This window comes from Pseudomonas sp. LS2P72 (assembly GCF_054897865.1).
This window is the reverse complement of record NZ_CM142708.1, coordinates 569,374-682,981: the sequence shown is the minus strand read 5'-3', so window position 1 is coordinate 682,981 and position 113,608 is coordinate 569,374. Positions and strand designations below refer to the sequence as shown.

The window sequence follows — 113,608 nt, the reverse complement described above, 5'->3', positions numbered from 1 at the left end:
GTGTCTTCGATGGCTTTCTTGCGTACGCCAGCGCGCCAGCTGACGAAGACCATGGTCAGGCCCCAGATCAGGAACAGCACACTGATGGTCAGCAGGCGGGAGGTCGAACCTTCCCAGAACTTGTAGTCATTGACCGCCAGCAGCGGCCCGACGAACCACACCAGCAGCGCGACGAACAGCACCAGCAGCAAGGTCCAGACCCAGGTCTGACGCAAGAATGCGCCGACTTTCTTGAAAAACTTTTTCATCACACGTCCCTGTTTACGGCTGCGACTGCGGCTGGACCGCGGCCGGATCTAGCTGCTGATAAGGTTGCAGAACGGTTTCGCGTTGCTCGCCCAATACCCAGGCGAAGCCCGAATACATCACCACCAGGCAAACCACGGTGAACAACACCACCATCCACGCCGGCACGATGCGCACCAGGCTGCGGCGCTGATCGTTCAAGCCTTCCCAGTGCGGCGACAGCTCACGTGGCACGTCGCCGCGCAACTGACGAATCTGACGATACAAGGCGTCGCGGATGCCTTCGAGCTCAAGCATGCCGCGGGCTTGCACGCGGTACTTGCCTTCGAAGCCCAGCGATAGGCACAGGTACATCAGCTCCAGCATCGGCAGGTGCTTGACCGGGTTTTTCGACAGGCGATCCAGCAGCTGGAAGAACTTCTCGCCGCCGAAGGTTTCGTTGTGGAAGCTGCTAAGCAGACTCATCTGCGACCACTCGCTTTCGTTGCCCCACGGCGTGGTCACGACGGCTTCGTCGACCACGGTGCAGAGCACGTAACGCGCGGCCATCACCTGGCTGCTTTCGGCGCCGTTGTGCAGCGCCCGCACTTCAAACAGTTTCAGTCCGGCGGTCAGGCGCTCGTTGAGCGCGTACATGTCTTCGCGGGTGTCGCTGTGCTTGAGTCGCACCACTTCCGACAACAGGTCGGAGGCAGCAGCCACCAGCGAATTGAGGCTGATGTTGAACGCTTCGGCCGGGCGCAGGCGCGCGGCATAAATCATCCGTTCTTCCAGCTGTTCAAAACGCGGCGGAGCGGCGAAATCGGTCAGCGGACTCTGCGCCGGGCCGTGGCCCTGGCGGTCGAGCAGGACGGTTTTATCGTCCTGGGTATGTTCCATGTCCTTGATCATGTCGGTCAGTTCCTGATGGCCCAGAATTTCAGTTCAAGCTCGGCGAATTCGCCGGACACGTGGAACGCGAAGCCGCCGGAGCGCTCGAGTTGTGCCAGGTCTTCGGAACTGAGTTCGAGAATGAAATAGGTTTTGTTGGAGTGGAACGCGATCTGCCGCGGGGCCACCGGCAACGGTTTGACCTTGATGCCAGGCAGGTGCAGGTTGACCAGTTGGCGGATGCGCTCCACTGGGCCGACCTTGAGGTGCGCTGGCAAGCGATGGCGCAGTTCTTCGGAGTCGCAGTTGGCACTGGCGGCGAGCACGAACGAGGCCGAGCCCAGCAGTTTGTGGTCGTGCAACGGCGAGACGATGATCCCGTACTGGCGTGCTTGCAGGACCAGTTCGATGGCGTGCTGTTCGAGCACCATCGACAGTACCTGACGAATCGCTTCCATCAGTTTGCGGAAACTCGCGCCCTGGTCGCTGTGCTGGTAACGGCTGTCCAGACGCGGGCGTTTGCTGTCGCTGGAGAAGGTCGCCAGATCGCCGAGCATGGTCAGCAGCGTGCGGTACAACTCTTCCGGGTGAACCTGCTCCAGGCCGAGGTAGTGACGCAGCAGCAGTTCGGTGCGGTTGATCAGTTGCAGCATCATGAAGTCGCCGACTTCCGCGCCACCGACTTTGCCGTTGGAGCGGATGCGTTCAGCGATGGTGTCGCCCCGGTGGCCGAGCATGCTGATCACTTCTTTCAGACACGACAGCAGGTAGCTGGACGAATGCGCCTGAAGGTAGGTCGGGACGAAATCCGGGTCGAGGCTGATCACGCCGTCGGGCGTGGTGTCGAGCACTTCGCAGATCTTCAGTTTCACGTAAGCCTGGTCGCTCTGCTGCTCGCCGAGCAACAGTTTGAAGTCCGGTCGGCCGCAGCTGACCTGGCTGGCGGAATCGTCGCCGGCGTTGGAGTCGGCGACTTCCGCTTCGTACGCGGTGTAGCGCGCCAGCACGTCGGATTGCTCCGGACGACGCGACTCGATGTGGTTACCGGTGACCAGCGGCAGCGCCAGGTAGATCGGCGTGTGACCGGTGTTCGGTGGCACGTCGAGGGCCAACGGTTCGGTGTTGCCACCGAGTTCGAACAGGCTGCCGTCCGGCAGAATCCCCGAGGCCTGGCTGATCACCAGTTTGCCCATGTTGAGGAACTGCAAGTCGATGTCCAGGTTCAGGAAGCCCCAGGTGTAGCTGCCCAGTAACTGCGTGCGGGTCTTCATCTGGTGGTCGTAGTAGCGATCGTTGTGCTGGAAGTGCTGCGGGCGCAGCAGCATGCCTTCCTGCCAAATCACTTTATGGGAATTCATGATCAGTCATCCGCCTTGGCGAGCGTTTCGTTGCTGTTGCGAATACCGGCCTGGTCGAGGGTCAGATCAGCGTCGGTGACTTCCACCGGGGTGACTTGCACCGTGTAGCGCCATTTGGTTTCCGGCAGGTCACGGTAGGCGGCGAGGATGCCGACGTAGCGACTGCCCTCCTCCACGCTGAGTTTCATCTCCACGGTTTCACCTGGGCGCAGCTCGATTTCTTCGCTGGCCACCAGGTCCGGGGCCAGGGATTCCTTGGCGCGCTCGTACAGGCTGAAGAAGTCAGCGTTCTCGAACGTCACCGGATGCTTGAGTTCGAACAGACGCACAACGATCGGCGATGGACGCCCGTTGAGGTCCGGGTTCAGCTGATCGCTGGCGGTCAGCTTCAGGTTGAGTTTGGTGACGTGGGAATACGGCGACAGCGACGAGCAGCCGGCCAGCAGCACCAGGGCCGCGAGCGCTGTCAGCGTCTTGAAAAAAGCGGTCGAGCAGCGAGACATGCGCATCATCCTTGGTGGTCGGTGTGAAGGGTGGAAATCAGGCGGATCTGCTCTTCGTAGGCCTGAGCGAAGTCGCGGGCCAGCAGGCGCTCGCTCCAGTCATCGTCCTGACGCAGGGCCTGGTGATAACGACCGTAGGCTCTCCAGCGACTGCCGGACGTGGCGAGCAACGGCTTGTTGTCGCGCTCGAAACGCAGGGTCAATTGCTGTGGCGAAAAGTGTTCCAGGGTGCCGCGAACAGCGGCGCGGCTGGCCGTCAGCAAGGCCACCTGATGCGCCTGCAAATCGCGGAACGCACGGGAGATCGCCTGCTCGGCCGGCAACTGGCCCGGCTTGTTACCCTGCAACAAAATGCCCAGCGCTTCACCGGCATCGACGGCAAATTTCAGTGGGTTTTTGTTCGTGCCTTGCACGGTGGTCTGGGCCAGACGCAGTTCGTTTTTCAGTTCGCTGCGGGTGCGCAGGCTCTGCTGCAAACCGCCGACGCTTTGCTTGAGCAGGCGTGCAGCGTTCAGCGCCAGGGCTTCGCGGGCATCGTGGTCGAGACCTTTGAGGTCCACGCCCAGCGCCGCACCGAAGTGCTCCCAGAAACCTTCACTCTGACGCTCGACCGCTTTCGGTGGTGGCGCGGGTGCTGGCTCTGCCGGGGCGTTGATCAGCTCCGGCACCATCAGGCTTTCCATGTCGATGCGCGCATAGTCGGCGCGCTGACGGGTGTCCTCGATCGTCGTGCTCGGGGAGATCAGCTCGTCGATTTCCGAATACACGCGCTCTTGCTGATCGAGGGCGTTGAGCGGGTCGAGATCGAGAAACGCATCGTCCGGAATGATGCTGCCCGCTGCTTGCGGACGGCCGACTTCAACGTCGAAGGTCGCCGGGTCGCGCACCAGCCGCGCACGAATCTCGAAGTCACCCAGCACGTAGACACTGCCGTGCTCGATGCGCATCGCTTCGCCCTTGCGCAGGCGCGCGCCGCTTTCGCTGTCCTGGATACCGTTGCTGCTGGTATCGGTCAGGAAAAACGTGCCTTCGCGGTAGCTGATCAACGCGTGATGGTTGGACAGGTGACGCTTGCGGTCCGGGATGATCCAGTCGCAATCCTCGCCCCGACCGATCACGCCACCGGCCTGTTTGAAGGTCTTCTGGCACAAATCCGTGGGCACGAACTGCTTGGTGTTGAGCATTTCGAAAACCAGTTCCATGGTGATACTCCTTGCGGTCACTTGCCGCGATTGACCGCCTGCGGATCACCCAATGGGCGATAGGTGTTGTCGTTGTATTTGTAATTGCCGCTACAGCCGCCGAGGCCGCATAGAACGACGAGGGTCAGCAGGACGGCTTGCCAGTGACGAACAGGCATCAGAGGGTCTCCAGGGGTAGACAAAGTACAAAGCGCCGACCCGTTTGGGCGGCGCTGTTAGAAGCGGATGAGGTAAGTTTCGAGGCTCTAGGCAGGGACTTTGAGCCGAACACCTGTGGCGAGGGGACTTGTCCCCGTTGGGTCGCGAAGCGGCCCCAAAATTGACTATCGAGTTTATTCAGGCAAACCGCATTTACCGGACTGCGACTGCTGCGCAGCCGAACGGGGCGGTGCGACGTTTCGCTGAATCCCCTCGCCACAGGGGGCTTTCCAACCAGGGTGGTTGGGTTGCAGAAATTGGGCTCAACCATCGAAATCACCCAAATTGATATTCAGGCGTCCGAGGCGGTACAGCAGCGTGCGGCGTGGCAGTCCGAGTTCGCGGGCGGCGAGGGTCTGGTTGCCGTCGTTTTTGCGCAGGCAATCGAGCAACAGACTGCGTTCGACCTGCTCCATGCGTTCGCGCAGGTTCAGGCCGCTGCTGTCTTCCGGCATGGCTTCCATGCGCAGAGAGAAATGTTCGGCCAGCAACTCACCGCCCTCGCACAGCAGCACCGCGCGTTCGACCAGGCCTTTGAGTTCACGCACGTTGCCGGGGAAGGCATAACCGGACAGGTGATCCAGCGCCGCATCGGACCAACTCACGGCGTCCCGTTGCAAGAACGAGCAGGCCTTGTCGGCGAAGTGCCGGGCCAGGTCAAGGATGTCGCCTTCGCGCTGACGCAAGGCCGGCAACTCGATCGGGAATTGCGCGAGGCGGTAGTACAAATCCTCGCGAAATTTCCCTTCGCTGACCAGCACCGACAAATCCCGGTGCGTCGCGGCGATGATGCGCACGTCGATCTTGTGGGTGTCGTTGGAGCCCAACGGGCGGATCTCGCCTTCCTGTAGAACCCGCAACAGCTTGGCTTGCAGGGACAACGGCATGTCGCCGATTTCATCGAGCAGCAAGGTGCCGCCGTTGGCCGCGTCGAACAGCCCGGCACGGTCGCGATCAGCACCGGTGAAGGCACCCTTGCGATAGCCGAACAGTTCGCTTTCCAGCAGGTTCTCGGGGAACGCCGCGCAGTTCTGCACGATGAACGCCTGGGAACGGCGCGGGCCGCAATCGTGAATCGCCCGTGCCACCACTTCCTTGCCAGTGCCGGTTTCGCCGCGCAGCAGCACGGTATACGGGCTGTGCAGGACTTTGCTGATCAGCGAATAGGTCTGGCGCATGGCCGAACTTTTGCCGATCAAACCGTAACCGCTGGCGCTTGGGACGCTGACCTTCGCCGGTCGTGCATCACCGGTTGGCTGGCGCAAACGTTGCAGCAAATGCAGCTGACCGAGCACGAACGAACCCAGTTGCCCGAGGGAATCGGCGAAGCCTTGCAGGTCGATGTGCCGGCGACTGGCGCACAGCAGCAAGCCTTCGACGGCTTTCTGCTGATTGACCAGCGGCACACACAACAGCGACTGCCAAGGCATGGCCTGAGGCGGCAGGAAACTGGTTTCGTGCAGGCTGCCGCTCAGCTCGCTGAGACACACCACACGGTTCTGGCACAGGGCGAATTGCAGCAGTTGTTCACCGTTGTAATCCGCCGGCAGGCTCGCCGCTTCCCGGGGTTGCAGGATGCCGTTGAGGCATTCGGCGTTCATCCCCAGGCACGTGTGAGTCGCGTCCAGCAGGTACAACTGCGTCAACTCGCAACCGCTGAGCTCGGCCAACCCGCGCACGAAGTCACCCAGCAGCGCAGCACCGTCCGCCGCGCGCGACAAGCTGGCGAATTGCGCCAGCAAGGCTTCGGCATAGACCAGTGGTTGCGGCACTTGAGTGAACATCACACCCACCTCAGACGAACTCGCACGTCACACTGGCGTTGCCGTCGAGTGTCGCGTGGACACGCTTGAGGCTTTCGCCCGTGGCCATCGCATCGAGCAAGCGATCGGCCACCAGCGGCAGCACGTGCAGGTCGAGCAAATGGTCAATGAGGCGCGCGCCGCTGTCGCTTTGGGTGCAACGTTCGGCCAGGTGATCGACGAGGTTTTGGCAGTAAGTGAAATCCAGCTGACGACGGTTCAGGCGCTCGCCCAGACGGCCGAGTTTGATTTCGATCAGTTCGCGCAGCACCGGGCCACCGACCGGGTAGTAAGGCACCACACGCATGCGCGCCAGCAGCGCCGGTTTGAAGTGTTTGCTCAGCACTGGGCGGATGGTTTCTTCGAGTACTTCGGCCGACGGTCGCGCGCCGTTTTCACAGAGCTCGGCGATGCGGTCACTGCCCAGGTTCGAAGTCATCAGGATCAGCGTGTTGCGGAAGTCGATCTCGCGCCCTTCCCCATCGTTGGCCACGCCTTTGTCGAAGATTTGGTAGAACAGGTTCAGCACGTCCGGGTCGGCTTTCTCGACTTCATCGAGCAGCACCACCGAGTACGGTTTCTGCCGCACGGCTTCGGTAAGCATGCCGCCCTCGCCGTAACCGACGTAGCCCGGCGGCGCACCGATCAGGCGCGAGACGGTGTGTTTTTCCTGGAACTCGGACATGTTGATGGTGGTGATGAAACGATCACCGCCGTACAGCAAGTCCGCCAGGGCCAGCGCAGTTTCGGTCTTGCCGACGCCACTCGGGCCGACCAGCAGGAACACGCCGACCGGTGCATCAGGTTTGTTCAGGCCGGCAGCGGTGGCGCGCATCGATCGATCCAGTGCGTGAACGGCTTGTTCCTGACCACGGATGCGCGTGCGCAAGTCGGTGGCGAAGCTCGCGACCTTGGCGTTGTGTTCGCGGGCCAGTTGCGCCAATGGCACGCCGGTCCAGGCGCTGATCACTTCGGCCACCAGACGCGGGCAGACTTCGAAACTCACCAGACGTTCTTTAGTCTGAAGTTCGGTCAGCGCTTTGTGTGTTTCGTTGAGTGCGCTTTCCAGCGTTTCGACGCTTTGCGCTTCGTTCACCGGCAGCGTTTCGATCACGGTGCCTTCGGCATCTTCTTCAACCGTGACAGTGGGCTCGACTGCGGCAGCTTCGCGGGCCTTGGCCAGTTGCTGACGCAGGTCCAGCAGGCGCTCGGCCAGTTCTTTCTGTTCAGTCCACAGCGCTTCGAGGGTGACCATTTCATCTTCGGCTTCGGCCAGACGATCTTCCAAAGCGTCCAGCGCTTCGTGATCGATCAGCAGACCGGCCTCGGCATCACGGCGCAACGCCTGACGCTGACGGCCACCTTCAGCCAGTTCGCCACGCAGGCGTTCGAGGCTTTCCGGGGCCGCGGCGAGGCTGATGCGTACGCGGGCGCACGCGGTGTCGAGCACATCAACCGCTTTGTCCGGCAGTTGACGACCGGCCAGGTAACGGGCGGACAACTCGGCCGCCGCAACCACCGCGTCATCGCGCAAGTAGATGCCGTGGCTCTTCTCGTAGACCTGGGCCAGGCCACGCAAGATGGTCACCGCTTCGCTGACGGTCGGTTCGTGCAGTTGCACCGGTTGGAAACGACGGGCCAGGGCCGGGTCTTTTTCGAAGTACTTCTTGTACTCCGCCCAGGTGGTGGCGGCGATGGTGCGCAACTCGCCACGGGCCAAAGCGGGCTTGAGCAGGTTGGCCGCGTCGGAACCACCGGCATTGCCGCCCGCGCCGATCAGTGTATGAGCTTCGTCGATGAACAGGATGATCGGTTTCGGCGAGGCTTTGACTTCGTCGATCACACCTTTGAGTCGACGTTCGAATTCACCTTTGACGCTGGCGCCGGCCTGCAACAGGCCCATGTCCAGCGACAGCAATTCAACGCCTTTCAACACTTGCGGCACTTCACCGGCCGCGATGCGTGAGGCCAAGCCTTCGACGATGGCGGTTTTACCGACGCCGGCTTCACCGACCACGATCGGATTGTTCTTGCGGCGACGGGCGAGGATGTCGACCATCTGCCGGATCGCGCCATCGCGGCACAGCACCGGGTCGAGTTTGCCGTCGCGGGCCTGTTGAGTCAGGTTGTGGGTGAAGCGCTGCAGCAGCGATTCGCCCGGCACGGCGGGTTTACCGGTGGCCGGTTGTTCTTTCTGCGACAGGGCGAATTCTTTCAGGCGCTCGATGTTCAGTTTGGCCAGCAATGATTGGTAGCGGCTGCCGGCGTAGCGCATCGGGTTGCGCAACAGTGCGAGGATCAACGCGGCTTGCTCGACCTGGCTCTGGCCCAGTTCAAGGTTGGCCACCAGCAACGCGTCTTGCAGCCACTGCACCAGTTCCGGGGCGAACACCGGGTTGCGCGAAGCGCTGTGCTCGACCCGCGATTGCAACGCGGCGCTCAGCTCACCGGCATCCACTTCGGCGTCTTGCAGCGCGCGTGCGAGCAAGCCTTGCGGGCGCTCCAGCAAGCCCAGCAGCAAGTCTTCGACGAGGATCTTGCTGCCGCCACGGGCGACGCAGCGTTCGGCCGAACTTTCCAGGTCACGACGGGTTTCGGCGTCCAGCGCCTGGATAAGTTGTTGCAGGTCTACGTTGATCATTGGTCATCTGTCCTTAATGAGTTTTGCTGCCCAGGGTCACCACGCCGTCCGCTTTTTCGCGGCCGAGCCAACTGGTCCATCCCAGGCGACAGGCGTTTTGCTCACCGATGCGCAGTTCGCGGATTTCTTCCTGGCGCAGCACCAGGCGAATGTCGTAATCGAGTGGGTCACGCAGGGTGAACCGCACCAGCGCGCAGAGCGGCTGGTAGCCGAAACCGATTGGCAGGAATTCGTGGAAGCGTTGCCAGTCGAGCTCGCGGATGTGAATGCGGAACTTGCCGCTGCGGTCGCGCACGTGTTCGCCCAGCACCAGGTCTTCGCCGAGCAGGCTGTTGGCGCGGCCCAAGCGATTGCGCTGCTCGTCGAGGATTTCGACGCGACGCTCGATGCACTGCTCGATGGTCAGTTCGGCGTGTTTGAAGTAGTAACGCAGCACCGCTTCGATCAGCGCCGCCGAGTGCGCCCGCAAGCTGAGCAAGCCGAGGTACGGCAGCAGGCGTTTCCAGTTCAGTTCCTGGGCTCGGCGGATCTCTTCGCCACCGAGGCCGATCAACGCAAACAGCTGCGAAGAAAACGGGTCGAGGGCGCCGCTCTGGAAGCTTGCGCGGTAGCGGTATTTTTTCCAGATCGGCAGCATCAGCCGTTGCAGGCGATGGTGAAACAGGTCGAGGAAGTTGCGGGTCGGGTTGCCGTCTTCGCTGTCGCCCAGGGCCTGTTCGCCGTAGAACGCCGGCAGCGGCGATCCGGAACCGACCAGGCCGATCAGGTTGAAACGCAGACGCGCGCGCATCTGTCCGTGTTCTTCAAAAAACTCCACGCGATCGACGTCACTGCCGGGGAAACCCAGGCTCGGATTGGCCTGGAATTCCAGCTGGTCATACAGATCGTCTTCGCTCAGGTACGGGTGCGCCTCGCGCAGCCGGTCAACCACCAGCAGCACGGCCTGAAACAGCGAGTACTCGCGTATTACCCGGGTCAGCCCGCTTAAAGCAGGGGTTGCAGACCCATACGTGGTGTCCATTGGTACACCTCTCCCTGTGTGCTTTTTACCCGCAGCTCGTGGTACGAATTGAGACTGGCGTAAAGCGCGAAAAACTCGTTAAGAACTGAAGCGAAAACGAACAGGTCGCCCTCACCGATATACCCTTCCGGGTCGATGGTCAGCTCGGTGCGCAACCCGCGTACCGGCAACCCTCGGTGCAAGCGGTCGACGTGTTGGTGTTTGATCGACTTGAGCCCGCCCAGCAGGCGCTTGCTGACTTTTTCAGCGTGTTGGTCGTAGTAGCGCGGCAAGTCGTAGGTTTCGAGAATTACCTTCAACGCATTGACGTCCGCCAGCGACAGATAGTTAAGCGACATGTTGCTGATCAGCTTCCAGAGGAAGTCACGGTTCAGCGGCGGCGCATAACTGGGCGTGGCCGGGGTGATGTTGCGGAAACTGAGAAACTCCGGCGTCTCTTCGCAGGCCATGCAGATGTCGCCGAGCTTGAGCTTGCGCGGCAGGTTCTGGTTGGTGCACATCAGCTCGATCGACAGGGTTTCATGGGCTTCGGTGTGGCGGATGCCGAAGCTCAGATACGTGTCGAGGCCGTCGTGCAACGAGGACGAACGCTGGCGAATGCTGTAGTGCGGACGGCTGTTGGGCACGTCGAAACTTGGATCGTGCTCGAACGATTCGAACGGCACGTACTCCTGATAACCGAGGCCGCCGGGCTTCCAGCCGGTGACGGTTTCCACCGAAAACACACCGCAGTTTTCCAGGTCGTATTCGGCGGGCAGCAGCAGGTATTCGTCCTGTTTTCCATCGAGGCGGATCGGCAACGCATCGTGCTTGAACAGGTTGACGATGGGCGTGCAGTAGAGCTTCACGTTGTCCAGCGTCGGACGCATCCGCATGATGCCGCTCTTGCGAATATCGAAGCGCAACTCGAGGCCGCGCATCTGCTTCAGCGTGTCTTCCGGCAGGGCTTTGAGCAGGTCCAGACCGTTGACATCGACGAACAGGAATTTGTCCTGGAAGGCGAAATATTCCTGCAAGTAGCGGTAGCCACGGAAGGTGTTCAGCGGATACGGGATCAACGCCTCTTCTTCGGCAAACCCCACCGGTTGCACACGGTCGCCCGGCATCTTGAACGCCATCGGCATGCCGTTGACGCCATTAATGGGTTTGCCGGCGCCGTCCAGCGGGATCAGCTCGATGCCTTCCAGGTTGCGCAACAGGCTCAGGTAAAGCATCTGGCTGATGTAGCGCTCACCGGCGAAGTGCAGACGCAGACGGCTCAGTTCCAGTTCACCGAGGTGACCGTCAGCGCTCATCTCCAGGCGCAGGCTCAACAGCGAACCATCGCCTTTCACCGAATACGTCAGTGCAGCCAGATCCAGCGGCAAAACTTCGGTCGGGTAGCAGGTACGGAAACGGCAACGCACGTCATCGATCGGCACACTCTCGACCGGCGTGTCGCGCTCGACCATCAACGCAGGCCCCGAGCGCTTCAACGGATCGAACTGCAAAATGCTGAACGCCGGCAGCGGGCGCATGTAGTTGGGCCACAGCAGATGCATCAGCGAGTGGCTGAGCTCGGGTAATTCGTCGTCGAGCTTCTGACGCAGGCGGCCGGTAAGGAACGCAAAGCCCTCCAACAACCGCTCCACGTCAGGATCTCGCCCGGCCTGACCCAGGAAAGGCGCCAGCGCCGGGCTACGCTCGGCGAATCGACGACCTAACTGTCGAAGTGCGGTGAGTTCACTTTGGTAGTAGTGGTTAAACGACATGGAGGGAGTGCCTGGCTTGAGGTTCGAATGAGTGCGGGATGTACTTTCGTGCAGTGTTCATGTTCATGCAGGCGATTGATTGAGGAAGTAACTGCCGACGCCATGCATCATCACGAAGCCCATCAACGTAATGAACACCAGCATGCGATATGCCTTCGAATTCCAGCTTCTCGGAAACAGGCCTATCAGAGCAAGAATCAAAGCCAATAAGGCAAAGCTTCCAAATAAGTCGCTATCGGCCAAGCCCGCTAGATACATTTCCAACTCTGAATTCATAATGTATTGCCCAGACCCAGCCTTAAAACTTCAGTTAAACAATCAAGTGCTAAAACTTAATCAGCCACGGTTAAGCTGGCGGCAAATTGGCGTAATAACTCCCTACCAACTCGATTACCGGAATCGACATCAAACAAATAAATGTCAACACCCTGTGCATCCAGTTATTGCGAATTCTTGATGAGAGCCCACTGATCGCCAGTAGCAAACATAACAATGCCAGACAGCCGAAAAACAGACTATCAGCAACAACTCCAAGGTAAACATCAAAGTCCATATCACTCATCCTTATCTGTGAAAGGCCACCGCATCACATTGGTTTCCCGCACATGCCGTTAAATTCAAGAATATTCCAACGGAACAAGTCAAAATTCTTCAAATCAAAAAATGAGACAGCCCCATTTTTTTAAAAATGAGAAACTGTTCGATCCACAGGTGTCCCGCTCGCCAAACTGCAGGTGCGACTAAAAACATCTTCAGTGCCTCTCGGAAAACAGAGAAAGTTTGCGCACCACCTTAAAAAGAAAAATAGTAACAACCGAAAAGAATATTCCAACAACTAAAACATAAGGGGTATAAGCCAACCACAAAAACATCATTCCCAAACCAGCAAGCCTGCCAAATATCAAACATCCAACGCCGTACAAAATCCAGGGAACACCATAAAACGGAATAAAAATTACTGGGGCCCACCTCGCGAGACGCAAAACTTCCAGCTCGGTTTTTTTAGAAATCACCCGTGAAGAAAAAATTGCAAACAAAACATATGCTGCCAGTCCAAAACCGAGCACATAAAGAAGTATGAACTGCTCCAACCCACCTTGTAGCGGTTTGGAAAAGTAGAAAGCATCAAGCATCAGCAGAATCGGCAGCAAAATCGCCGGCGCCCAGATAGCCACTTTGAAATAACTCGTATACGTCATTTCAACGTCGACTCGGTGTTGAAGTCCGGCATAGGCTCCTCCCAAATGCCCATCCAACGGCCATCGTTGGGGCTTAGTTTGATGAAAAAGTCGTTCCACTCCTCAATCGGCCGCATTTCCAGCTGTTCCTTTTTTAGCTTCCGCCTTCTCATCTCATTTCCCAGCTTCTCTTTGAAGTTGCCCTCATCATCAACCTCAATGCGAATAGCCGAAGAAATCATTGGATACTTCTTATCACCAAACAAGGCAACAAGGGCCGCAGCCTTTCGAACATGCACGCCGAGAAAGATAGACTTTCCAGACGAATCAGAAATAAACGCCTCACAATTAGGAAAGCCATCACCGGTGATATACGTTACGACATCCAAATGCTTAGCGACTCGATCGAGTGTCATTATAATTTTGTAACTGACATCTAGACTCGGCACGAATGTCATACCTGTGAGTTTCTTAGTTTCTGCAGAAAACGGAAATGCGTGGTTTTCACCCGCGTAACCACCGTCTACCCACACCGTAGTAACCGCACCCTTCTCAGTTTTAATTGACGGCCAGCTTCCACCTTTCGGCTTCAACTCTGCATCATAGTGAGTATGCTCAGCACCCGCTTTTCCGGAGTCATTCGACTCCGTTTGCGTATCAGTAACTTCGTTCGTTGCCAGCTTTACAAAAAACTTATGCCATACACGTGAAGTTATTAGCGTTCCCTGAACACCAGACAGCCCGCTGGGCTTTAACGAAAAGCCGCGCGCATCCCCTTCAAAATTAAAGCCGCTCCAGCCAAATGTTTTCCCCGGATGAAACGACCTGACGTTGAACTCATACGTTGATAGCTTCGCTAGTTTTACGGTCGCGACTTGTCCGTCACGATTAGTCGAAGGGGTTGAGGAAGCTTGAGCCAAAGGCGTCGCATTAGACATTCGCAACACCTGCTGGAGTGAGAAGAGAGACTTTAAGTATCTGAGAAGCTTTGCCAGTACTGACAGCTTTGGTATGGCCGTTGGCGTCTGTTACCCCTTCATAGACTTCACCCGACTCGGTTTCTAATCGGTAGCCATAATTTGCAACTGGATTCCCCTCTTCATCCCGCAACACAAAAAAATCGTTGAAGTAACCTGGCATTGGAACAGGAGGCACAAACGGCACCGGCGAATGCGAATTCCCGATAATCACCGTCCCGGACCCGGCCGTAACCTTGTTGCCATGAGTCCCGACGGAATCCACCGTTGCCGCCGGTTTCCCGTTAATCAAAACCGTCGTCGCCAACCCGCCCGACATCGCACCACCACACGCCGAGGCATCGCCTTGGCGGGCGGCCGCGAGGCCGTCGAAGAAGACGTCGCCGGAGCCGGCGGCGATCGGGTTGGTGCCGTGGCCGGGGAGCGGGCAAGCGGTGGGGTCGGTGACGCGTGCTGCGGGTTTGCCGGACATACGAATCTCCTTAGTTGACCTTGACTTGACCGCTGCCATCCAGGCGCGCGGCGAAACTGACCTGACGCTTGAAACCATCAACTTCCAGCAAGCCTTCGATGCTGAAGGACAGGCGAAGCTGATCGTGGTCACGCGGCAGGGAAATGACACGCACATTGCTCAGGCGTGGCTCGTAGGCTTCGATGAAATTTTCGATGGCCAAACGGGCCTGACTCAGGGAGTCGTGCAGGCTCAGACGCATGTCATTGAGATCGGGTAGCCCGTAATCGGACAGCGTTTGCACGCTGCCCGCACGGGTGCTGAGCATCTTGGCCAGATGGGCAGCCACGGACGCCATGGCGGAGACCTCGCGGCTCCAGCCGACGCGTTTGTCCGCGTCGCCACCCAGGCGTTCGAAAAGGCTGCCGTATCCAGTCATGAGTTAGCTCCGCTTACTCTTTGTCCAGCTTGCCAACCAGCGACAGGGTGAAATCGGCACCCATGTACTTGAAGTGTGGGCGCACGTTCAGGCTGACGCGGTACCAGCCAGGCTCGCCTTCAACATCGCTGACGATGATCTGGGCAGCGCGCAGTGGACGACGGCCACGTACTTCGGCGCTTGGGTTTTCCTGGTCGGCCACGTACTGGCGGATCCACTTGTTCAGTTCCAGCTCGAGGTCGGTGCGTTCTTTCCACGAACCAAGTTGCTCGCGCTGCAGCACTTTCAAGTAGTGAGCCAGGCGGTTGACGATCATCATGTACGGCAGTTGGGTGCCGAGCTTGTAGTTCAGCTCTGCTGCCTTGCCTTCTGCGCTGATGCCGAAGAACTTCGGCTTCTGCACCGAGCTTGCGGAGAAGAACGCCGCGTTGTCGGAGCCTTTACGCATGGTCAGGGAGATGAAGCCTTCCTCGGCCAGTTCGTATTCACGACGGTCGCTAACCAGAACCTCGGTAGGAATCTTGGTTTCGATTTCGCCCATGCTTTCGAAGTGGTGCAACGGCAGGTCTTCAACCGCGCCACCGCTCTGCGGGCCGATGATGTTCGGGCACCAGCGGAATTTGGCGAAGCTGTCGGTCAGCTTGGTACCGAACGCGTAGGCAGTGTTGCCCCACAGGTAGTGCTCGTGGCTGTTGGCGACGGTTTCTTTGTACACGAACGATTTGACCGGGTTTTCTTCCGGGTCGTACGGGTTACGCAGCAGGAAACGCGGCACGGTCAGGCCAACGTAACGGGAGTCTTCCGACTGGCGGAAGCTCTGCCATTTGGCGAATTGCGGGCCTTCGAAGTGATCTTTCAGATCCTTCAGGTCCGGCAGGCCGGTGAAGCTTTCCAGGCCGAAGAATTTCGGGCCGGCTGCTGCAATGAACGGTGCGTGCGACATGCAGGCAACGCTGGACACGTACTGCATCAGTTTCACGTCCGGCGAGCTTGGGGACATGAAGTAGTTGGCGATGATCGCGCCAACCGGCTGACCACCGAACTGACCGTATTCAGCGGTGTAGATGTGCTTGTACAGGCCAGCCTGCATCACTTCCGGCGAATCTTCGAAATCGTCCAGCAGGTCTTCTTTGGAGACGTTGAGGATTTCGATCTTGATGTTTTCGCGGAAGTTGGTGCGGTCGACCAGCAACTGCAGGCCACGCCACGACGATTCCAGGGACTGGAAGGCCGGGTGGTGCAGGATTTCGTCCATCTGGCGGCTGAGCTTGGCATCGATCTCGGCGATCATGCGGTCAACCATGGCCTTCTTGACTGGTTCACCGTTGTTCTGCGGCTTGAGCAGCTCTTCGATGAAGGCCGACACACCGCGTTTGGCGATGTCGTAGGCTTCGTCGTCCGGCGTCAGGCGGGTTTCGGCGATGATGCTGTCGAGAATGCTGTATTCGCCGTTCTCTTTGCTCTTTTGCTGTGCTGCGCTAGTGCTCATTGTGTTGGCTTCCTTGGCTGATGGAGACTCAGGCGTCCTGGGCTGCGGCGTTCAAGCCCAACTCACCCAGTACGCGACCGCGGGATTCGTCGTCGGCGAGCACGCCTTCGATGGCTTTGCGGAACGCAGGCGCGTTACCCAGCGGGCCTTTGAGGGCCACCAGCGCGTCGCGCAGTTCCATCAGTTTTTTCAGCTCAGGCACTTGCTCGACCAGGCTGGCCGGGTTGAAGTCCTTCATCGAGTTGACGCGCAGTTTCACGGCCAATTCTTCAGTGTCGCCTTCTTCCTGAAGACGGTTCGGTACGCTCAACGTCAGCTGCAGCTCTTGCTTGGCCAGCACTTCGTCGAAGGTCATCTTGTCGATGCTGATCGGCTTGCGATCTTCGACTTTACGTTCGTCCTTGCGGTGGGTGTAATCACCGATTGCCAGTAGTTTCAACGGCAGTTCGATCTCTTCCTGAGCACCACCGGTGGCAGGTTTGAAAGTGACGTTGATGCGTTCCTTGGGGGCTACCGAGCCTTCTTTGGCCATGGCTATTCTCCTTGCGGTTGTGGCCCTGGGGCCTATTCGAGTACCACTTCGAGATCGAGGTGGCACAGCCTGCGATAAATCTCTTCCTTGCGTTCACGTACGGCATGGTTCTGCGGTAACAACTCGCAGCAGCTATGCAGTAAATGCAGCACTTCCAGCGCAAGATCGGGCTCCCAGGCGTTCAGGCCTGAGTCCTGTAATGTTTGGTCCAGAGTTTCGAGTTGGGTCTTGGCCAGTTCGTATTTCTTGGCCATGAAGCACAGCCGCGCGAGGGCGAACTGCCAGAAGAATCGGACGCGTCCGCCGTGGGCGCTTTGCAGGCCTTGCTTGAGGATCTGCACGGCGGCCTTGAGGCCATCCTTGCGCAGGATCGGCAAGACTTCTTCCAGGGCCACTTCCCAGGCCGGCTGGCTGTCGGCGGCTTCGACCTTGCGCGGCGCACTGGCGCTTTGCAGGTGCGGCATGACGTGGGCGCTGACCCAGGCGCGGGTCGCCGGATCGGCAAACGGGGCGCCGTCATGGAAACGCAATTCGATGATGCCGGGCAGGCGCTGAATCAAAAGCGCGAAGTGGATTTCCACTTCGCGCATAGCCATCTCGGCGTTGAGCCCCTGGAGGCACTCCCAAACCATTCGCTGGCCATCGAACCAGAACGGCGCCTTCGCCAGGCTCGCCTCCAGTTCCACCAGCAGGTCAGCGTATTTGGCCTGGTCGTAACGGTCCTGATAGGTCTTGAGCTTGTCGGCTGGCAACCCGCGCAGCACGGTGATCTGCTCGGCGTTGCGCTCGGGCACCGCGTCGATGGGCAACCACAACAGTGTGCGATTGAGGCGCAAGGCGCGCAGGTCGGTGGCTTTCTGCTTGAGCCACCAGGCACACAGCGGACGGGCGTTTTCCTGCTGGGCGCGCAGGGCTTTATGGGCTTCTTTCTCGTTATCGATCGGTGCGCCAGGGGTGAACAGTTGCGTGGCGGCTTGTTTGACCTGAGCCACCGCCGCGCCGACGACGCCAGGTTCCGGCTGATTGTCGGCGGCGCGCTGAACCATGTTTTTCAAGCGGCGGGAGATCGGCAGCAGCAACGGCGCATCGTCGCCCAAGTGCTCGGTGCAAGCGGCATCGAGACCTTCAAGGTGTTCGACCAACCGCCGGAACATCGGCAACTGCTCTTTGATCGCGACGTTTTCGGTCAGCACCTGCTCGAGACGCGGCACCAGCCAACTGATCGCAGCGGAGCGGGTACGGGCCTTGTTCGGGTGGACTTCGGCCCAGTGGCTTTCGCACAGGTAGTGCAGCAAACCGAGGCCGGCGAGCAGGCCTTGAAAGGATTCGCGCTGGTACAAAGCCCAGGTCAGCCAGGCGCCGACGCGCAAATCCTTGGATTGGGTGCGCAGCAGGTTTTCACTGTTTTCGCGGATTTTCAGCCAGTCGATCTGACCGCTTTCGTGCATGGATTGGGCTTTGCCCAGCTCGCTTTCCAGTGCCTCATATTCGCTCGAAAAGCGAACGTCCTCGCCCGCGAAATTCTCTTTGGAAACAGAGGCTTTTGCGAGTTCGAGGTAATGAGCGGAAAGTTTGCTTGAGTAGGACATCCATGGCCTTTAATTAGGATTGCAGTCATACGTCTATTGGAATTCCAACGACGCGAGACAGAATCAAAGAGCTGCGATGAGTCTCATCCAATTGAGTTCGTGCTCTTTCAAGTGCGCGCATCGTACTCACGATGATGGCCACTAGCAAGCATCTGGTTAAACAACAAGACGAAGCGTCTCTATTGCACGTAGGTGAATTCCTTATATATCGCAAGGGATTCCCTGATATCAGCTTAATGTTTTCTCACCTGACGTATCGATCGGAAAGCACCGACTTAGAGCCATCACCGTCACTCACCCGCGGGCGCTGTCGATTGAATCGCTGCGACGCATCTGAATCATGACAAAAACAAAAATTATTAAATGTAGGATGATTCCGAAAGGCACTGTCATCTTTCAATAAATTGGAGCGACAACAGCCCGCATGAAGGGTGCCACTATAGTGATGGCACTCCATACACAGAACAAAGTTCTACTTTGGAAGTTTCGGTATCGCGGAAATTTCATATCGGGTTTTAAGGAGTGCCAACATTTCCGATGGTTGAACAACGCTCGACGGCGTTTGTTTAAAACGCCTCAAGGTTACTTCCTGCAAGCTACAACACCTTGCGCCGTTGCCTACGGCTACGCCAGAATCCGCCGGCTTGTGCGCCTTGGGGGCGGTCGGTAACTTGGTTCCTGTCACTGCCCATCAGTGATCGGGTTTAGCAGCCCGTTTTGACGAAGCGCATCTGCATCCAGACAGTCAGGTCATTTCATGCCTGCACTTTATGGTAGCTGTGCGCAGGGCGCCCTCGGGCGCGCCGGATTCGTCTCCACCGGTCTGCTAACCTGCGCACAGCTGCCACCCTGCGTTTAGCAGCGATTCGGTGACGGCTCCACGTTGTTGGAGAATTGAATATGTTCAAGGTCACACCCAACCCGCCAGACACCGATCCGGTCTCTCCCTACGAAAGCCCCGATTCAAACAAACTCAACGAAGCCGCCGAGCGCGCACTCGACCATCACTTCCCGCCAGCCGACCCCAAACCACCAAAACGCAACGGCCAGCTCTTCAGCGTCTGCTCGGGCATCCACCCTGAAACCCTGCTCGCCAATGCCTCGGAAGATCTGCTGTCCATCAGCGCCATCGCCGCCAACCTCGCCGACGATGTGGACGGTTCCCGTCGCTCCGTAGCCTTGGCGCTCAGCCGCATGGCTGACGGCGTGCATTTGTTGGTGGAGCGAACGCTGGATCATCTGGATGAACCCGAGATGGCGGCGATTTTCGCCAAGCAACAAACCCGCGTCACCTAATCCGCCACCCACAAAAAAATGGGCACCCAACCTCGTTGGCGTGCCCATTTTTTATCCCGCTCACCCGCTACGCGGGAAGTCGGTGCGTGTTACGGATTAACGCTGTCTTTCAACGATTTGCCTGGCTTGAACGCAACAGTGTTGCTGGCCTTGATTTTGACGGGCTCACCGGTTTGCGGGTTTTTGCCGGTGCGGGCACCGCGGTGGCGTTGCAGGAAGGTACCGAAGCCCACCAGCGTGACGCTGTCCTTGCGGTGCAGAGCGCCGGTGATTTCTTCGAGAACGGCGTTGAGAACGCGGTTGGCCTGCTCTTTGGTGAGGTCTGCTTTTTCAGCAATTGCAGCGGCGAGTTCTGGTTTACGCATTAGTGAAGCCCCTTTGACGGTTTTTTGTTGTTATGTCCGTGCTGTTCTCGTTGGAACAGCGCCCAAAGCGCCGCAGGTGCTCTACTCTGCGGCAGACGGGAGTGAGGATGGCACGCAGCGAAGAGCCGCGCCAGTCTCGGCGCGACCTTTGTAAGGGCAAAAGAGGGGTGATTCCGACAGAACGACCGGTATTTACGCCAGCAGCGCCGGAAGCTCTTTGTTCAGGGCCAGTTTTTCCATCACCGCCGCGCCTGTCAGGGCATAACCCAGCAGTTTGCCGCTGGCATCGCGGCACAATACCTTGATGTCCGCGCCCTGCCCTTCGACTGTCCAGACGCCCTCCAAACCCCGTGGCGGCGGTGAAACCACCAAGGGGCAGACCGGCGTTTTAACGGTGATGGGCATCGGGCCATAACTGACCGCCGTCGGGTTTCCGGCGAGGGTCTGGGCCAGCGCTCTCGCACAGCTCATGAGGGGCATCACGTACAACAGATTCAGCCCATCGACTTCGGCGCAGTCGCCCAAGGCATAGATATTGGCGTGGGAAGTTTTCAGGTGTCGATCGACCACCACGCCGCGATTGACCTGCACACCGGCCGCCGCCGCCAGGTCGATGCGCGGACGCAGACCAATGGCTGACACCACCACATCGCAAGGGATCACCTGGCCATCGGACAGATGCGCTTCCAGTCCGTCAGCAACGCGCTGCAAGCGATTGAGCACCGGCCCGAGGTGGAAGCGTGCGCCCAGGCTTTCCAGCCCGGCCTGGACCGCAGCGGCTGCCGCCGGGTGAAGCAACGTCGGCATCACCTGCTCGCACGGTGCAACCAGTTGCACCTCGTAGCCGCCAAGGATCAGGTCGTTGGCGAACTCGCAGCCGATCAGGCCGGCGCCGAGCAGCAACACCCGACGTTTGCCGGCCGCCGCTGCGCGAAAACGTGCGTAATCTTCCAGATCGTTGATCGGGAAAACTGCGTCAGCCGCGTCGCCTTCGATCGGCACTCGCACGGTTTCCGCGCCCCAGGCAAGGATCAGGTCACGGTAAAACACCGCTTCCTCACCGATCCACAATCGCTTGTGGCCTGGGTCGATGCCGCTGATGCGCGTGTGCGTACGTACTTCGGCCTTCAACTGCTCGGCCATGGTGCCGGGTTCGGCCATGCTCAGGCCGTCAGCGTCTTTGTTTTTGCCGAAGCCAGTGGAGAGCATCGGCTTGGAGTAGGAGCGCCCGTCATCTGCAGTAATCAGCAGCAGCGGGGTTTCGCCATCGAGTTTGCGAAACTCCCGGGCCAGGTTGTAGCCCGCCAGCCCGGTGCCGACGATCACGACAGGTGCGTTCATTCCTTACTCCTCTAATTGTTTTAAGCAGCGATTTCGATCATTTCGAAATCCATTTTGCCCACGCCGCAGTCCGGACACAGCCAGTCTTCCGGCACGTCTTGCCACAGTGTGCCCGGCGCAATGCCGTCGTCCGGCCAGCCTTCGGCTTCGTTATAGATCAGGCCACAGACCACACATTGCCACTTTTTCATTTGATTCATCCTCAGGATTCAGGCTTTTGCCGGCGCGAACGGTCGATGGTTGGAGCGCTGCCGTCCGGCTCAGCGCGTTTTGTACTGATCAGGCCCGGCAGATGCAAGCCTGTTCGACGCAATGGCCGGCCGGATCAATCAAAATCGCAGGCTGACATGGTAAGCTCGCCGCCTCATTTGCTGCCAATAATGACCCACTGTGCCGCACTCAAAATCCCCTGCCGCGACCACCCTTTGGCTCCCTCGAAGCCAACTGACGCCCCTCCCCGACACGTCTACGCTCGACTGGCTGTTCGACGAAGGCTCTTTGACCCGACGGCTGATCCGTTTGTCAAATGACGGTTTCAGCATCACTCCACTCTTCGAAGGCTGGCAACCGCTGCGCGCCGACGAATGTACCGCGCTGGACCTGGCCGAAGGCAGCGAAGGCTGGGTTCGCGAGGTGTATCTGCGCGGCCACGGCGAAGCCTGGGTATTTGCGCGCAGCGTGGCGGCGCGCAGTGCGTTGCAGGGCGACGGTCTGCACATGGACGAGTTGGGCAGCCGCTCCCTGGGCGAATTGCTGTTTTGCGATCAGGCGTTCCAGCGCCGCGCCATTGAGGTTTGTCACTATCCTCAGGAATGGCTGCCGATGGAGTCCCGGGCACCTGAACTGTGGGGCCGCCGTTCGCGTTTCGACCGCGGGGCCTTGAGCGTGCTGGTGGCCGAAATTTTCTTGCCGACCTTGTGGAACGCTACCCGCGCCCATCCGGAGAATTGCTGATGTACCAGAGCCTGCTCAAGTCCCTGAATCGCTTGAATCCACGGGCCTGGGATTTCATTCAGCTGACCCGCATGGACAAACCGATCGGCATTTACCTGCTGTTGTGGCCGACGCTGTGGGCACTGTGGATTGCCGGCAAAGGTTCACCGTCATTGGCCAACGTGGTGATTTTCGTCCTCGGTGTAGTACTGACCCGCGCTGGCGGCTGCGTAATTAACGACTGGGCGGACCGCAAGGTCGACGGCTACGTGAAACGCACCGAACAGCGGCCATTGGTGAGCGGCAAGATCAGTTCCAAAGAAGCGCTGGTGTTCTTCGCGTTGCTGATGGGCGTGAGTTTCCTGCTGGTGTTGTGTACCAATGCGGCAACGGTCTGGCTGTCGTTCGGTGGCTTGGCGCTGGCCTTCACTTACCCGTTCATGAAGCGCTACACCTATTACCCGCAAGTGGTGTTGGGCGCGGCGTTCTCCTGGGGGATGCCAATGGCGTTCACCGCCGAGACCGGTGAACTGCCGGCAGCGGCTTGGTTGCTGTGGATCGCTAACTTGCTGTGGACGGTGGGCTACGACACTTATTACGCGATGACTGATCGCGACGACGACTTGACGATCGGCGTGAAATCCACGGCGATTCTGTTTGGCGAGGCGGATCGGGTGATCATCCTGACGCTGCAAGGGTTGGCGCTGGGTTGCTTGCTGCTGGCCGGGTCGAAATTCGAGCTCGGTGGCTGGTTCCACCTCGGATTGCTGGCGGCGGCGGGCTGTTTTGCGTGGGAGTTCTGGTACACCCGCGGCAAGGACCGGATGCGCTGCTTCAAGGCGTTTCTGCACAACCATTGGGCCGGGCTGGCGATTTTCGTGGGGATTGTGCTGGATTACGGGTTGCGTTGAATCAAATCTGCCCCCGGCATGGGGGCAGGTTTGTGGTTTCTGGACTCGCTTACTTCTTCGGTCCGGTATTGGTGATGACGTGCCAGACATCTTTCATGCCGTCACCTTTCATTTCTCCAGGCTTTTCGTCCTTCACAAAGGTGTACAGCGGCTTGCCGTCGTAAGCGTATTGCATCATGCCGTCATCACGCTTAATAACGCTCCATTTGCCCTCGGCCTTGGCACCCGCCGGAGCCATCATTGGCGGCCAGTTCTTGGCACAATCATCGTTACACATTGACTTGCCGCCAGCATCCTTGTCGAACGTGTACACCGTCATACCCTTATGATCGACCATCATCCCGTCTTTCATCATTGCTGGCTCAGCCGCGAAGGCCATCGATGGCAACGCCAGGGCCGCCGCCAGCATCAGAGCCTTGAAGGATTGCGAGTATTGCTTCATGGAAACCTTCCTTTTGTGGTTGTCAGGATTCGGAATTAGAGCTTAGTTCAGGATCACAACAATCGCAGGGCGACTAAAATACTGTCACACGACTGCAATAATTCCGTTATCTAATGCGGCGCAAGACAGTTAAATGACAAGAGGATTAACGCATGGTTGGCAGGAGCATTCTGATCGTCGACGACGAAGCGCCCATTCGCGAGATGATCGCCGTTGCGTTGGAAATGGCCGGCTATGACTGCATGGAGGCTGAGAACTCCCAGCAGGCCCACGCCATCATCGTCGACCGCAAGCCGGACCTGATCCTGCTCGACTGGATGCTGCCCGGCACGTCCGGTATCGAGCTGGCCCGACGCCTCAAGCGCGATGAGCTGACCGGGGACATCCCGATCATCATGCTCACCGCCAAGGGTGAAGAGGACAACAAGATCCAGGGCCTGGAAGTCGGCGCCGATGACTACATCACCAAACCCTTTTCACCACGTGAATTGGTCGCGCGCCTGAAGGCCGTGCTGCGCCGTGCCGGTCCTACCGATGGCGAGACGCCGATCGAAGTCGGCGGCCTGCTGCTGGACCCGATCAGCCACCGTGTGACCATCGACGGCAAACCCGCCGAGATGGGCCCGACCGAATACCGCCTGCTGCAATTCTTCATGACCCACCAGGAACGCGCCTACACCCGTGGCCAGTTGCTGGATCAGGTCTGGGGCGGCAACGTTTATGTCGAAGAGCGCACCGTCGACGTACACATCCGCCGCCTGCGCAAAGCGCTGGGCGATGCTTACGAAAATCTGGTACAAACCGTGCGCGGCACTGGCTACCGGTTCTCCACCAAGGCCTGACCCGGACCTTTCCCGCCCGACAAGCTGACAAGGACGCACGCTCAAGTGAACCAAAACTGGCATGGCACCCTGATTCGCCACATGCTGCTGCTGGTCACCGCCTGCCTGGTGATCGGCCTGATTACCGGCTACTACGGCTGGAGCCTCGCCGCGGGCCTGGGCCTTTACCTGGCCTGGACCCTCAAGCAACTGCTGCGTCTGCACGAATGGCTGCGCCTGCACAAACCCGATGAAGCACCGCCCGATGGCTATGGCCTGTGGGGCGAAGTGTTCGACAGCATCTACCACCTGCAACGTCGCGACCAACGTGTGCGCGGGCGGCTGCAAGCGGTGATCGACCGGGTCCAGGAATCCACCGCCGCGCTGAAAGACGCAGTGATCATGCTCGACAGCGACGGCAACCTCGAATGGTGGAACCGCGCCGCTGAAACCCTGCTCGGCCTCAAGACCCCGCAAGACAGCGGCCAGCCGGTAACCAACCTGGTGCGCCATCCCCGCTTCAAGGAATACTTCGAGCAGGACAGCTACGCCGAGCCGTTGGAAATCCCGTCACCGATCAACGACCGTCTGCGCATTCAGCTGTACATCACCCGCTACGGCAACAACGAACATTTGATGCTGGTGCGCGACGTGACGCGTATCCATCAGTTGGAGCAAATGCGCAAAGACTTCATCGCCAACGTCTCTCATGAACTGCGCACGCCGCTGACGGTGATCTGCGGTTATCTGGAAACCCTGCTCGACAACGTCGAGGACGTGAACCCGCGCTGGTCCCGTGCCCTGCAACAGATGCAGCAGCAAGGTGGGCGCATGCAGACCTTGCTCAACGATTTGCTGCTGCTGGCCAAGCTGGAAGCCACCGATTACCCGTCGGACAACCAACCAGTGGCCATCGACGGCTTGCTGCAATCGATCAAGAGCGACGCTCAGCAACTGTCCGCCCAGCGCAATCAGAAAATCACCCTGGAAGCCGACCCGACGATTCTGCTCAAGGGCAGCGAAGCCGAGTTGCGCAGCGCGTTTTCCAATCTGGTGTTCAACGCCGTGAAATACACCCCGGCCGAGGGCAATATCCGCATTCGCTGGTGGGGTGATGAGCAAGGCGCACACCTGAGCGTGCAAGATTCCGGCATCGGCATCGACAGCAAACACTTGCCGCGCCTGACTGAACGCTTCTACCGCGTCGATTCCAGTCGCAACTCCAACACCGGCGGCACGGGGCTCGGCCTGGCGATCGTCAAACACGTGCTGCTGCGCCACCGCGCGCGGATGGAAATCAGCAGTGTGCCGGGGCATGGCAGCACGTTTACCTGCCATTTTGCGCCGGCCCAGGTCACCAAATCCCGGGTCATCAGCGCCGCCGACTGATACCGGCCAGCACTCGCCACTAGTCAATCACCTGGTCAGCCGCTACATTGGCTGACTTGTGCCTGCCCTTCAGGCGCACTTTTTTCTTTCCTTTCGAATACACGGAACCCGCAAAACTCCATCATGGACCCTTCCCCTGGCTTGACCCTCGCGACACTCTTCGCCGATTTCGGCATGATTCTTTTTGCTCTGATCCTGGTTTTGCTCAACGGTTTTTTCGTTGCGGCGGAATTTGCCATGGTCAAATTGCGCTCGACCCGGGTCGAGGCCATCGCTGAAAAAAACGGCTGGCGCGGACATATCCTGCGCACCGTTCACAGTCAGCTCGATGCGTACCTCTCGGCGTGCCAATTGGGTATCACCCTCGCCTCCCTCGGCCTCGGCTGGGTCGGTGAGCCGGCGTTCGCGCACATCCTCGAGCCGGTGCTGAGCGCCGTTGGCGTAGAGTCCGCCGAAGTGGTCAAAGGCGTGTCGTTCTTCACGGCGTTCTTCATCATTTCGTACCTGCACATTGTGGTCGGTGAACTGGCTCCCAAATCCTGGGCCATCCGCAAACCCGAGCTGCTGTCGCTTTGGACCGCCGTGCCGCTGTACCTGTTCTACTGGGCCATGTACCCGGCCATTTACCTGCTCAACGCCAGCGCCAACACGATCCTGCGGATCGCCGGCCAAGGTGAACCCGGCCCTCATCACGAGCACCATTACAGCCGTGAAGAACTGAAACTGATCCTGCACTCCAGCCGTGGCCAGGATCCGAGTGACCAAGGCATGCGTGTTTTGGCCTCGGCGGTGGAAATGGGCGAGCTGGAAGTGGTCGACTGGGCCAATTCCCGGGAAGACCTGGTGACGCTGGAGTTCAACGCACCACTGAAGGAAATCCTGGCGATGTTCCGTCGCCACAAGTTCAGCCGTTATCCGGTATACGACAGCGATCGTCAGGAGTTCGTCGGCCTGCTGCACATCAAGGATTTGCTGCTGGAACTGGCAGCCCTTGACCATATTCCCGAGTCGTTCAACCTCGCCGAACTGACCCGGCCGCTGGAGCGTGTTTCACGCCATATGCCGCTGTCGCAGTTGCTGGAACAGTTCCGCAAGGGCGGTTCGCACTTCGCCGTGGTTGAAGAGGCCGACGGCAATATCATCGGCTACCTGACCATGGAAGACGTGCTGGAAGTATTGGTCGGCGACATTCAGGACGAACACCGCAAGGCTGAGCGCGGGATCCTCGCGTACCAGCCGGGCAAGTTGCTGGTGCGCGGCGACACGCCGTTGTTCAAGGTCGAGCGCCTGCTGGGCATCGATCTGGACCACATCGAAGCCGAAACCCTCGCCGGGCTGGTCTACGAAACCCTGAAACGGGTGCCGGAAGAGGAAGAAGTGCTGGAAGTCGAAGGCTTGCGGATCATCATCAAGAAGATGAAAGGGCCGAAGATCATTCTGGCCAAGGTGTTGATGCTGGATTAAGGCATCAACCTGTAGGAGCTGAGCTTGGTCCGGGCGGCGTTCCGACGATAGCGGTGTGTCAGTCGCGATGATGCTGAATGTGCCGCCGTCATCGTCGGAACGCCGCCCGGACCAAGCTCGGCTCCTACAGGGATTGCGGTGTTCAATCTTTCACTGCTTGCCCAACGCGAAGTTGGGCAACGCGCCCACCGGTTGATTGAACTGGTACGGGATCGACACCAGCCCCAGCCCGGTATTGCGCTGCACCACGAAATGCAGGTGCGGCCCGCTGCTGTTGCCGGTATTGCCCGACAAGGCCAGCGGACTTCCTACCGACACCCGCTGCCCCTCACGAACGCTCACCGAACCTTGTTTGAGGTGCAGGTACACGCCCATCGTCCCGTCATTGTGCAACACCCGCACGAAATTACCCGACGGATCGGTGCCGCGCCCGGTCTGGGCATTCTCGGTTTTCACCACCACACCGCCACGCGCCGCGATGATCGGCGTGCCTACGGGCATGGCGATGTCCATGGCGTAGCGGTTCTTTGGACCAAAGTGGCTGTATTGACCGTTGGCGCCCTGACTCAGCCGAAACGGCCCGCCACGCCACGGCAGCGGGTACCGATAGGCCATGGCGGCCCCTGAGGGGTCGCCCAGGGAGTATGCAAATTTTGGGGTGTACGCGAGCGGCCTTCCGGGCTTCGTGGCCGTGAGCAGCGCCAGACGAATACTGCTGCGCGCCGGCATCACCCGCCGGATCGGTTGGCTTGGCGAGCCACTGACGTTCTTCAGCCCGCCGAAGCTCAACTCGATTTCTACCGGCGCATACAGGTCATTGCGCACGTAAACGCTGTCGACGCCCTTCTTCTTCGTGATGACGACGTACACCTGACGCTCAAGATTCTCGACCATGCGATCCCGAAAAACGAACACCTTGGAACCCGTCGTGGGGCGGTCGCTGTAGGAGACCACGCCATTGGCGTCGGTGGACTTGTAGATCGTCATGGCCATCGCCGAGGCGGATGCCATGAAAAGACCGCAGAGAAACAGCAGGCGCGCGAGCATGGGCAAAATTCTGTCGAGTAAGGCCTGGGTAGGAGCCTAGCAGCTGCAATGGACCCGGGTAGTCGGCAGATGTTTCAAAATGGGCCGTTCAGCGGATGTGCGGTGAATTCGAAGGCCCCATCGCGAGCAGGCTCGCTCCCACAGGGGAATACATTTCAACTGTGGGGGCGACGGTGCGACGATTCGACCTGCTCGCGAAGGCGGCCTGTCAGGCGACGAAGATTAAGCGCCGGGTATGAAATGCTTCTGCGCCGTACCACGCGCTATCAACCGGGAGATGTAATCGAGCTTCTGCGCATCCTGGTCGACGAAGCGGAAGGTCAGCTGCAACCAGTCGCTGTCGGGTTTCTGCTCGTGGGCGACGATGGCGTGCAGGTAGCCGTTCAGACGGGCGGTTTCGGCGTTGTCGCCCTGCTCCAGGTCGAGCACGGCGCTGTCGAGCACTTGCGGCAGGGTGTCGGTGCGTTTCACCACCAGCAGTGCTTCCTTGAGACTCAAGGCCTTGATCACACATTGCTGAATGCCGTTCGGCAGGCGCAGTTGGCCCTGACCACGACCGCCCGTTGGCGCTGCGGAGGACGCTGGAGGCTTGATCGGCGGGCTGTTGAGCAGACCGCGAGACGGAGCAGCAGCCGCCGCCGGCGCTGGCGCTGGCGCGGCGGCGACAGGTTTGGCGAACGGGTTGACCGGCGCCGCGGCGGGTGCGACCACAGCAGCCTTGCCACCGGTCAATGCGCTCAGGGAGTCGTTGCCGAACGCCGAGTTCATTTTGGTCGGCGCGCTGTTCATCAAGGTGTCGAGCTTGCCCACCTTGTTCAGGGCCTGCTTGACCTTGGTCAGCAGTTGCTCGTTGGTGAACGGCTTGCTGACGTAGCCGGAAACACCGGCCTGGATCGCCTGGACGACGTTCTCTTTATCGCCCCGGCTGGTCACCATCACGAACGGCATGGTCTTGAGGTTGTCCTGCTCGCGGCACCAGGTCAGCAGCTCCAGGCCGGACATTTCCGGCATTTCCCAGTCGCACAGGACCAGGTCGAACGCTTCCCGAGCCAGCAAGGCCTGAGCCTTCTTGCCGTTGACCGCGTCTTCGATCCGGATCCCCGGGAAGTAATTGCGCAAGCACTTCTTCACCAGGTCACGAATGAACGACGCGTCGTCCACGACCAACACACTGACCTTACTCATCCATCACCCCTTTAAAAAATCCCGGCAAGCATACCGCTTTGCTGATGGCACATTGCCAAAAACCTTCAGTCACGCCGGGACTTTTCGTTCGCGGGTGCTGCTTTCGAATTCACAAACCACAAACAAAAACGCCCGGCCAAAAGGCCGGGCGCTTTTCTCAGGCAATCTTACTTATCGTCAGCTTTGCCCGGAACATTAGCGGTTTCGCCACTTGTGCCTTCAACTTCTTCTTTCATGCGTTTGAGGCCCAGGTGCCGCACGTCGGTGCCGCGCACCAGGTAAATCACCAGCTCCGAGATATTGCGCGCGTGGTCGCCGATCCGTTCCAGCGAACGCAGCACCCAAATGATGCTCAAGACCCGCGAGATAGAGCGCGGGTCTTCCATCATGTAGGTGGCGAGCTCGCGCAGCGCGGTTTTGTATTCGCGGTCGATGATCTTGTCGTACTGGGCCACCGACAACGCCAGGTCGGCGTCGAAGCGGGCAAAGGCGTCCAGTGCATCGCGAACCATGTTGCGGACCTGGTCGCCGATGTGGCGAACCTCGACGTAACCGCGCGGCGCTTCGCCTTCTTCACACAACTGGATGGCGCGACGGGCGATCTTGGTCGCTTCGTCGCCGATGCGCTCCAGGTCGATGACCGACTTGGAGATGCTGATGATCAAACGCAGGTCCGACGCCGCCGGCTGACGGCGAGCCAGAATGCGCAGGCATTCTTCGTCGATGTTGCGTTCCATCTGGTTGATCTGGTCGTCGATCTCGCGCACCTGCTGGGCCAGGCCGGAGTCGGCCTCGATCAGCGCGGTCACCGCGTCGTTGACCTGCTTCTCGACCAGCCCGCCCATGGCCAGGAGGTGGCTGCGCACTTCCTCGAGCTCAGCGTTGAACTGCGCGGAGATGTGATGGGTAAGGCCTTCTTTACTAATCATGTTGGCGTCCTTGGAGCGTCCGGTAAGGTGCGGTGGACCGCAGCGTCAGTTCAGTGAGCAACAACAGCTTCCTAGCCGTAGCGACCCGTGATGTAGTCTTCGGTCTGCTTCTTCGCCGGATTGGTAAACAGGGTATCGGTGTCGCCGAATTCCACCAGTTTGCCCATGTACATGAACGCCGTGTAATCGGAAACCCGCGCGGCCTGTTGCATGTTGTGGGTCACGATGACGATGGTGAACTTGGATTTCAGTTCGTAGATCAGCTCTTCGACTTTCAGCGTGGAGATCGGATCGAGTGCCGAGCACGGCTCGTCGAGCAGCAGCACTTCCGGCTCCACGGCGATGGTGCGAGCAATCACCAGACGTTGTTGCTGACCACCGGACAAGCCCAGTGCCGACTCGTGCAGACGGTCTTTGACTTCGTCCCACAGTGCCGCGCCCTTCAACGCCCACTCGACGGCTTCGTCGAGTACGCGTTTTTTGTTGATGCCCTGGATGCGCAGGCCGTAAACCACGTTCTCGTAGATGGTTTTCGGGAACGGGTTCGGCTTCTGGAACACCATGCCCACACGACGACGCAGCTCGGCGACGTCTTCGCCCTTACGGTAAATGTTGTTGCCGTAGAGGTTGATCTCGCCTTCGACACGGCAGCCATCCACCAGGTCGTTCATGCGGTTGAAGGTGCGCAGCAGCGTGGACTTGCCGCAACCGGACGGGCCGATGAAGGCGGTCACGCGCTGTTTCGGGATGTTCAGGCTGACGTCGTACAGCGCTTGTTTGTCGCCGTAGAACAGGTTCAGGCCTGGTACTTCGATCGCGACGGTTTCCTGCTCGAGGCTCAAGCTCTGTTTATCGCGACCCAGCGCCGACATGTTGATGCCGTGGGTATGTGCTTCGTGCTGCATGGGAGGCTCCCTGTGCTAACAAATTCGGTTCGGTTGGCCGCTGGCCTCACAAAATGGGCCAGCGGTGTTGCCGTCTTGTAGGAGCAAGGCTTGCCCGCGATGGCGTCTTCAAGATCGCCATCGCCAGCAAGCTGTGCTCCTACAGGGAGCGGCGGTATTAGCTATCCAGCGCTTTGTATTTTTCGCGCAGATGGTTACGGATATAGACGGCCGACAGGTTAAGCGTGGCGATCACCAGCACCAGCAGCAGCGCCGTGGCGTACACCAGCGGTCGAGCGGCTTCGACGTTCGGGCTCTGGAAGCCGACGTCATAGATGTGGAAGCCCAGGTGCATGATCTTCTGGTCCAGGTGAAGGTACGGGTAGTTGCCGTCCAGCGGCAGCGACGGCGCCAGTTTCACCACACCTACCAGCATCAGCGGCGCCACTTCACCGGCAGCGCGAGCTACGGCGAGGATCATGCCGGTCATCATCGCCGGGCTGGCCATCGGCAACACGATCTTCCACAAGGTTTCAGCCTTGGTTGCGCCGAGGGCCAACGAGCCTTCGCGCACGGTGCGAGGAATCCGCGCCAGGCCTTCTTCCGTGGCCACGATCACCACCGGTACCGCCAGCAGCGCCAGGGTCAGCGAGGCCCAGAGCAGACCCGGCGTACCGAATGTCGGTGCCGGCAGTGCTTCAGGGAAGAACAACCGGTCAACCGAGCCGCCCAATACGTAGACGAAGAAGCCCAGGCCGAACACGCCGTAAACGATGGCTGGAACACCGGCCAGGTTGTTCACGGCGATGCGGATAATCCGCGTAAGCGTGTTCTGCTTGGCGTATTCACGCAGGTAAACCGCCGCCAGCACCCCGAACGGGGTCACGATCATCGCCATGATCAACGTCATCATCACGGTGCCGAAAATCGCCGGGAAGATCCCGCCTTCGGTGTTCGCTTCACGCGGGTCATCACTGAGGAATTCCCACACCTTGCTGAAGTAGAAGCTGATCTTGGTAACGGTGCCCATCGCGTTCGGCTGGTAGGCGTGTACCACTTTACCGATGCTGATTTCGATTTCTTTGCCGTTCGCATCGCGGGCCGTGAGGCTGTCGCGGTTGAATTGGGCGTGCAGGTCGTTCAGGCGTGCTTCGATGTCCTGATAGCGCGCATTGAGCTCAGCGCGCTCGGATTCCATGTCCGCTTGTGCAGCAGCGTCGAGCTTGCCTGCCAACTCCAGTTTGCGGCCGTGCAGACGCACACGCTCCAGCCCTGCGTTGATCGCGCCGATGTCGACCTTTTCAAGGGTCTTGAGCTGCGCGGCGAGCTTGTTGACGCGTTCCACACGCGCCTGCAACTCAGGCCAGGCGGCTTCACCTTCGGCGATGATCTTGCCGTCCTGTTTGACGTTGACCAGGTAGCCGTAGAAGTTGCCCCACTCACGACGCTCGATGGCCATCAGCTCTGGCGGCGTCTTCTGGTTAGTCAGCCACTCGCCGACGATCCAGGTGAAGTCGTTGCCGTTCAAATCACGGTTGCCGACCTTGATCAGCTCGCGGGTCATAAACTCCGGGCCCTGATCGGGCACCGGCAAGCCAGCGCTTTTCAGGCGCTCGCGCGGCACTTCTTCTTTCTGCACCACTTCACCGATGACCAGGTGATTGGCTTGGCCTGGCACGTCGTAACTGGCGTGCACCAGGTCCGCCGGCCAGAAGTGGCCCAGACCGCGCACGGCGATCACTGCCAGCAAGCCAATGGTCATGATGACCGCGATGGACACCGCGCCACCGCTGATCCAGACGCCGGGGGCGCCGCTCTTGAACCATCCTTTCAGGGAGTTCTGTTTCACAGACTTCTACCTTTCTTAAAGCGACGAGTATTTCTTGCGCAGACGCTGACGAATCAGTTCCGCGAGGGTGTTCATGACGAAGGTGAACAACAGCAGCACCAGCGCCGAGAGGAACAGCACGCGGTAGTGGCTGCCGCCGACTTCCGATTCGGGCATTTCCACCGCAACGTTGGCGGCCAGGGTGCGCAGGCCTTCGAACAGGTTCATTTCCATGACCGGGGTGTTACCGGTAGCCATCAGCACGATCATGGTTTCACCGACCGCGCGGCCCATGCCGATCATCAGCGCCGAGAAAATGCCCGGGCTGGCGGTGAGGATCACCACGCGAGTCATGGTCTGCCATGGCGTGGCACCGAGGGCCAGGGAGCCGAGGGTCAAGCCACGTGGCACGCTGAACACGGCGTCTTCGGCGATAGAGTAGATGTTCGGGATCACCGCGAAGCCCATGGCCAGACCGACCACCAGAGCGTTGCGCTGGTCGTAGGTGATGCCCAGGTCGTGGGAGATCCACATGCGCATGTCGCCGCCGAAGAACCAGGTTTCCATGTACGGGCTCATGTACAGCGACAGCCAGCCCACGAACAGGATCACCGGGATCAGGATCGCGCTTTCCCAGCCTTCCGGCACTTTCAGGCGGATCGATTCAGGCAGGCGACTGAAGGTGAAACCGGCGACCAGGATGCCGATCGGCATCAACAGCAGCAGGCTGAAAATCCCCGGCAAATGCCCTTCCACATACGGTGCCAGGAACAAGCCGGCGAAGAAGCCGAGGATCACCGTCGGCATCGCTTCCATCAGCTCGATCACCGGCTTGACCTTGCGGCGCAAGCTTGGGGCCATGAAGTAGGCGGTGTAGATCGCTGCAGCGACGGCCAGCGGCGCGGCCAACAGCATGGCGTAGAACGCGGCCTTCAAGGTACCGAAGGTCAGCGGAGACAAGCTCATTTTCGGTTCGAAGTCGGTGTTGGCCGCGGTCGATTGCCAGACGTATTTAGGCTCGTCGTAGTTCTCGTACCAGACCTTGCTCCACAACGCGCTCCACGATACTTCCGGGTGCGGGTTCTCCAGCAACAGTGGCTGAACCTTACCGTTGGCCTCGACGATGATGCGGTTGGCACGCGGCGACAGACCGAAAATGCCTTGGCCTTCCACCACCTGATCGACCAGCAACGTGCGGTGAGCGGTACTGTGGAAGACGCCGAGCTTGCCGGACGCATCGAGGGCAAGGAAGCCTTTGCGACGTTCTTCGGCGCTGATCTCAACAATCGGCGCGGTGCCCATCTGGAAGGTACGAATCTGCTTCAGGCGCTGTTCGCCATCGGGATCGCGCGCCATGAACCACTGGGCCAGACCACCTTTGGAGTCACCGAGGATCAGCGAGATGCCGCCCACCAGCTGGGTGCTGGCAGTAATCTCGGCATCGCCGTTTTCAAGAAGTTTGTAGCGACCGTTGAGGCTCTTGTCGCGCAGACTGAACACGTCGGCCTGGGCACGACCGTTAATCACGTACAGCCATTGCTGACGCGGGTCGACGAAGATGTTCCTCACCGGCTCGGTCATCTGCGGCAGATCGATGCGCTTCTGCTCGTTGGTGATCTCACCGGTCATCATGTTTTCTTCGCTGGTCAGCGACAAAACATTGAGTTGCGAACCGCTGGAACCGACCAGCATCAGGGTCGAATCGGTCGCGTTAAGGCTGACGTGCTCCAGCGCGCCGCCCGTCTCGTTCAGAGCGATCGGCGTTTCGCCATACGGATACTCGACAGCTGGCGTAATGGTCTTCTTGCCGTCCGGGTAGCTGACTTTATAGGTATGACGGAACACCAGTGCCTGACCGTTGGACAGGCCCACCGCTACCAATGGATGGCCTGGCTGGTCTTCGCCGATAGAAGTCACGCTGACGCCGACCGGAATCTTCAGATCGACGCGTTTGAGTTCGGCGCCACTGTCGATATCGAAGAACAACGCCTGGCCCTTGTCGGAAACCCGCATGGCAACCTGGTTCTGCTCTTCGAGAGAGATCATCAACGGCTTGCCGGCGTCTTGCATCCAGGAGGGTGTGATGGCGTCCTTGGCGGTCAGGTCGGCGCCCTGAAACAGGGGCAAGACGATGTAGGCGAGGAAGAAGAAGATCAACGTGATCGCGCCGAGGACGGCGAGGCCGCCCACAAGGACGTACCAGCGGGTCAGGCGATCTTTGAGCGCGCGGATGCGGCGCTTGCGTTGCAGCTCAGGCGTATTGAAGTCAATTCGCTTGGGGGGATTATTAGTCATGGTGGAATTGGCCAGATCATTCATGCGCACACCCTAGCGATCCTGTATGACAGAAAGATGACAATGCAGTGACGCAACAAATCCGCCGCCCGTGGAAACTGGCAGTGGACCGAAAATTTGGGGAGGCCGGGTTACCTGCGTGGTAACCCTGAGCCGTTGTAGGAGCGAGGCTTGCCCGCGATGGTAGCGCCACGGTTTCAAAGGTGAAACGCGGCGCCCCCATCGCGAGCAAGCTCGGCTCCTACGGTTTTACTTTTTTGCTACGTTGCTACCTTCTTGCAGACCCAGGTCAGCCAGTGCTTTTGCAGCAACCTTGGCTGGCAGCGGGATGTAGCCGTCTTTCACCACAACTTCCTGACCCTGTTTGGACAGGATCAGTTTCACGAACTCGGCTTCCAGCGGGGCCAGAGGCTTGTTCGGGGCTTTGTTGACGTAAACGTAGAGGAAGCGCGACAGCGGGTACTTGCCGTTCAGGGCGTTTTCTTCGGTGTCTTCGACGAACTCGGTGCTGCCTTTCTTGGCCAGAGCTACCGTTTTCACGCTAGCGGTTTTGTAGCCAATGCCCGAGTAACCAACGCCGTTCAGCGAGGAGCTGATCGATTGCACGACCGAAGCCGAGCCTGGTTGTTCGTTGACGTTTGGCTTGTAGTCGCCTTTGCACAGGGCTTCTTCTTTGAAGTAGCCATAAGTGCCGGATACCGAGTTACGACCGAACAGTTGCACTGGCTTGTTGGCCAGGTCGCCGGTCACACCCAGGTCGCCCCAGGTTTTCACGTCAGCTTTGGCGCCGCACAGACGAGTCGAGGAGAAGATCGCGTCGACTTGTTCCATAGTCAGGTGCTGGATCGGGTTGTCTTTGTGTACAAACACAGCCAGGGCATCCACGGCGACCGGGATAGCGGTTGGCTTGTAGCCGTATTTGGTTTCGAAGGCTTGCAGCTCGTTGTCCTTCATCTTGCGGCTCATCGGGCCCAGGTTAGCGGTGCCTTCAGTCAGCGCAGGTGGCGCGGTAGAAGAACCGGCAGCCTGAATCTGGATGTTTACGTTCGGGTATTCTTTTTTGTAGTTCTCGGCCCACAGGGTCATGAGGTTGGCCAGGGTATCGGAGCCGACGCTGGACAGGTTGCCCGACACACCAGTGGTCTTGGTGTAGCTCGGGATAGCAGGGTCAACAGCGGCAACCGCGTTGGCAGTCGCAACGCCAGCAGCGACAAAAGTCATTGCCGCCATCAAACGCTTCAGTTTCATGCCTTACTCCTAGCAGATAGGTGTGTTAAGTCGGGGCCAAGTATCAGCAGGCCGTGTGAACACTCTATGGCTGAAATATGACAATTAGATGAAAGGCCAGCATTCGGGTTTTTACAGGATGATTCGCGTCGCCTTCATCGCGAGCAGGCTCGCTCCCACAGCGGATCTGCGGTGAACACAGAACCAATGTGGGAGCGAGCCTGCTCGCGATGGGGCCAGTGCAGTCGATACAAAGGGCCAGTCTAGCGACCCTTCTTCCAGAGGTACGCGCCCACCAGAATCCCGACACCGCAAATGATCGCTACGTAATAGGCCGGCCCCATCGGGCTTTCCTTCAGCAGCAGGGTGACAACCATCGGGGTCAGGCCGCCGAAGATGGCGTAGGCCAGGTTGTAGGAGAACGACAGCCCGCTGAAGCGCACCACCGCCGGGAAGGCTTTGACCATCACATACGGCACTGCCCCGATGGTGCCAACCAGCAAGCCGGTCAAGGCGTACATCGGGAACAGCCAGTCCGGGTGGTTGAACAGGCTGTGGTAGAAGGTCCACGAACTGATCAGCAACGCGGCACTGCCGAACACGAAGACACGACCCGCACCGAAGCGGTCAGCCAAGGCACCGGACGCCACGCAGCCCAGACTCAGGAACACGATCGCCAGGCTGTTGGCTTGCAACGCGGTGGTTGGCGAGAAGTGGTAGACAGTCTGCAGCACGGTCGGGGTCATCAGGATGATCACGATGATGCCGGCGGACAGCAGCCAGGTCAGCAGCATGGAAATCAGGATCGCTCCGCGATGGTCGCGCAACACGGCGCGCAGCGGCACTTCTTCTGCCAGGGCCTTGCGCAGTTGCAGCTCGGCGAATACCGGCGTCTCGTGCAACCAGCGGCGCAGGTAAACCGAGAACAGTCCGAATACGCCGCCCAACAGGAACGGAATCCGCCAGGCGTAATCCGAAACTTCGACCGGGGTGTAAATGCTGTTGATCGCAGTGGCGACCAGCGAGCCCAGCAGGATACCGGCCGTCAGGCCGCAGGTCAGGGTGCCGCAGGCGTAGCCGATGTGCCGCTGCGGCACGTGTTCGGAAACGAATACCCACGCGCCCGGCACTTCACCGCCAATCGCAGCGCCCTGAATCACTCGCATCAGCAGCAACAGGATCGGCGCCCACATGCCGATCTGCGCGTAAGTCGGCAGCAAACCCATGATCAGGGTCGGCACCGCCATCATGAAAATGCTCAGGGTGAACATCTTCTTGCGTCCCAGCAGGTCGCCGAAGTGCGCCATGACGATGCCGCCCAGTGGCCGCGCCAGGTAGCCGGCGGCAAAGATCCCGAAGGTCTGCATCAAGCGCAGCCACTCGGGCATGTCGGCCGGGAAGAACAGCTTGCCGACCACCGTGGCGAAGAACACGAAAATGATGAAGTCGTAAAACTCCAACGCGCCGCCCAAGGCAGACAGCGATAACGTCTTGTAGTCGTTGCGAGTCAGCGGACGTGCGGACTGGGTTGGCTGCGCGATGCTCGAAGGCGCTGTGGTCATGGCAAGGCTTCTCTTATAGTCGGATCTGCAACCCCAACAACGCTGGCTGAGGCTTGGGCAGGTCCGGCACGATAACAAATTGTTCGAAAAAGCACATAGAGGTGCGTAATTGACGGTCGAAATGAGAACCGGACGGTCGTCTCGGAGTCTACCGACCGATATACTCGCAATCCTGCACCTGCTTGTAAGGGGTTGCTGTGCGAAAACGTCGTTGGCACCCGTCAGCCGATTTCGCAGAGTTTCCCTTTAGGCGCCTTACGAAAAACGTGACGAACGTAGTATGTTCGGGGCTGAATCGTTTTTCCAAGACGGCTATTCACCCGCTACACCTATGAAGAGTCACGGGTCAGAGGCACCCCCGGCATGATAGAGCTCGAACAAGAAGATCCAATCCCGCAAGGCGACCTTGCCCTGCAAATTACCGCGCTCCCTCGCGAAACCAACGGCTTTGGCGATATTTTCGGCGGTTGGCTGGTGTCGCAGATGGATTTGGCCGGCACCGCAATGGCCAGCAAGGTCGCGGGTGGCCGCGTGGCCACGGTTGCGATCGATCGCATGGCGTTTCTGGTTCCGGTAGCGGTGGGCGCTCAGCTCTCCTTCTATACCCAGGCGCTCGAAATCGGCCGCAGCTCGATTCAGATGATGGTCGAAGTCTGGAGTGACGATCCGCTGTCCAGCGAATGGCGTAAAGTGACTGAAGCCGTGTTTGTGTTCGTTGCCATCGACGGCAGCGGTCGCACCCGTTCGGTTCCGCCTAGAGCTCGTTAAACGCTGCGACCTTTCTGCGGTCCATTGCAGTCATTGTTCCTGATCGAGAGTTGCCCCATGAGCACGCCCAACGTTGAAGCCGTGAAACTGGATGAACTGAACTGCTGGCGCATCCGCCACGGTCAGGCCGAACTGCTGGTTGCCCAGCAGGGCGCGCACATCCTCAGTTATCAAGTGGCCGGGGAACCGCCGCTGATCTGGCTCAACGACGAGGCAGTGTTCAAGCCTGGCAAGAGCATCCGCGCTGGGGTTCCGGTGTGCTGGCCGTGGTTCGGCAATCTGCCGCGCAACCCGCAGAGCGTTCAGGCGATGCGCGTCAGCAACGAAGCGCCGACCGCCCACGGGCTGGTAAGGGCGATGGACTGGGAACTGGGCGGCATCGAAGCCGAAGGTGAAAGCCTGAAGGTGGAGTTTGTTCTGCCTTACCCTGAAGGCGGCTTGCCAGGCTGGCCGCATCAGGTGGATTTGAAGCTGAGCATTCGTCTGGATGAGCAACTGCACATCAACCTGACCAGCCACAACCAAGGCACTGACAAAGTCACCATCAGCCAGGCGTTGCACAGCTATTTCGCGATCAGCGATGTACGCGAAGTGCAGGTCGAAGGGCTGGATGGCTTGAGTTACATCGAAACCCTGGACGACTGGAAAACCGTCACTCAGACCGGCGATCTGCATTTTGCCGGCGAGACCGATCGTATCTATCTCAATACTCCGGCAAAGCTGAGCATTGTCGATCCGGCCTGGGAACGGCGCATCGAGCTGACCAGCAGCGGTTCACGCTCGGCGGTGATCTGGAATCCGTGGATTGAACGCGCTGCGGCGTTCAGCGACATGGCCGACGATGGCTGGCAGCGGATGTTGTGCATTGAAACGGCGAATGTGATGGATGATGTGGTGACGCTGGCGCCAGGTGCGAGTCATACCCTGGGCGTGAGCATCACCAGCAAACCCCTCTAACACCAGATACCCAATGTGGGAGCGAGCCTGCTCGCGATAGGGCCATAACATCCAACTTCAATGTTGACTGTTACACCGCCATCGCGAGCAGGCTCACTCCCACATTTTGATCACCTACAGATCTGATTCCTTCACCACCCGCACTTTCGCCGCATCCAGCGCATACGCCGCATCAGCCAGGTCATTGTTGACCTTCTCGACCTTCAGCGTGCCGGTCACCCACAGCGGCGTGTAGATGTCATTCAGCTTCAAACCTTTCGGATAACGCACCAACACCAATTGATTAGGGGGTGGCGGCGGCACGTGGATGCAGGCGCCCGGATACGGCACGAGGAAGAACAGCGTGCTGCGCCCCTGGGCGTCGGATTCCAGCGGCACCGGATAACCACCGATGCGGATGTTCTTGTCGTTCATCGACGGCACGGTTTTGGTCGAATACATCACCGCCGGCAAGCCCTTGCTCTGCTTCATGCCACCCTTTTCGGTAAAGGTGCCATTGGCTTCGGGCGAGTTGTGGTCGATTTCGGGCATGGCCTCGAGGGCTTTCTGGTCCGACTTTGGCATCAATTCGAGCCAATCGGTTTCCGGCAGTTCGCCGGCATGGGCCAAACCACTGCCCAGGAAGAGAAGAGTCAACAGAAGACGGCGCATGAAAGTGCTCGGCAAAGAATAGGGCAATGTGACGATGGCAACGCCGAGCATTCTAGCCCTCTCCGGCGATGGCGCAGAGAGGACTTTGTCACTTCAATCAGGTCCTTTTTTTGATCAGGCCGTAGATCACCAGCAATACCACCGCGCCCACCAGCGCACCGATAAAACCTGCGCCTTCGCCAGCGCGGTAAATGCCCAGGGCCTGGCCGCCGTATGTGGCCGCCAGCGAACCGCCGATACCGAGCAGGATGGTCATGATCCAGCCCATGGCGTCGTCGCCCGGCTTCAAGAACCGAGCCAGCAGGCCAACGATCAAGCCGATAAAGATGGTTCCGATAATTCCCATGGCATTTCCCTCTGATTGGTTTGGTGTGTCCTGTCTCACCAATACGTTCCTCTTTTGACGAGTGGCTGTTGTCGTCAGGCAAGGCGCCGCGACGAGTCATAGCGCGCTATGGCGAGGAGCGGCAACGCAGCATGACGGCAACAGACGCTGTCAAAAAGGAACAGTATTGGTGAGACAAGACACCTAGCCCAAAGCCTAGTCAGACTTTGGCATCCTGCCATCAGAGAACGGCGACTCCTGAAGGTTCCGCCGCCGCCACATGAAACTATTCGGCGATGAGCGCTTCGACCTTGAGGATCTGCGCAGCCAACGTATCACGGTCTGCACAACGCAGATTGGCGTGACCGACCTTGCGGCCGACCTTGAACGCCTTGCCATAGTGATGCAGGTGGCAATCAGCAATCGCGATGACTTTCTCTACCGGTGGTACAACACCGATGAAGTTGAGCATCGCGCTCTCGCCGACCTTGGCCGTCGAACCCAGCGGCAGGCCGGCAACGGCCCGCAGGTGGTTTTCGAATTGGCTGCACTCGGCACCTTCAGTGGTCCAATGACCCGAGTTATGCACACGCGGTGCGATCTCGTTGGCCTTGAGGCCACCGTCGACTTCAAAGAACTCGAACGCCATCACGCCGACATAATTCAGCTGCTTGAGCACACGGCTGGAATAGTCTTCCGCCAAGGCTTGCAGCGGGTGGTCGGTGCTGGCCACGGACAACTTGAGGATGCCGCTGTCGTGGGTGTTGTGAACCAGCGGATAAAATTTGGTCTCACCATCGCGAGCGCGCACGGCGATCAACGAGACTTCACCGGTGAACGGCACGAAACCTTCCAGCAGGCAGGCCACGCTGCCCAGTTCGGCGAACGTACCGACCACGTCTTCAGGCTTGCGCAGGACCTTCTGGCCCTTGCCGTCGTAACCCAGGGTGCGGGTTTTCAGCACGGCCGGCAGACCGATGGAAGCCACGGCAGCGTCCAGATCGGCTTGCGATTGAATGTCGGCGAACGCCGGGGTGGGAATCCCCAGGTCCTTGAACATGCTCTTCTCGAACCAGCGATCACGGGCGATGCGCAGGGCTTCGGCGCTCGGGTAGACCGGGACGAATTGCGACAGGAAAGCGACGGTTTCGGCCGGAACGCTTTCGAACTCGAAAGTCACCAGATCGACTTCATCGGCCAGCTGACGCAGGTGATCCTGATCGCCGTAATCGGCCCGCAGGTGTTCGCCCAACGCGGCTGCGCAAGCATCCGGCGCGGGGTCCAGGAAAGCGAAGTTCATGCCCAGCGGAGTGCCCGCCAGCGCCAACATGCGACCCAACTGGCCGCCACCGATTACACCGATCTTCATCGTCAACAACCTCAGGCGATGCGTGGGTCTGGATTTTCCAGGACGCTGTCTGTCTGCTCAGCGCGGAATTTTTTCAGCACCGCATGGAACTGCGGGCGCTTGGCGCCGAGGATGCTCGCCGAGAGCAGCGCTGCGTTGATCGCGCCAGCCTTGCCGATGGCCAGGGTGGCGACCGGAATGCCCGCGGGCATCTGCACGATAGACAGCAGCGAATCGACGCCCGAGAGCATCGACGATTGCACCGGCACGCCCAGCACCGGCAGGTGGGTTTTGGCCGCACACATGCCTGGCAAGTGAGCCGCGCCGCCGGCACCGGCGATAATCACCTCGATGCCACGCGCCTCAGCCTCTTCGGCGTACTGGAAGAGCAGGTCCGGGGTGCGGTGGGCAGAAACCACTTTCACCTCGTAAGGAATGCCGAGCTTTTCCAGCATATCGGCGGTGTGGCTAAGGGTGGACCAATCGGACTTGGAGCCCATGATCACGCCAACCAGTGCACTCATCGTCGTGCCTCTTCTCTCTGGGCGCCCGCAGGCGCGTCAAAAAACAACAAACCACGCAAAATGCGTGGCTTGATTGTACGAATTATGGCCGGACGAACCGGCCGAAGGCCGCGCAGTATACCTCAATGAAGCAGATAAACAGCCCCCATAGCGACCATCTGTCAATTGATGCAATGCGGCAAGTTTATTGACTCAAAAGTCAGTCGATTCAGCCTGCCCCCATAGGCTTGTTAAGATACCCCAACGCACAACATTTATTCCATGAATTACAACTAAGGTTATTGATAGCGACTAGTCCTATTGCAATAAAGTGACATATAGATTAACTCGCAAAAGCGCCACCCTCTAGTTAGTTTAACTATCGCTACCACTAACCAATACAACTAACAAACACAGCAAAAAACCGCTCGAACCTAATCAGAGCCGAGACGTTTATTAATAAGGATTCAAGGATGACTCCAACTACCAAGCGGTCACAAATAAATCTTACGATTTTCGCTATGATTCACGAAGACGTACCCGCTTCAACGAAAGAGACGATTTATGCCGATCATTTCCACCCTTTTGTAAAAGAGCTGGAAAGCTTCACTGACCTGAAGGTCAACATTGTCTTTGTTGGCGGCTCGCCCTACAGCAACTTCAATTACAAGGGTGATGACGAGTTGCAGACCCTGAGGCGCTGGGAGGTCCTGGGTTATAAATTTCTGGACGAAGCTAGAAAAGAAGGTTTCCAGCCAAACTCCTTGACCAAGGTTATTTTGGTCACTAAAGATCATTTGAATGACAAGGCTGGAGGTGCTGCACTTCTCTGGCCCCCATTTCAGGACGGCACCTTTGCAATAGCATCAACGACCAGCTTCATAACAGTGGGTCATGAGATCGGCCATTTATTAGGTGCCAAACATGAAGACTCGGAGGTTCAATACAATGGCTGGTGGTGCGAAACGTATATGACACCACAGCGAAATGCACTCCGATCTATTTGCTATAACTTCAGCCCGACCAACCGACAAAACATAAGAGATCATCTGACTCGCAGAGCTTGATGCTCCAACTCTGATATGGGCAGGGGCGCAAAAAAGCATGCCTCTGCCTTCACCAGGTTACTGATTCCCGCTCGCTGCGCCGCCCTCGAGCTTGCGCCACAGCAACCGCACATTCGCCTTGCGCACCAAAGCGCAGCGGTACAGGCGAATCTCCAGCGGCACATGCCATTGCGGGCCACCGCAAACCACCAGTTCACCACGCGCCAGTTCGGCGCGCACGCTGAGCCGCGGCACCCAGGCAATGCCCAATCCTTCCAGCGCCATGCTTTTAAGGCTGTCGGCCATCGCCGTCTCATAGATAGTGGTGAAGCGCAACGCACGCTGGCGCAGCAGCATGTTCACCGAGCGCCCGAGAAATGCCCCGGCGCTGTACGCGAGCAACGGCACACTGCCTTCGCCTTCCAGATCGAACAGCGGCTTGCCCTCGGCATCAGCTGCACAGACCGGGAGCATTTCGGTGTCGCCAAGGTGCAGCGACGGGAAGATTTCCGGGTCCATCTGCATCGCGGCATCCGGGTCGTAGAACGCCAGCATCAGATCGCAACCGCCTTCGCGCAGCGCGTGCACGGCATCACCAACGTTGGTTGCCACCAGGCGCGTCGCGATGTTCAGGCCCTCATTACGCAACTGCGCGATCCAGCGCGGGAAGAAACCCAGCGCCAGGGAGTGAGCGGCGGCGACTTGCATTACCTCGCCCTGCCCGCCTTCCAGGTGATGAAGGTGACGCAACACTTCGCCGAGCTGCTCGACCACCGTCCGCGCGGTGACCAGAAACAGTTGCCCCGCCGCCGTCAGCTCGATCGGCGTGCGCGAGCGATTGACCAAAGTCAGCCCCAGCGCGGCTTCAAGGCTGCGGATCCGTCGACTGAATGCCGGCTGAGTCACGAAGCGTCGTTCGGCAGCCTGGGAGAAGCTGCGGGTGGCGGCCAGAGCACTAAAGTCCTCCAGCCATTTACTTTCAAGGTTCATCAGGGCCTCCCGGACACGCACCAATTTAGGTCACACGCTCGCCGCACGCGCGGCGTCACACGGGCATTATGCCGAATGTGCATAGGCTAGTGTTTAACAGCATTGGCCCAAAATTCTCCACACGCCTAGCATTTGCAGTGTTCCGGCACAGACCGGGTCCATATCGAGATGATTTCTATCATGTCCTCCGCTGCATCTTTCCGCACAGAAAAAGACCTGCTTGGCGTACTCGAAGTACCTGCTCAAGCGTATTACGGCATCCAGACCCTGCGAGCGGTGAACAACTTCCGCCTCTCCGGCGTTCCGATTTCGCATTACCCGAAGCTGGTTGTCGGCCTGGCGATGGTTAAACAAGCCGCCGCTGACGCCAACCGCGAGCTGGGTCACCTGAGCGAAGCCAAGCACGCCGCCATCAGCGAAGCCTGTGCACGTTTGATCCGCGGCGATTTCCACGAAGAGTTCGTGGTGGACATGATTCAAGGCGGCGCTGGCACTTCAACCAACATGAATGCCAACGAAGTCATCGCCAACATCGCGCTGGAGGCCATGGGTCACCAGAAGGGCGAATACCAATACCTGCACCCGAACAACGACGTGAACATGGCGCAGTCGACCAACGACGCCTACCCGACCGCGATCCGTCTGGGTCTGCTGCTGGGTCACGACGCGCTGCTGGCCAGCCTCGACAGCCTGATTCAGGCGTTCGCTGCCAAGGGCGTCGAGTTCAGCCACGTATTGAAGATGGGCCGTACCCAGCTGCAAGACGCCGTGCCGATGACCCTCGGCCAGGAATTCCGTGCCTTCGCCACCACATTGGGCGAAGACCTGGCACGTCTGAAAACACTGGCACCTGAACTGCTGACCGAAGTGAACCTGGGCGGCACCGCGATCGGTACCGGCATCAACGCCGACCCGCGTTACCAGCTCCTGGCCGTTCAGCGTCTGGCGCTGATCAGCGGTCAACCGCTGGTTCCAGCCGCCGACCTGATCGAAGCCACCTCCGACATGGGCGCCTTCGTACTGTTCTCCGGCATGCTCAAGCGCACCGCGGTCAAGCTGTCGAAGATTTGCAACGACCTGCGTCTGCTGTCCAGCGGCCCACGCACCGGCATCAACGAAATCAACCTGCCAGCGCGTCAGCCAGGCAGCTCGATCATGCCCGGCAAGGTCAACCCGGTTATCCCGGAAGCGGTTAACCAGGTGGCGTTCCAGATCATCGGCAACGACCTGGCCCTGACCATCGCGGCCGAAGGCGGCCAGTTGCAACTGAACGTGATGGAGCCGCTGATCGCGTTCAAGATCTTCGACTCGATCCGCCTGCTGCAACGCGCCATGGACATGCTGCGCGAGCACTGCATCGTCGGCATCACCGCCAACGAAGAGCGCTGCCGCGAACTGGTCGAGCACTCGATCGGTCTGGTCACCGCGCTGAACCCGTACATCGGCTATGAAAACGCCACCCGCATCGCGCGTATCGCCCTCGAAAGCGGCCGCGGCGTGCTGGAACTGGTGCGCGAAGAAGGCTTGCTCGACGACGAAATGCTCGCCGACATCCTGCGCCCGGAAAACATGATTGCTCCGCGTCTGGTTCCGCTTAAAGCCTGATCCGACGCGTTACTTGTAGCACCGCTCACCAGGTCGAGGGACTAGACACCTCTCACCTTTTGAGGGCTTGGGGATTTATTCCCCAAGCCCTTTTTTTTAATTATTTGCAGGCCCGACCGTATAGGTCATGCCTGGCTCGACTTCTGTAGGAGCACGGCTTGCCGGCGATGGCGCCCTCAAGATCGCCATCGCTGGCAAGCCATGCTCCTACAAGAGAAAGGGACCTCGTTTCGATGCTTGCACCACAATCGTGCAGACGGACGGCACACTCATAGGTATAGTGCCGCCCCTCTTCGCGTGAGCGGTCGTCGGTAACGAGGCCCAAACCCATGCGAAACCCGAACTAATAACAACCCGCGATATGGAACCGGGACGAATCTTCGCCTCACCTGTTGTGCCACGCACAAGCCGGTGTAACGCGATGTTTCTGACCCTCCAGCATTTGCCTACACAAAAAATAGCGAGGAAAAATCCATGCTCGAAGTCATTAACGACTTCCTCTCAGGGAAAGTACTGATCGTGCTCATTGTCGGGCTCGGTAGCTACTTCACGATCCGCTCGCGTTTCGTTCAATTGCGCCACTTCTTCCACATGTTCGCGGTGTTCCGCGACAGCCTGAAAAGCAGCGCCGGCCAACTCAGTTCGTTCCAGGCCCTGATGCTCAGCCTCGCCGGCCGCGTCGGTGCGGGTAACATCGCCGGTGTCGGTATCGCCGTAACCCTGGGTGGCCCGGGTGCGGTGTTCTGGATGTGGGTGACCGCGCTGGTCGGCATGTCCAGCAGCTTCTTCGAATGTTCCCTCGGCCAGCTCTACAAGCGCTGCGACTCCGACGGCACATACCGTGGCGGCCCGTCCTATTACATCCAGCATGGCCTGCAGAAACGCTGGCTGGGCATGATCATGGCGTTCCTGCTGCTGATCACCTTCGGCTTCGCCTTCAACGGTCTGCAATCCCACGCCGTGACCCACTCGCTGAACAACGCGTTTGGCCTCGACACCACTTATACCGGCCTGGCGCTGGCAGTGTTGCTGGGTCTGGTGTTCATCGGTGGGATCAAGCGTATCGCCAAGGTCGCTGACCTGTTGGTGCCGGTGAAAACCCTGGTGTACATCGGCGTGACCATCTACGTGATCGTGCTGCAATTCGACCACGTTCCGGCAATGCTGATGACCATCGTCAAAAGCGCCTTCGGTCTCGACCAGGCCTTCGGCGGCCTGATCGGCAGCGCCATTGTCATGGGCGTGAAGCGCGGCGTGTTCGCCAACGAAGCAGGCCTGGGCAGTGCGCCGAACGTGGCCGCAGTCGCGTCGGTCGAGCACCCGGTGTCACAAGGTGTGGTTCAGGCGTTCAGCGTGTTCCTCGACACTTTCGTGATCTGCACCTGCACCGCGTTGCTGATCCTGCTCTCGGGCTTCTACACCCCGGGCTTCGAAGGCGACGGCATTGCCCTGACCCAGAACTCCCTGGCCGCCGTGGTGGGTGACTGGGGCCGGAGTTTCATCTCCGTGGCCCTGTCGTTGTTCGTGTTCACCTCGATCCTCTACAACTACTACCTGGGCGAGAGCAACCTGCGCTTCCTGATCGGTGAAAACCGCAAGGCGCTGATCGGCTACCGCGCGCTGGTACTGGTGTTGATTTTCTGGGGCGCTATCGAGAACCTGGGTACCGTGTTCGCCTTCGCCGACATCACCATGACGATGCTGGCATTCGTGAACCTGATCGCGCTGTTCCTGCTGTTCAAAGTCGGCATGCGTATCCTGCGTGACTACGATGACCAGCGCGCGGCCGGCATCAAGACGCCCGTGTTCGATTCGAGCAAATTCCCGGACCTGGACCTGGACCTGAAAGCCTGGCCAGCCAATCCGCCAGCCGCCGCCACCAAGGCTGAAGCTGAGCTGCAAGGTGTACCCGCAGCGCAACGCTGATCGGTAAACGACGGGTGCACAACCTGTGGGAGCCAGCCTGCTGGCGATGACGGACTGTCAGTGGACGCATTAGTGTCTAACATACCGCTATCGCGAGCAGGCTCGCTCCCACATGTCATCTCTTGCGGAGACTTCCCCATGGTTCCCAATTCCTACCCTGCCGCCCAGCGCGTCATGGTGCTCTACACCGGCGGCACCATCGGTATGCAAGCCAGCGCTCATGGCCTGGCCCCGGCGTCCGGTTTCGAAGCACGGATGCTCGAGTATCTGCACAGCCAGCCTGACCTTGCCGTACCGCAGTGGCGCTTTCGCGAGATGTCGCCGCTGATCGACAGCGCCAACATGAGCCCGGCTTACTGGCAGCAACTACGTGAAGCGGTGGTCGACGCCGTCGATGTCCAGGGCTGCGACAGCGTGCTGATCCTGCATGGCACCGACACCCTCGCCTACAGCGCTGCGGCCATGAGCTTTCAGTTGCTCGGTCTGCAGGCCCGCGTGGTGTTCACCGGTTCCATGCTGCCGGCCGGTGTGACCGACAGCGATGCCTGGGAAAACCTCAGTGGCGCGCTGGTTGCTTTGGGTCACGGCCTTGCGCCGGGCGTTCATCTGTACTTCCACGGCGAACTGCTGGACCCGACCCGATGCGCGAAGGTTCGTAGTTTCGGTCGTCATCCGTTCAAGCGTCTTGAGCGTCAAGGAGGCGGTGAGAAGGCTTCTTCAATACCGGCATCGCTGACCTACAACCAGCCCAAGGAATTGGCGAAAGTCGCAGTGTTGCCATTGTTCCCCGGCATCGGCGCCGAGCTGCTTGATGGCGTGCTGACCAGCGGCATTCAGGGCCTGGTGCTGGAGTGCTACGGCAGCGGCACCGGGCCGAGCGACAACCCAGAGTTCCTCGCCAGCCTGGAACGGGCGCGGGACAAGAATGTTGTGGTTGTAGCCATCACCCAATGCCATGAAGGTGGCGTCGAACTGGATGTCTATGAGGCCGGCAGTCGTCTGCGTGGCGTGGGCGTGCTGTCGGGTGGTGGCATGACCCGTGAAGCGGCTTTCGGCAAGTTGCATGGGTTGCTCGGTGCCGGGCTCGACACCACTGAAATACGACGCCTTGTAGAACTCGACCTCTGCGGCGAACTCAGCTGACCCCCCCCAAAACCCTGTGGGAGCGAGCCTGCTCGCGATAGCGATCGTCCATCCAACAATGATGCTGACTGACACACCGCCATCGTCGGAGCGCCGCCCGGAGCCGGCTCGCTCCCACAGGATCTCCATCAGGCATACAACTTGCTGCGTTCCAGCATCCCAAGGCTGGAATACCCCATGCTCCACTCCCACCTCACCACCCTCAACGCCGTCTCCCTGGTGCTCAACACCTTCAAGGCCGAAGGCTTGTCCAGCGATGCGCTGCTGGCCGGCAGCGGCATCAGCGCGGCGGATCTGAGCCGGGCGGACACGCGCATCACCACCAATCAGGAGATGCAGGTCTGCGCCAACGCCGTCGCGCTCAAGCGTGACATCGGCCTGGAACTGGGCCGGCGAATGCATGTTTCGTCCTACGGCATGCTCGGGTACGCCTTACTCACCAGCGCCACTTTAGGTGACGCCTTGCGGCTGGCACTGCACTATCCGGCGCTATTAGGAACACTGTTCGAGTTGAGCCTGGAAGAGGATAACGAGCGCATCTGGCTCACCGCTGGCGACTATCGGGAAAACCCTGCGCTGGCGCCATTCAATGTCGAGTTTTGCCTGGTTTCGATGAAGGTCACTTGCGAAGACCTGCTTGGTCAACCGTTGCCGCTGCTTGGCGCCCGCTTCGAATACCCGGCACCGGACTATCAGGCACGCTACACCGAACGTTTCGATTGCCCCTTGCAGTTCGACGCTGCGTCCAACGCCTTTGCCTTCGACAAAGCCTGGCTGGAGCAACCCCTGCCTCTGGCCGACGCCATCACCCATCAGGCCATGGCCGAACGCTGCCGCAAACAGAACACCGAGTTCACGGGTCGCCAGGTGTGGCTGGGACGAATCCGCCAGCTACTCAGCGCGCAGTTGAATGCGGCGCCCGGCCTCGAAGGTTTGGCCGAACAGATGAATTGCTCGGCGCGCACCTTGCGTCGGCACCTGAATGACCTGGGTTGCAGCTATCAGGAACTGCTTGATGAACTGCGGTTCGAGCAGGCCAAACGCATGCTTTGCGAGGACCAACTGCCGATCTATCAAATCGCCGAGGCATTGGGTTTCAGCGAGACTGCGAGTTTCCGTCATGCGTTCGTGCGCTGGAGCGGCGTGGCGCCAAGCCAGTTCAGACCCTGAGTACGCCCCCCCCCCTGTAGGAGCAAAGCTTGCTCGCGATGCGGACAACGCGGTGTATCTGCAAAAACGCGGTGATGCCATCGCGAGCAAGCTTTGCTCCTACGAGGTCTGGCGCCCAACGCTGGGGCAGCCGCGCCAAAAAGGGGCGAATTCCGGTCAATTCTTTTGGCCATATCGATCCCCTTTTGGCCTTTCCTGCCGTTCTCTCAAACGCCGCGCGCCGCAAGACTGTGTTCAACCGAATCAGCCTGCGGAGAACAAGAAATGCTGACGATCTACTCGGACGATCACCACCTGCACCATGGCCGTTGTGAATTGATGGACGGGCAACTGATGCCCTGCTTCGAAATGCCCTCGCGGGCCGACCATGTTCTACAGCGCGTGCAGTACCGCGACCTCGGTCCCGTGGAAGCGCCGCAAGATTTCGGCCTCGACCCGATCGCGCGCGTCCACAGCCGCGAATATCTCGACTTCTTCAAAGGTGCCTGGGCACGCTGGACCGAATTCGGTACCGACGGCGACTTGCTGCCCTACACCTGGCCGGCCCGCACCCTGCGCCGGATCATCCCCACCAGCCTGCACGGCCAGCTCGGCTATTACAGCTTCGACGGTGGCGCGCCGATTACCGCCGGCACCTGGCAAGCGGCATACAGCGCGGCGCAAGTCGCGTTGACTGCTCAAGCCGTCATTCAACGCGGCGCCCGCAGTGCTTTCGCTTTATGCCGTCCACCGGGACACCACGCCGCCAGTGATTTGATGGGTGGTTATTGCTACCTCAACAATGCCGCCATCGCTGCGCAGGCGTTCCTCGATCAGGGCCATAAAAAGGTCGCGATTCTCGACGTCGACTACCACCACGGCAACGGCACTCAATCGATTTTCTACGAGCGCAGTGACGTGCTGTTCACCTCGATCCACGGTCACCCGGAAGCCGAGTTCCCGTTCTTCCTCGGCTATGAAGATGAGCTGGGTGAAGGAGCCGGCGAAGGCTTCAACTTCAACTACCCTTTGCCGGCGGGCAGCGGCTGGGACAGTTGGAGCGCCGCGCTGGAACAAGCCTGCAAAGAGATCGAAAAGTACGGCGCCGATATCGTCGTCGTCTCCCTGGGCGTCGATACGTTCAAGGACGATCCGATCTCCCAGTTCAAGCTCGACAGCCCGGATTACCTGGCCATGGGCGCACGCATCGCCAGCCTCGGCAAGCCGACGCTGTTCGTGATGGAAGGCGGCTACGCGGTAGAAGAAATCGGCATCAATGCCGTGAACGTTCTCGAAGGTTTTGAAAGCGCCCAATGAGGAATTAGAACAATGAAAAGTCTCAAGCTTCTTATCGCGCCCGCGCTGTGTGCCTCGGTGCTCAGTGGCGCCGCTCACGCTGAAGAGCGAACGTTGCGCGTCTACAACTGGTTCGACTACATCACCCCCAAGGCGCTGGAAGACTTCAAGGCCCAGAACACCCAGACCAAACTGGTCTACGACATCTTCGACACCAACGAAGCGCTGGAGGCCAAGCTGCTGACCGGCAACTCCGGCTACGACGTAGTCGTGCCGTCCAACGTGTTCCTCGCCAAGCAGATCGAGGCCGGCGTTTTCCAGCCGCTGGATCGCAGCAAACTGCCGAACTGGAACCACCTCGATCCCAAGCTGATGAAGCTGATCGAAGCCAACGATCCGGGCAACAAATTTGCCGTGCCGTACATGTACGGCACCATCCTGATCGGCTTCAACCCGGACAAGATCAAGGCTGCGCTGGGTGACAACGCACCGGTGGACAGCTGGGACCTGATCTTCAAGGAAGAAAACATCAGCAAGCTCAAGCAGTGCGGTGTCGCACTACTCGACTCGCCGTCGGAGATCCTTCCGCTGGCCCTGCAACACTTGGGTCTGGACCCCAACAGCAAGAAACCGGCGGACTACGAAAAGGCTGAAGCGTTGCTGATGAAGATCCGCCCGTACGTCACCTACTTCCATTCCTCGAAGTACATGGCCGACATCGCCAACGGTGACATCTGCGTCGCGGTCGGTTACTCCGGCAGCTTCTCCCAGGCAGCGAACCGCGCCAAGGAAGCCAAGAACGGCGTGATCGTCGACATGCGCCTGCCGAAAGAAGGCGCGCCGATCTGGTTCGACATGCTCTCGATCCCCAAAGGCGCGAAGAATCCGGAAGACGCCTACACCTTCATCAACTACTTGTTGCAGCCGCAGGTGATTGCACCGGTCAGCGACTTCGTCGGCTACCCGAACCCGAACAAGGACGCCACAGAATTGGTCGACCCGGCGATCCGCAACAACCCGAACCTGTACCCGACCGAAACGGCGATGAGCACGCTTTACACCCTGCAACCGCTGCCCCGCGATGCCGAACGGGCACGGACCCGGGCCTGGACCAAGATCAAATCCGGGACCTGAAACCTGACGGAAGTCCTCGTCCTCAGGGACGCCAGGCCTTCTGCAATCGCCCGAGCGCTGCGATGATCGCCGCCTCGGGCACCGCCGCAAAGCCCAGCACCAGCCCGGCGCGTTGATCCACAGTGGTTCTTGAATCCGGTAGCCAATAACTGCTCAGGCCATTGATCTCGACATCGACACTGGCGGCGGCTTCAATCAGTTCGCGTTCGCGGGCCTGAGTGTCGACCGCCACCGTCAAGTGCAGCCCTGCCGCCACGCTCGGCAGGCTGCCCACCCCTGGGATATCCGAGGGCCAGTTGGCCAGAAGCGTATTGCGGCGACTCAACGCAGCGCGGCGCATACGGCGGATATGCCGCTGAAAATGCCCGGCCGCCATGAACTCGGCCATGACGGCCTGGGTGCTCACCTCGGAATGGCGCACATCGACCGCGCGACGTTGGGCGAAAGCGTCTACCAATGCCGGTGGCAGCACCAGATAACCCAGGCGCAATGCCGGGAAAGCCACTTTGCCGAACGTGCCGACGTAAAGCACCCGCCCGTGACGATCAAGCGCAGCCAGCGGTGCCAGTGGCGCGCCGCTGTAACGATATTCGCCGTCGTAATCATCCTCGACGATCCAGCCCTCGGTTCGCTCGGCCCAGGCCAACAACTCCAGCCGCCGCGCCAGACTCATCACCACCCCGGTCGGGTACTGATGCGACGGCGTGACATAGGCCAGTCGACAATCGTTGAGCCCATTCAATTCGCTGCAGTCGATGCCCTCGCTGTCCACCGCCACCCCGTGCAATCGCGCACCGGCCACGGCGAACGCATGACCCGCCGCCCGATACCCCGGATTCTCGATCGCCACACCATCGCCCGGCTCTACCAGCAGCTGTGCACAAAGGCTAATCCCCTGCTGCGCGCCACTGGTGATCACTATTTGCTCAGCCGAGCACTGCATCCCCCGGGAGCTGCGCAAATACGCGGCAATCAGGCCGCGTAATCGCGCATCGCCCGCTGGATCGCCGTAACACAACTGCTGGAGATCCGGTTTACGCCAGAAAGCCGCGTTCAGCTTGGCCCAGACCTCGAAAGGGAACAGGTCGAACGCCGGAACACCCACGCGAAATGCACGGGGTGGACCGACGGGAGGCAGGGCCAAATGGTTCCTTTCAACCCGCCCCAATGCGCCGCTGTGGATAACTTTGCTGGATGAAACCACAGGTAAATCCAGCCAATTTGTGGATAAGGCTGTGGGTAACCCTGTTGACAACCCTGTGGATACTTTTGTGGATAATTTTTTCACCGGCAGCACAGATTGAGGCAATTGCGCGACATACGTCCCGTCCCCCACACGCCCCTCAATAAAGCCCTCGGCGTAGAGCTGATCGTAGGCCCGGACCACGCTGTTTCGGGAAATCGACAACGCCGCCGCCAGATCGCGACTGGCGGGTAATCGCGTACCGCTGGCCAGACGACCGTCGAGCACTCGCACCCGCAAGGCTTGATAGAGCTGACGACTCAAACCCTGGCGGCGATCGAGTTCGATACCCGCCGGGTTGAATGACAAGGACAGTGGCTCGCTGGTCATGGCAATGGACCTATGAAATTGGTCGTTAATGGCTCTTACAACAGACCATTAGCCTGCCTAGGATGCAGGCATTCGCCAAGGAAAATCTCCATGTACACGCCAAGCAGCTTTGCCATAGATGACTTGCATGAACTGCACCAGCAGATACTCGGCACCCGCCTCGCTGTGTTGGTCACACACGGGGAACAAGGTCTGCAAGCCAGCCATTTGCCGCTGCTGTTGAGTTCAGACCAGGGCCCGAATGGCACCCTTTACGGACACTTCGCCAAGGCCAATCCGCAATGGAAGGAACTGCAGAACGGCGCCGAAGCCCTGGTGATTTTTGCCGGTGCCGACGCTTACGTCAGCCCGGGGTTTTACCCGAGCAAAGCCGAGCACGGCAAAGTGGTGCCGACCTGGAACTACGTCGCCGTGCATGCGTACGGCACGGCCGAAGTGTTCACCGACGCCGATCGCCTGCGCACGCTGGTCAGCGCGCTGACTGATCGTCATGAAGCGGGTCGAGCCAGTCCATGGAAAGTCGCCGATGCCCCCGCCGACTACATTGACGGGATGCTCAAGGCCATCGTCGGTTTTGCCTTGCCGATCCAGCGCCTGGAAGGCAAACGCAAGCTCAACCAGAACCGCAACGCTGCAGACATCGCCGGTGTGCGCGAGGGGCTTGCCGCCAGCCCTGATGTGTACGACCAGGCCCTCGCCCACTTGATGCGTTAAGGAACGAACATGAGTCAGATCGACATCCGCCAGGTCACCGCCGACGACCACGCCGCCTGGTTGCCCTTGTGGCAAGCGTACCTGCGTTTCTACAACACCGAACTGCCTGAGGCCGTCACCCAAAGCACTTGGCAGCGCCTGCTCGACCCGAGCGAACCGACCCATGCCGCACTGGCCTGGGCCGACGGCAAAGCGGTGGGCATGGTGCATTTCATCTACCATCGTTCGAACTGGAGCATCGAAAACTCCTGCTACCTGCAAGACTTGTTGGTAACGCCTGAGACCCGCGGCACTGGCGTCGGCCGACAGTTGATCGAATTCGTTTACGCGACAGCCAAAGAGGACGGTCGCTGCAAGGTCCACTGGCTGACCCACGAAACCAATGCCACGGCGATTCAGCTCTATGAGCGCATCGCCGAACGCCCCGGTTTCATCCAGTTTCGCAAAGCCATTTAAGGTTCAAGGAGAACAGCATGTCGACTTCACTCGCCGACTGGAAAGGCGTCCCGGCGCCGTCGGTTCAAACCATTGAAGGGCGTTTCATCCGCCTGGAAAAACTCGACCCGGCGCGTCACGCCGACGGTTTGTGGAAAGCCCTGCAAGGCCCGGGTTCCGACCCGAAACTCTGGGACTATTTACCTTATGGGCCTTTCCCGGAGCGCAGCGCGTTCAACGGTTGGCTGAACAATCACGCGGCCAATAGCGACCTGTATTTCTTCAGCGTGATCGACCGTGCCAGCGGCGATGTGCAAGGCATTCTCAGTTTGATGTCGATTGTTCCTTCACAAGGTCGGATCGAGATTGGGCATGTCACGTTCGGTGCGCCGATGCAGCGTTCGCCGAAAAGTACCGAGGCGGTTTATTTGCTGGCCAAGGAATCCTTTGCGCTGGGTTATCGCCGTCTGGAGTGGAAGTGCAACAACGGCAATGCCCGCTCCAAATACGCGGCCGAACGGCTGGGGTTCAGTTTTGAGGGCGTGTTTCGCCAGCACATGGTGGTCAAGGGTCAGAACCGGGATACGGCGTGGTATTCGATTCTGGACTCGGAATGGCCGGCGATCGGGGCGGGGTTTGAGCGGTGGTTGTCCGATGAGAACCAGACGGATTCGGGGCAGGTGAAAACGTTGGCGGAGTGCCGCGGGTAAAACATCGGCGCCTGGACGGACGCCTTCGTCGGAACGCCGCCCGGAGCAAGCTTTGCTCCTACGGGATTTGGGCCGGACACACGATCTGTGGACGCCACCAAATCTGTAGGAGCATGGCTTGTCCGCGATGCTTTTAGGCGAGTTTCTGCGCCAACACGGCGATATGCTCCGGCCCGATCCCGCAGCAACCACCCAAATGACTGGCGCCGCGTTCTTTCCAATCCGCCGCCCACTGCAAATAACCCGGCGGATCAAGGTCTTCACGCAACGGGTCCAGACCGTCATTGGCCGTGGCCTCTTTCGGTTGCGGCGGGAAGGCATTGGCGTAAGCGCCAATGTGAATCTTCACACCCAACTGCTCGAAGGTTTCCCGCGCGGCATCGATCGCGGCACCGATCACTTCCGGCTGGCTGCAGTTGAACAGCAACGTCTCGACACCCAGCTCAACCGCCACTGCTGCGGCGTCAGCCACCGGCTCACCCGAACGCAGGCGCGGCACTTCGTCCGTGTCCTCATCCTTCAAGGTAAACGACAGCCAGAACGGCTTGCCGTCCTTCGGCAGACCAGCATGGATCGCTCGCGCTTCAACGATTGAACTCTGGGTTTCTGCCAGCCACAGATCGACATGAGGTGCCAGCCCCTTCACCAGCGGCGCCAACAATTCAGTCACCCGAGCAGCGTCGAAAAGGTCCGGACGATAGGACCCAAACAGCGGCGGCAATGAACCGGCCACACGCACCGCTTTGCCCGAAGCCTCTACCGCGCGCCGAGCCAGCTCACCGGCCAACGCCGCGAGCGCCTGCCCTTCGGCTGCAAAACGCTCTTCGCCAATGTGAAACGGCACCACCGCGTAACTGTTGCTGGTGATCACGTTCGCACCGCTTTCGATATAAGCCGAGTGCACCGCCTCTACCGCTTGCGGCGCTTCGCTCAAGGCCAGCGCCGACCACTCGGGCTGTCTGAACGGTGCGCCTCGGCGTTGCAGCTCGCGACCCATGCCGCCATCCAGAATTACTGTGCTTGCTGCGCCCATATGCTTTTCACTCATAAGCTTATGAAAATAACTCACTATCGGAGTCGTTCTTATAACTATTTAATACGCACCATTCGGTTAATAACAACCTCTTTTTTCTCAGGGATCGACTGTGAAATTCCAACCACTCCTGGCCCTGGGCCTGACGATTCTGGCTGCCTCCACACAAGCCTTTGGCGGCGCCACGCTGGACCGCGTCGAAAAAAAGAAAGAACTGGTGGGCGTGTTGATGGAAAGCTATCCACCCTTCTCGTTCCTCAATGATCAGAACCAGCTCGATGGATTCGACGTCGACGTGGCCAAGGCCGTGGCAGACAAACTGGGCGTCAAACTGCGCCTCGAAACCCCGTCCTGGGACGTGATCGCCGCCGGCCGCTGGAGTGGGCGCTACGACATCTGCATCTGCTCCATGACCCCGAGCAAGGCCCGCGCCGAGGTCTTCGACTTCCCGGTCGAGTATTACGCCTCGCCAGCGGTGATCGTGGTCAACGCCAAGGACGACAGCATCCACAACGCCAAGGATCTGAGCGGCAAGAAAGTCGGCCTCACCAGCGCCTCCAGCTACGAAAGCTACCTGAACAAGAACCTGGTGATCGAAGGCGCCGAAGACACCCAATTGCAGTACCCGTTCGAGGACGTGCAAATCGCCCCGTATGACACTGACAACGTGGCATTTCAGGACCTCGGCCTGGGTGCTGGCGTGCGACTGGACGCGATCCTCACCAACCTTGTCACCGCGCAACCGCGCCTGACCGAAGACAAACGCTTCAAGCTCGCCGGCGAGCCGCTGTACTCGGAGCCAAACTCGGTGGCCATTGAAAAAGGCGACGCCCAATGGGACGCCAAAGTGCGTGACGTCTTCGCTCAGCTGAAACAGGACGGCACCCTGAGCAAGCTCTCGCAGAAATGGATCGGCGCCGACATCAGCAAATGACTTCTTTCCCCAAAACTCCTCAGCCGCCACAACCGGTGGCTGAGTCGCTATTGCAACGGATCTTCGGTTTCCGCACGCGGCTGTACCTGACCTGGGCAGTGATGTTCGGGTTGTTCGCCAGCTTCTTCCTGAGCTTCGACCTGAAGTTCTCGATCATCCTCGACAAACTGCCGAACCTGATCGGCCTGCACCTGGCGCCCAACGGCTTTTTGCAGGGCGCGGCGCTGACGTTGTTCTTGTGCCTGTGCTCGATCGTGACCTCCTCGCTGTTGGGCTTCATCACCGCCCTGGCGCGGCTGTCGAAAAGCGCCGTGGCCTTCGGGATCGCGAGCTTCTATGCCTCGTTCTTTCGTGGCACGCCGCTGCTGATCCAGATCTTGCTGATCTACCTCGGCCTGCCACAACTCGGCATCGTCCCGGGCGCCATCGCCGCCGGCATCATCGCCCTGTCGCTGAACTACGGCGCATACCTGAGCGAGATCTTCCGCGCCGGCATCCTCGGCGTCGCCCACGGCCAACGCGAAGCGTCCCTGGCCTTGGGTATGAGCGAAACCGTGATCTTCTGGCGCGTCACCCTGCCCCAGGCCATGCGCACCATCATCCCGCCGACCACTAACCAATTCATCTCGATGCTCAAAGACTCCTCGCTGATCTCGGTGATGGGGGTTTGGGAGGTGATGTTTCTGGCGCAATCGTATGGGCGTTCGAGCTATCGCTACATCGAGATGCTGACGACGGCGGCAGTGATTTATTGGGTGATGTCGATTGGGCTGGAGCTGATTCAGGCGCGGATGGAGCGGCATTATGGGAAGGCGTATTTGAGCCGTAGTTAGCGAAAGGACGATGAGTTTCCGAGTTGCGATAGCCGACCATGTCTCGATTTGTTGTAAGAAAAAGCGTCAGTCCGTACGGGTAAAAACAGCCTTCCTCAGGAGGCTGGCAATTTTCTACACAACCTTCTGACAACCCCCGCAAGCCTGCGGGAAGCAGCTGACATCGGTACCTATAGTCTCTCTCTTAGAGTTGGCCTCCTTTCAAAAGAGGCCGTACTCGATGCCCGTTCAACACAAATACCGACCAAAAAATCTGGCGCTGGCCGTTGCGCTTGCAGTGGGTTGCATAGAAGTCTCCATGGCGCAGCAACCGGAGCCTCAAGTCAATTCCGAAGCGCCGACCACCAAACCTCGTAAAAAAACCGCCAAGCCCAATGAGCGCTTCGATGATCTTTTCGCGATCAAGGAGTTCATCGGTCCACGTGAAAATGCTGCCCGGGCCACAAACGGGTCGGGTGACGGGCAGACAGTTCGGCCAGTAACAACTGAACCGCTTGCCACCGTTGCAGTCGACTTCGATGACGCCTTCTATGAGTCTCTTAGCTTTCCCGAACCCACCGCTTCCGAAGTAGCATCCGCTCCTGCGGAGGTAGACCCGTTCGTTCGGTTCCAGAACGACTACACCACTCAACACACGCTCATTTCAAAGCCACTCCAAACCATCGACGGCGTCTCGCTGGTGTTGGGCGACGCGGATGACCTTCTGGTCATCAACAGAGGCGCCCGATGGGATGGAAAACTTGATGGCGGCAACGGAGTCAACGGTCTGCTCCTTAACTCCGCAGACGGTGGCACAGTAGGAGACACAACCAATTTTGCTGCCCTGCGGGTCGCGAAAGGCGCATGGACATTAAATGGCAGCAACGACTTCCATGAAGGTGCCGAAGTAAGGAAAGACGCTACGCTATTTAACCTAGGCGCTATAAAAGGCACTGTGTACGTTGATAACGGAGGCACCTACGGCGGCTACGGTAAAGTAGGCGGCTTGCATGTGGACGGTCAGTTGCTGGTCAGTAAAAATTTGGGGGCTCCTTCCATTAGAGGGGATCTTACGCTTAGCGAAAGCGCCACACTCGCCTACGAAGTAACGGATAAGGCTGATACTTCAGAGACTATTTACGTCGAGGGAATCGCCAAGCTTGGTGGCGCGTCTTTACTGGTTACCGCTCTGCCAGGTGACTACGCACAAACCACTAATCACACAATACTTTCCGCAGAACGGGTCGAAGGAACATTCAAGCGAGTCGACAGCAATCTGGCGTTCATGAAGGCTACCCCGGACTACAGCGACAAACAGGCCGTTCGCCTGACCTACGCTCGCAACGAAGTGCTTTTCGAGAATCTCGCGACCAACGAAAACGGTCGGGAACTCGCCCGCAGTATTGAAGAGCCCAAAGCCAGTCCGACGGCGCAGACACCTCCCAATACCGCGAACACCGCTGTCACGGCCCTGCTCGCCTCCACCACCGAAACAGCCTCCCAGGCCATCGACCAACTGGACGGCAGCCAGAACGCCAACCTTGCGAAAGCGACCCTCAACAGTGACAGCCCAATCAGCGCGACCATGCTCTCTGCCATGCGTCAGCTGGACAGCGCCAGTAGCTACAGCAAATCCACCAGGCGCAATGCACCACGCCTGGCCGCCGGTAGCGAGGACAATGGCCGAGTCTGGCTTCAAGCATTGGGTCACGGCGGGACGCTGGATCGCGACTACGACGCTCTGAAACACACAACCCACGGTCTGGTGCTGGGAGCGGATTGGGGCATCAATGAGGAATGGCGCATCGGGGTGATGAGCGGCAAATCCGAAACGCGCCTGGATAGCCGCGGACTCGACGGTGATCTCGACAGCTGGCATTTGGGAGCTTATGCCCTGCGTCAAAACGGACCAATGTCCCTGCGCCTGGGCGCGACCTATAGCAGCCACGATGGCAGCACTAAACGTCGGGTTGCCTTCAAAGGTTTCAGCGACCGCCCCGAAGGCCGTTACGATGCCAACACCCAGCAGGCCTTTGCGGAATTGGGTTACAACCTGGGCCGGGCGAACGTCAGCATCGAACCGTTTGCCAGCCTCGGCTACCAACGCTATCAGCGCGACACCTACACGGAAAAAGGTGGCGCAGCGGCACTGAAGGTACACGGTCAAACGCAGAACAATTTGAACAGCACATTCGGCCTGCGACTTGCGAAGCTCAACACGCTGGATAACGGCATGCAACTGACGCCGCGATTCAGTGCCGGCTGGAAACACACTTACGGGGACGTCTACAGCGATACCCGCCAACGATTGGTGACGGGCGGAAAAAACTTCACCGTTACCGGCGCGCAGCTGGATCGTGACAGCCTGCTGGTCGATGCAGGGCTGGACCTTGGATTGTCAGCAAAACACACCCTGGGCGTCGGCCTCACTGGCGAGATCGGCACCGACAGCCGAAACCACGGCGTCACGGGTCAGTGGCGAATGAGTTTCTAATACCCACAAATCCCGGGCGAAAAAAAAGGGGAGCACATGCCCCCCCGAGGTTTAAAGCGGTGTATCGAGGCTGTTAACTCAGCCTTCGATCTCGATCAGGATCTCGCCCGGGTTCACCCGGTCGCCCTTGGCCACGTGAATGGCGGAGACTTTGCCGGCGATGGCCGCCTGCACTTCGGTTTCCATCTTCATCGCTTCGGTGATCAGTACGGCCTGGCCGGCTTTCACGGTATCGCCTTCCTTGACCAGCACGTCGACGATGTTGCCCGGCATGGTGGTGCTGACGTGGCCCGGCGCTGTGGCTTGCTTGCGCTTGCTGCTGCCGCCGCTGACGAATTCGTTGAGCGGCTCGAACACCACTTCTTCCGGCATGCCGTCGATCGACAGGTAGAAGTGACGCTTGCCTTCAGCCTTGACGCCGACACCGGTGATGTCGACGCGGTAGGTTTCGCCGTGGACGTCGATGACGAACTCGGTCGGCACGCCTTCGCCACCGGCCGAGGTCACACCGCCGGCTTCAGGAATCGGCAGCAACACTTCTGGAGTCAGGGTGCCGGCCGCGCGTTCTTCGAGGAACTTGCGACCGATGTCCGGGAACATGGCGTAGGTCAGCACGTCTTCTTCAGACTTGGCCACGGTGCCGATTTCGGCACGCAGTTTGGTCATCTCCGGCTTGAGCAGGTCGGCCGGACGCACGTCGATCACTTCTTCGCTGCCGATCGCCTGGCGACGCAGTTTTTCGTTCACGGTGCCCGGCGCTTTGCCGTAGCCGCCCTGCAGGTAAAGCTTCACTTCGTTGGTGATGGTTTTGTAGCGCTCGCCGGCCAGCACGTTGAAGAACGCCTGGGTGCCGACGATTTGCGAGGTCGGCGTCACCAGCGGCGGGAAGCCGAGGTCTTCACGAACGCGCGGGATTTCGGCCAGCACTTCGCTCATGCGATTCAGGGCGCCCTGCTCTTTCAACTGGTTGGCCAGGTTGGAAATCATCCCGCCCGGTACCTGGTTGACTTGAACGCGCGTGTCGACGGCGGTGAACTCGCTTTCGAACTGGTGGTACTTCTTGCGCACGGCGTAGAAGTACAGACCGATCTCTTGCAGCAGTTCCAGGTTCAGGCCTGTATCGAATTCGGTGCCTTTAAGGGCAGCGACCATCGATTCGGTGCCCGGGTGGCTGGTGCCGGATGCGAAGCTGGAGATCGCGGTGTCGATGTGGTCGGCGCCGTTTTCGATAGCTTTGAGCTGGCACATGGTGGCCATGCCAGAGGTATCGTGCGAGTGAATGAACACGGGCAGCGACTGCTCGGATTTCAATGCCTTGACCAGTTCGCCAGTGGCGTACGGGGTCAGCAGGCCGGCCATGTCCTTGATCGCCACGGAATCACATCCCATGGCTTCCATTTGCCGAGCTTGCGCCACGAATGCATCAATGGTGTGCACTGGGCTTGTGGTGTAAGCGATAGTGCCTTGAGCGTGTTTGCCGGCAGCTTTCACCGCTTCGATGGCGACTCGCAGGTTACGTACGTCGTTCATGGCGTCGAAGATGCGGAACACGTCGATGCCGTTGACCGCAGCCTTGGCGACGAAGGCTTTGACCACGTCGTCGCTGTAATGGCGGTAGCCCAGCAGGTTCTGGCCACGCAGGAGCATTTGCAGACGCGTGTTAGGCAGCGCCGCACGCAGTTGGCGCAGACGCTCCCACGGGTCTTCTTTCAGGAAGCGGACGCAGGCGTCGAAGGTCGCGCCGCCCCAGCACTCCAGCGACCAGTAGCCGACTTTGTCGAGCTTGTCGCAGATCGGCAGCATGTCTTCGGTGCGCATGCGGGTTGCGAGCAGCGATTGGTGGGCGTCGCGCAGGATTGTGTCGGTAACGTGGATACGCTTTGTAGGTAAAGAGTTAGTCATTGGAATATTCCTCACAGGCCTGCGTGGGCGGCGATGGCGGCGGCGATGGCCAGGGCCAGCTCTTCGGGTTTGCGCTTGATCGAGTAGTTGGTCAGTTCAGGATGGCTTTCAACGAAGCTGGTATTGAACTGGCCGCTACGGAATTCCGGGTTACGCAGGATTTCCTGGTAGTACGCGGCGGTGGTCTTGACCCCTTGCAGACGCATGTCGTCCAAGGCGCGCAGGCCACGGTCCATCGCCTCTTCCCACGTCAGCGCCCAGACCACCAGTTTCAGGCACATGGAGTCGTAGAACGGCGGAATCGTGTAGCCGGTATAGATCGCCGTGTCGGTGCGCACGCCGGGGCCGCCGGGCGCGTAGTAACGGGTGATCTTGCCAAAGCTCGGCAGGAAGTTGTTTTTCGGGTCTTCGGCGTTGATCCGGAATTGCAGCGCGAAACCGCGGTGCTGGATGTCTTCCTGTTTCACCGAAAGCGGCAGGCCGGAGGCGATGCGGATCTGCTCACGCACGATGTCGATGCCGGTGATTTCTTCAGTGATGGTGTGTTCCACCTGCACCCGGGTGTTCATCTCCATGAAGTACACCTCGCCCTCGGCGAGCAGAAACTCCACGGTGCCGGCGTTCTCGTAACCCACGGCCTTGGCTGCGCGCACCGACAGGTCGCCAATGTAGGCGCGCTGTTCAGGGGTCAGTTGCGGGCTCGGGGCGATCTCGATGAGCTTCTGGTTGCGACGCTGGATCGAGCAATCACGCTCGAACAGGTGCACCACGTTGCCAAAGCTGTCGCCGAGGATCTGCGCTTCGATGTGTTTTGGATTGACGATGCATTTTTCCAGGAACACTTCCGCCGAACCAAAAGCCTTGGTGGCTTCGGAAATGACCCGAGGGAATGCTTGTTCAAGTTCTTCCCGGCTGTCGCAGCGACGGATACCACGGCCACCGCCACCGGAAGTCGCCTTGAGCATCACCGGATAACCGATGCGGTCGCCTTCGATCAAGGCTTCCGCGATATCCGCGACGTTGCCTTCGGTCCCCGGGGTGACGGGTACGCCAGCCTTGATCATGCTGCGACGGGCTTCGGTCTTGTCGCCCATGCGGCGAATCACTTCAGCCGATGGACCGATGAACTTGATGCCGCGCTCGGCGCAGATATCTGCCAGTTCAGCGTTTTCCGAGAGGAAACCGTAGCCGGGGTGCAGCGCATCGCAACCGGTTTCTACCGCCAGATTCACCAGCTTGCGCGCATTCAGGTACCCGGCCAGTGGCTCGGCACCAATGCTGTGGGCCTCGTCCGCACGCTTCACATGCAGCGCATGGCGGTCGGCGTCGGAATAGATCGCGACCGAGCGAATGCCCATCTCGGCGCAGGCACGCACGATTCGTACGGCAATCTCACCACGGTTGGCGATCAGGATCTTTTTTATCACTTGGAGGTTCCCTTGAGCCGGTGGTACCCACGACCTGCTAGACCAGGTCGACGCGTGACCAAATGTTTCGATTCAGTCGCAGCCCCACACTAGCCCCCACAAGGGATTAACAAAAATGATTAATTATTGGGTCAGCCATAAGTAAAGACTTATAGTTGACGCATCAGCCTGCGGTGAGAGCGCCTATAAAATGCGTAAGTCCTTGATGCGTATGACATTACGTCAATTACAGATCTTCAATGAGGTCTGTGATTTGCGATCCTACAGCCGCGCAGCCGATGAAATGTCTCTCACACAACCTGCCGTGAGCCTACAGATTCGTCAACTTGAAGAGCTGATTGGTCAGCCATTGTTCGATTACGTCGGCAAAAAGCTCTACATGACCGAGGCAGCTGAAGCCCTTCAACGCGCCAGCCGGGACATTTTCGGGCGTCTGGAAAACCTCGACATGCAGCTTTCAGACATGCAGGGATCGCTGCAAGGGCAGCTGAAACTGGCGGTGGAATCCAGCGCCAAGTATTTCGTGCCGCACCTGTTTGCCGCGTTCAAGCGCCAGCATCCGGAAGTGAACCTGCACCTGACGGTGGTTAACCGCGGACAGGTGATTCGACGCCTGTCGGACAACCGCGATGATTTGGTGATCATGTCGATGGTGCCGCAAGACATGGGGCTGGAATTTCTGCCGTTTCTCAACAATCCAATCGTGGCCGTGGCGCCGCCGGACCATCCGCTGTCCCATATGGGGCCGCTGCGCTTGCAGGATCTGGAACCTTACACACTGCTGTTGCGCGAACCGGGCTCCGGTACGCGATTGGCTTGCGAGGAATATTTCAAGGAGAAGCGCGTGCACTTCACGCAGATCCAAGAGGTGGCGTCGGCCGAAGCCCAGCGTGAATGCGTACGGGCGGGTCTGGGCCTGGCGCTGTTGACCCGCCACGCCCTGAACCTTGAGTTGGCGACCGGCGCACTCATAGAGCTGCCGGTCGAAGAGCTGCCGCTGTACCGCAGCTGGTGCCTGGTGCAAGCCAAGGCGAAACGGCTGTCACCGGTGGCACACGCGTTCCTTGCGTTTATTCGCAGCGAGCGGGTGCAGATCAGCGCGCTGGTTGAGCGTTTCGACGGGAAGTTGCCGGTGCCGCCTGCCAGTAGTTGAGCGCCAGATCAGGGAAATCACCGATCTCGGCCAGCAGTTGGCGACGTTCGCAGCGATCTTCGATAGCGCGGCGAAACTCCATGCGGCGCTGGTCTTCCTGCTGACGACGGGTTCTGGTGGCGCTGTTGCGTTCTTCGTAGGGCTGGGCCATTTCGAGTCTCCCAAGGCGATTACGGGAGTTTCAAGATAGGCGCGAAGGATGACGGTTTGGCGGCGGGCGGGTTACAGGGATGTGAATCTTTGGCGTTTTTGAGGACGCCATCGCGAGCAGGCTTGCTCCCACATTTGATCGAGTTGTCCTGACGGACGCGCTCCCCCTGTGGGAGCGAGCCTGCTCGCGATTAAGGTCGGAACGACCTTACGACGACGTCAGTCGTCCAGCGCTTTTACCGACTTGGGTGACAGCCGCAAGCTGCGCAGACTGCGCTTGACGCTCTTGAGGTGATTGACCAGGCTCGGCCCGCGCGCCATGGCCACGCCCATCGCCAACACGTCGATCACCACCAGGTGGGCGATGCGCGAGGTCAGCGGCGTATAGATCTCGGTGTCTTCGTGCACATCAATCGCCAGGTTGACGGTCGACAGTTCGGCCAACGGTGTCTGGCTCGGGCACAAGGTAATCAGCGAAGCGCCGCTCTCGCGCACCAGATTGGCGGTGATCAACAAATCTTTGGAACGCCCGGACTGGGAAATACAGATCGCCACGTCGGTCGGTTTCAACGTGACCGCCGACATCGCCTGCATGTGTGGGTCGGAATACGCCGCCGCCGTCAGCAATAAACGGAAGAACTTGTGCTGGGCATCGGCCGCCACTGCGCCCGACGCGCCAAAGCCATAGAACTCGACCCGCTGGGCCTGCGACATGAGCGACACAGCCCGCTGCAACTCCACCGGATCAAGCTTCTCGCGAACCTCCATCAGCGTGTGCAGGGTGGTGTCGAAGATTTTCAGGCTGTAGTCAGCGACCGAATCGTCTTCATGAATCGCGAATTGTCCGAAGCTCGCGCCGGCAGCCAGGCTCTGCGCCAGCTTCAGCTTCAAGTCCTGGAAACCAGAGCAACCGATGGCGCGACAGAAGCGCACGATGGTCGGTTCACTGATGCCCACGTTGTGGGCCAGGTCGGCCATGGAGCTGTGCATCACCGCCGCAGGATCAAGCAGCACGTGGTCGGCGACCTTGAGCTCCGACTTGCGTAAGAGGTGGCGTGACTGGGCGATGTGTTGCAGCAGATTCAAAGGGCTGGACTCTTTGTTATTGGCAGGTGCCGGGGATGTAGCAAGCTTGTAGTTATACTACATGAATCGGCTTTTTGCCTGCTCAATGCGTAACTCGATGCCCCCATTTCACGCCACATGCGCTCCATGTAGCCCCCGAGACCCTGTAGCAGCTGCCGAAGGCTGCGTTCGGCGGCGCAGCCGTCGTAAAACCTGAGAACCGGATTATCCGGTAACCGCGTAACGCCCCTTCACGACGGCTGCGCCGCCGAACGCAGCCTTCGGCAGCTGCTATGTATGGACTCGCCCCCACTGTCTACCCGCTTTTAAAAAAACTGCCGCCCCGTTGCATCTATGTATTAGGCCTGTTCGAGGAAGCCGTCGTCGGCTTCTGGCCAAAATTGGAAGAGCTCGTGGCATGCCGATTACAGTCAGGCCTCGAAGGCCACTAGCAGCTTAGGCATCACTCCACGCCGGTCTTACCAGGGGTCAATGTTTTTTCAGCAACAGGTTGGTCAGTAGGTACCTCGGTGGCAGAACTCGGTGGATCAGTGGCTCATCGTCGCTTGCTGGCCGTCGGCGGGCTGGCGACGATAAGTCTGGTCATTCTGTAAAAGCACCCAGACGATGCGCAGGTTGCGATTGGCCAACCTGACCGCTGCGTCCTTGCGGCCCAATCGGCTCATCCAGCGCAACAAACGGCGGTCGTCGGGCTGTTGGGAATCAGGTCGCAACTGCTGCAATACCGCGTGGGCACCCTGGATCATCAGGCTGCGCAAATAGCTATCGCCTCGCTTGGTCATGTCCCCCAGTTGAATCGTCTTCCCGCTGCTGTGCTGATCAGGGACCATGCCGAAGTACGCGGCGAACATGCGAGCATTGAGAAAACGCTCAGGCTTGGTTTCCTTGGCCACCAGCGCCGTAGCGGTGATTGGGCCGATACCGCGCACCGTCATCAACCGTTTGGCTGTCTTGTCGGCGTTCGCGGCCACTTCCAAACGTCCCGTCAGGACGTTGATGCGCTCGCCCAAATGGCGCCACTCGGCCAACAGTTCGTCGATCAGCTCGCGCAACAGGGCAGGCACCGGCTGGGTGGCATCCTCCAATATCCGCGGGATTCTCTGGCTGATCGCGACGTCGCCCTGTGCCAGCGCAATCCCGTGCTCAAGCAGCAGGCCGCGCATCTGATTACTCACGGCGGTGCGGCGACGCACGTAACCTTGACGAGCGCGATGCAGTGCCTGCATGGCCAGCGCTGCGACACTTTTGACCGGCACTGCGCAGATCTTTTCGTCGCGACCGGCACGCAGGATGGCCAGCGCATCGTTACGATCATTTTTAGGGCCGCTGCGATGCTTGGCCACCAGACCGGCAGGCAGAATCCGCGCCAGGTTGCCTTGATCCTGCAGCTGCCGGGCCCAAGCTTGAGCGCCTGGGCCGGTCTCCATCAGGACCACGACATGAGGCGGCAGCTGGCGGAGAAACTCGTAGAACGCCTCGCGCGACTTGATCCGCTGCTCATAATGCACCTTGCCGAGGGCGTCTTCGCCGGCGAGCTGGAACACATGCTTGGCCAGGTCGACCGCCACGGTAGTGCAGGCCGATAAATCGGCAGAAGACAAGGATTGATCAATCGAAGTATGCTTTTTCATGGACTCGCCCTCGCTGTCGTTGGCTGTTTAGACTGCCACCGTGGCGCATTGACGCCTCGGCGTGGGCGAGTCCATTCAATTACAGGGAATTTGTGTCCTGACGTAAAAGTGCAGCCAGGCCATCGGCCTCGACAGGACGGCTAATCAAATAACCCTGCACTTCATCGCAGTGCTCGGCTTTCAAAAACGCCAACTGCTCTTCCCGCTCCACACCCTCGGCCACCACTTTGAGCGACAGGCCGTGCGCCATGGCAATGATCGCCCGGGTAATCGCAGCATCCTCACTGCTCTCCCCCAGACCGCGGATAAATGCCTGATCGATCTTCACGTAATCCACCGGGATGCGCTTGAGGTAACTCAAGGACGAATAACCGGTGCCGAAATCGTCGATCGCCAGTTTCACGCCCAGATCGCGCAATTGCTGGAAGGTCGCGATGATGTGCTCGACGCTGTCCAGCAACTGACTTTCGGTGAGCTCCAGCTCCAGGTAGTGCGGCGCCAGACCGGTTTCTTCCAGCACCTGACGCACCAGGCTGACCAGTTTGCCCTGACGCAATTGATGCACCGACAGATTGACCGACACCCGTATCGGCGAAAGCCCCTGACGCTGCCACTCACAGGCTTGCCAGCAAGCCTGACGCAACACGAACTCGCCGATCGCGCCGATCAACCCGGTTTCCTCGGCCAGGCCGATGAAGTCCCCCGGCGGCACGCGGCCCATGGTCGGGTGATCCCAACGCACCAGCGCCTCGGCGGCATTCAACCGGCCCGTGGCGAGGCACAGTTTCGGTTGGTAAAACACCTTCAGTTGCTTCTCTTCGATGGCCTTACGCAGCTGATTTTCCAGCTGCAAGCGCTCCAGCGTGCTGGCTTGCAGGCTGTCGGTGTAGAACTGGAAGTTATTTCCGCCCAGGTGCTTGGCGTGCTGCATGGCCATATTTGACTGATGGACCAGCGCGGAAATTTCTCGCGCGTTGTCCGGCAACATACTGATGCCCATGGACGCGCTGACCACCAGTTCATGGCCCTCGACAGTGATCGGCAAACGCAGCTTGGTCGACAGTCGGGTCGCCACCCGCGCCAGGCTCGACAGGTTGCCGTAGGCATTGAACAACACGGCAAACTCATCGCCGGACAAGCGAGCGATGGTGTCTGCTTCGGGCAACGCATTGACCAGCCGCCGAGCCATTTTCTGCAAGAGTTGGTCGGCGATTTCATGGCCAAGGCTGTCGTTGAGCAGCTTGAAACGATCCAGATTGATGTGCAGCAACGCCAGACTGCGGTGGCCGCCCTGACGCACCCGCTGATGAGCTTCGCTTAGCCGTTCGCGGAACAGAGAACGGTTGGCCAGACCCGTTAATTCGTCGTAATGCGTCAGGTAACGCATGCGTTCTTCGGATTCACGCCGAGCCGATAGATCGGCGAAGAAACCTACAATATGGCTCACATTTCCCCGAGCATCGCGCACAGCGTTCAGTTGCAACCATTGCGGATACAACTCGCCATTCTTGCGGGTTTCTACCAGCTCGCCCTGCCAACTGCCGTGCTGCTCCAGCGCCTGATGAATCGCCCCGTAGTGTCGGCGGGCATCCCGGCTGCACGGCAACTCGACCACGTTGCGTCCGATCATGTCTTCAATGTCATAGCCAGTGACTCGGCTGAAGGCCTGGTTGACCGCGATCAGTGCGTAATCCGGATCGAAAATCACGATGCCTTCGCTGGCGGCTTCGAACACCGTCGCGGCCAGTTGCCGTTGCTCTTCCAGAGCTTTGCTGTCGCTGATGTCGCGACGGGTGCCGACCATGCGGATCACCCGGCCATTTTCGCCGCGCTCAACCGCTCGACCTCGGTCCTCGATCCAGACCCAATGGCCATCGCCGTGGCGCACGCGGTACTCGATCTGGTAATCCTCGCTGCGGCCCTTCAAATGCTCGACCAGGGCGCGCTTGAGCGACGGCAAGTCATCAGGGTGCAAGCGCGGCTTGAGGTGGCGAAGCATCGCCGTCACGAATTCCGGCTCCAGGCCGAACAATTCTTGAAGATGGGTGTGGTGGACTTCGTCGGTTTGCAGGTTCCAGTCCCACAACCCGAGCTCACTTGCCTTCAATGCCAGGGCGAGTCGCGCTTCACTCTTGCTCAGGGCCTGGTTGGCAGCGTCCAGCTCCAGGCTGCGCTGGGCAACACGGCTTTCCAGCTCGATCTGAATTTGCCGCAGCTCGTCTTCGGCACGACGGCGCTGGTCGATTTCCTTGGCCAGCGTTTGATTGAGCTGGTCGCTGCAGCTTTGGGCCTGCTGCAAGTGTTCGATCAATGCCTGATTCTGGAAGCGCCGTAACAGTCCGCTATCGATGAGCCGATTGACCTGCCAGGCGACCACACTCAACGCGCCCAGTAAAATCAGCCCGAACCAGCCCCAGCCCTGACTTTGTTCATCGCCGCCCCAGAACAGATAGCCGATGGCCGGCAACAGACAGGGCAAGGTAAAGGACAGGAACGCCGGCAGGCTGACCGCGTAGGCAACGCTGGCCGAAAGCGCTGCGGCGCCGATCAGGCCGAACACCCAGGCTTGTTCAACGAAGTTATCGGCGGGTACCAGCGCAATGCCGGCGCCGGCCAGGGTCAGGCCGGTCATGGCCGAACCCAGTAAAAACATGCGGCGCCAGATCGGATGGACCTGACGGTTGGGTATTGCCGAATCGAAGGCCGCGACTTGAATCACCCGCAACGCCACCAGCGACAACAGCCATACCAGCCAGACGCTGACCAGGAAGTAGCGCTGCGGACTCCAAAGCAAGCCAGCGCAGACCAGACCATTGATCAACATGAATAATGTGGGCAGCAACGAGCCCTGATAAAGCAGACGCGTGCGTTCGACCGCCATTTCCATGGCGTACTGTTTGCGAATAACCCGAGGCTCCACAACGGGGCCCGACAGGTCGGTGCTGAGGGTCATAGGCAATGTTCTTGTTCTTATAATGGTGAGCATGAGCCCGAAACGTCGACGGAGCATACACAAGCAAATGCCCGGACCAAACTGCTCCAGATCATAAAATCGACAAAAAACGGAGCCCTCCATACCCGCTGAAAAGCTTCGGAGCGAGCCCCGCCAACGCCTGCAGCCAGTGACCGACCGGTCGTCATCCGTGCTTCTTTCATCGGCTAATGCAAAGCTCGGTTTGCCCGGTGTGACGGCGCACCCTAGAATGCCCCGATGCGCGATGATCTCTCCCTTCTGCTGAACTCCCTCAACGATGCCCAACGCCAGGCCGTAGCTGCCCGCGTGGGTCGTCAGTTGGTCCTGGCCGGTGCTGGTTCCGGTAAAACCCGAGTGCTGGTGCACCGTATCGCCTGGTTGATCCAGGTCGAAAACGCTTCGCCCCACTCCATCCTGTCGGTGACCTTCACCAATAAGGCCGCTGCCGAGATGCGTCATCGCATCGAGCAGCTGATGGGTATCAACCCGGCCGGCATGTGGGTCGGCACCTTCCACGGCCTGGCGCACCGCTTGCTGCGGGCGCACTGGCAGGAAGCCGGCCTGAGCCAGACTTTCCAGATTCTCGACAGCGACGACCAGCAACGGCTGGTCAAGCGGGTGATCCGCGAGCTGGGCCTGGACGAGCAACGCTGGCCGGCCCGTCAGGCCCAGTGGTTCATCAACGGACAGAAAGACGAAGGTCTGCGTCCGCAACACATTCAAGCCAGCGGCGACCTGTTCCTGGCAACCATGCGCAGCATTTATGAAGCCTATGAGGCTGCATGCCTGCGCGCTGGCGTGATCGACTTCTCCGAATTGCTGCTGCGCGCCCTCGACTTGTGGCGCGATCATCCAGGCTTGCTGGCGCATTATCAGCAACGCTTCCGCCACATCCTGGTAGACGAATTCCAGGACACCAACGCCGTGCAGTACGCCTGGTTGCGACTGCTGGCCAAGGGCGGCGACAGCCTGATGGTGGTCGGCGACGACGATCAGTCGATCTACGGCTGGCGCGGCGCGAAAATCGAAAACATCTATCAGTATTCCGACGATTTTCCAGATGCCGAAACCATTCGTCTGGAGCAGAACTACCGCTCCACCGCCGGCATCCTCAAAGCGGCCAACGCCCTGATCGCCAATAACACCGGACGCATGGGCAAAGAGCTGTGGACCGACGGCGGCGAAGGCGAAGCGATCAATCTGTACGCCGCGTTCAACGAACACGATGAAGCACGTTACGTGGTGGAAACCATCGAAAGCGCGCTGAAAACCGGCTTGGCCCGCAGCGATATCGCGATTTTGTACCGCTCCAACGCCCAATCGCGCGTTTTGGAAGAAGCTTTGTTGCGTGAGCGCATTCCGTACCGCATCTATGGCGGTCAGCGCTTCTTCGAACGGGCAGAAATCAAAAACGCCATGGCCTACCTGCGCTTGCTGGAAGGTCGCGGCAACGATGCAGCGCTGGAGCGGGTGATCAACGTCCCGGCCCGTGGTATCGGGGAGAAAACCGTTGAAGCGATTCGCGACCATGCCCGTCATAGCGATGTGTCGATGTGGGAAGCCATGCGTCTGCTGGTCGCCAATAAAGGCCTGACCGGCCGTGCTGCCGGCGCTCTTGGGGCGTTTATCGAGTTGATCGAGAACCTCTCTGCCAAGTGCATGGATATGCCGCTTCACCTGATGACCCAGACCGTCATCGAGCAGTCCGGGCTGATCGCCTATCACGAAGCGGAAAAAGGCGAGAAAGGCCAGGCCCGGGTAGAAAACCTTGAGGAACTGGTCAGCGCCGCGCGCAACTTCGAAAACGCTGAAGAAGACGAAGACCTGACGCCATTGGCAGCGTTTCTCGGTCACGCGTCACTGGAGGCCGGGGATACTCAGGCCGACGAGCACGAAGACAGCATTCAGTTGATGACCTTGCACAGCGCCAAGGGTCTGGAATTCCCTTACGTGTTCCTGGTGGGCATGGAAGAAGGCTTGTTCCCGCACAAGATGAGCCTTGAAGAACCGGGTCGTCTTGAAGAGGAGCGCCGTTTGGCCTACGTCGGTATCACTCGGGCGATGCAGAACCTGGTGATGACCTATGCTGAAACCCGGCGCCTGTATGGCAGCGAGACTTACAACAAGGTGTCGCGTTTCGTACGTGAAGTGCCGAAAGGCCTGATCCAGGAAGTGCGGCTGTCCAACAGCGTCAGCCGTCCGTTCGGTGGTGGCCAGCAGCAGAATTCCAGCAGCCTGTTTGGCGGTAGCGAGATCCCCGACACCGGGTTCAGCCTCGGCCAGGCCGTACGGCATTCGGTGTTTGGCGACGGTGTGATCCTGAACTTCGAAGGTGCCGGGGCTCAGGCTCGGGTGCAGGTGAACTTCAGCGAAGGCAGCAAGTGGCTGATGTTGGGTTACGCGAAGCTGGAAGCGGTATAAAGGCGATCGTCAGGGAGCATTTCTGTGGGAGCGAGCCTGCTCGCGATGAACGATGACGCGGTGTTTCTGCTATTCCGCGGTGCGACTATCGCGAGCAGGCTCGCTCCCACAGTTTGATCGCGCAGTGGCACTGATCGCCTTTCTTACAGAACTTATCCACTCGTCTTACAGACCAAAGTTAACAGGCCTTATTGCGCTGACTGAAGCTGAACGCAACCTGTCAGGCAAAAGCCCGAAACACTCTGCCGCTAGCCAGTAACACTTCAGCTGTGCAACATGGCGCGCGTGCCTTCCACAAATGGGAATTCCCTATATGAAACGTTTTCTTAGCATCGCCATGGCGTTGTGCATTGGCCTGACGATGAGCCTCGACGCCAATGCTGCCAAGCGCTTTGGTGGCGGCAAGAGCTCCGGCGCTGCGCCGACTCACCAGACCAGCCAAATGGCTCCTTCTTCTGCTGCAGGCGGCGCTGCTGCCACTGCGGGCGCGGCCGGTGCCGCGGGCGCTGCCGCCAAGGCCGGCGGTGCTTCGCGCTGGCTCGGCCCTCTGGCCGGTATCGCTGCCGGTGGCTTGCTGGCCTCCATGTTCATGGGCGACGGCTTCCAGGGCATGCAGATCTTCGACATCCTGATCATGGCCGTCATCGCCTTTCTGGTCTTCCGTTTCATCGCCGCTCGTCGTCGCAAGCAGCAAGGGCACATGGCTCCAGCTGGCGCACCGATGCAGCGTGAAGTGTTCGAGCAGAAGCCAGCGGCCATGGGTTCGATCTTCGGCGGCTCGGCAGCACCGGTTGCCGCTCGTCCGGTGATCAACGCCCCGGCCTGGTTCAATGAAAACAACTTCATTGAAGCGGCCCGCAACCACTTCCAGTCCCTGCAGCAGCACTGGGACGCCAACGAAATGGACAAGATCGCCGAGTTCGTGACTCCGCAACTGCTGGAGTTCCTCAAGCGCGAACGTGCTGATCTGGGCGACGCCTTCCAGTCGACCTACATCGATAACCTCCAGGTACAACTGGACGGCGTTGATGACCGTGCGGACAAGACTATCGCCACCCTGACCTTCAGCGGTGTGTCGAAGTCCTCGCGTTTCGACCAGGGCGAAGTGTTCAGCGAAAGCTGGAACATGGAACGTCCGCAGGGCGAGAACCAGCCTTGGCTGGTCGCCGGTATCCGCCAGAACGGCTGATCACTTCCCGCGTTTCACCTGTTGTAATAAAACCCCGGCCTGGCCGGGGTTTTTCTATTTCGCGGTTGCATCTATAGCGAGCTACTGTATAAACCGCCCCAACTAAACCGCGCCATCAAGCAAGAGGATCCCGGACGTGGAAGAAATCATCGAACAACTGCGTGAAGCCAACGAACCGGTACCGGTCCCCTTGGAGTTACCCGACGAAGATCAACTGGTGGAAATCGAAGAACAGCTGTTCATCGATATTCCATTTGTCTTCAGAGAATTTTTGCTGACCGTCAGCGACGTCGTCTACGGCAGCCTGGAGCCGGTAACCGTTACCGACCCGCAATCCCACACCTACCTGCCGGACGTTGCCGCCAACGCCTGGGATGCGGGTGTTGATCGCAGCATGATTCCGATCTGCCAGGACGGTGACAACTACTACCTGGTCGAAGAAGACGGCACCGTGGTGCTGTGGTTGGCCGAAGAAGAGCTGATCGCCGAAGAAACCTGGGAATCGGTATGGCACTGGGCGCGGGACGTCTGGCTGGAAAGCTGAGACGCCTCGACTTTGTAGCAACTGGCGTTGTGGCGAGGGGGTTTATCCCCGTTCGACTGCGCAGCAGTCGTAAACCCTGAAGACTCGGTTTACCTGGAAATCTCATTGCCCGATTTTGCGACTGCTGCGCAGCCGGACGCAGCCTTCGGCAGCTGCTATGTATGGACTCGCCCCCACTGTCTACCCGCTTTTAAAAAAACTGCCGCCCCGTTGCATCTATGTATTAGGCCTGTTCGAGGAAGCCGTCGTCGGCTTCTGGCCAAAATTGGAAGAGCTCGTGGCATGCCGATTACAGTCAGGCCTCGAAGGCCACTAGCAGCTTAGGCATCACTCCACGCCGGTCTTACCAGGGGTCAATGTTTTTTCAGCAACAGGTTGGTCAGTAGGTACCTCGGTGGCAGAACTCGGTGGATCAGTGGCTCATCGTCGCTTGCTGGCCGTCGGCGGGCTGGCGACGATAAGTCTGGTCATTCTGTAAAAGCACCCAGACGATGCGCAGGTTGCGATTGGCCAACCTGACCGCTGCGTCCTTGCGGCCCAATCGGCTCATCCAGCGCAACAAACGGCGGTCGTCGGGCTGTTGGGAATCAGGTCGCAACTGCTGCAATACCGCGTGGGCACCCTGGATCATCAGGCTGCGCAAATAGCTATCGCCTCGCTTGGTCATGTCCCCCAGTTGAATCGTCTTCCCGCTGCTGTGCTGATCAGGGACCATGCCGAAGTACGCGGCGAACATGCGAGCATTGAGAAAACGCTCAGGCTTGGTTTCCTTGGCCACCAGCGCCGTAGCGGTGATTGGGCCGATACCGCGCACCGTCATCAACCGTTTGGCTGTCTTGTCGGCGTTCGCGGCCACTTCCAAACGTCCCGTCAGGACGTTGATGCGCTCGCCCAAATGGCGCCACTCGGCCAACAGTTCGTCGATCAGCTCGCGCAACAGGGCAGGCACCGGCTGGGTGGCATCCTCCAATATCCGCGGGATTCTCTGGCTGATCGCGACGTCGCCCTGTGCCAGCGCAATCCCGTGCTCAAGCAGCAGGCCGCGCATCTGATTACTCACGGCGGTGCGGCGACGCACGTAACCTTGACGAGCGCGATGCAGTGCCTGCATGGCCAGCGCTGCGACACTTTTGACCGGCACTGCGCAGATCTTTTCGTCGCGACCGGCACGCAGGATGGCCAGCGCATCGTTACGATCATTTTTAGGGCCGCTGCGATGCTTGGCCACCAGACCGGCAGGCAGAATCCGCGCCAGGTTGCCTTGATCCTGCAGCTGCCGGGCCCAAGCTTGAGCGCCTGGGCCGGTCTCCATCAGGACCACGACATGAGGCGGCAGCTGGCGGAGAAACTCGTAGAACGCCTCGCGCGACTTGATCCGCTGCTCATAATGCACCTTGCCGAGGGCGTCTTCGCCGGCGAGCTGGAACACATGCTTGGCCAGGTCGACCGCCACGGTAGTGCAGGCCGATAAATCGGCAGAAGACAAGGATTGATCAATCGAAGTATGCTTTTTCATGGACTCGCCCTCGCTGTCGTTGGCTGTTTAGACTGCCACCGTGGCGCATTGACGCCTCGGCGTGGGCGAGTCCATTCAATTACAGGTGCGATGTCAGTGGCCGGACGAATCCTTGTGGTTGTCCAATGTTTCGAGCAACGCCACCTGCATCCGCGTGTGCACGCGGATGAACCAGCGCCAGAGCAGCGCCGCTACAGCGGCCGCGACGACGACGATCAGCACCAGCAACTTGTTGGTCGGCAGAATACTGGCCGACAAGGCTGCCAGCAGCAGGAAAATCACCAGCAGCGAGAGGATCGGGATCATTTCGGCGATCACCCGACGCACGCGCTGCGTGTGACGGCCGGCCATCTCCGGTTTCACGCCCATCTCCGCCAATAGCATCGAGAGCGCCTTGAGCTTGCGATAGGCGGCGATCAGAAACGGCAGCGACAACAGCAACGCCCCGCCCCAGATCAACGCTTTCTGCCAGCTCGGGTCGCTGATCCAGTCTTGCAGGTAAGCGGACATGCGCTCGGCGAAATAAGCGCCCGAGAAGAAGATCGCAATCACCAGCGCCAGATTGATGCCCACCTGCAACAGAATCCGCCGAATCATCGACGCCAACAGCGCGCCCTCGCCCTGAGGCTGGATGCTGCGCAGCCATTCGCCGTACATCCCCAATACCCTGCCCAGTCGCTTCGGCATCACCGCGGCAAGCTTGATCGACAACGGATCAGCCGCGCGGATCAGGTAAGGCGTCAGCAACGTGGTGATCACCGAGACGGCTACGGCGACCGGGTAAAGGAAGTTGCTGGTGACCTGCAACGTCATGCCCAGCGCCGCGATGATGAAAGAAAATTCGCCAATCTGCGAAAGCCCCATCCCGACGCGAAGTGAGGTGCGTCCATCATTGCCAGCGATAAAGGCGCCAAGACCGCAAGAAAACATCTTGCCCAGCACCACGGCCACAGTGATCACCGCAATCGGCCACGCGTATTGCAGCAGGATCATCGGATCGAGCATCAGCCCAATGGCGACAAAGAAGATCGCACTGAACAGGTCGCGAACCGGTTCGATCAAACGCTCGATTTTCAGCAACTGCCGGGATTCAGCCATGATCGCGCCAATCAGGAAGGCACCGAGCACCATGCTGTATTCAAGTTTGACCACCAGCAAACAGAAGCCGAAACACAGGCCTAATACAGTGATCAGCAGCATTTCATTGCTTTCGAACTTCGCCACGTAAGCCAGCAATCGCGGCACCAGCAGGATGCCGATGACCAGTGCGACGATCATGAACAGCGAGAGCTTGCCGACAGTCGAAAACACTTCGCCGGAACTGACCGTGCCGCTGACCGCGATGCTCGACAGCAAGGCGATGATGCCGATACCAAGGATGTCTTCCACGATCAGCACGCCGAAAATCAGCTGCGCAAAGCGCTCGTTCTTCATCTTCAGATCGTTGAGCGCCTTGACGATGATGGTGGTGGACGAAATCGCCAGAATCGCGCCGAGGAACAGCGAGTCCATAGTGTTCCAGTCGAACCAGCGACCAATCTCGTAGCCGATCCAGATCATCAGCACGATTTCCAGGAACGCCGCAATGAACGCCGTGGCGCCGACCTTGAACAGTTTGCGCAGGCTGAACTCCAGGCCCAGGCAGAACATCAGGAAAATCACCCCGAGTTCGGCGAGGGTTTTGATGGTTTCTTCATCGTGGATCAAGCTGAACGGCGGGGTGTGCGGGCCGATGATGAAGCCGGCGACGATGTAACCGAGCACCACCGGTTGTTTGAAGCGATGAAACAGTACTGTCACCACACCCGCAATCAACATGATCACTGCCAGATCTTGAATGAAGCTGATGGCGTGCATGGTGTGGGGCTCCTTAAGGGGGACTTTTGGAGGTTAACACCACGACTTCCGCAGCAAAGGCGGTGCAATATATGGAAACAGATCGATCCGGGCGTGACGGCAGCCACTTGCCTGGCGTCCCGATAACTGTTGGTTTGAAAAAGCTGACGAGGCCCCCGCAGAGGTGCCGCCCTCCCGAAATTCTGCCTTGAACCGTGAGAACGCTATGGAACCCGGAAACGCACAACTGTCGATGACGGTATTGATGACCCCCGACATGGCCAATTTCTCTGGCAATGTCCACGGCGGCACCTTGCTCAAATACCTCGACGAAGTGGCCTATGCGTGCGCCAGTCGTTATGCCGGCCGCTACGTGGTGACCCTATCGGTGGACCAGGTGATTTTCCGCGAGCCGATCCATGTCGGCGAACTGGTGACCTTTCTGGCCTCGGTCAATTTCACCGGCAACACCTCCATGGAGGTGGGCATCAAGGTGGTGACCGAAAACATCCGCGAGCGCTCGGTGCGCCACACCAACAGCTGCTTCTTCACCATGGTCGCCGTGGATGACGACCGCAAACCGGCTGCTGTCCCGCCACTGCAACCGCAGAACAGCGAAGACAAACGCCGCTTCATGCAGGCCCAGCAGCGTCGGCAGATTCGTCAGGAGCTGGAAAAGCGCTATCAGGACATCAAGGGCGACGCCTGATATCGACAAAGTCGCAGCCAGCGCAAAGGCTGCGATTTTTTTCCGCGAATGTTGTTACAAACTGATCGCCGTCGCCTCGAACCGCACTCGCGGGTGGGCAATCCGGTCCTGAGCCCGCACCAGTTCCAGCTCATAGCTGGAGCAAGCCTGGGTTTCCAGCAGCACTTCATGCACCGCCGACGCGGCGAATTCGAAAGCCGCCACCAGGCTATCGCCCAACAGTACGCGAGCCAGAAACAGTCCGGACGTCAGGTCACCGACGCCCACCGGCTGACGCGGGAATGCCAGCAGCGGACGGCGCAAATGCCAGCTGTCTTCGGCCGTCACCAGCAACATCTCGAAAACATCCGCCGGTTTACCGGGATAGTCCAGATGCTTGACCAGCACAGCCTTCGGACCGCGCACCAGCAGCGCTCGCGCCATGGCCAGGCAATCGAACAACGATTGCGGCTTGCGCCCCGAAAAGCTGTCCAGCTCCAGCTGGTTCGGGCACATGAAGTCCGCCACGGCAGCCGCCTCCTCCAGCAGGAAATCGCTGACTTCCGCGGGCACGCTGCAACCTTTTTCCGGATGGCCCATTACCGGGTCACACAGATACAGAGCCTTGGGATTCATCGACTTGATCCGCGCCACCCCCGTCAGGATCGCCCGGCCCTGGGCAGCACTGCCGAGATAGCCAGACAATACGGCGTCGCAGTTGCCCAGCTCGCCAATCGCCGCGATGCCTTCGACCAGATCGGGAATCTGATGCGGCGCCAGCACTTCACCGGCCCATTGGCCGTACTGGGTGTGGTTGGAGAACTGCACCGTATTGAGCGGCCAGACATTCACCCCGACCCGCTGCATCGGGAAAACCGCGGCGCTGTTGCCAGCGTGGCCGAACACCACGTGGGACTGGATGGCGAGCAGATGGGGCGTACGTTTCATGCGGTGAGTTTTCCGTCAAACGATTGAAATTCAAGCCGCGCAGTATGCGACTAAACGCAGCCTGTACGACAGACCGGCGACGCAGTTAAGCTGACACTATCTTGTTGGAGCAACGTGTTGATGCTGACCCTTGGAAATATCTTCGTCCTGATGCTGCTTGCCACCGGTGGCGCGTGGTTGTGGCACAACCATGGCTTGCGCGAGCGTGCGCTGGAGCGGGTCATGCTGCATTGCGCAAAGCTCGGAGTCGAGCTGCTGGACGGCAACGTGGCCTTGAAGAAGATCGCATTCATTAAAGACGCCAACGGCCGGCGGCGCCTCGCCCGTGTGTATAACTTCGAATTCACCGTGACCGGTGAAAGCCGTCACAACGGCACCATCACCCAGTTCGGCGCCCACAGTGCGCAGATTGAGCTGGCGCCCTACCCGATGCCGTTCGACGACACAGCTGCGGTGTCCGATGTAGTGAAACCGCGCGCGGAGGTCATCGAGATGAGCCAGTGGCGGCAAGAACACACTAAATGGCGTCCTTGATTCAAGTCGGGCTCGACCGGCAGTCGGCCAGCTCTCTTTGCAATGAATCAACATCCTGCGGCTCACTGAAAATCAGCTCGATGCGAGAATCACGCCGCCATTCGCTGGGCTGCCAGTCCAGCGCCGAGTTTTCCAGCGCATTCGCCGAAACCCACCCGTTGACGCTGTGGATAACCAGCTTCGCCCGCCGCCAGGCAAGGCTTTCAAGCCAACGGCCAACGAGCGTCGCATCGAAAGCCTGACTCGGATGCCAGCGCCACCCCACACTCCAGCCGCCCTCCTGCTCCTGGCTCAAGCAAATTGGCAGCGCGGGATCGGTCCAGATGGCCGGCAACTGCGCCAATCCTTTGGGCGCAACGAAGTTATCCACACCCGCTACAGCCTGAACCCCAAGCCCTGGTAACTCACTCAATGGCAACGCGGCTTGCTGCGTCCAGTACAACGGACGCGCCGGCAACTGTGCGGCGATTCGCTGACGATCAGCGTCGTCGATGTTTTCGGCTTTATTCATCAGCAACAACCCGGCGCTCTTGAGCGCTTCCTGTTGCGGCACCGGCAGCGGTTTGCCGGCAACAAGTGCCTGGGCGTCCAGCACCAGCACGCAGGGTTGAACAGCCAACACGCCTTGCCACGGCGCCTCACTCAACTGGCTGAGCAATTGCGCCGGATGCCCCAGCCCGGAGGGCTCGATAAACAGTCGATCCGGCCGCGCCTTGCGCAGTAAACGCCCGAGGCCGATCTGAAACGGCGCACCATTCACGCAACACAAACAGCCCCCGGCCACTTCACCCAGTGCGATACCATCGGCGTCCCGGGTCAGCAACGCAGCGTCGAGGCCGATCTGCCCGAACTCGTTGATCAGTACCGCCCAGCGTTCATCCGCCGGCCGCTGCGCCAGCAGGTGCTTGATCAGGCTGGTCTTGCCGGCGCCCAAGGGGCCAGCAATGACGTGCGTGGGTATGTTCTGCAACATAGTCGAGGTTTTCTGAGGAGGTAAAGGATGCGGTTGATGGGATTGTCGGTGCTCTTGGCGCTCATGTCCGGCGACGCGCTGGCCCAGGCTTGCGTGGTACATAGCACGGCTGCGCGACTCGACGTGAAAGTCTGCCAGCAGAACCGCAATATCCCGGAAAAGCTATTCGCCGATGGTTTCTGCCAGCCGAACCTTCCTGGCCAGAAAGTCGAAGTGCAATACGTCGACCAATGCCCCACCGGCGCGTTCGGCGTGTGCAGCAACGCCCAAGTCGCCAATATGCCTTACCGGCAGGATATTCACTATTACGGCGTAGCCACGGATGCGGCGTATTTGAAGCCGTTTTGCGAAGCCCAGAGCCAGGGAACCTGGCTCAAACCGTGAGCCGCTAGCTCAGCCAGTCGAGCGTCAGGATCAGCCGCCGCTCACCGGACGCAAGCTGTGGCGAGCGATGAATAAGGCCGAAACCTTCGTTGCCATGCCATTTCTCGCCTTTGAGTAACGCGACTTCGCCGCTGGCGATCTGCTCGATCAGCGGACCGTCCTGGGGTTCGGTGTCGGCGTTGCCCAGTTGTCGACGATCCATCGCACCTTCCTTCAGCCACTGGCTGCCGATCCCGGAATACGTGGTGATCAGCCGCACCGGCACATGATCGACGTGGAAACGCGGGCACATGGCCTTGTCCAAAACCCGCAGGCGCAGGCCGACACGCTTGGCGCCCAGCAAACAGGCGAAAGCACTGACCAGCCAGGAGACGTCGGCGATGAAACCTTCATAACCTTCGAGATCGCTGAAACCTGAGGCCAATCCGCGAAGATTGGGTTCGCTGTCATCGCAGGGCAACTCCAGGACCAGTGACTCGGCCAACGGCTCGTTCAGGGACAGCAACAAACTCCCGAAATCAGCGATGTGCGCCGGCAATTGGCGCTTCCAAACGGCAAGGTTCACGCCGTCATCCAGTATTCGGGTCAGCGCTTGCGGCGTCTCACCTTGAACCTGATAAATGATCGGCCGCAGTTTCAGACTGGGCGCCAACATCAGGCTGCCACCTCTTCATGCCACGGGCCAAATGGATCTGGCAGTAGTCGCCAGCCCTCGATGCCTAACGCCATTTCATCGTCGGTCAGCAGGCAATTGTCGAGTTCGGCGGTGAGTTGCGAGAAGTCGATGTTCTGGCCGATGAACACCAGTTCCTGACGGCAATCGCCGCTGGTTGCGGTCCAGTTTTCCATGATACCGGCGGTGCTTTCTTCGTCCTGCGGCCACTGGATTTTCGGCACGAAACGCCACCAGCGTCCGGCGAAACCATGGCGCATCAATCCGCCGGCCTGGGACCAGCTACCGGCGTCCATGTGTTTACTGGCCAGCCAGAAGAAGCCCTTGGAGCGCAGCAGTTTGCCGTTCACCCACGGGCGATCGATGAAGCTGAAAAAGCGCTGCGGATGAAACGGTCGGCGTGCTCGGTAGGCTGTCGAGGCGATGCCGTATTCGTCGGTTTCGGGCACGTGCTCGCCACGCAGTTCCTGTAACCAGCCCGGCGCCTGAGCGGCCTTCTCGAAGTCGAAACGGCCGGTATTGAGGATCTTCTCCAAGGGGATTTCGCCCATGACCATCGGGATGATTTCCGCCTGGGCGTTTAGCCGCTCAAGGATCGCGATCAGCTCCTGGCGTTCGCTGCTGCTGATCAAGTCGATCTTGCTGATCAAAATCACGTCGGCGAATTCGATCTGCTCGATCAACAGGTCGGTGATCGAGCGTTCGTCTTCCTCGCCCAAGGTTTCACCACGGGAGGCGAGGCTTTCGGCGGCCTGATAGTCGAGCAGGAAGTTCATGCCGTCGACTACGGTGACCATGGTGTCGAGCCGGGCGATGTCGGCCAGACTCTGCCCTTCTTCATCGCGGAAGGTGAAGGTTTCCGCCACGGGCAGTGGCTCGGAAATGCCGGTGGACTCGATCAATAAATAATCAAAGCGACCCTCCTTGGCGAGTTTGCTCACCTCTTCCAGCAAGTCTTCGCGCAAGGTGCAGCAGATGCAGCCATTGCTCATCTCCACCAGTTTTTCTTCCGCGCGGTTCAGGCTCACATCGCGCTGGACTTCGCCGCCATCGATGTTGATTTCACTCATATCATTGACGATCACGGCGACGCGCAGGTTGTCGCGATTGCGCAGCACGTAGTTGAGCAGCGTGCTTTTGCCAGCGCCGAGAAAGCCAGAGAGGACGGTGACAGGGAGACGATTGGGCATCAGGTATTCCTCACAGAGATGCCCGGTCGCAGTGTCGGGCTTAGCTAGATGTTATATTATAACAACACAATCAGGCCACTCTCCTCTTGCCCACGATGACAAATGGCAGGATGCTCAAGCCCGTTCGGTCCGTGAGAAATCCTATGCGTGTAGCCCTGAAAATAGCGCTGATGAGCTTTTCGCTGCTGGTCGCTGTCGATGCCTGGGCGCAAATTCCGAGCCTGGCCAAATGCACCCGAAGCGCCAATCTGCTGGCCTGCGTGGATGGCGACGGCAACGCCTACAGCGTCAACACCGTCGGAAACACGATCTATCTGCGAGGCTTCGAAGCGGCCGGAAAACGCCATTGGGCACAGACCAACAGTCGCTACGGACAACTCACGTTCTTCACTGGGCTCGCGTCCGATGGCGAGGCCTGGGTCGGCTACAACCGTCGCGTCGGCTGGACCACGATCAATCGGTTTTCCAGTTCCGGTGGCAGCAGTGGCAAGTTCACCTGTAGCCGACTTTCAGGATGTTAGGCCTAGGGATTTCTTCTGCTCTTGCTGCCAAGCGATGTAACTGTTTAGCGGCGGATTTTTCTGGAAGTAGCGCTGTAATCCTTCGAACAAGCCATCGGCTACGGCCTGCTGGTGGCGCGCGGGGCCATGAAACGCTCTTTCTGCGCCGACCGCTCCCGGATGCCCCTGACCGTCCTGTGGCGGCAGCAAAAAACTGGCGAGCGGGCCGCTGAGGTCGAGGACGATCCGCGTATCACCAACGCCAAATTGTCCAGAGCGGATAGAGCCAATCACGGTGTTGCTGAGCGCCAACTGTGCATGATGAAAGCCTGTTCATGAAAAAGGCATGGTCGATTTTAATGTAATAACATAACATGCAGAATCGACTCCCACGATGGACCTGCTCATGAATGCGCTGACTCTGCCGGATATCGCCGCGCAGGCCTCACGCCAAGCCCTGCCACTTGATTGGGTGGGCATGTGCGGCATTGCTCTTCCTGTTTTATTCGATGGTCAACGGCTAAGTGCGAAAGCCGACGCCGGCGTTAGCCTCGATGATGGAGAGGCGCGCGGGATTCATATGTCGCGGCTGTACTTGGCGCTTGAAATGCTCGAGCAAGAAAACCTGACGCCCGCCTTGTTGCGGCGAGTTTTGCAAAGTTTCCTCAAGACTCATGAAGGTCTGTCCAACAGCGCGTACCTAAAAATCCACACCGATTTACTGTTAAAAAGACCGGCGCTGGTCAGTCCATTGGCCGGCTGGAAAACCTATCCAGTAAGCATCGAGGCACGTTTGAAAAACGCGATGTTCCACGTGGAACTAAAAATCGACGTGCCTTATTCCTCGACCTGCCCGTGTTCAGCTGCCCTTTCCCGGCAGCTAATACAGCAGCAATTCGTCGATGACTTCGCCAATAAACCGCTGCAACACGCCGATGTTTTGGCTTGGCTCGGTTCTACAAAAGGCATCGTCGCAACGCCGCACAGCCAACGGAGCACTGCGAATTTGCGGCTTCGACTGGACGACTTTCTGGATGACTTGCCGCTGATCGCGATCATCAACGACGCTGAAGCGGCCCTCGGCACCGCCGTACAAACCGCCGTAAAACGCGCCGACGAACAAGCCTTCGCGCTGGCCAATGGGCAGAATCTGATGTTCTGCGAAGATGCCGCCCGGCGTTTGAACCTGACCCTGAAACGCTCCCTCGGCATCAACGCCTTTCACCTACGAGTCATCCACGCGGAAAGCCTCCACGCACACGACGCGGTCGCCGAAAGCCGCTGGAATTGGGAGGCCGCATGATTCATTGCCAAACCTTGCGATGGGGTGCACCCGGCCAGCCACTGACTCCACCCGTGGATTTCGAACTGACTAAGGGAAGTCTCACCGCCGTAATCGGTGCGAACGGTTCGGGTAAAAGCAGCCTGCTGAAAGTGATCGCGGGTTTGCAAAAACCGCTGACCGGCAAAGTCATCCTGGATGTTCCACGCAAGGGCAAGCTCTCGTTCCTGCCCCAGCAACAACATCTGGATCGCCAATTCCCCATCAGCTTGCAAGAGTTAGTGGCCGCCGGTTTCTGGGGTAGCACGCTGCCTCCCGAGATACGCAGACAACGCCTCAAAGCCGTGCTGGAAAACTGGTGTCTGAGCGGACTGGAACAGCGCCCGTTGATGGCCTTGTCCGGAGGTGAATTACAGCGTGCCCTGCTCGCCCGTTTGAGCCTCGCGGATTCGCCACTGCTGTTGCTCGACGAGCCCCACGCTGCCCTCGACGAGCTCGGCCAAGCGCTGCTCTGGAAACACATTCACGCCTGGCATGCCGAAGGCCGAACCCAGCTGATCGTGTGCCATGACCTGGCCGCCGTCCGCCAACAGATTCCTCAAACGTTGCTGATCAAAAGCACTGGCTGCGTCCTCGGGTCGAGCGTTGATCTGATCCATCAGCAACCACAAACGCGGGTGGCCTGATGCTCGCGGCCGCTCATCTTTGGCAACCGTTCCACGAGTTCGTGTTCATGCGCCGAGCACTTCTCGGCGGGTTGGTTCTGGCATGCAGCACTGCACCGCTGGGTGTGTTTTTGATCCTGCGACGTATGAGCCTGATCGGCGACGCGGTGGCTCACGGCATTCTGCCGGGGGCTGCATTGGGCTTCTGGTTCGCCGGATTGAGTCTGCCGGCGCTGACCATCGGCGGCCTCGGTGCCGGTCTCGGCATGGCCGGACTCGCCGCCTGGATCACCCGTCGCACCGGCCTGCGCGAAGACGCCAGCCTCGCCGCGATCTACCCGATCTCCCTGGCCTGCGGTGTGCTGATCCTCGGCATCGCCGGCAAACGTCTGGACCTGTTGCACCTGTTGTTTGGCTCGGCACTGGCGGTTGATGGCCCGACGTTGACGGGCATGCTTTGGGTCTCGGCATTCAGCCTGATCGCCATGGCGTTCATCTACAAACCGCTGTTGCTGGACACCCTCGACCCACTCTTTCTGCAAACCGTCAGCCGACTCGGCCCCTTGGCTCACGGCGTCTTTCTAACCCTGGTGGTGCTGAATCTGGTGATCGGTTTTCAAGCCATCGGCGCGCTGATGGTCGTCGGTTTGATGATGTTGCCCGCCGCCGCCTCGCGCTTCTGGAGTCGTCGCTTGCCGACGTTGATTGCCATCGCCGCCCTGCTCGGCTGCCTCTCGGTGTGGCTCGGACTGTTGCTGTCGTTCTACTTCTCGCTGCCCAGTGGCCCGGCGATTGTGCTGGTGGCCGGTGGTTTGTATCTGCTGTCCGTGGTGTTCGGACCGGTGCACGGTTTGCTGCGCCGCCCACCTTTGCTCACATCCCAATGAGGTGTTACCCGATGCGCGTTCTACTCGTGCTGTTCAGTTTGCTGCTGTCGATGTCGCTGTCTGCTGCGGAAAAACTCCAGGTAGTCACCAGTTTCAGCATCCTCGCCGACATGACCCATCAAGTCGGCGGCGACCATATCCAGATCACCAACATGGTCGGCCCGGATGCCGATGCTCACACGTACGAGCCGACACCTGACGATGCCAAGGCGTTGCTCAAAGCCAAACTCATCATTAAAAACGGCTTGGGTTTCGAGCCTTGGCTGGACCGTCTGGTGACCAGCACCGAGACCAAAGCGCCAGTGATCAGCGCGAGCCACGGCATCATCCCGCGCTCCCTGGATGAAGATGGCGAGACGATTCCCGACCCGCACGCCTGGCACAATCTGGCGAACGCTGAGCTGTATGTCAGCAACATCACCAAGGCGCTGATCGCCGCCGACCCGACGAACAAAGCCGACTACGAACGCAACAGTCAGGCCTACCTGAAACAGATCTACGCGTTGCTGGCCGAAGCCAAGGTCAAACTCGGTTCGCTGCCACCGGGCAATCGCAAAATCGTGACGTCCCATGATGCCTTCGGTTATCTCGGCCAGGCTTATGGCATCGACTTCATGGCGCCTCAAGGTCTGTCGACCGAGCGCGAACCGTCAGCCGCTGAAGTCGCGGCATTGATCACCCAGATACGCCAGGCCAAGGTCAAAGCCGTGTTCATGGAAAACATCAAGGATGCACGCCTGCTCAAGCAAATTGCCGATGAAAGCGACGCGCACATCGGTGGCACGTTGTACTCCGATGCGCTCGCGGCGACCGGGCCGGCCAGCACCTTCGTCGGGTTGTTCGAGTACAACCTCAACACCCTGTACAACGCGTTGAGCAAGCCATGATCCGCAAGAATCCTTCCGGTGATTTGCCGGTGATAGCCGAATCTGCCTACGTCGATAAAACCGCCATCATCTGCGGCAAAGTGGTGATCGGCGAAAACGTCTTCGTCGGTCCTTACGCGGTGATTCGTGCCGACGAGGTTGATGCCTCAGGCGAGATGGAGCCAATCACCATCGGCGCCAACTCGAACATCCAGGATGGCGTGGTGATCCACTCCAAGTCCGGGGCAGCAGTGACCATCGGCGAGTTCAGTTCCATCGCCCACCGCTCGATCGTTCATGGTCCGTGCAAGGTTGGCGACCGGGTGTTTATCGGGTTCAACAGCGTGCTGTTCAACTGCGTCGTCGGTGACGGTTGCGTGGTTCGGCACAACTCGGTGGTCGATGGCCGCGACTTGCCCGAAGACTTCTATGTGCCTTCCACCACCCGCATCGGCCCGAAGACAGATCTGTCGCAGTTCCCCCCGGTGAGCGTCAGCGCCTCGGAGTTTTCCGAGGACGTGGCGCGCACCAACGTCGACCTGGTACGCGGCTACAAAGCCCTGCAGAACGAGTTCTGACCATGAGCAGCGTGCTGATTCGCAATGCCCGACTGGTGAACGAAGGTCGGGAGTTTGAAGGTGACTTGTTGGTGAGCAACGGGCGAATCGTGAAGATCGCCAGCAGCATCCACGGTGAAAATGCCGACGTGGAAATCGATGCACAAGGGCAATGGCTGCTGCCCGGAATGATCGACGACCAAGTACACTTCCGCGATCCAGGCTCGCCAGACAAGGGCAGCTTCTACACCGAATCCCGGGCTGCGGTGGCCGGTGGCATCACCAGCTTCATGGACATGCCCAACACCCATCCGGCGACCCTGACCCTCAGCGCATTGGCCGACAAAAAGCGTCGAGCGGCGATCAGCTCCGTCGCCAATTACGGCTTTCATTTCGGCGTGAGCAACGACAATCTCGACACCGTCGCCAGGCTCAACCCCTGTGAAGTAGCCGGCGTCAAAGTGTTCATGGGCGCCTCGACCGGCAATATGCTGGTCGATGACCCACAGATTCTGGAGCGGTTATTCGCCGAGGTGCCGACCATTCTGTTGGCCCACTGCGAACACACGCCCAGCATCGACGCCAACGCCGCGAACCTGCGTGACTTGTTCGGCGAACATATTCCGGCGGCGGCCCACCCGCTGATCCGCAACGCCGAGGCCTGCTTTCGCTCCTCCTCTATGGCCGTGGACCTCGCCAGGCGTCACGGCACCCGACTGCATGTTCTGCACCTGACCACCGCCCGCGAACTGGCGTTATTCGAAGACAAGCCGCTGGCCCAGAAACGCATCACCGCCGAAGTCTGCCTGCATCACTTGCTGTTCGATGACCGGGATTACCCGAGCCTCGGCAACCTGATCAAGTGCAACCCGGCGATCAAAACCCAGACCGACCGCGATGCCTTGCGCGAAGCATTGCTGAGCCACCGGCTCGACGTGATCGGCAGCGATCACGCGCCACACACCTGGGCCGAAAAACAGCGTCCGTACAGCCAGGCGCCTTCCGGTTTGCCGTTGGTGCAACACGCCCTGCCCGCGCTGCTGGAACTGGTCGCGGATGCCGTGTTGCCGATCACTACGCTCGTCGCAAAAACCAGTCACCGGGTCGCCGATCTGTTCGCCATCCCAGACCGCGGTTATCTGCGCGAAGGCTATTGGGCCGACCTCGTTCTGATCAAGCCCGAACCCGACGGCGTCGCCGTTTCCCAGCAGCCGATCCTGTCGCAATGCGGCTGGACACCTTTTGCCCGACAGCGTTTTCGCCACAGCGTCAGTACCACGATTGTGTCGGGGCAAATTGCCTGGCACGACCAACGTCTTAATGACAACTGCCTGGGTTTGCCCCTACGGTTTATGCGCTAGCACTCGAGGGCACCGACATGATTCACATCACCCTGAGCGATGGTTCATTGCGTGAATACGACCAGCCACTGTCGGTGTACGAATTCGCCGCGAGTATCGGACCCGAGTTGGCAAAAGCAGCGGTGGCCGGCCGAGTGGACGGCATCCTGGTGGACTGTGAATTCATGATCGAAGCCGACGCCCGGGTCAGCATCGTCACGCCTCAAGAGCCCGATGGGCTGGAGATCCTGCGTCGCTCCTGTGTACTGATGCTGGCCATGGCCGTTAAGCAACTCCATCCACAAGTGCAGCTGCACGCCGGAACGGCGCTGGGCGACGGGTTCTTTCATGAGTTTTCTGCCGAGCGATCCTTAACGCAGACAGACTTGCCATTGATCGAAGCCCGCATGCAGGCACTGGCAGCGACCAACCATTCAATTCGCCGTCAAGGAAAGACATCGCTGTACCGCCTGGGGAACTTCGAATCGACGACCGCTGGCCCGCATGTTCCCGCAACCAGAGTGCTGCAAGCGTTCACCCTCGACCACATCAGCGATACATTGCCGCAACGAATTTACGGTACGTGCTGGTCCTGCCAACAGGAGCTTGATAATTGGCGCACACCGCCGCACGTCATGATCGTCAGCATGGACGAACGTCAGGCGGATTATGCGCAGTCTGTAACCGAGGCATTGCGCAGAAGTGGCGTGCGTGCACGGGCGGATTTGCGCCACGAGAAAGTCCGCCAAAAGATTCGCGAGCACAGTCAGCACGTGCCCTATCTGGTGGTGATCGGGGAGAAAGAAAAAGCAGGCGGGTTTGTCAGTGTGCGTAGCCGCACAGGTGAAGACTTCGGGAGAATGGGTGTTGAGACGGTGTGTGAATGGTTGAATCAGGCCCGCTCCCACACAGTCATGTAGGGCGCGGGCCTGCTGGCGGGCTTAAGCTCTTGGCTTGACGGTGCCGCAGTCCTGCCCCAACCACACGGCGCGGCTATCGAGGCTGCCCTTCTGTTGAATACCGGTGGCGTTGAACGTGCCATTAACCTTGGTGGTGAATTCACGATCACTGAGGAAAGTGGCGACACCGGTGCCCTGCGCCTTCGGACAGCTGAAGCGGAATTTCCACTGATTCCCGGTGCGGTCGGTGATTTCCTGTTTGCAGCCCGACTGCGGATCGGTCAGCGGAATATTGTCTGTCTTCACCTGCTCCGGAGTCAGACAAGCCCGAATCCCTTTGCCGCCCATGGTGATGCCCTGCTTTTCGAGCTGCGCGCGCTGCTGAGGGGTCATCTGGCTCTGTATCTGGCCAAGGATCAGCTGCAAATCCGGGAGATTCTGGTCATCGACCTTCATGTTGCTAGTGGTCATTTCCCACAAACCGGGCTGCAACATCTGCGCCTGAGCGGCCACAGGAAGTGACAAACCAACAGCCATGGCCAAACCCAGAAGACGAACGTTCATCGAGTAACTCCTGATCAGTAGTGGCCGTTAGACGTCAGCCAGCGGCTTCGGTTCATGGGCCAATTAAATAGCGACATTCTGCACGGAACATGGTCTGTTAAGCATTGAATCTTCAGGAGCAAGGCTGCCCCATGGATTACTTTGGACCGCATATTTTCGGCTACATGATTGCACTGCTTCACACGCTGGGCTCGATCGCCGCCATCCACGCCGTACTCACCGTCCGGACCGCCCAGGGCTCGATCGCCTGGGCCCTGTCGTTGGTGTTTATTCCCTACCTCACGCTCATCCCCTATCTGGTCTTCGGCCGCAGTACCTTCGATGGCTACATCAACGCTCGACGCCAGGCCAACGAAGAAATGCGCAAGGCAATCTCCGAACTGAACTGGCGCCCTTGGGTGGAAGAGGCGCTGACCGCTCGTGCCTCCAATGCTTACGCGTCCTTGAGGGCCATGCCGAAACTGGGACGCATGCCGTGCCTGGCGAACAACGAAGTGCGTTTGCTGATCGACGGCCAAGCCACCTTCAACGCCATTTTTGACGCCATCAGCAACGCGAAGGAAGCGGTGCTGATTCAGTTTTTCATTATCCACGACGATCGTCTCGGCCAACGCCTGCACAGCTTGCTGCTGCAGAAAGCCGCCCAAGGCGTGGCGGTTTATTTACTGTACGACCGCATCGGCAGCCATTCCCTGCCTCACAGTTACGTGCAGCCGCTTCGCGATGCCGGCGTCGAGGTGAAAGCCTTCGCCACCCGCAGCGGTTGGCTCAACCGCTTCCAGGTCAACTTCCGCAACCACCGCAAGATTGTGGTGGTCGATGGCGTATTGGGTTTCGTCGGTGGGCACAACGTCGGCGACGAGTACATGGGCGAGAAGCCACCCCTCGCCCCGTGGCGCGATACCCATGTGCAAGTACGTGGGCCGGTGGTTGCCTGCATGCAGGAATCGTTTGCTGAAGACTGGTTTTGGGCTGCCCGCTCATTGCCGCCGTTGATCCTGCCGGACGTTTACCCGGACGACGGCGTGCTCTGCCAATTACTCGCCAGCGGTCCGGCGGATTCCTACGAAACCTGTTCGTTATTCTTCGTCGAAGCCATCCATGCGGCCACCGAGCGGGTGTGGATCACCAGCCCGTATTTCATCCCCGACGAAGCCGTGTTCGCTGCGTTAAGGCTGGCAGTCCTGCGAGGCGTGGATGTGCGGCTGCTGCTGCCCTCTCGAGCGGACCACCGAATCGTCTACGCCGCCTCCAGCCTTTATGCCTTCGAAGCCGTGCGCGCCGGCGTGCGGGTGTTCCGCTACGAGCCGGGATTCATGCATCAGAAAGTGGTGTTGATCGACAGCGAAATCAGCGCCATTGGCAGTGCCAATCTGGACAACCGCTCGTTCCGGCTGAATTTTGAAGTGATGTTGTTGACCGTCGACAGCGCGTTTGCCGCCGAAGTAGAACATATGCTCAACGATGATTTCGCCCAGGCCCACGAGATCGCCAAAGAAGAAAGCCGGGAGACCCGCCGCCTGCAACAGGTCGGCATGCGGGTCGCCCGGCTTATTTCACCGATACTTTAAGGGTTGTAGATATCGTCTCGCGTCCATGGCAGTTCATGGCTGCCATCAGGGTGGGCTTTCACCGCGAGAATCTGGTGCAGATTGATCCAGCCCTTGGCGAACGCATAAGCGCATCCCGCCAGGTACAGCCGCCAGATCCGTAAGGCCTGCTCTGGCACCAGCCTGGAAGCCGCTTCCAGATTGTCCTCCAGGCGTTCGCTCCAGTGGTCCAGCGTACGCGCGTAATGCAGGCGCAGACTCTCGACGTCGACGATCTCCAGCCCTGCTTCGCTGATCTCGGCAGAGATCATCGACAAATGCGGCAGCTCGCCATTGGGGAACACATACTTCTCGATGAATTCACCGAAACCGCGCCCCACTGGACGGCCATCGATGTGCTTGGCGGTGATCCCGTGGTTCATCACCAGGCCGCCCTCTTTCACCGCACCGAACAAGGTTTTGCAGTACTCGGCCAGATTGGCGTGGCCTACGTGTTCGAACATGCCGACGCTGACCACTTTGTCGAAGCGACCGTCCTGAGGCAGGTCGCGGTAGTCGAGCAGTTGCAGTTCGACCAGATCGTCCAGGCCTTCGGCAGTCACCCGTTCACGGGCAAGTGCCAGTTGCTCTTTACTGAGTGTGATCCCGAACACCTTCGCGCCAAACTCCCGAGCCGCATACCGTGCCAGTCCGCCCCAACCACAACCGACATCCAGCAGGTATTCCCCTGGTTGCAGCCGCAGCTTGCGGCACAAGTGGCGGAATTTGGCTTGCTGGGCTTGCTCCAGCGTTTCGCTGCCGGTCTCGAAATAGGCGCAGGAATACGCCATGTCACTGTCGAGCCACAGCTGATAAAACGCGTTGGAAAGGTCGTAGTGGTAGGAAATCGCCTTGGCGTCGGTTTCCTTGTCGTGGACAGTGCGCACAGGCTGACTGTCGTCGTCCTCGCTCAATAACGCCTGGCTCCATTCATCGCAGACGCGGATAACGTCGCTCATGGAGCCTTCCAGCTCAAGTTTACCTTCGACAAACGCCGCTCCAAGCGTGTCCAGGCTTGGGTGAGTGAACTGGGTAACCATTTGTGGGTCCTTGACCACAATTGTGACGCTGGGCGTCGGCCCCAGATTGAATTCATGGCCGTCCCAGAGTCGCAGGCGTAACGGTAACTGCAGATTCTGTAAGGCCGGAGGAAGGTGCGCGAGCATGGATAGACCCTCTAGTTTCAGACGTCTGATGTGAGGGTAGACCATCCTTGAAAAATAGCTGGCTATGGAATTAATAGCGCATTTTTATGATTCGTAGCGTTCGGACCAACCGTCGCGAATTCACAAAAGTGATTGCCCTCACCTAAATGACTACGAATTCGTCGGACAGTTCTGACAACTTGAAATCGCCTGTGATCGCGCTATTTAGAGCATTCACCCGGCGTACTCAATCCTCATCCTTCAGCTTGAGCAATGGCTCCTGAAAACGCAGTAAACGCCCGGCGTTCCCCAATACCAGCAAAGTGCTGAAGTTGTGCAACAGCGCAGCAATCATCGCGCCCGCAGCACCGAGCCAGCCGAAGGCGGCGAAGGCTACAATCGCCAGCGTCCAGCCCAGGCCGATGATCACGTTAACTTGCAACGTGTGCCGGCATTGGCGACTCAAGCGCACACATGTGCCGAGTCGACGCAGGTCGCTGCCGATCAGAACGATGTCGGCCGAGGCCAGCGCGATGTCCGCCCCGCCCGCGCCCATGGCAACGCCGACCACACCGGCCTTGAGCGCCAGCGAATCGTTGATCCCATCTCCCACGACCATCGGCCGGAAGCCGCTGCCGATTTCCTTCAGCACGCGATTGAGTTTGTCCTCGGGCAAGGCTTGAGCTTCAACGTCGCTGATCCCGACATCACGCGCCAAAGTGTGCGCGACGCTTTGCCGATCACCTGTCAGCAGCAACTGCCTGCCCAACCCCAACTCACGTAGCTCGCTCAACGCAAATCGAGCTTCGGGTTTGACGCTGTCGGCCAGCAGCAGCCAGGCGAGGAACTCACCGTTGAGCGCCAGCCCGGCAATCGGGCCATCGTGGTCGGGGACACTTGAAGTGGCGATGCCCAATTGCGCGAACAGCTCCGGACGACCGAGCGCCGCCTCGCCCTGCTCCGTCATCGCCACCACGCCCAGCCCCTGACGCTCGTGGATGTCGGAGAGCAGCAGAAAATGTTCCTGCGTGACCAACCCGGCGAGCGCGCGGCTGACCGGATGACTGCTGGCGGACCCGAGGCTGGCAGCGAGCTTGAGGACGTGACTGCGATCCTCGAGCGGACTGTCGATGGATTGCAAACGCAAGGTGCCAAAGGTCAGGGTCCCGGTCTTGTCGACCACCAGTGAAGTCAGGTCTGCCAACTCTTCGAGGAACGCGGAGCTGCGAATCAGAATCCCGTGACGAGCCGCCACCGCCACGCCGGCAATCGCCGTGGCCGGAGCCGACAACACCAGCGCACAAGGACAGGCCGCCACCAACACCGCGAGCATGGCCTGAGCATCGTTAGTGACGAACCAGGTCACAGCGGCCAGCAGCAACACCAGCACCATGTAGCTACCGGCGTAGCGTTCCAGCAAACGCGTGATCGGTGGTTTGGAACGTTCGGCACTTTGCATCAGCGCAATGACTTTGCCGAGGGTCGACTCATTGCCGGTGCGGGTCACTTCAATGCGCAACAGACCGTCGAGGTTGATCGCGCCGCCGAAGACTTGCATGCCGACGCCCGCCTCCATCGGTACCGATTCGCCAGTAATCGAAGCGGTGTCCAGGCTCGCCTGACCGCACAACACCCGACCATCCGCCGGCACCCGATCACCCGCGCGCACCTCGACGAGGTCACCGGCCTTGAGTGTGCCGTTATCGACTTCGACAATGGTGCCATCGGCCTGAACCTTGCGCGCGTGGCTGCGCGTCAGTTTGCCGAGGGCGCGAATCGCCTCCTGCGAGCCGATCACACTGCGCTCTTCCAACACGTGGCCGAAGATCATGATGATCGGCAGCAACGCCGCGGTCAGCAGATCACCCGTGGCCCACGCCCCGAGCATGGCCAGGGCGATCAATTGATCAGTGATCCCGTGCAGGCTCGGATAGCGCAGGCTGTACCAGGCTGAACGCATCACCGGCACGGCCACCAATAACGAAGCAAAGCCCAGCAGCAATTGACTGACGCCCGTCTGCTCCGGCGACAACCAGCGCCAGGTCAGACCGAGTGCGAGCAGGCCCAATGCGAGCATCGCCAGGGTCAATTGCCGGGCGGCGCTGCGTTGTTCAGCCGAGGACAACATGCTCGGTGCGGCGGCGGTTTGGGTGGTCATTGTGTGGCTCCCTGAATGATCAGGCGGGAATCGTCTTTCGGATTGACCGTGGTCACCGAGCCGGCCTGACCGAGAATCTTCGGCATCCGCTCGCGGTAGATGCGCAGCAGCATTTGCGGGTCAGTTCCTTGTTGTTGCGCCTTGGCCAGGCTCAATACCGTGGCCGTGTCAGCCGAGGCTTTGGCCAGCCGTTCACTCGCTTGCGCGTGAGCGACTTGCAGCGTGCGATCGGCTTGTTCGTTGGCGGTCTGAGTCAGTTTCTCGGCTTCAGTGCGAGCATTGGCCACAGCTTTATCGGCTTGTTGACTGGCGGTCAGAACAGCGTTGAAGGCATTGACCGCCGGGCCGGGCAGACTCGATTGCACGTCGACCCGCGCCACTTCTATTCCTAATCCCTGCCCGGTCGCGGTCAGTTCAGCCAGGCGCTGATTGATGCCTTGCACCAGATCACCGCGTAGACGTTCGCGTCTTTCGGCAGCCTGTTTATCGGCGCCGATAAGCTCCGGTCGCGCCACTAGAATGGTGTCCAGATCTCGTGCGGCAGTGAGGGCCACCGCGCTGCGAGTCACCAATCGATCTAATGCCGGCAACACATGTTCGCCTTGAAGAACGAAGGCGTACGGCTCGGTGACTTTGTAGAAAACCCGCACATCCAGTTGCACCACGCCCGCGTCACCGGTGAGCAAGTAACCGGAACCGGCGAGTGCATCGCTGATCGGTGTAGCGAAACTCGCCACTCGGTCAGCCTGCAACGCAGCATCGGTGCGCAGCAGGTTTTCCACCCGACGCTCAATCACCCGGTCCGCCGCGGGCAACAAAATCACCTGCTCAAACGGACGGGGCCAGGCCAATAGCAGGCCAGCATTCTGGATGCGATCCAGCGCGCCGAAGTGCAAAACCACCGCGCGATTTTGCGGATCGATCTGCCGCACATTGGAAAATGCCCACACCAAAGCGGCCAGTACTGTCACGGCGTAGAGCGCCAAAAAAGCCAATCGCCCCGCCTGAATCCAGGGACTACTTAACTCATTTGTTCCACGTGGAACTAATTTCATGGCTGCGACCCGGACTTGGTATCAAGGGTCGGCGGACCGTCAACCAACACCCGGAACGGCGCGGCGTCGGTGCGCAGAATCAGTTTGGTGCCGGGCGTGACGATCGTGCCTAGTGTGTCGAGGGAGCGCAGCAGGTTGTAGAGCTGTGGCGACCCGGCGTAGGCGCGGCCATAAATTTGCGCGGCTTCAACGCGCGATTGTGCTTCGATGTCCGCTGCTTTTACCGTGGCGTCGGCCTGCACGATGCGCGCATCACGTTCGGCAGCGGAACGGATTTGCGCCGCTTCGCGCTTGCCGATGGCCGTGCGTTCGGTGGCGATTGTTTCACGCTCGGCACGCATGCGATCGACCGTGGCGGTGAGGGTTACCGACGGCAAAGTCAGACGCTCGATACCGACTTGCACCACCCGCACACCATAAGTCGTGAGCAGCTGCTGATCGATTTGCTGACGCAACTGCGCTTCAAAATCGGCGATGTGAACTTGATTGGCGTCGGTGTTCACCAGGTTAGCCAGATCAAAACTGCTGGCCGTGGTTTCCAGCGCCGAACCCACAAACGTACGAATCTGCCGCGCTGCTTCGTCCGGCTGATTCTGTACGGCGCGCATGAAGCGTTGCACGTTGTCCGGATCGCCCTGAACCTGCCAGGCCACGTAAGCCTGAACGATGATGCGCAAACCGTCCCGCGTCCCCACATCCTGCAAACCACTTGAGGTTGTGCGCAGTCGCAGATCGACAGGAATCGCCGCTTCAAAAGGAGCAGGCCAACGCCAGCCAAGACCTGGTTCCAGCAATACCCGCGACGGATTACCGAAACGCGTGATCACCGTGGCCTCCCCCGAACGCACCTGCACCAGGCTCGCTGCCGCGATGGCGAACGCTACCAGCAACGCCGCCCAGCCCATTCGCCGCCATGGGAACGGGCCAGCTTCTTGCGGATCACCGTGGTGATGATGGCCGTGGTGATGCCCGCCATGGCCGTGATCGTGGCCAGTGTGGTCATCGTGATCGTGAGTGTGCGACTGGCTCAATTGGCAGCTCCTGGCTGAGCGGTATTACGCGCTGGCGCAGGGTCAGCCGGCAGCGTGAATGTACGGAGGTCGATGGTCGGCGCGTTACTGCTGCCGCCCAGACGATGATCGAGCACCAGCAAACTGGCATTGGCCAGGCCCTGGGACAGTTGGCTGAAGTATTGTTCCAGCACGAAGGCCTGGCCGGCGCTGGCGTAGGCCTTTTGCTCGGCGCTGAATCTCAAGTCAGCCGCTTGGGCGGTGGCATTGATTTCTCGAGCGCTGGCCGTCGCTTGATCGCGAGCGATGCTGGCCTGCAATTGCGCCTGGTTGGTAGCTTCCGCCGCCGCACCGCGCTCGCGGGAAATCAATGCCTGGGCGCCAATCTGCGCAGCCTGAACGCCGTGATAGGCATTGGCGGCACCGGCCGGCGGATGAATCGCCTCGACCACGGTGGCGAGAATTTCCACGCCGCTGTCGAGTTTCTGCAAGTCAGCCTGCACCGCCCGACCAATCTCTTCGGCAAGCCCTACCCTGTCTTCACCGAGCAAACCGTCAAGGGTTCGCGAGGCGAAATCGTGGACCAGAATTCGGCTGGCGGTGCTGCGGATCAGTGTCGGGACGTCGGCGCTGTTGTAGGTCGCGGCCAATGCCGCTTGATCGCTCAGGCCGATGCGATAGACAAAACGCACGTCCATGTTGACGATCTGGAAGCTCTGCTTGTCGGCTCGGCTGCTCGCGATAACTTGGGATTTGTCGTTCACATGGCTGGCATCCCACAAGCGATTGGCAATCGCGGGCGCTGGACCCTCGGCGGGTTCGGCCACGACCGGCGTCGGTGTGTCGCCAACACTGGTGGCCAACTCGTGGACCACACCGTTCTCGACGCTCAACACTCGGCCGAGCGGCCAGGGCAAACCCGCGTGCAAACCAGGACCGAAGACCTCCACCGGTTTGCCGAATCGCTCGTAGATGCCCCGCCCTTGCATTGGGATTTCGTGAATGCCGGTGAGTGACCAACCCACTATCGAGACCACGGCCAGCACCGGCAAAAATGCCCGACGCATGTAGGTGAAGGCCCAGATCTGTCGCAGGTCGATGCCGAAGCGGTTGTGCAATTCGTGCTGCAACGCCAGCAAGGGTTGCGGCGGCCAGCGCAGCATGTCGGCGACGAAGCTTCGCGCCAGCAAGGCAGGTTCGAGTTGCTCACGCTGCGGACTGAACAACGACAGCAGGGCGCGCAACAGCAATTCGGCGGCGACCAACCCCGGCAGCAGGCCGATCAGTACCGCCAGACGCGCCGGCCATACCGAGGTTTCGCTACCCAACAACAAACACAAAGCGCTGAGCACCAGACAAATAATCGCCACCCGTGTCAGCTGCGCCAAAGACGCTGCTTCGGGCCATTGCGCGACGTTTTCCTGCGCCAGTTGTCGCTCCAGCACCAGCAAACCAAAGGCCAGCAACAACGACAGCGCCGCACCGACACTGGCCGACAATCCCAGTGCGGCGGGCGGCAGTGCCAGGTTCCAGACGTGTTCGATGCTCAATAACGTCAACAGCGACCAACCCGCGAGCCACAGCGTCGGGGCGCCGATCTGCACCAGCATTCGCAGCCATCGCTGGCTGAGTCGATCCAGCAGCTGTTCGTACCAGCCCACCGGGGCAACGACTTCGTCAGCCACGACGACCTGCACGACCGGGTTCAACGCCCGCGCGCGCCATTGCGTCACCCACCACGCCGATTGCAAACCGGCGACTAGCACCAGCAAACCGGCACTTTGATTGACCAGCAACGCGGGCCAAAGCGACTGCGGCGCAAACAGCCCAACAAAAAACGCCAGCAACCAGCCTGCCGCCGCCAGAGCGCCCAGACCGATTGCGAACTGACGCAATCGTCGCCCTTGAAAAACCGCCTGTTGGAAACGCGGCAGCCCGGCTACTTGCGTCCCATCGACATCGAGATCGACTTGCATACCACCCCAGTGTTTATCGTTGCTCATTTCGCAATTCGTTACGATATAACGAAAGTCGTGAAATTTCCGTTCTTAAATGCTGTATCTAAAAACGCTCAACCTGTCGCTTGACTGAAACCTTGACCGAAATGCTGCGGAACGCACATATTACGCTCGTAATTTTACTCAAGAACTACGTTTACCCATTCCGATCCGATTCACTCCCGGAGTACACCATGAGCAACTATGACGTCGTGATTCTGGGCGGAGGCCCCGGTGGTTATAACGCGGCGATCCGCGCCGGGCAGTTGGGCCTGAGAGCGGCTTGCATAGAAGGACGGGCCACGCTCGGTGGCACCTGCCTGAACGTCGGTTGCATGCCATCAAAAGCGTTGCTGCACGCCTCCGAACTCTACGACGCCGCCATGGGCGCGGAATTCGCCAACCTGGGGATTGAAGTCAAACCCACACTCAACCTCGCGCAAATGATGAAGCAAAAGGATGAAAGCGTTGCCGGATTGACCAAGGGCATCGAGTTTCTGTTTCGCAAAAACAAAGTTCATTGGCTCAGGGGCTGGGGCCACATCGACGGGCCCGGCAAAGTGACGGTGACCGACAGCCAGGGCGGCAAGACCGAACTGAACGCCAAGGACATCATCATCGCCACCGGTTCCGAGCCCACTCCCCTGCCCGGTGTGGACATCGACAACAAGCGCATCCTCGATTCGACGGGCGCGTTGTCGCTGACCGAAGTGCCCAAGCATCTGGTGGTGATTGGCGCCGGGGTGATCGGCCTGGAGCTGGGTTCGGTGTGGCGGCGTTTGGGCGCTCAGGTGACGGTGATCGAGTTTCTCGACCGGATCTGCCCCGGTGTAGATGGTGAAGCCGGCAAAACCCTGCAACGCTCGTTGAGTAAACAGGGCATCAACTTCAAATTGAGTTCCAAAGTCACCAGCGCCACAACCTCGGCGACCGGCGTTCAGCTCAGCGTCGAACCCGCCGCCGGTGGCACGGCCGAAACGATTGAAGCGGATTACGTGCTGGTATCCATCGGACGCCGGCCTTACACACAAGGCCTGGGGCTGGAAAACGTCGGCCTGGCCACGGACAAGCGCGGCATGCTTGCCAACAAGGGCCATCGCACCGAAGCCGCTGGCATCTGGGTGATCGGCGACGTCACGTCCGGGCCAATGCTCGCCCACAAGGCCGAAGACGAGGCCATGGTCTGCATCGAGCAGATTGTCGGCAAGGCTGCCGAGGTCAACTACGACCTGATCCCCAACGTGATCTACACCAAACCCGAACTGGCCAGCGTCGGCAAGACCGAAGAGCAGCTCAAGGCCGAAGGTCGTGCCTACAAGGTCGGCAAGTTTCCCTTCACCGCCAACAGCCGGGCAAAGATCAATCACGAAACCGAAGGCTTCGCCAAAGTGCTGGCCGATGAGCGCACCGACGAGGTTCTCGGCGTGCACCTTGTGGGACCAAGCGTCAGTGAAATGATTGGCGAATATTGCGTGGCCATGGAATTCAGCGCCTCCGCCGAAGACATTGCCCTGACTTGTCACCCACACCCGACCCGCTCCGAGGCCTTGCGTCAGGCGGCGATGAATGTGGAGGGGATGGCGACGCAGATGTAGGGCTGGAGATTGGCGGCGGCTGGTCTACCGCTATCGCGAGCAGGCTCGCTCCCACATTGGTTTTGTGAACGCCACAGATCAACAGTGGGAGTGAGCCTGCTCGCGATTGGGTCGACTCGGTCTAAAGTGGTAAATGTTCCAGCGGTAAAGCCCCCGGCGTCTTCACCGTATGAATCGCAAAGTTGCTGCGTATGTCGCTTACACCCGGCAACTTCAGCAAACGCCCCGTGAGGAAACGATCATAGGCGCGCAGGTCCGGCACCACCACTTGCAGCAGAAAATCCGATTCCCCTGACACCAGAAAGGCCGAAATCACCTCAGGCAACGCGGTCACGGCCAAACGAAAGGATTCGGCCTGCTCATCGTTGTGCCGTTCGACCTTGACCCCGACAAATACCGTCAGCCCAAGTCCTACTTCGTCGCGATCCAGATTGGCCTGGTAACCGCGTATCACCCCGGCGTCTTCGAGCATTCGAACCCGGCGCAAACAAGGCGAGGCGGACAAGCCGATCTCGTCAGCCAGTTGCACATTGCTCAGGCGACCGTCCCGTTGCAGTGCGGCGAGAATCTTGCGGTCGTAAGCGTCGAGTTTCATGATTTGGCAGATCCTGATGGTTTACCTGCAATTGAGTGGCAGGTTATGCCAACCGGAAGTGTTTTAGAAGCGAACTACGCAACCACCTGCCCTGCCCTTCAGCCCTAGACTGGCCGTACCGAATCGACAACGAATGGGGTGCAACGTGGCAGGACTCTGGGTGTTTTTCATGGCGCTGGCGGTGGTCTATCTGTTGCCGGGCCCGGACATGATCCTGTTGTTGCAGACCGGCGCCCGTCAGGGCAAAGGCGCAGCGCTGGCGACTGCGGTGGGTCTGGGTGTGGCCCGGGGATGCCATGTGGCGTTGGCAGCGTTGGGGTTGGCGGCACTGTTCAAGGCTGCGCCCTGGACGTTCGACGTGGTACGTCTGGCCGGGGCCGCGTATCTGCTATGGATCGGCATTCAATGCCTGCGAACCACCATGCTGCCGAACTTGAACGGAGCAGACACCACCACCGAGAAACCTCGCTGGCGTGCAGCGATCCAGCGCGGTTTGCTGACCAACCTGCTCAACCCCAAGGCATTGCTGTTCTGCTCGGTGCTGCTGCCGCAGTTCATCGATCCACACGCCGGGCCGGTGTTCGCACAATTTGCGACCTTGGGCGTGGTGTTGGTTGGCGTTGGGTTGTTGTTCGACAGCGCTTACGCACTGACCGGCGCAGCGCTGGGCCGTTGGCTGCAACGCAGTCCTTCGGCCCAGCGCCTGCAGCAGTGGCTGTTTGGCAGCCTGTTGATCGGCTTCGCCGTGCGGCTGACCTTTGTGCAGCAGGCTTGATTACGTCAGCGCCTTGCGCTTGCGGCGATTGATCAGCACCAGCACTACCGCTGTAAACACCACGACGACGCCCACTTGCAGCCATTTTTTGTAAGGTCGCAAGGCCGAGCGAACAGGGTCCAATGCCTGGGTTACGTAACGTTTGTCAGCGTTTTGGAAATCCGGGTAAGGACATTGGTGACCGAAGTTCACTGCCCAATCCACGTACGGTCCATCTTTAACATAGCGTTGGTAGAAGGCGCTTTCTTCTTCCAGGCTGGTGTTCCAACCCGCCGCCGAACACAGCACCGCAGCAAAGGCGTGGCTGGTGTGGGGCAAATTGTCGGCGGCACGACTGGCCAATGCGGTGGCGACAAAACGGTAGTGGTAGCGCTGATCGGGCTGGGCTGCGTTGACCTGCTGGCGCTTGACTTCATCCTCAGCCAATAACGGACCGACCTTGAGCTCACTGCTCTCGAGGCTGTAATTCCCGCCGAACGTGGCGTAGTCCGGCGCCATTTCGTAGCCGAGGATTTCCATCCCCCACTGGCGAGCCATCCAGCCAGCGTTGAACAAAGCCCCCGAGCGACGGGTCGGCCACCATGCAGACTCGGCCTCCTGACGCAATTGGCCGTAAGCCTTGGCCTTATTCTGCAACTCGACACTGTCGAAGTACGCTGGCGCTTCGTCGTACCGCTCTTCGCGCAACAAGCGCCGCCCGAGCAAATTGCGCAGTTTCGCCGCCACCGGCAACTGCACATAGTTGTCGCGATCCTGCTGAGTCAACGGTGGTGGCACCGGCACCTGAGTGTCGACGTATTGCTTGAGCTCATCGATGGTCAACACCCGCTCGGCGACTGTGGCGGCGTCGAACCAGTAGATATCTTTACTGCGATAAAGCTGATCGAACGCTTGCAGGTAATCCCCGCGTTGCAACGCCAGGATCGCGCTTTCACCCTCGACCCGGCATTTGGGCTGAAGCGTTTCGAAGTCCCAGTCCGGCGTGCGTCGCTCACCCCAGGATTCATTCTGCGGGAAGGCCTGGGCAGCCTTGGCATACGCAGCAGCCGCCGCGTATTTATCGCCATCGCGCACGGCCAGTTTGGCCCGCAGCCACCACGCCAGTCCGCCATCACCGGCGTGTTCGAGGAACGCCTTGGCGCTGGCGTAATCACCCTGTTGATAATTCACCGCCGCCAGGCGATCAGCGTTATCGAGGCTACCTCGGGTGCTGTTTTGCAGCAGTTTGATCAGCTTCAATTCGTTCGGCGGTTGATCGCCGAATGACCAGCCCAGTCGGCTGATCAACGACGCCGTCACCAGTTGCTGCACCGGTTTACCCTTGAGCAACACAGCCAGTTGATCGTCAGGCATCGCCGCGAGGTCGGCTACCAACAGTTTCAAAGAGGTGTAACCCACCGCTGAACCCTGAAGGTTTTGCGTGGCGTACAGTTCGATGGCGCGGTTCCAGTCGCCGGCGGTGCGGGCCACGCGGGCCTCTTCGCCGAGGCTGGCCACGCCCAGTTCCAGAGGGTCACTGAAGCCGTCGATGCTCAGCTGGCGGGTCTGCTCGAAAGCCTTTCGAGATTGAGCCAAAAGATCAGGGCCAGCGTCCGCTTCGGAGCTCATGGCAAACAGCGCCCGTCCTAACGAGTAAGCCGCCCAGGTGCTGCGCAACACCCGTTGATCCGCCGGCAATGCCAGCACCTTCTGGAAGTACTCGGCTGCCAGTCCATGATCACCGGCATTGAATGCCACAGCGCCGGCCAGATAAAGCTTGAGCTCGGCCGGCAGGCTCGCGCCCTGAATCTCGACCTCATGCGCATCAGTCAGGCTGCGTAACTGTTTCACCAGCACCCGCTGCTCAGCCGTCAAACCGGATTGCTCAGCCTTATCCCGCTGTTCTGCGGAGTCGGGCGCATCCATGTTGTAGGCGGGTTCGGTGACGTTCTTCAGCCCGGCGACCGCATGCCCGAGGCGACTGATTTCAAATCTGAAGTTACCTTCCGGCAACTCCGCCAGCGACTGGCCGCGGTTGTCCAGCAGACGCATCGGAAAGTCCGGCCCGCAGGCCAGCGCCGAACCCAGCGGCAGGCTGAGGCTCAGGCAAAGCAAATGGCGGGGCCAGTTACGGGTCAACATTCGAACCTCCTTGATCAATATGTGCGCAACGAGCCCAACCAATGGCGCGCTGCCCGCCGGCCGGTATTCGACCGTCGCGCAGGCGGGTGAAGGTAAGCAGATCCGGGCGCTGTTGCAACGCATAACCGGCCAGTGCATCGGCACCGTCACAGCCCTGCACCGCGAGTGTCAGGCGTTCGGGCCAGGCGCTGTCGAGGTTGCCCTGATTGCTGAGGCTGATGTCATAGAGGTCGTTTTGCACCGAGAGTTTCAACGCCAGGCGACTGTCGAGTGCATCGCCACGCGCAACGGCGCTCAGGGTTGTCAGGCTCCAGGCCCGGCGGTCGTTGGTCAGCGGCAGGCGAAACCAGATCAGGCCCGCCAGATTTGCTGGTGGATCGTTGCGCAACTCGGTACCGAGCCGGCTCAGTTGCTGCGGATCGGCGAGCAATTCCCGGCGTTTGCCGCCCTGTTCGATCGGCACTTCGCTTTCCACTACCGGCGCACCGCCGTCTCCCGGCAACAACGCTACACCGTAGGCCGGCAGCGCCAGATAGAAGGGTTTCGAAGTGATGCGGCTCCAGGCCTTGGTCCACTTTCGGGCCTGATCCGGGTCGAACAAACCAAGACGCGGATCGCTCACCGCGTGCACCTGCAACACGCTGCTGTCGACTGTGGATAACAACGCCGGTAATTCGGGACTGTCGAGCCAGGCCGGCAACGCGGTGATGCTCAGCGCAATAGTGGCCGGCAGAACTGCGCGCAGCTGAGTAAGAAATTCGCCGTAGGCCGGTAGCCGAGCATTACCGGCATCGTGGTCGATTTCCACGCCGGAGAGATTCAACCCCTGCCGTTGCCAATCGCCGAGCACCTGCAAGATCTGCGCGGTGACTGCGTCCCGATCCAGCGATTTGAGCTGGCCATCGAGACGAATCACCGCGATCAGCGGCCGACCATCACCTTTGAGCAGCGCCGGATCAATCCGAGCCCGACTCCAACCCGCCCCAGGGAATGCCTGCAAGGCCAGCACCCGCAGGGTGGAAAAGTCAGCGCGGCTGTCCCTCAGCGCCGCTTCGTGGGCCGGTGTCCATTGCCGTTGCCAGACGTAGAGTTGCTGATCGAGCGGTGGCGCGTCCTGTCGTTCGCAACCGTTGAGCAATGCCACCGCGACAATCAACGCCGACAGACGAGCGAAAAAATACATAACCGAATCTGATCCCTTATCGCAGCGGTCAGAAGCTGCGTTCGGCAGATGCTACAGGTCGAGGACCAAAGGCTGCGACCCCTGCGCCGGAATCGCACAACAAATCAGCACCTGTCCGTCGTCCGGCACTTCGGCCGGCGGCTGTGGATAATTCACCTGCCCGCTGATCAAGCGAGTCTTGCAGGTCCCGCAGGAGCCGCCGCGGCAACTGAATTCCGGGCGCAACCCTCGACTTTCCGCCAACTCCAGCAAACTGCCACCGTCGGGTTGCCAACGAGCCTCTTTTGCCGAGCGCTGAAACACCACCGGCACCGAGGTCGTAGCAGCGGGCGGTTGCTCGATGACCACCGCGTCGGGGTCCGGCACCCGGCGCAAGGTCGATGGACCGAAGGTTTCGGCGTGAATCCTTGCGTCACGGATGTTCAGTTCCCGCAGGCCGTCGTACAGCCCTTGGGTAAAACTGCCCGGACCGCAGAGGACAAAATCCAGCTGATCGTAGCCCTCCACTTCAAGGAGGGTCTTGAGCAGCGCGGTGTCGATCCGCCCCGTCAGGTCGAAATCCTCACCCTCCAAGGCCCCGGCTTCCGGCTGACTCACCAGCCGCAGCACCCTGACCGCATCACCTGCGTCATCGAGCAAGCGATCCAGCTCAGGACGAAACACTTGATCGGCCAGCGTGCGCGAACTCTGGAAAAACCAGGTCGGCCGGATGCGGCGGGTGCGCAGGCCTTGATAAACCACTTCGCGCAGCATCGACAGCAGCGGCGTGATGCCGACACCGGCAGCCAGCAGCACCAGCGGCCGACGTTCATTGGGTGCCACAGTGAAATGCCCTTGAGGCGCACGGGCCTCCAACAGATCACCGACGCGCACCTGTTCATGCAGGTGCGAAGACACCAAACCTTCACGCTTCACGCTGATGCGGAAAAAATCATCGGACGGCGCACTCGACAGGCTGTAAGTGCGGATGTGTACCTCGCCGGCAATGTTGAAGCGCAGCGGCAAATGCTGCCCGGCCTGAAACACTGGCAATCCCGCGCCATCGGCAGGCTCCAGATAGATCGAGCGGATGTTGTGGCTTTCCTCTTTGATGCGCGCCACCCGCAGCGGCCGCCAACGATCGCCCAAAGCCTGGGCTTGCAGACGGGCGTTGGCCTGCGCCCAAGTGCCGGTCAGCAAACTGGTGGGAGACACGCCGTCGAAGCGCCAGCGCAGAGCAAGCGCGCCGGGCCGACGCACCACGCGTTCCACCTCAAATGTCCACAAGCGCTCGGCCCCTTGAAACGCCTCGACCTGTGGGCCTTCAAGAATGACTTCGGTGCGACCGCTGAGGTGTAGCAGATCTCCCGAATTGAAATCGATAAACAGCAAACCGGCCCGGGGATTGAGCAGCAGGTTGCCCAAGGTGTTGAAAAACAGGTTGCCGGCGAAATCCGGAATAGTCAGGCGATTGCCTTCTACCTGTACGAAACCGGCCTGGCCGCCGCGGTGAGAAACGTCCACCGAACGTTGGCCATCGACGTCCACGTAGCTGGCGACAAAGAACGTATCGGCTCCCGCGATCAGGGCTTTGGCCGCCTCATCCAGCCCGTTGAGGTGTTGCGCGAGGCGAGTCGACGGATCCGCCAACGGCACCGAGCGAAACTGGCGCAATTGAATGTATTGCGGGCAATTGCCGAAGGACTGCTCGACCGCCACCTCGAAGCCGCTTGCCGTCATCACGCCGACTCGGCCGTTGAGGCGGTTGCGGCGACGGGTGTGCAGTTCGATCCCCAACAGGCCGATCGCCGCGCCCTCCGTCAATTGCGCCGGATCATCAGCGCCCGGCAGGCTGCGAAATTGCAGCGCACCCGGCGTGGGCGAGTGAGCGAAACCCGGTGGCCCTTCAAGAATACTGGCCCAAGGATTACCGTCGGCATCCACCGCGCCGTACAGCATGAACGGCAGTTGCTCATAGAACGTGCGGTGCTGATCCGGCATTTCACTGCGAATTACCTTACGACCGAGTACCTCCATTCGTTCGGCAATGCCCACATGAGCCTGCAACTGTTTCTCGCCGGCGTGCCAGGGTGAACGGTCCACAACGACTTCTCCCCTGCGCCATCGGCGCAGTGTGAACGACCCGAGAGTGTCGGGTCGTAAGCATCAGGCAGTTTTTTGCAGACCGGCAACGGTGCGCGGCATGCCGACAAACCCTGGCAACGCTTCGATCCGCGCCAGCCAGACCCGGATGTTGGCGTAGTCTTCCAGCGACACATTGCCTTCTGGCGCATGGGCGATGTAGCTGTAGGCCGAAACGTCGGCAATGGTCGGCTCGGCACCCGCCAGATACGGCGTTGCGGCCAGTTCCTGATCGATCACTTTGAGCACGGTGTGGGAGTAAGCGATCACCTCTCCAGCGTTGTAACCCGCCCCAAACACCGTGATCAGCCTCGCTCTGGCGGGGCCAAAGGCAATTGGCCCAGCGGCAATCGACAACCAGCGCTGAACCTTGGCCGCCCCCACGGGATCGGCTGGCAACCAACGGCCGTTGCCATACTTTTGCGCCAGGTAAACCAGAATCGCGTTGGAGTCGGCCAGCACCACGCCTTGATCATCGATGACCGGAACCTGACCAAAAGCGTTGAGCGCGAGGAAATCCGGCTGTTTGTGCGCGCCCTTCGGCAAATCGACAAAGATCAGCTCGGTCGGCAGATGCAGCAGGGACAGCATCAGCTCTACACGATGAGCGTGGCCGGAACGTGGGAAGTTGTAGAGTTTGATCGCTTGCATGGTCGACTCCGCTGGGTGGTGGCGCTGTTGACAGTGTTCAGCACCGATGGGGCGCTATCTTCCACCCGCAACCAAAACAACAGAATAACCAGCCAACGCAATCCATTATTTCACTAGGTGAAATAAACCATCACGCCTGCAAGGACGGATGCTCACGCAGCACGCTCACCGCAAAATCCACAAAACTGCGAATCCGCGCAGGGGCCTTGCGCCCGCCCTGATAGACCACATGGATAGGCAAGGGCGGCAGTTCGAAGTCCGCCAGAACGATTTCCAGCTCACCGGAGGCGACTTTGCTCGCGACCTGATAAGACAGAACCCGGGTCAACCCCAAACCCAGGCATGCCGCCGTAATGGCCGCCTGATTCGCCGTCACCACCAGGCGCGGCGCTGGTCGAACACTCAGCGGCTCTCCCCCTTCGAGGAACGGCCAGGCTCTCGACTGACCGATAGAGGACGTCGCAATAACCGGCGCCTGAGCCAGGTCCTGAGGATGTCGAGGTCGACCACGGGCCGTCAGGAATTCCGGCGATCCACATATCACCCGCCGAACCTCACCCACGCGAATCGCGTGCTGATTACTGTCGGGCAACTCACCGATCCGCACGGCGACATCAATGCCCTCCTCGACCATGCTCACCACTCGATCGACCAGCAACCCATTAATGCTGACTTCAGGAAACTGCGTCAGATAATTCACCATTACTGGCGTGACAAACAGCTCACCGAACAACACCGGCGCAGTAATCGTCAGCTGCCCACGCGGTTGGGTATGGCTGCCCGCCGCCGAGTCCTCGGCTTCCTGCACCTCGGCGAGAATCCTCCGACAGTCTTCCAGGTAACGCTGACCCGCCTCGCTCAAATGCACGCTGCGGGTAGTGCGCGTCAGCAGCAGTGTGCCGATGCGTTTCTCCAGCGCCGCCACGGCGCGAGTGACACTGGCTGCCGACAAGCCCAGACGCCGCGCCGCCGCCGAGAATCCTTGGTCTTGGGCGACAGCAGCGAAGACCTGCATTTCCTGGAATCGGTCCATGGGTGTGTCCTCAATTCAGATAAAAAAAATCGCAACCGTAGGCTGCGATTTTTAATGTTGTGACGAAACAATAAAGATTGTCACAGCACCCTACGTATTCCGGGGCCTGTAGGACACCACAGGGCTAGCTCTTTGAAAATAAAGTTTGTCACAAAACTCCAAATCTCCAAAAAATGGCTCCGCTGCAAACAATAAAGATTGTCACAAGGCCTTCGGGGTTACGAGCGCCCGAGCACCGTCAGGGGACCTTGATGGTATGGTCCATGGTGGCGTGCGTGTTACGACACAGGGTGGCGAACTCTTCACATGACAGATTCCCCTGCCATTCAAGGCGTGATACTCGCGCTGATAAACCAAAAGTAAGGATCGATCAGCACTATCTCTTTAGATAGTCGCAACAAACTAAGCAATGCCCCAACGATTGCACAGCGTCAGGATCGCTAGTCGTTCGCTCTCGCTCAACGCATTGCGCGGCGTGGGTCGTACCGTGGTGGTTCGGGCAACAGCGGCGCGGAGCAGCCGGTCACGCGCAAGAGCATCGTGACCGCGCTGCAACAGCAAAGCGCTTTTGACGGCTACACCATCGCCGCCCATTGAGTGGCCGCAGCTAAAGACTCCGCAGGATCACCAGAGCCTGTTCAATCTGGGCGAGGGTGATGTGCCGGCTCACTGAGGCACGCACAAAGTGCGTGACGCCCAGGTCCTTGAGCAGCAAAGGGGTATGGGCGGCAGTGCCCGCCCATAGGTTGAGCCCCAGCTCGCGGGCCTGGCGGACAAATGCCTGGGCCGGCATGTTGTGCGGCACGAAAGAGGCAATCCCGGTCTGTTCGAACTGGTCACACATAAGCGTTAACTGCGGCAGACGCCGCAACTCCTGCACCAACAGCGCATAGGGCTCCGTGCTCACCTGCCCGCCGCCCACCTGCACGTACTCCTGCAACGCTGTGTGCAACCCCACCAGCGCCGAAAAGCTCTTTTCAGCGATCTCCAGCACCCGCGCCCCGGACATGTCCACCCGGTTGACCTGGCCATCCGTGCTGGCGGCGTGCAAATCGGCAAAATTCAGCTGCAACTGGCCAAGCAGGCGGGGCGACACGTAGGCAATCCCACTGCCACGGGGCCCGCAGAGAAACTTGCGGCCCGCGCCCGTCAATAGATCACAGCGGATGTCGCGCACATCCAGCGGCAACTGCCCCAACGACTGGCACGCATCCACCACATACAGCGCGTTCGAGCCTTTGAGCAGCCCACCCAGCGCTTCCACTGGATTGATCACCCCACAGCACGAGGGCAGGTGCGAAACGCTGACGAGAAACACGTCCTCGTCCAAATGCCGCTGCACCCATTCCAGGTCCAGCGGGCTGGTGGCCGTGGTCGGGATCACTTCGACGCGGATCTCACGCGATAGCTTGAGGTAGTTAAAGAAGATCAGGTTCGCCGCGTATTCCGAGGTCGACACCCAAACCCGCTTACCTCGGGGGAATTGCAGCTTGCTGAGAATGCTGGTCCAGGCTTCGGTGGCACTGCTGAAAAAGCCAATCTGCGAAGGCTGTGCATTCAACAGCCCGGCCGTCACCCGATACAGGTCGACGTTGAGCAATTCTTCGTAGGCCAGTTCGGTCTCATAGCTGCCCATTTGCGCTTCAATGGCGGTAAAACGCTGGATCGCATTCAGAGTGGCCGACGACATAAGGCCCGCACCGGCAGTGTTCAGATGCACCACATTCATTTCACACTTCCTTGTTCCACAAGACAGTCGACCCTTTCATTACCCCCACCGCCACCGCGAACAACAGCAATACCGTGCCCGCCAGCAGCCACGGCGAAGGCAGGGATGGCTGTGACACCAGCATGAACGCCAGCGACGGCGTGAGCATCACGCCGATATTGACTCCCGCCGAGTAATAGCCGAGGTTGCGGTCCACGGTATGACGGCTGGAGATACTGCTGACGTAGTGGGTGATGCCTGGAAACACGATCATCTCCCCCAGACTCCAGAACACGGTGGCCACCAGCAACAATGCGCCGATATGGCTGAAGCCCATCAGGAAGAACCCCACGCCGGCCACCAGGAAACCGGCCACCAGCG

104 protein-coding genes (2 of these 104 running past the window's edge) are annotated in these 113,608 nt (G+C 59.6%); 40 read left to right on the top strand and 64 right to left on the bottom strand.

The features are described from left to right. The 19 genes from tssM to tssA all read right to left on the bottom strand — a co-directional run. On the bottom strand, positions 1-248 hold the start of the coding sequence (tssM, locus tag ACYZUA_RS03040) for a type VI secretion system membrane subunit TssM (protein WP_461962029.1). Its footprint begins 3,292 nt before the window's first position; 248 of the gene's 3,540 nt are visible here — the first part of the coding sequence; the start codon lies at positions 246-248; the stop codon falls past the left edge of the window. Between the two features lie 13 nt (positions 249-261). Next, positions 262-1,137: a type IVB secretion system protein IcmH/DotU gene (gene icmH, locus ACYZUA_RS03035; protein ID WP_008150091.1), complete on the bottom strand. Its 876-nt coding sequence runs from the start codon at positions 1,135-1,137 to the stop codon at positions 262-264. 5 nt (positions 1,138-1,142) lie between these two features. Continuing rightward, positions 1,143-2,474 carry a type VI secretion system baseplate subunit TssK gene (gene tssK, locus ACYZUA_RS03030; RefSeq protein ID WP_461962028.1) on the bottom strand — a complete coding sequence of 444 codons (1,332 nt, stop codon included), beginning with the start codon at positions 2,472-2,474 and terminating at the stop codon, positions 1,143-1,145. A gap of 2 nt (positions 2,475-2,476) precedes the next feature. Then, entirely contained in the window at positions 2,477-2,977 is a 501-nt protein-coding gene (gene tssJ / locus ACYZUA_RS03025) for a type VI secretion system lipoprotein TssJ (protein WP_134098426.1), read from the bottom strand. A gap of 5 nt (positions 2,978-2,982) precedes the next feature. After that, the gene (tagH, locus tag ACYZUA_RS03020; protein ID WP_461962027.1) at positions 2,983-4,179 is read right to left on the bottom strand and encodes a type VI secretion system-associated FHA domain protein TagH; all 1,197 of its coding nucleotides are present in this window, start codon (positions 4,177-4,179) and stop codon (positions 2,983-2,985) included. Between the two features lie 17 nt (positions 4,180-4,196). Continuing rightward, a complete protein-coding gene (locus tag ACYZUA_RS03015) occupies positions 4,197-4,337 on the bottom strand; it encodes a hypothetical protein (RefSeq protein ID WP_007894589.1) in 141 nt (46 codons plus the stop codon). A gap of 303 nt (positions 4,338-4,640) precedes the next feature. Continuing rightward, a complete protein-coding gene (locus tag ACYZUA_RS03010) occupies positions 4,641-6,161 on the bottom strand; it encodes a sigma-54 interaction domain-containing protein (protein ID WP_461962026.1) in 1,521 nt (506 codons plus the stop codon). A gap of 10 nt (positions 6,162-6,171) precedes the next feature. Beyond that, positions 6,172-8,820, bottom strand: a complete 2,649-nt coding sequence (gene tssH / locus ACYZUA_RS03005) for a type VI secretion system ATPase TssH (RefSeq protein WP_461962025.1) — start codon at positions 8,818-8,820, stop codon at positions 6,172-6,174. Between the two features lie 13 nt (positions 8,821-8,833). Then, entirely contained in the window at positions 8,834-9,841 is a 1,008-nt protein-coding gene (gene tssG, locus ACYZUA_RS03000) for a type VI secretion system baseplate subunit TssG (RefSeq protein ID WP_134420957.1), read from the bottom strand. Next, on the bottom strand, positions 9,805-11,592 hold the full coding sequence (tssF, locus tag ACYZUA_RS02995) for a type VI secretion system baseplate subunit TssF (RefSeq protein ID WP_461962024.1): 1,788 nt from the start codon (positions 11,590-11,592) through the stop codon (positions 9,805-9,807). The genes tssG and tssF overlap by 37 nt, the downstream gene beginning before the upstream one ends. A 63-nt stretch (positions 11,593-11,655) precedes the next feature. Continuing rightward, a complete protein-coding gene (locus ACYZUA_RS02990) occupies positions 11,656-11,868 on the bottom strand; it encodes a hypothetical protein (protein WP_461962023.1) in 213 nt (70 codons plus the stop codon). A 70-nt stretch (positions 11,869-11,938) separates the two neighbouring features. Then, positions 11,939-12,145, bottom strand: a complete 207-nt coding sequence (locus ACYZUA_RS02985; protein WP_461962022.1) for a hypothetical protein — start codon at positions 12,143-12,145, stop codon at positions 11,939-11,941. Positions 12,146-12,344: 199 nt separating this feature from the next. After that, positions 12,345-12,767: a hypothetical protein gene (locus tag ACYZUA_RS02980; protein ID WP_461962021.1), complete on the bottom strand. Its 423-nt coding sequence runs from the start codon at positions 12,765-12,767 to the stop codon at positions 12,345-12,347. 20 nt (positions 12,768-12,787) lie between these two features. After that, on the bottom strand, positions 12,788-13,708 hold the full coding sequence (locus tag ACYZUA_RS02975; RefSeq protein WP_461962020.1) for a hypothetical protein: 921 nt from the start codon (positions 13,706-13,708) through the stop codon (positions 12,788-12,790). Beyond that, a complete protein-coding gene (locus ACYZUA_RS02970; protein ID WP_461962019.1) occupies positions 13,701-14,219 on the bottom strand; it encodes a PAAR domain-containing protein in 519 nt (172 codons plus the stop codon). The genes ACYZUA_RS02975 and ACYZUA_RS02970 overlap by 8 nt, the downstream gene beginning before the upstream one ends. A 10-nt stretch (positions 14,220-14,229) precedes the next feature. Beyond that, positions 14,230-14,637, bottom strand: a complete 408-nt coding sequence (gene tssE, locus ACYZUA_RS02965) for a type VI secretion system baseplate subunit TssE (protein WP_008150080.1) — start codon at positions 14,635-14,637, stop codon at positions 14,230-14,232. Between the two features lie 13 nt (positions 14,638-14,650). Next, the gene (gene tssC, locus ACYZUA_RS02960; RefSeq protein ID WP_095126885.1) at positions 14,651-16,126 is read right to left on the bottom strand and encodes a type VI secretion system contractile sheath large subunit; all 1,476 of its coding nucleotides are present in this window, start codon (positions 16,124-16,126) and stop codon (positions 14,651-14,653) included. Between the two features lie 28 nt (positions 16,127-16,154). Further along, positions 16,155-16,658, bottom strand: coding sequence for a type VI secretion system contractile sheath small subunit (gene tssB / locus ACYZUA_RS02955; protein WP_046045012.1), 504 nt, complete (start codon positions 16,656-16,658; stop codon positions 16,155-16,157). Between the two features lie 32 nt (positions 16,659-16,690). Then, positions 16,691-18,247, bottom strand: coding sequence for a type VI secretion system protein TssA (gene tssA, locus ACYZUA_RS02950; protein ID WP_461962018.1), 1,557 nt, complete (start codon positions 18,245-18,247; stop codon positions 16,691-16,693). 900 nt (positions 18,248-19,147) lie between these two features. Here tssA and ACYZUA_RS02945 point away from each other — a divergent pair. Next, positions 19,148-19,543 (top strand): DUF6124 family protein, encoded by a 396-nt coding sequence (locus ACYZUA_RS02945; RefSeq protein ID WP_461962017.1) that lies wholly within the window; start codon positions 19,148-19,150, stop codon positions 19,541-19,543. Between the two features lie 89 nt (positions 19,544-19,632). Here the strand turns inward: ACYZUA_RS02945 and ACYZUA_RS02940 are convergent, their stop codons facing one another. From ACYZUA_RS02940 to ACYZUA_RS02930, 3 genes are all read right to left on the bottom strand, one after another. After that, positions 19,633-19,908 carry an HU family DNA-binding protein gene (locus ACYZUA_RS02940; protein WP_003213368.1) on the bottom strand — a complete coding sequence of 92 codons (276 nt, stop codon included), beginning with the start codon at positions 19,906-19,908 and terminating at the stop codon, positions 19,633-19,635. Between the two features lie 192 nt (positions 19,909-20,100). Further along, positions 20,101-21,249, bottom strand: coding sequence for an NAD(P)/FAD-dependent oxidoreductase (locus tag ACYZUA_RS02935; protein ID WP_046045007.1), 1,149 nt, complete (start codon positions 21,247-21,249; stop codon positions 20,101-20,103). A 20-nt stretch (positions 21,250-21,269) separates the two neighbouring features. Continuing rightward, entirely contained in the window at positions 21,270-21,440 is a 171-nt protein-coding gene (locus tag ACYZUA_RS02930; RefSeq protein WP_046045006.1) for a rubredoxin, read from the bottom strand. A gap of 199 nt (positions 21,441-21,639) precedes the next feature. Between ACYZUA_RS02930 and ACYZUA_RS02925 the strand changes: the two genes are divergently transcribed. Together ACYZUA_RS02925 and ubiA are read left to right on the top strand one after the other, a co-directional pair. Continuing rightward, positions 21,640-22,203, top strand: a complete 564-nt coding sequence (locus ACYZUA_RS02925; RefSeq protein ID WP_461962016.1) for a chorismate--pyruvate lyase family protein — start codon at positions 21,640-21,642, stop codon at positions 22,201-22,203. Further along, positions 22,203-23,093, top strand: a complete 891-nt coding sequence (gene ubiA / locus ACYZUA_RS02920) for a 4-hydroxybenzoate octaprenyltransferase (protein ID WP_461962015.1) — start codon at positions 22,203-22,205, stop codon at positions 23,091-23,093. Before ACYZUA_RS02925 ends, ubiA begins: the two co-directional genes overlap by 1 nt. Before the next feature lie 49 nt (positions 23,094-23,142). Here ubiA and ACYZUA_RS02915 read toward each other — a convergent pair whose 3' ends face one another. Continuing rightward, on the bottom strand, positions 23,143-23,535 hold the full coding sequence (locus ACYZUA_RS02915) for a COG4315 family predicted lipoprotein (protein ID WP_461962014.1): 393 nt from the start codon (positions 23,533-23,535) through the stop codon (positions 23,143-23,145). A gap of 152 nt (positions 23,536-23,687) precedes the next feature. Here ACYZUA_RS02915 and phoB point away from each other — a divergent pair, with 152 nt between their 5' ends. The 3 genes from phoB to ACYZUA_RS02900 all read left to right on the top strand — a co-directional run bounded on the left by phoB (position 23,688) and on the right by ACYZUA_RS02900 (position 27,209). Further along, positions 23,688-24,377 carry a phosphate regulon transcriptional regulator PhoB gene (gene phoB / locus ACYZUA_RS02910; protein WP_046045002.1) on the top strand — a complete coding sequence of 230 codons (690 nt, stop codon included), beginning with the start codon at positions 23,688-23,690 and terminating at the stop codon, positions 24,375-24,377. A gap of 81 nt (positions 24,378-24,458) precedes the next feature. Next, entirely contained in the window at positions 24,459-25,745 is a 1,287-nt protein-coding gene (phoR, locus tag ACYZUA_RS02905; RefSeq protein ID WP_461963859.1) for a phosphate regulon sensor histidine kinase PhoR, read from the top strand. A 123-nt stretch (positions 25,746-25,868) separates the two neighbouring features. Continuing rightward, positions 25,869-27,209, top strand: a complete 1,341-nt coding sequence (locus ACYZUA_RS02900; protein ID WP_461962013.1) for a hemolysin family protein — start codon at positions 25,869-25,871, stop codon at positions 27,207-27,209. 150 nt (positions 27,210-27,359) lie between these two features. On the opposite strand, the gene ACYZUA_RS02895 is transcribed toward ACYZUA_RS02900, so the two are convergent. From ACYZUA_RS02895 to ACYZUA_RS02860, 8 genes are all read right to left on the bottom strand, one after another. Next, a complete protein-coding gene (locus ACYZUA_RS02895; RefSeq protein ID WP_461962012.1) occupies positions 27,360-28,256 on the bottom strand; it encodes a peptidoglycan DD-metalloendopeptidase family protein in 897 nt (298 codons plus the stop codon). Positions 28,257-28,478: 222 nt separating this feature from the next. Then, complete coding sequence (locus ACYZUA_RS02890) at positions 28,479-29,441, bottom strand: response regulator (RefSeq protein WP_461962011.1); 963 nt, start codon at positions 29,439-29,441, stop codon at positions 28,479-28,481. Positions 29,442-29,608: 167 nt separating this feature from the next. Beyond that, positions 29,609-30,370, bottom strand: a complete 762-nt coding sequence (phoU, locus tag ACYZUA_RS02885) for a phosphate signaling complex protein PhoU (protein WP_008150055.1) — start codon at positions 30,368-30,370, stop codon at positions 29,609-29,611. Between the two features lie 71 nt (positions 30,371-30,441). Further along, the gene (gene pstB / locus ACYZUA_RS02880) at positions 30,442-31,275 is read right to left on the bottom strand and encodes a phosphate ABC transporter ATP-binding protein PstB (protein WP_347804081.1); all 834 of its coding nucleotides are present in this window, start codon (positions 31,273-31,275) and stop codon (positions 30,442-30,444) included. A 157-nt stretch (positions 31,276-31,432) separates the two neighbouring features. Then, positions 31,433-33,103: a phosphate ABC transporter permease PstA gene (gene pstA / locus ACYZUA_RS02875; RefSeq protein WP_461962010.1), complete on the bottom strand. Its 1,671-nt coding sequence runs from the start codon at positions 33,101-33,103 to the stop codon at positions 31,433-31,435. A gap of 15 nt (positions 33,104-33,118) precedes the next feature. Next, complete coding sequence (locus ACYZUA_RS02870; protein ID WP_461962009.1) at positions 33,119-35,401, bottom strand: ABC transporter permease subunit; 2,283 nt, start codon at positions 35,399-35,401, stop codon at positions 33,119-33,121. A gap of 225 nt (positions 35,402-35,626) precedes the next feature. Then, complete coding sequence (locus ACYZUA_RS02865) at positions 35,627-36,625, bottom strand: phosphate ABC transporter substrate-binding protein PstS (RefSeq protein WP_461962008.1); 999 nt, start codon at positions 36,623-36,625, stop codon at positions 35,627-35,629. A 242-nt stretch (positions 36,626-36,867) separates the two neighbouring features. After that, positions 36,868-38,166, bottom strand: coding sequence for an MFS transporter (locus ACYZUA_RS02860; RefSeq protein WP_461962007.1), 1,299 nt, complete (start codon positions 38,164-38,166; stop codon positions 36,868-36,870). Positions 38,167-38,529: 363 nt separating this feature from the next. Here ACYZUA_RS02860 and ACYZUA_RS02855 point away from each other — a divergent pair, with 363 nt between their 5' ends. Then, positions 38,530-38,934 (top strand): acyl-CoA thioesterase, encoded by a 405-nt coding sequence (locus ACYZUA_RS02855; protein WP_003177184.1) that lies wholly within the window; start codon positions 38,530-38,532, stop codon positions 38,932-38,934. A 57-nt stretch (positions 38,935-38,991) separates the two neighbouring features. Further along, a complete protein-coding gene (locus tag ACYZUA_RS02850; protein WP_461962006.1) occupies positions 38,992-39,891 on the top strand; it encodes a D-hexose-6-phosphate mutarotase in 900 nt (299 codons plus the stop codon). Between the two features lie 114 nt (positions 39,892-40,005). Here ACYZUA_RS02850 and ACYZUA_RS02845 read toward each other — a convergent pair whose 3' ends face one another. The 4 genes from ACYZUA_RS02845 to purE form a co-directional block, all read right to left on the bottom strand. Further along, a complete protein-coding gene (locus ACYZUA_RS02845; protein ID WP_095127250.1) occupies positions 40,006-40,542 on the bottom strand; it encodes a DUF3299 domain-containing protein in 537 nt (178 codons plus the stop codon). A gap of 97 nt (positions 40,543-40,639) precedes the next feature. After that, entirely contained in the window at positions 40,640-40,888 is a 249-nt protein-coding gene (locus ACYZUA_RS02840; protein ID WP_309674137.1) for a GlsB/YeaQ/YmgE family stress response membrane protein, read from the bottom strand. A 265-nt stretch (positions 40,889-41,153) separates the two neighbouring features. Continuing rightward, entirely contained in the window at positions 41,154-42,236 is a 1,083-nt protein-coding gene (locus ACYZUA_RS02835; protein WP_461962005.1) for a 5-(carboxyamino)imidazole ribonucleotide synthase, read from the bottom strand. 11 nt (positions 42,237-42,247) lie between these two features. Further along, the gene (purE, locus tag ACYZUA_RS02830; protein ID WP_046044990.1) at positions 42,248-42,739 is read right to left on the bottom strand and encodes a 5-(carboxyamino)imidazole ribonucleotide mutase; all 492 of its coding nucleotides are present in this window, start codon (positions 42,737-42,739) and stop codon (positions 42,248-42,250) included. A 452-nt stretch (positions 42,740-43,191) separates the two neighbouring features. On the opposite strand from purE, the gene ACYZUA_RS02825 reads away from it, so the two are divergent. Continuing rightward, complete coding sequence (locus ACYZUA_RS02825) at positions 43,192-43,785, top strand: zinc metalloprotease (RefSeq protein WP_461962004.1); 594 nt, start codon at positions 43,192-43,194, stop codon at positions 43,783-43,785. Between the two features lie 57 nt (positions 43,786-43,842). On the opposite strand, the gene ACYZUA_RS02820 is transcribed toward ACYZUA_RS02825, so the two are convergent. Continuing rightward, on the bottom strand, positions 43,843-44,754 hold the full coding sequence (locus ACYZUA_RS02820) for a LysR substrate-binding domain-containing protein (protein WP_461962003.1): 912 nt from the start codon (positions 44,752-44,754) through the stop codon (positions 43,843-43,845). 180 nt (positions 44,755-44,934) lie between these two features. On the opposite strand from ACYZUA_RS02820, the gene aspA reads away from it, so the two are divergent. From aspA to ACYZUA_RS02790, 6 genes are all read left to right on the top strand, one after another. Then, complete coding sequence (gene aspA, locus ACYZUA_RS02815; protein ID WP_403142790.1) at positions 44,935-46,359, top strand: aspartate ammonia-lyase; 1,425 nt, start codon at positions 44,935-44,937, stop codon at positions 46,357-46,359. Between the two features lie 474 nt (positions 46,360-46,833). Continuing rightward, positions 46,834-48,285 (top strand): alanine/glycine:cation symporter family protein, encoded by a 1,452-nt coding sequence (locus tag ACYZUA_RS02810; RefSeq protein WP_461962002.1) that lies wholly within the window; start codon positions 46,834-46,836, stop codon positions 48,283-48,285. Positions 48,286-48,423: 138 nt separating this feature from the next. Then, entirely contained in the window at positions 48,424-49,428 is a 1,005-nt protein-coding gene (locus ACYZUA_RS02805) for an asparaginase (protein WP_461962001.1), read from the top strand. 177 nt (positions 49,429-49,605) lie between these two features. Next, complete coding sequence (locus ACYZUA_RS02800) at positions 49,606-50,598, top strand: AraC family transcriptional regulator (protein WP_461962000.1); 993 nt, start codon at positions 49,606-49,608, stop codon at positions 50,596-50,598. Between the two features lie 264 nt (positions 50,599-50,862). Then, positions 50,863-51,894 carry a histone deacetylase family protein gene (locus ACYZUA_RS02795; protein ID WP_461961999.1) on the top strand — a complete coding sequence of 344 codons (1,032 nt, stop codon included), beginning with the start codon at positions 50,863-50,865 and terminating at the stop codon, positions 51,892-51,894. 12 nt (positions 51,895-51,906) lie between these two features. Then, the gene (locus ACYZUA_RS02790) at positions 51,907-53,007 is read left to right on the top strand and encodes a polyamine ABC transporter substrate-binding protein (RefSeq protein ID WP_461961998.1); all 1,101 of its coding nucleotides are present in this window, start codon (positions 51,907-51,909) and stop codon (positions 53,005-53,007) included. 22 nt (positions 53,008-53,029) lie between these two features. Here ACYZUA_RS02790 and pdxR read toward each other — a convergent pair whose 3' ends face one another. Continuing rightward, positions 53,030-54,580 (bottom strand): MocR-like pyridoxine biosynthesis transcription factor PdxR, encoded by a 1,551-nt coding sequence (pdxR, locus tag ACYZUA_RS02785; protein ID WP_461961997.1) that lies wholly within the window; start codon positions 54,578-54,580, stop codon positions 53,030-53,032. 90 nt (positions 54,581-54,670) lie between these two features. Here pdxR and ACYZUA_RS02780 point away from each other — a divergent pair, with 90 nt between their 5' ends. From ACYZUA_RS02780 to ACYZUA_RS02770, 3 genes are read left to right on the top strand one after another with little or no spacing between them, the layout of a single operon-like run. Next, positions 54,671-55,294, top strand: coding sequence for an FMN-binding negative transcriptional regulator (locus ACYZUA_RS02780; protein WP_461961996.1), 624 nt, complete (start codon positions 54,671-54,673; stop codon positions 55,292-55,294). A 9-nt stretch (positions 55,295-55,303) separates the two neighbouring features. Then, positions 55,304-55,750 (top strand): GNAT family N-acetyltransferase, encoded by a 447-nt coding sequence (locus tag ACYZUA_RS02775; protein WP_461961995.1) that lies wholly within the window; start codon positions 55,304-55,306, stop codon positions 55,748-55,750. A 17-nt stretch (positions 55,751-55,767) separates the two neighbouring features. Continuing rightward, positions 55,768-56,439 carry a GNAT family N-acetyltransferase gene (locus tag ACYZUA_RS02770; RefSeq protein ID WP_461961994.1) on the top strand — a complete coding sequence of 224 codons (672 nt, stop codon included), beginning with the start codon at positions 55,768-55,770 and terminating at the stop codon, positions 56,437-56,439. Between the two features lie 133 nt (positions 56,440-56,572). On the opposite strand, the gene ACYZUA_RS02765 is transcribed toward ACYZUA_RS02770, so the two are convergent. Next, complete coding sequence (locus ACYZUA_RS02765; protein ID WP_461961993.1) at positions 56,573-57,472, bottom strand: homocysteine S-methyltransferase family protein; 900 nt, start codon at positions 57,470-57,472, stop codon at positions 56,573-56,575. Positions 57,473-57,584: 112 nt separating this feature from the next. On the opposite strand from ACYZUA_RS02765, the gene ACYZUA_RS02760 reads away from it, so the two are divergent. The 3 genes from ACYZUA_RS02760 (at position 57,585) to ACYZUA_RS02750 (ending at position 61,712) form a co-directional block, all read left to right on the top strand. Then, complete coding sequence (locus ACYZUA_RS02760) at positions 57,585-58,406, top strand: ABC transporter substrate-binding protein (protein WP_461961992.1); 822 nt, start codon at positions 57,585-57,587, stop codon at positions 58,404-58,406. Next, positions 58,403-59,239: an amino acid ABC transporter permease gene (locus tag ACYZUA_RS02755; RefSeq protein ID WP_461961991.1), complete on the top strand. Its 837-nt coding sequence runs from the start codon at positions 58,403-58,405 to the stop codon at positions 59,237-59,239. Before ACYZUA_RS02760 ends, ACYZUA_RS02755 begins: the two co-directional genes overlap by 4 nt. Positions 59,240-59,459: 220 nt before the next feature. After that, entirely contained in the window at positions 59,460-61,712 is a 2,253-nt protein-coding gene (locus tag ACYZUA_RS02750; RefSeq protein ID WP_461961990.1) for an autotransporter outer membrane beta-barrel domain-containing protein, read from the top strand. 78 nt (positions 61,713-61,790) lie between these two features. Here the strand turns inward: ACYZUA_RS02750 and oadA are convergent, their stop codons facing one another. Beyond that, positions 61,791-63,614, bottom strand: a complete 1,824-nt coding sequence (oadA, locus tag ACYZUA_RS02745; protein WP_461961989.1) for a sodium-extruding oxaloacetate decarboxylase subunit alpha — start codon at positions 63,612-63,614, stop codon at positions 61,791-61,793. 11 nt (positions 63,615-63,625) lie between these two features. Beyond that, a complete protein-coding gene (locus ACYZUA_RS02740) occupies positions 63,626-65,041 on the bottom strand; it encodes an acetyl-CoA carboxylase biotin carboxylase subunit (RefSeq protein ID WP_008156643.1) in 1,416 nt (471 codons plus the stop codon). Positions 65,042-65,231: 190 nt separating this feature from the next. On the opposite strand from ACYZUA_RS02740, the gene ACYZUA_RS02735 reads away from it, so the two are divergent. Continuing rightward, entirely contained in the window at positions 65,232-66,194 is a 963-nt protein-coding gene (locus ACYZUA_RS02735; protein ID WP_461961988.1) for a LysR family transcriptional regulator, read from the top strand. On the opposite strand, the gene ACYZUA_RS02730 is transcribed toward ACYZUA_RS02735, so the two are convergent. From ACYZUA_RS02730 to ACYZUA_RS02715, 4 genes are all read right to left on the bottom strand, one after another. Then, positions 66,136-66,345: a PA3496 family putative envelope integrity protein gene (locus ACYZUA_RS02730; RefSeq protein ID WP_461961987.1), complete on the bottom strand. Its 210-nt coding sequence runs from the start codon at positions 66,343-66,345 to the stop codon at positions 66,136-66,138. The genes ACYZUA_RS02735 and ACYZUA_RS02730 overlap by 59 nt on opposite strands. A gap of 218 nt (positions 66,346-66,563) precedes the next feature. Further along, entirely contained in the window at positions 66,564-67,430 is an 867-nt protein-coding gene (hexR, locus tag ACYZUA_RS02725; protein WP_008156648.1) for a transcriptional regulator HexR, read from the bottom strand. 527 nt (positions 67,431-67,957) lie between these two features. Further along, positions 67,958-69,061: an IS110 family RNA-guided transposase gene (locus ACYZUA_RS02720; RefSeq protein WP_461961983.1), complete on the bottom strand. Its 1,104-nt coding sequence runs from the start codon at positions 69,059-69,061 to the stop codon at positions 67,958-67,960. 79 nt (positions 69,062-69,140) lie between these two features. Continuing rightward, entirely contained in the window at positions 69,141-72,014 is a 2,874-nt protein-coding gene (locus ACYZUA_RS02715; RefSeq protein ID WP_461961986.1) for an EAL domain-containing protein, read from the bottom strand. Between the two features lie 258 nt (positions 72,015-72,272). On the opposite strand from ACYZUA_RS02715, the gene uvrD reads away from it, so the two are divergent. The 3 genes from uvrD to ACYZUA_RS02700 all read left to right on the top strand — a co-directional run bounded on the left by uvrD (position 72,273) and on the right by ACYZUA_RS02700 (position 76,189). After that, a complete protein-coding gene (gene uvrD / locus ACYZUA_RS02710; protein ID WP_461961985.1) occupies positions 72,273-74,456 on the top strand; it encodes a DNA helicase II in 2,184 nt (727 codons plus the stop codon). 313 nt (positions 74,457-74,769) lie between these two features. Then, positions 74,770-75,645: a Tim44 domain-containing protein gene (locus ACYZUA_RS02705; protein WP_461961984.1), complete on the top strand. Its 876-nt coding sequence runs from the start codon at positions 74,770-74,772 to the stop codon at positions 75,643-75,645. A 136-nt stretch (positions 75,646-75,781) separates the two neighbouring features. Beyond that, positions 75,782-76,189 (top strand): SMI1/KNR4 family protein, encoded by a 408-nt coding sequence (locus tag ACYZUA_RS02700; protein WP_008156656.1) that lies wholly within the window; start codon positions 75,782-75,784, stop codon positions 76,187-76,189. 412 nt (positions 76,190-76,601) lie between these two features. On the opposite strand, the gene ACYZUA_RS02695 is transcribed toward ACYZUA_RS02700, so the two are convergent. Both ACYZUA_RS02695 and ACYZUA_RS02690 read right to left on the bottom strand, forming a co-directional pair. After that, on the bottom strand, positions 76,602-77,705 hold the full coding sequence (locus ACYZUA_RS02695; RefSeq protein WP_461961983.1) for an IS110 family RNA-guided transposase: 1,104 nt from the start codon (positions 77,703-77,705) through the stop codon (positions 76,602-76,604). Positions 77,706-77,798: 93 nt separating this feature from the next. Further along, on the bottom strand, positions 77,799-79,562 hold the full coding sequence (locus ACYZUA_RS02690) for a cation:proton antiporter (RefSeq protein ID WP_461961982.1): 1,764 nt from the start codon (positions 79,560-79,562) through the stop codon (positions 77,799-77,801). Positions 79,563-79,767: 205 nt separating this feature from the next. Here ACYZUA_RS02690 and ACYZUA_RS02685 point away from each other — a divergent pair, with 205 nt between their 5' ends. Continuing rightward, positions 79,768-80,250, top strand: coding sequence for an acyl-CoA thioesterase (locus ACYZUA_RS02685; RefSeq protein ID WP_461961981.1), 483 nt, complete (start codon positions 79,768-79,770; stop codon positions 80,248-80,250). Positions 80,251-80,304: 54 nt separating this feature from the next. Here ACYZUA_RS02685 and pdxY read toward each other — a convergent pair whose 3' ends face one another. Then, positions 80,305-81,177 (bottom strand): pyridoxal kinase PdxY, encoded by an 873-nt coding sequence (gene pdxY / locus ACYZUA_RS02680; RefSeq protein WP_461961980.1) that lies wholly within the window; start codon positions 81,175-81,177, stop codon positions 80,305-80,307. A 120-nt stretch (positions 81,178-81,297) separates the two neighbouring features. Between pdxY and ACYZUA_RS02675 the strand changes: the two genes are divergently transcribed. Beyond that, positions 81,298-81,711 (top strand): DUF3301 domain-containing protein, encoded by a 414-nt coding sequence (locus ACYZUA_RS02675; protein WP_461961979.1) that lies wholly within the window; start codon positions 81,298-81,300, stop codon positions 81,709-81,711. 1 nt (position 81,712) lies between these two features. Here ACYZUA_RS02675 and ACYZUA_RS02670 read toward each other — a convergent pair whose 3' ends face one another. Continuing rightward, positions 81,713-82,684, bottom strand: coding sequence for a CobW family GTP-binding protein (locus tag ACYZUA_RS02670; RefSeq protein WP_461961978.1), 972 nt, complete (start codon positions 82,682-82,684; stop codon positions 81,713-81,715). Between the two features lie 27 nt (positions 82,685-82,711). Here ACYZUA_RS02670 and ACYZUA_RS02665 point away from each other — a divergent pair, with 27 nt between their 5' ends. Then, the gene (locus ACYZUA_RS02665; protein ID WP_046044962.1) at positions 82,712-83,068 is read left to right on the top strand and encodes a hypothetical protein; all 357 of its coding nucleotides are present in this window, start codon (positions 82,712-82,714) and stop codon (positions 83,066-83,068) included. A 4-nt stretch (positions 83,069-83,072) separates the two neighbouring features. Here ACYZUA_RS02665 and ACYZUA_RS02660 read toward each other — a convergent pair whose 3' ends face one another. Both ACYZUA_RS02660 and zigA read right to left on the bottom strand, forming a co-directional pair. Next, positions 83,073-83,723 (bottom strand): DUF1826 domain-containing protein, encoded by a 651-nt coding sequence (locus ACYZUA_RS02660; protein WP_461961977.1) that lies wholly within the window; start codon positions 83,721-83,723, stop codon positions 83,073-83,075. Beyond that, positions 83,723-84,931, bottom strand: a complete 1,209-nt coding sequence (gene zigA, locus ACYZUA_RS02655; RefSeq protein WP_461961976.1) for a zinc metallochaperone GTPase ZigA — start codon at positions 84,929-84,931, stop codon at positions 83,723-83,725. Before zigA ends, ACYZUA_RS02660 begins: the two co-directional genes overlap by 1 nt. Before the next feature lie 143 nt (positions 84,932-85,074). On the opposite strand from zigA, the gene ACYZUA_RS02650 reads away from it, so the two are divergent. From ACYZUA_RS02650 to ACYZUA_RS02610, 9 genes are all read left to right on the top strand, one after another. Further along, complete coding sequence (locus ACYZUA_RS02650; protein WP_461961975.1) at positions 85,075-85,452, top strand: glutamine synthetase; 378 nt, start codon at positions 85,075-85,077, stop codon at positions 85,450-85,452. Positions 85,453-85,578: 126 nt separating this feature from the next. Next, positions 85,579-85,770, top strand: a complete 192-nt coding sequence (locus tag ACYZUA_RS02645; RefSeq protein WP_461964179.1) for a hypothetical protein — start codon at positions 85,579-85,581, stop codon at positions 85,768-85,770. Between the two features lie 67 nt (positions 85,771-85,837). After that, positions 85,838-86,734, top strand: a complete 897-nt coding sequence (gene folE2, locus ACYZUA_RS02640; RefSeq protein WP_461961974.1) for a GTP cyclohydrolase FolE2 — start codon at positions 85,838-85,840, stop codon at positions 86,732-86,734. After that, complete coding sequence (locus tag ACYZUA_RS02635; RefSeq protein ID WP_461961973.1) at positions 86,731-87,399, top strand: metal ABC transporter ATP-binding protein; 669 nt, start codon at positions 86,731-86,733, stop codon at positions 87,397-87,399. The genes folE2 and ACYZUA_RS02635 overlap by 4 nt, the downstream gene beginning before the upstream one ends. After that, positions 87,399-88,265: a metal ABC transporter permease gene (locus tag ACYZUA_RS02630; RefSeq protein WP_461961972.1), complete on the top strand. Its 867-nt coding sequence runs from the start codon at positions 87,399-87,401 to the stop codon at positions 88,263-88,265. Before ACYZUA_RS02635 ends, ACYZUA_RS02630 begins: the two co-directional genes overlap by 1 nt. Positions 88,266-88,276: 11 nt before the next feature. After that, positions 88,277-89,152, top strand: a complete 876-nt coding sequence (locus ACYZUA_RS02625) for a metal ABC transporter substrate-binding protein (RefSeq protein ID WP_461961971.1) — start codon at positions 88,277-88,279, stop codon at positions 89,150-89,152. Then, entirely contained in the window at positions 89,149-89,709 is a 561-nt protein-coding gene (locus ACYZUA_RS02620) for a gamma carbonic anhydrase family protein (RefSeq protein ID WP_046044954.1), read from the top strand. The genes ACYZUA_RS02625 and ACYZUA_RS02620 overlap by 4 nt, the downstream gene beginning before the upstream one ends. A gap of 2 nt (positions 89,710-89,711) precedes the next feature. Further along, positions 89,712-91,049, top strand: coding sequence for a dihydroorotase (locus tag ACYZUA_RS02615; protein WP_461961970.1), 1,338 nt, complete (start codon positions 89,712-89,714; stop codon positions 91,047-91,049). A 17-nt stretch (positions 91,050-91,066) separates the two neighbouring features. After that, the gene (locus ACYZUA_RS02610; protein WP_461961969.1) at positions 91,067-91,948 is read left to right on the top strand and encodes a His/Gly/Thr/Pro-type tRNA ligase C-terminal domain-containing protein; all 882 of its coding nucleotides are present in this window, start codon (positions 91,067-91,069) and stop codon (positions 91,946-91,948) included. 21 nt (positions 91,949-91,969) lie between these two features. Here ACYZUA_RS02610 and ACYZUA_RS02605 read toward each other — a convergent pair whose 3' ends face one another. Then, positions 91,970-92,491 (bottom strand): DUF3617 domain-containing protein, encoded by a 522-nt coding sequence (locus ACYZUA_RS02605; protein WP_415758547.1) that lies wholly within the window; start codon positions 92,489-92,491, stop codon positions 91,970-91,972. 131 nt (positions 92,492-92,622) lie between these two features. Between ACYZUA_RS02605 and cls the strand changes: the two genes are divergently transcribed. Beyond that, complete coding sequence (gene cls, locus ACYZUA_RS02600; RefSeq protein WP_461961968.1) at positions 92,623-94,062, top strand: cardiolipin synthase; 1,440 nt, start codon at positions 92,623-92,625, stop codon at positions 94,060-94,062. On the opposite strand, the gene cfaB is transcribed toward cls, so the two are convergent. The 5 genes from cfaB to hflK (ACYZUA_RS02575) all read right to left on the bottom strand — a co-directional run bounded on the left by cfaB (position 94,059) and on the right by hflK (ACYZUA_RS02575) (position 101,424). Next, entirely contained in the window at positions 94,059-95,246 is a 1,188-nt protein-coding gene (cfaB, locus tag ACYZUA_RS02595; RefSeq protein ID WP_461961967.1) for a C17 cyclopropane fatty acid synthase CfaB, read from the bottom strand. The genes cls and cfaB overlap by 4 nt on opposite strands. A 226-nt stretch (positions 95,247-95,472) precedes the next feature. Further along, positions 95,473-97,383: a cation-translocating P-type ATPase gene (locus ACYZUA_RS02590; protein ID WP_461961966.1), complete on the bottom strand. Its 1,911-nt coding sequence runs from the start codon at positions 97,381-97,383 to the stop codon at positions 95,473-95,475. After that, on the bottom strand, positions 97,380-98,438 hold the full coding sequence (hflK, locus tag ACYZUA_RS02585; protein WP_461961965.1) for a protease modulator HflK: 1,059 nt from the start codon (positions 98,436-98,438) through the stop codon (positions 97,380-97,382). Before hflK (ACYZUA_RS02585) ends, ACYZUA_RS02590 begins: the two co-directional genes overlap by 4 nt. After that, positions 98,435-99,469, bottom strand: a complete 1,035-nt coding sequence (hflC, locus tag ACYZUA_RS02580) for a protease modulator HflC (RefSeq protein ID WP_461961964.1) — start codon at positions 99,467-99,469, stop codon at positions 98,435-98,437. The genes hflK (ACYZUA_RS02585) and hflC overlap by 4 nt, the downstream gene beginning before the upstream one ends. After that, a complete protein-coding gene (gene hflK, locus ACYZUA_RS02575) occupies positions 99,466-101,424 on the bottom strand; it encodes a protease modulator HflK (protein WP_461963857.1) in 1,959 nt (652 codons plus the stop codon). Before hflK (ACYZUA_RS02575) ends, hflC begins: the two co-directional genes overlap by 4 nt. 215 nt (positions 101,425-101,639) lie before the next feature. On the opposite strand from hflK (ACYZUA_RS02575), the gene lpdA reads away from it, so the two are divergent. After that, the gene (lpdA, locus tag ACYZUA_RS02570; RefSeq protein WP_461961963.1) at positions 101,640-103,040 is read left to right on the top strand and encodes a dihydrolipoyl dehydrogenase; all 1,401 of its coding nucleotides are present in this window, start codon (positions 101,640-101,642) and stop codon (positions 103,038-103,040) included. A 121-nt stretch (positions 103,041-103,161) separates the two neighbouring features. On the opposite strand, the gene ACYZUA_RS02565 is transcribed toward lpdA, so the two are convergent. Continuing rightward, a complete protein-coding gene (locus ACYZUA_RS02565; RefSeq protein WP_461961962.1) occupies positions 103,162-103,635 on the bottom strand; it encodes an Lrp/AsnC family transcriptional regulator in 474 nt (157 codons plus the stop codon). A 145-nt stretch (positions 103,636-103,780) separates the two neighbouring features. On the opposite strand from ACYZUA_RS02565, the gene ACYZUA_RS02560 reads away from it, so the two are divergent. Then, complete coding sequence (locus tag ACYZUA_RS02560; RefSeq protein ID WP_461961961.1) at positions 103,781-104,410, top strand: LysE family translocator; 630 nt, start codon at positions 103,781-103,783, stop codon at positions 104,408-104,410. Here ACYZUA_RS02560 and ACYZUA_RS02555 read toward each other — a convergent pair whose 3' ends face one another. The 7 genes from ACYZUA_RS02555 to ACYZUA_RS02525 all read right to left on the bottom strand — a co-directional run. After that, positions 104,411-106,531, bottom strand: a complete 2,121-nt coding sequence (locus ACYZUA_RS02555) for a hypothetical protein (RefSeq protein WP_461961960.1) — start codon at positions 106,529-106,531, stop codon at positions 104,411-104,413. It lies immediately after the preceding gene. Further along, complete coding sequence (locus ACYZUA_RS02550; RefSeq protein ID WP_461961959.1) at positions 106,518-107,714, bottom strand: DUF3142 domain-containing protein; 1,197 nt, start codon at positions 107,712-107,714, stop codon at positions 106,518-106,520. The genes ACYZUA_RS02555 and ACYZUA_RS02550 overlap by 14 nt, the downstream gene beginning before the upstream one ends. A gap of 51 nt (positions 107,715-107,765) precedes the next feature. Further along, on the bottom strand, positions 107,766-109,796 hold the full coding sequence (locus ACYZUA_RS02545; RefSeq protein WP_461961958.1) for a pyridoxamine 5'-phosphate oxidase family protein: 2,031 nt from the start codon (positions 109,794-109,796) through the stop codon (positions 107,766-107,768). Between the two features lie 63 nt (positions 109,797-109,859). Continuing rightward, positions 109,860-110,486 (bottom strand): glutathione S-transferase family protein, encoded by a 627-nt coding sequence (locus ACYZUA_RS02540; RefSeq protein WP_461961957.1) that lies wholly within the window; start codon positions 110,484-110,486, stop codon positions 109,860-109,862. Between the two features lie 130 nt (positions 110,487-110,616). Then, positions 110,617-111,519, bottom strand: a complete 903-nt coding sequence (locus ACYZUA_RS02535; RefSeq protein WP_461961956.1) for a LysR family transcriptional regulator — start codon at positions 111,517-111,519, stop codon at positions 110,617-110,619. Positions 111,520-112,126: 607 nt separating this feature from the next. Next, a complete protein-coding gene (locus tag ACYZUA_RS02530; protein WP_461961955.1) occupies positions 112,127-113,248 on the bottom strand; it encodes an aminotransferase class V-fold PLP-dependent enzyme in 1,122 nt (373 codons plus the stop codon). A gap of 1 nt (position 113,249) precedes the next feature. Continuing rightward, positions 113,250-113,608, bottom strand: partial view of an MFS transporter gene (locus ACYZUA_RS02525; RefSeq protein ID WP_461961954.1) — the final stretch only. Its footprint extends 844 nt past the window's final position; the window shows 359 of its 1,203 coding nt (coding positions 845-1,203); the start codon falls outside the window, past its right edge; its stop codon occupies positions 113,250-113,252.

Excerpts from the sequence above, each read along its gene's own strand:
- icmH (WP_008150091.1), bottom strand. The coding sequence starts at position 1,137 with ATGATCAAGGACATGGAACATACCCAGGACGATAAAACCGTCCTGCTC.
- tssK (WP_461962028.1), bottom strand. The coding sequence starts at position 2,474 with ATGAATTCCCATAAAGTGATTTGGCAGGAAGGCATGCTGCTGCGCCCG.
- tssJ (WP_134098426.1), bottom strand. The coding sequence starts at position 2,977 with ATGTCTCGCTGCTCGACCGCTTTTTTCAAGACGCTGACAGCGCTCGCG.
- tagH (WP_461962027.1), bottom strand. The coding sequence starts at position 4,179 with ATGGAACTGGTTTTCGAAATGCTCAACACCAAGCAGTTCGTGCCCACG.
- ACYZUA_RS03015 (WP_007894589.1), bottom strand. The coding sequence starts at position 4,337 with ATGCCTGTTCGTCACTGGCAAGCCGTCCTGCTGACCCTCGTCGTTCTA.
- ACYZUA_RS03010 (WP_461962026.1), bottom strand. The coding sequence starts at position 6,161 with ATGTTCACTCAAGTGCCGCAACCACTGGTCTATGCCGAAGCCTTGCTG.
- tssH (WP_461962025.1), bottom strand. The coding sequence starts at position 8,820 with ATGATCAACGTAGACCTGCAACAACTTATCCAGGCGCTGGACGCCGAA.
- tssG (WP_134420957.1), bottom strand. The coding sequence starts at position 9,841 with ATGGACACCACGTATGGGTCTGCAACCCCTGCTTTAAGCGGGCTGACC.
- tssF (WP_461962024.1), bottom strand. The coding sequence starts at position 11,592 with ATGTCGTTTAACCACTACTACCAAAGTGAACTCACCGCACTTCGACAG.
- ACYZUA_RS02990 (WP_461962023.1), bottom strand. The coding sequence starts at position 11,868 with ATGAATTCAGAGTTGGAAATGTATCTAGCGGGCTTGGCCGATAGCGAC.
- ACYZUA_RS02985 (WP_461962022.1), bottom strand. The coding sequence starts at position 12,145 with ATGGACTTTGATGTTTACCTTGGAGTTGTTGCTGATAGTCTGTTTTTC.
- ACYZUA_RS02975 (WP_461962020.1), bottom strand. The coding sequence starts at position 13,708 with ATGTCTAATGCGACGCCTTTGGCTCAAGCTTCCTCAACCCCTTCGACT.
- ACYZUA_RS02970 (WP_461962019.1), bottom strand. The coding sequence starts at position 14,219 with ATGTCCGGCAAACCCGCAGCACGCGTCACCGACCCCACCGCTTGCCCG.
- tssE (WP_008150080.1), bottom strand. The coding sequence starts at position 14,637 with ATGACTGGATACGGCAGCCTTTTCGAACGCCTGGGTGGCGACGCGGAC.
- tssC (WP_095126885.1), bottom strand. The coding sequence starts at position 16,126 with ATGAGCACTAGCGCAGCACAGCAAAAGAGCAAAGAGAACGGCGAATAC.
- tssB (WP_046045012.1), bottom strand. The coding sequence starts at position 16,658 with ATGGCCAAAGAAGGCTCGGTAGCCCCCAAGGAACGCATCAACGTCACT.
- tssA (WP_461962018.1), bottom strand. The coding sequence starts at position 18,247 with ATGTCCTACTCAAGCAAACTTTCCGCTCATTACCTCGAACTCGCAAAA.
- ACYZUA_RS02945 (WP_461962017.1), top strand. The coding sequence starts at position 19,148 with ATGTTCAAGGTCACACCCAACCCGCCAGACACCGATCCGGTCTCTCCC.
- ACYZUA_RS02940 (WP_003213368.1), bottom strand. The coding sequence starts at position 19,908 with ATGCGTAAACCAGAACTCGCCGCTGCAATTGCTGAAAAAGCAGACCTC.
- ACYZUA_RS02935 (WP_046045007.1), bottom strand. The coding sequence starts at position 21,249 with ATGAACGCACCTGTCGTGATCGTCGGCACCGGGCTGGCGGGCTACAAC.
- ACYZUA_RS02930 (WP_046045006.1), bottom strand. The coding sequence starts at position 21,440 with ATGAAAAAGTGGCAATGTGTGGTCTGTGGCCTGATCTATAACGAAGCC.
- ubiA (WP_461962015.1), top strand. The coding sequence starts at position 22,203 with ATGTACCAGAGCCTGCTCAAGTCCCTGAATCGCTTGAATCCACGGGCC.
- ACYZUA_RS02915 (WP_461962014.1), bottom strand. The coding sequence starts at position 23,535 with ATGAAGCAATACTCGCAATCCTTCAAGGCTCTGATGCTGGCGGCGGCC.
- phoB (WP_046045002.1), top strand. The coding sequence starts at position 23,688 with ATGGTTGGCAGGAGCATTCTGATCGTCGACGACGAAGCGCCCATTCGC.
- phoR (WP_461963859.1), top strand. The coding sequence starts at position 24,459 with ATGCTGCTGCTGGTCACCGCCTGCCTGGTGATCGGCCTGATTACCGGC.
- ACYZUA_RS02900 (WP_461962013.1), top strand. The coding sequence starts at position 25,869 with ATGGACCCTTCCCCTGGCTTGACCCTCGCGACACTCTTCGCCGATTTC.
- ACYZUA_RS02895 (WP_461962012.1), bottom strand. The coding sequence starts at position 28,256 with ATGCTCGCGCGCCTGCTGTTTCTCTGCGGTCTTTTCATGGCATCCGCC.
- ACYZUA_RS02890 (WP_461962011.1), bottom strand. The coding sequence starts at position 29,441 with ATGAGTAAGGTCAGTGTGTTGGTCGTGGACGACGCGTCGTTCATTCGT.
- phoU (WP_008150055.1), bottom strand. The coding sequence starts at position 30,370 with ATGATTAGTAAAGAAGGCCTTACCCATCACATCTCCGCGCAGTTCAAC.
- pstB (WP_347804081.1), bottom strand. The coding sequence starts at position 31,275 with ATGCAGCACGAAGCACATACCCACGGCATCAACATGTCGGCGCTGGGT.
- ACYZUA_RS02870 (WP_461962009.1), bottom strand. The coding sequence starts at position 35,401 with ATGAATGATCTGGCCAATTCCACCATGACTAATAATCCCCCCAAGCGA.
- ACYZUA_RS02865 (WP_461962008.1), bottom strand. The coding sequence starts at position 36,625 with ATGAAACTGAAGCGTTTGATGGCGGCAATGACTTTTGTCGCTGCTGGC.
- ACYZUA_RS02860 (WP_461962007.1), bottom strand. The coding sequence starts at position 38,166 with ATGACCACAGCGCCTTCGAGCATCGCGCAGCCAACCCAGTCCGCACGT.
- ACYZUA_RS02855 (WP_003177184.1), top strand. The coding sequence starts at position 38,530 with ATGATAGAGCTCGAACAAGAAGATCCAATCCCGCAAGGCGACCTTGCC.
- ACYZUA_RS02850 (WP_461962006.1), top strand. The coding sequence starts at position 38,992 with ATGAGCACGCCCAACGTTGAAGCCGTGAAACTGGATGAACTGAACTGC.
- ACYZUA_RS02845 (WP_095127250.1), bottom strand. The coding sequence starts at position 40,542 with ATGCGCCGTCTTCTGTTGACTCTTCTCTTCCTGGGCAGTGGTTTGGCC.
- ACYZUA_RS02840 (WP_309674137.1), bottom strand. The coding sequence starts at position 40,888 with ATGGGAATTATCGGAACCATCTTTATCGGCTTGATCGTTGGCCTGCTG.
- ACYZUA_RS02835 (WP_461962005.1), bottom strand. The coding sequence starts at position 42,236 with ATGAAGATCGGTGTAATCGGTGGCGGCCAGTTGGGTCGCATGTTGGCG.
- purE (WP_046044990.1), bottom strand. The coding sequence starts at position 42,739 with ATGAGTGCACTGGTTGGCGTGATCATGGGCTCCAAGTCCGATTGGTCC.
- ACYZUA_RS02825 (WP_461962004.1), top strand. The coding sequence starts at position 43,192 with ATGACTCCAACTACCAAGCGGTCACAAATAAATCTTACGATTTTCGCT.
- ACYZUA_RS02820 (WP_461962003.1), bottom strand. The coding sequence starts at position 44,754 with ATGAACCTTGAAAGTAAATGGCTGGAGGACTTTAGTGCTCTGGCCGCC.
- aspA (WP_403142790.1), top strand. The coding sequence starts at position 44,935 with ATGTCCTCCGCTGCATCTTTCCGCACAGAAAAAGACCTGCTTGGCGTA.
- ACYZUA_RS02810 (WP_461962002.1), top strand. The coding sequence starts at position 46,834 with ATGCTCGAAGTCATTAACGACTTCCTCTCAGGGAAAGTACTGATCGTG.
- ACYZUA_RS02805 (WP_461962001.1), top strand. The coding sequence starts at position 48,424 with ATGGTTCCCAATTCCTACCCTGCCGCCCAGCGCGTCATGGTGCTCTAC.
- ACYZUA_RS02800 (WP_461962000.1), top strand. The coding sequence starts at position 49,606 with ATGCTCCACTCCCACCTCACCACCCTCAACGCCGTCTCCCTGGTGCTC.
- ACYZUA_RS02795 (WP_461961999.1), top strand. The coding sequence starts at position 50,863 with ATGCTGACGATCTACTCGGACGATCACCACCTGCACCATGGCCGTTGT.
- ACYZUA_RS02790 (WP_461961998.1), top strand. The coding sequence starts at position 51,907 with ATGAAAAGTCTCAAGCTTCTTATCGCGCCCGCGCTGTGTGCCTCGGTG.
- pdxR (WP_461961997.1), bottom strand. The coding sequence starts at position 54,580 with ATGACCAGCGAGCCACTGTCCTTGTCATTCAACCCGGCGGGTATCGAA.
- ACYZUA_RS02780 (WP_461961996.1), top strand. The coding sequence starts at position 54,671 with ATGTACACGCCAAGCAGCTTTGCCATAGATGACTTGCATGAACTGCAC.
- ACYZUA_RS02775 (WP_461961995.1), top strand. The coding sequence starts at position 55,304 with ATGAGTCAGATCGACATCCGCCAGGTCACCGCCGACGACCACGCCGCC.
- ACYZUA_RS02770 (WP_461961994.1), top strand. The coding sequence starts at position 55,768 with ATGTCGACTTCACTCGCCGACTGGAAAGGCGTCCCGGCGCCGTCGGTT.
- ACYZUA_RS02765 (WP_461961993.1), bottom strand. The coding sequence starts at position 57,472 with ATGGGCGCAGCAAGCACAGTAATTCTGGATGGCGGCATGGGTCGCGAG.
- ACYZUA_RS02755 (WP_461961991.1), top strand. The coding sequence starts at position 58,403 with ATGACTTCTTTCCCCAAAACTCCTCAGCCGCCACAACCGGTGGCTGAG.
- ACYZUA_RS02750 (WP_461961990.1), top strand. The coding sequence starts at position 59,460 with ATGCCCGTTCAACACAAATACCGACCAAAAAATCTGGCGCTGGCCGTT.
- oadA (WP_461961989.1), bottom strand. The coding sequence starts at position 63,614 with ATGACTAACTCTTTACCTACAAAGCGTATCCACGTTACCGACACAATC.
- ACYZUA_RS02735 (WP_461961988.1), top strand. The coding sequence starts at position 65,232 with ATGCGTAAGTCCTTGATGCGTATGACATTACGTCAATTACAGATCTTC.
- ACYZUA_RS02730 (WP_461961987.1), bottom strand. The coding sequence starts at position 66,345 with ATGGCCCAGCCCTACGAAGAACGCAACAGCGCCACCAGAACCCGTCGT.
- ACYZUA_RS02720 (WP_461961983.1), bottom strand. The coding sequence starts at position 69,061 with ATGAAAAAGCATACTTCGATTGATCAATCCTTGTCTTCTGCCGATTTA.
- ACYZUA_RS02715 (WP_461961986.1), bottom strand. The coding sequence starts at position 72,014 with ATGACCCTCAGCACCGACCTGTCGGGCCCCGTTGTGGAGCCTCGGGTT.
- uvrD (WP_461961985.1), top strand. The coding sequence starts at position 72,273 with ATGCGCGATGATCTCTCCCTTCTGCTGAACTCCCTCAACGATGCCCAA.
- ACYZUA_RS02705 (WP_461961984.1), top strand. The coding sequence starts at position 74,770 with ATGAAACGTTTTCTTAGCATCGCCATGGCGTTGTGCATTGGCCTGACG.
- ACYZUA_RS02695 (WP_461961983.1), bottom strand. The coding sequence starts at position 77,705 with ATGAAAAAGCATACTTCGATTGATCAATCCTTGTCTTCTGCCGATTTA.
- ACYZUA_RS02690 (WP_461961982.1), bottom strand. The coding sequence starts at position 79,562 with ATGCACGCCATCAGCTTCATTCAAGATCTGGCAGTGATCATGTTGATT.
- ACYZUA_RS02685 (WP_461961981.1), top strand. The coding sequence starts at position 79,768 with ATGGAACCCGGAAACGCACAACTGTCGATGACGGTATTGATGACCCCC.
- pdxY (WP_461961980.1), bottom strand. The coding sequence starts at position 81,177 with ATGAAACGTACGCCCCATCTGCTCGCCATCCAGTCCCACGTGGTGTTC.
- ACYZUA_RS02675 (WP_461961979.1), top strand. The coding sequence starts at position 81,298 with ATGCTGACCCTTGGAAATATCTTCGTCCTGATGCTGCTTGCCACCGGT.
- ACYZUA_RS02670 (WP_461961978.1), bottom strand. The coding sequence starts at position 82,684 with ATGTTGCAGAACATACCCACGCACGTCATTGCTGGCCCCTTGGGCGCC.
- ACYZUA_RS02665 (WP_046044962.1), top strand. The coding sequence starts at position 82,712 with ATGCGGTTGATGGGATTGTCGGTGCTCTTGGCGCTCATGTCCGGCGAC.
- ACYZUA_RS02660 (WP_461961977.1), bottom strand. The coding sequence starts at position 83,723 with ATGTTGGCGCCCAGTCTGAAACTGCGGCCGATCATTTATCAGGTTCAA.
- zigA (WP_461961976.1), bottom strand. The coding sequence starts at position 84,931 with ATGCCCAATCGTCTCCCTGTCACCGTCCTCTCTGGCTTTCTCGGCGCT.
- ACYZUA_RS02650 (WP_461961975.1), top strand. The coding sequence starts at position 85,075 with ATGCGTGTAGCCCTGAAAATAGCGCTGATGAGCTTTTCGCTGCTGGTC.
- ACYZUA_RS02645 (WP_461964179.1), top strand. The coding sequence starts at position 85,579 with ATGAAACGCTCTTTCTGCGCCGACCGCTCCCGGATGCCCCTGACCGTC.
- folE2 (WP_461961974.1), top strand. The coding sequence starts at position 85,838 with ATGAATGCGCTGACTCTGCCGGATATCGCCGCGCAGGCCTCACGCCAA.
- ACYZUA_RS02635 (WP_461961973.1), top strand. The coding sequence starts at position 86,731 with ATGATTCATTGCCAAACCTTGCGATGGGGTGCACCCGGCCAGCCACTG.
- ACYZUA_RS02630 (WP_461961972.1), top strand. The coding sequence starts at position 87,399 with ATGCTCGCGGCCGCTCATCTTTGGCAACCGTTCCACGAGTTCGTGTTC.
- ACYZUA_RS02625 (WP_461961971.1), top strand. The coding sequence starts at position 88,277 with ATGCGCGTTCTACTCGTGCTGTTCAGTTTGCTGCTGTCGATGTCGCTG.
- ACYZUA_RS02620 (WP_046044954.1), top strand. The coding sequence starts at position 89,149 with ATGATCCGCAAGAATCCTTCCGGTGATTTGCCGGTGATAGCCGAATCT.
- ACYZUA_RS02615 (WP_461961970.1), top strand. The coding sequence starts at position 89,712 with ATGAGCAGCGTGCTGATTCGCAATGCCCGACTGGTGAACGAAGGTCGG.
- ACYZUA_RS02610 (WP_461961969.1), top strand. The coding sequence starts at position 91,067 with ATGATTCACATCACCCTGAGCGATGGTTCATTGCGTGAATACGACCAG.
- ACYZUA_RS02605 (WP_415758547.1), bottom strand. The coding sequence starts at position 92,491 with ATGAACGTTCGTCTTCTGGGTTTGGCCATGGCTGTTGGTTTGTCACTT.
- cls (WP_461961968.1), top strand. The coding sequence starts at position 92,623 with ATGGATTACTTTGGACCGCATATTTTCGGCTACATGATTGCACTGCTT.
- cfaB (WP_461961967.1), bottom strand. The coding sequence starts at position 95,246 with ATGCTCGCGCACCTTCCTCCGGCCTTACAGAATCTGCAGTTACCGTTA.
- ACYZUA_RS02590 (WP_461961966.1), bottom strand. The coding sequence starts at position 97,383 with ATGACCACCCAAACCGCCGCCGCACCGAGCATGTTGTCCTCGGCTGAA.
- hflK (WP_461961965.1), bottom strand. The coding sequence starts at position 98,438 with ATGAAATTAGTTCCACGTGGAACAAATGAGTTAAGTAGTCCCTGGATT.
- hflK (WP_461963857.1), bottom strand. The coding sequence starts at position 101,424 with ATGCAAGTCGATCTCGATGTCGATGGGACGCAAGTAGCCGGGCTGCCG.
- lpdA (WP_461961963.1), top strand. The coding sequence starts at position 101,640 with ATGAGCAACTATGACGTCGTGATTCTGGGCGGAGGCCCCGGTGGTTAT.
- ACYZUA_RS02565 (WP_461961962.1), bottom strand. The coding sequence starts at position 103,635 with ATGAAACTCGACGCTTACGACCGCAAGATTCTCGCCGCACTGCAACGG.
- ACYZUA_RS02555 (WP_461961960.1), bottom strand. The coding sequence starts at position 106,531 with ATGTTGACCCGTAACTGGCCCCGCCATTTGCTTTGCCTGAGCCTCAGC.
- ACYZUA_RS02550 (WP_461961959.1), bottom strand. The coding sequence starts at position 107,714 with ATGTATTTTTTCGCTCGTCTGTCGGCGTTGATTGTCGCGGTGGCATTG.
- ACYZUA_RS02540 (WP_461961957.1), bottom strand. The coding sequence starts at position 110,486 with ATGCAAGCGATCAAACTCTACAACTTCCCACGTTCCGGCCACGCTCAT.
- ACYZUA_RS02535 (WP_461961956.1), bottom strand. The coding sequence starts at position 111,519 with ATGGACCGATTCCAGGAAATGCAGGTCTTCGCTGCTGTCGCCCAAGAC.
- ACYZUA_RS02530 (WP_461961955.1), bottom strand. The coding sequence starts at position 113,248 with ATGAATGTGGTGCATCTGAACACTGCCGGTGCGGGCCTTATGTCGTCG.